107 protein-coding genes and 2 rRNA genes (2 of these 109 running past the window's edge) are annotated in these 115343 nt (G+C 63.9%); 76 read left to right on the forward strand and 33 right to left on the reverse strand.

All coding sequences use genetic code 11. The annotated features are described in order from the left end of the window. From KPL74_20385 to glpK, 6 genes are all read left to right on the forward strand, one after another. Positions 1–1063 (forward strand): 23S ribosomal RNA (locus KPL74_20385) (it extends 1822 nt beyond the left edge of the window). A gap of 120 nt (positions 1064–1183) precedes the next feature. Further along, positions 1184–1298: ribosomal RNA gene (gene rrf, locus KPL74_20390) — 5S ribosomal RNA — on the forward strand. 174 nt (positions 1299–1472) lie between these two features. Beyond that, entirely contained in the window at positions 1473–2246 is a 774-nt protein-coding gene (locus tag KPL74_20395; protein ID QWT20091.1) for a DeoR family transcriptional regulator, read from the forward strand. Positions 2247–2570: 324 nt separating this feature from the next. Further along, positions 2571–4088 (forward strand): glycerol-3-phosphate dehydrogenase, encoded by a 1518-nt coding sequence (gene glpD, locus KPL74_20400; GenBank protein ID QWT20092.1) that lies wholly within the window; start codon positions 2571–2573, stop codon positions 4086–4088. A gap of 45 nt (positions 4089–4133) precedes the next feature. Continuing rightward, positions 4134–4970: an aquaporin family protein gene (locus KPL74_20405; protein QWT20093.1), complete on the forward strand. Its 837-nt coding sequence runs from the start codon at positions 4134–4136 to the stop codon at positions 4968–4970. Positions 4971–4981: 11 nt separating this feature from the next. After that, entirely contained in the window at positions 4982–6487 is a 1506-nt protein-coding gene (gene glpK, locus KPL74_20410) for a glycerol kinase GlpK (GenBank protein QWT20094.1), read from the forward strand. 61 nt (positions 6488–6548) lie between these two features. Here the strand turns inward: glpK and KPL74_20415 are convergent, their stop codons facing one another. Beyond that, entirely contained in the window at positions 6549–7496 is a 948-nt protein-coding gene (locus tag KPL74_20415) for a carbohydrate kinase family protein (GenBank protein ID QWT20095.1), read from the reverse strand. Between the two features lie 241 nt (positions 7497–7737). Here KPL74_20415 and KPL74_20420 point away from each other — a divergent pair, with 241 nt between their 5' ends. From KPL74_20420 to lpdA, 15 genes are all read left to right on the forward strand, one after another. Further along, positions 7738–8784 carry a rod shape-determining protein gene (locus KPL74_20420; protein ID QWT20096.1) on the forward strand — a complete coding sequence of 349 codons (1047 nt, stop codon included), beginning with the start codon at positions 7738–7740 and terminating at the stop codon, positions 8782–8784. 38 nt (positions 8785–8822) lie between these two features. Beyond that, positions 8823–9854, forward strand: a complete 1032-nt coding sequence (gene mreC / locus KPL74_20425; protein ID QWT20097.1) for a rod shape-determining protein MreC — start codon at positions 8823–8825, stop codon at positions 9852–9854. Next, the gene (gene mreD / locus KPL74_20430; GenBank protein ID QWT20098.1) at positions 9851–10342 is read left to right on the forward strand and encodes a rod shape-determining protein MreD; all 492 of its coding nucleotides are present in this window, start codon (positions 9851–9853) and stop codon (positions 10340–10342) included. Before mreC ends, mreD begins: the two co-directional genes overlap by 4 nt. Then, positions 10339–12354, forward strand: coding sequence for a penicillin-binding protein 2 (mrdA, locus tag KPL74_20435; protein QWT20099.1), 2016 nt, complete (start codon positions 10339–10341; stop codon positions 12352–12354). Before mreD ends, mrdA begins: the two co-directional genes overlap by 4 nt. After that, complete coding sequence (gene rodA / locus KPL74_20440) at positions 12245–13471, forward strand: rod shape-determining protein RodA (GenBank protein QWT20100.1); 1227 nt, start codon at positions 12245–12247, stop codon at positions 13469–13471. Before mrdA ends, rodA begins: the two co-directional genes overlap by 110 nt. Positions 13472–13533: 62 nt before the next feature. Beyond that, positions 13534–14565, forward strand: a complete 1032-nt coding sequence (gene mltB / locus KPL74_20445) for a lytic murein transglycosylase B (protein ID QWT20101.1) — start codon at positions 13534–13536, stop codon at positions 14563–14565. Then, positions 14562–15866 (forward strand): septal ring lytic transglycosylase RlpA family protein, encoded by a 1305-nt coding sequence (locus KPL74_20450; protein ID QWT20102.1) that lies wholly within the window; start codon positions 14562–14564, stop codon positions 15864–15866. The genes mltB and KPL74_20450 overlap by 4 nt, the downstream gene beginning before the upstream one ends. Before the next feature lie 42 nt (positions 15867–15908). Then, complete coding sequence (locus KPL74_20455) at positions 15909–17132, forward strand: D-alanyl-D-alanine carboxypeptidase (protein QWT20103.1); 1224 nt, start codon at positions 15909–15911, stop codon at positions 17130–17132. 10 nt (positions 17133–17142) lie between these two features. Next, positions 17143–17433: a DUF493 family protein gene (locus KPL74_20460; GenBank protein QWT20104.1), complete on the forward strand. Its 291-nt coding sequence runs from the start codon at positions 17143–17145 to the stop codon at positions 17431–17433. 257 nt (positions 17434–17690) lie between these two features. Then, complete coding sequence (gene lipB, locus KPL74_20465; protein ID QWT20105.1) at positions 17691–18359, forward strand: lipoyl(octanoyl) transferase LipB; 669 nt, start codon at positions 17691–17693, stop codon at positions 18357–18359. An 81-nt stretch (positions 18360–18440) separates the two neighbouring features. Continuing rightward, positions 18441–19370 (forward strand): lipoyl synthase, encoded by a 930-nt coding sequence (gene lipA / locus KPL74_20470; GenBank protein QWT22643.1) that lies wholly within the window; start codon positions 18441–18443, stop codon positions 19368–19370. Between the two features lie 27 nt (positions 19371–19397). Then, complete coding sequence (locus KPL74_20475) at positions 19398–21719, forward strand: carboxy terminal-processing peptidase (protein QWT20106.1); 2322 nt, start codon at positions 19398–19400, stop codon at positions 21717–21719. Positions 21720–21835: 116 nt separating this feature from the next. Beyond that, positions 21836–22666, forward strand: a complete 831-nt coding sequence (locus tag KPL74_20480; GenBank protein QWT20107.1) for a mechanosensitive ion channel — start codon at positions 21836–21838, stop codon at positions 22664–22666. 230 nt (positions 22667–22896) lie between these two features. Beyond that, positions 22897–24594: a dihydrolipoyllysine-residue acetyltransferase gene (aceF, locus tag KPL74_20485; GenBank protein QWT20108.1), complete on the forward strand. Its 1698-nt coding sequence runs from the start codon at positions 22897–22899 to the stop codon at positions 24592–24594. 15 nt (positions 24595–24609) lie between these two features. Beyond that, entirely contained in the window at positions 24610–26481 is a 1872-nt protein-coding gene (gene lpdA / locus KPL74_20490) for a dihydrolipoyl dehydrogenase (GenBank protein QWT20109.1), read from the forward strand. A 191-nt stretch (positions 26482–26672) separates the two neighbouring features. Here the strand turns inward: lpdA and KPL74_20495 are convergent, their stop codons facing one another. Further along, positions 26673–27128: a transposase gene (locus KPL74_20495; protein ID QWT20110.1), complete on the reverse strand. Its 456-nt coding sequence runs from the start codon at positions 27126–27128 to the stop codon at positions 26673–26675. A gap of 136 nt (positions 27129–27264) precedes the next feature. Here KPL74_20495 and KPL74_20500 point away from each other — a divergent pair, with 136 nt between their 5' ends. After that, on the forward strand, positions 27265–28593 hold the full coding sequence (locus KPL74_20500; protein ID QWT20111.1) for an amino acid permease: 1329 nt from the start codon (positions 27265–27267) through the stop codon (positions 28591–28593). A 215-nt stretch (positions 28594–28808) separates the two neighbouring features. Further along, positions 28809–30929 (forward strand): hypothetical protein, encoded by a 2121-nt coding sequence (locus KPL74_20505; protein ID QWT20112.1) that lies wholly within the window; start codon positions 28809–28811, stop codon positions 30927–30929. Here the strand turns inward: KPL74_20505 and KPL74_20510 are convergent. From KPL74_20510 to KPL74_20525, 4 genes are all read right to left on the reverse strand, one after another. Continuing rightward, positions 30906–31088, reverse strand: coding sequence for a DUF2061 domain-containing protein (locus KPL74_20510; GenBank protein ID QWT20113.1), 183 nt, complete (start codon positions 31086–31088; stop codon positions 30906–30908). The genes KPL74_20505 and KPL74_20510 overlap by 24 nt on opposite strands. Before the next feature lie 96 nt (positions 31089–31184). Further along, complete coding sequence (locus KPL74_20515) at positions 31185–31595, reverse strand: hypothetical protein (protein ID QWT20114.1); 411 nt, start codon at positions 31593–31595, stop codon at positions 31185–31187. Continuing rightward, positions 31595–32062 (reverse strand): DUF962 domain-containing protein, encoded by a 468-nt coding sequence (locus tag KPL74_20520; GenBank protein ID QWT20115.1) that lies wholly within the window; start codon positions 32060–32062, stop codon positions 31595–31597. The genes KPL74_20515 and KPL74_20520 overlap by 1 nt, the downstream gene beginning before the upstream one ends. 16 nt (positions 32063–32078) lie before the next feature. Then, positions 32079–32975 (reverse strand): phosphoribosylaminoimidazolesuccinocarboxamide synthase, encoded by an 897-nt coding sequence (locus KPL74_20525; GenBank protein ID QWT20116.1) that lies wholly within the window; start codon positions 32973–32975, stop codon positions 32079–32081. Between the two features lie 127 nt (positions 32976–33102). On the opposite strand from KPL74_20525, the gene KPL74_20530 reads away from it, so the two are divergent. The 8 genes from KPL74_20530 (at position 33103) to KPL74_20565 (ending at position 40719) form a co-directional block, all read left to right on the forward strand. Further along, positions 33103–33414: a cytochrome c gene (locus tag KPL74_20530; GenBank protein ID QWT20117.1), complete on the forward strand. Its 312-nt coding sequence runs from the start codon at positions 33103–33105 to the stop codon at positions 33412–33414. Continuing rightward, positions 33411–34226, forward strand: coding sequence for a co-chaperone DjlA (djlA, locus tag KPL74_20535; GenBank protein QWT20118.1), 816 nt, complete (start codon positions 33411–33413; stop codon positions 34224–34226). The genes KPL74_20530 and djlA overlap by 4 nt, the downstream gene beginning before the upstream one ends. 197 nt (positions 34227–34423) lie before the next feature. Beyond that, on the forward strand, positions 34424–35098 hold the full coding sequence (gene rpe, locus KPL74_20540) for a ribulose-phosphate 3-epimerase (protein QWT20119.1): 675 nt from the start codon (positions 34424–34426) through the stop codon (positions 35096–35098). Between the two features lie 135 nt (positions 35099–35233). Beyond that, positions 35234–35998 carry an SEL1-like repeat protein gene (locus KPL74_20545; GenBank protein QWT20120.1) on the forward strand — a complete coding sequence of 255 codons (765 nt, stop codon included), beginning with the start codon at positions 35234–35236 and terminating at the stop codon, positions 35996–35998. A 100-nt stretch (positions 35999–36098) separates the two neighbouring features. Then, positions 36099–36863 carry a hypothetical protein gene (locus tag KPL74_20550; protein QWT20121.1) on the forward strand — a complete coding sequence of 255 codons (765 nt, stop codon included), beginning with the start codon at positions 36099–36101 and terminating at the stop codon, positions 36861–36863. 444 nt (positions 36864–37307) lie between these two features. Continuing rightward, a complete protein-coding gene (gene pdsR, locus KPL74_20555) occupies positions 37308–37997 on the forward strand; it encodes a proteobacterial dedicated sortase system response regulator (GenBank protein QWT20122.1) in 690 nt (229 codons plus the stop codon). Positions 37998–38121: 124 nt separating this feature from the next. Then, positions 38122–40119 (forward strand): hypothetical protein, encoded by a 1998-nt coding sequence (locus KPL74_20560; GenBank protein ID QWT20123.1) that lies wholly within the window; start codon positions 38122–38124, stop codon positions 40117–40119. Between the two features lie 159 nt (positions 40120–40278). After that, a complete protein-coding gene (locus KPL74_20565; GenBank protein ID QWT20124.1) occupies positions 40279–40719 on the forward strand; it encodes a DUF1311 domain-containing protein in 441 nt (146 codons plus the stop codon). A gap of 73 nt (positions 40720–40792) precedes the next feature. Here KPL74_20565 and KPL74_20570 read toward each other — a convergent pair whose 3' ends face one another. Further along, positions 40793–41065 carry a hypothetical protein gene (locus tag KPL74_20570; protein ID QWT20125.1) on the reverse strand — a complete coding sequence of 91 codons (273 nt, stop codon included), beginning with the start codon at positions 41063–41065 and terminating at the stop codon, positions 40793–40795. 436 nt (positions 41066–41501) lie between these two features. On the opposite strand from KPL74_20570, the gene KPL74_20575 reads away from it, so the two are divergent. From KPL74_20575 to KPL74_20595, 5 genes are all read left to right on the forward strand, one after another. Continuing rightward, positions 41502–42977, forward strand: coding sequence for an anthranilate synthase component I (locus KPL74_20575; GenBank protein ID QWT20126.1), 1476 nt, complete (start codon positions 41502–41504; stop codon positions 42975–42977). A gap of 43 nt (positions 42978–43020) precedes the next feature. Then, positions 43021–43731 (forward strand): SIMPL domain-containing protein, encoded by a 711-nt coding sequence (locus tag KPL74_20580; protein ID QWT20127.1) that lies wholly within the window; start codon positions 43021–43023, stop codon positions 43729–43731. A gap of 29 nt (positions 43732–43760) precedes the next feature. Next, complete coding sequence (locus tag KPL74_20585) at positions 43761–44468, forward strand: SIMPL domain-containing protein (protein ID QWT20128.1); 708 nt, start codon at positions 43761–43763, stop codon at positions 44466–44468. Continuing rightward, positions 44465–45136, forward strand: coding sequence for a hypothetical protein (locus KPL74_20590; protein QWT20129.1), 672 nt, complete (start codon positions 44465–44467; stop codon positions 45134–45136). Before KPL74_20585 ends, KPL74_20590 begins: the two co-directional genes overlap by 4 nt. A gap of 86 nt (positions 45137–45222) precedes the next feature. Then, positions 45223–45708: a DUF4019 domain-containing protein gene (locus tag KPL74_20595; GenBank protein QWT20130.1), complete on the forward strand. Its 486-nt coding sequence runs from the start codon at positions 45223–45225 to the stop codon at positions 45706–45708. Between the two features lie 97 nt (positions 45709–45805). Here the strand turns inward: KPL74_20595 and KPL74_20600 are convergent, their stop codons facing one another. From KPL74_20600 to KPL74_20625, 6 genes are all read right to left on the reverse strand, one after another. After that, entirely contained in the window at positions 45806–46390 is a 585-nt protein-coding gene (locus KPL74_20600) for a DUF998 domain-containing protein (GenBank protein QWT20131.1), read from the reverse strand. A 112-nt stretch (positions 46391–46502) separates the two neighbouring features. After that, positions 46503–46874, reverse strand: a complete 372-nt coding sequence (locus KPL74_20605; protein QWT20132.1) for a hypothetical protein — start codon at positions 46872–46874, stop codon at positions 46503–46505. Positions 46875–46951: 77 nt separating this feature from the next. Then, positions 46952–48328, reverse strand: coding sequence for a leucyl aminopeptidase family protein (locus tag KPL74_20610; GenBank protein ID QWT20133.1), 1377 nt, complete (start codon positions 48326–48328; stop codon positions 46952–46954). A gap of 64 nt (positions 48329–48392) precedes the next feature. Next, complete coding sequence (locus KPL74_20615; GenBank protein QWT20134.1) at positions 48393–49076, reverse strand: HAD family hydrolase; 684 nt, start codon at positions 49074–49076, stop codon at positions 48393–48395. A gap of 53 nt (positions 49077–49129) precedes the next feature. Continuing rightward, positions 49130–50659 (reverse strand): substrate-binding domain-containing protein, encoded by a 1530-nt coding sequence (locus KPL74_20620; protein ID QWT20135.1) that lies wholly within the window; start codon positions 50657–50659, stop codon positions 49130–49132. A 345-nt stretch (positions 50660–51004) separates the two neighbouring features. Then, on the reverse strand, positions 51005–52372 hold the full coding sequence (locus KPL74_20625) for a Do family serine endopeptidase (GenBank protein QWT20136.1): 1368 nt from the start codon (positions 52370–52372) through the stop codon (positions 51005–51007). Positions 52373–52741: 369 nt separating this feature from the next. Here KPL74_20625 and KPL74_20630 point away from each other — a divergent pair, with 369 nt between their 5' ends. The 9 genes from KPL74_20630 to KPL74_20670 all read left to right on the forward strand — a co-directional run bounded on the left by KPL74_20630 (position 52742) and on the right by KPL74_20670 (position 66276). Further along, positions 52742–54886 carry an adenosylcobalamin-dependent ribonucleoside-diphosphate reductase gene (locus KPL74_20630; GenBank protein QWT20137.1) on the forward strand — a complete coding sequence of 715 codons (2145 nt, stop codon included), beginning with the start codon at positions 52742–52744 and terminating at the stop codon, positions 54884–54886. 23 nt (positions 54887–54909) lie between these two features. Then, on the forward strand, positions 54910–56055 hold the full coding sequence (locus KPL74_20635; protein QWT20138.1) for a histone H1-like repetitive region-containing protein: 1146 nt from the start codon (positions 54910–54912) through the stop codon (positions 56053–56055). 83 nt (positions 56056–56138) lie between these two features. Next, positions 56139–56894, forward strand: a complete 756-nt coding sequence (locus KPL74_20640) for a hypothetical protein (protein QWT20139.1) — start codon at positions 56139–56141, stop codon at positions 56892–56894. Positions 56895–57161: 267 nt separating this feature from the next. After that, the gene (gene dcm / locus KPL74_20645; GenBank protein QWT20140.1) at positions 57162–58535 is read left to right on the forward strand and encodes a DNA (cytosine-5-)-methyltransferase; all 1374 of its coding nucleotides are present in this window, start codon (positions 57162–57164) and stop codon (positions 58533–58535) included. Then, on the forward strand, positions 58528–58992 hold the full coding sequence (vsr, locus tag KPL74_20650) for a DNA mismatch endonuclease Vsr (GenBank protein ID QWT20141.1): 465 nt from the start codon (positions 58528–58530) through the stop codon (positions 58990–58992). The genes dcm and vsr overlap by 8 nt, the downstream gene beginning before the upstream one ends. Before the next feature lie 53 nt (positions 58993–59045). After that, positions 59046–60503, forward strand: a complete 1458-nt coding sequence (locus KPL74_20655; protein ID QWT20142.1) for an ATP-binding protein — start codon at positions 59046–59048, stop codon at positions 60501–60503. Next, positions 60496–63210: a Z1 domain-containing protein gene (locus KPL74_20660; protein QWT20143.1), complete on the forward strand. Its 2715-nt coding sequence runs from the start codon at positions 60496–60498 to the stop codon at positions 63208–63210. The genes KPL74_20655 and KPL74_20660 overlap by 8 nt, the downstream gene beginning before the upstream one ends. Then, positions 63197–64162, forward strand: coding sequence for a PD-(D/E)XK motif protein (locus KPL74_20665; protein QWT20144.1), 966 nt, complete (start codon positions 63197–63199; stop codon positions 64160–64162). The genes KPL74_20660 and KPL74_20665 overlap by 14 nt, the downstream gene beginning before the upstream one ends. A gap of 2 nt (positions 64163–64164) precedes the next feature. Then, positions 64165–66276: an AIPR family protein gene (locus tag KPL74_20670; protein QWT20145.1), complete on the forward strand. Its 2112-nt coding sequence runs from the start codon at positions 64165–64167 to the stop codon at positions 66274–66276. Between the two features lie 209 nt (positions 66277–66485). Here KPL74_20670 and KPL74_20675 read toward each other — a convergent pair whose 3' ends face one another. The 4 genes from KPL74_20675 to KPL74_20690 form a co-directional block, all read right to left on the reverse strand. Beyond that, the gene (locus tag KPL74_20675) at positions 66486–67847 is read right to left on the reverse strand and encodes a hypothetical protein (protein QWT20146.1); all 1362 of its coding nucleotides are present in this window, start codon (positions 67845–67847) and stop codon (positions 66486–66488) included. Between the two features lie 1629 nt (positions 67848–69476). After that, positions 69477–70100: a hypothetical protein gene (locus tag KPL74_20680; protein QWT20147.1), complete on the reverse strand. Its 624-nt coding sequence runs from the start codon at positions 70098–70100 to the stop codon at positions 69477–69479. 44 nt (positions 70101–70144) lie between these two features. Beyond that, positions 70145–71326, reverse strand: coding sequence for a three-Cys-motif partner protein TcmP (gene tcmP / locus KPL74_20685; GenBank protein QWT20148.1), 1182 nt, complete (start codon positions 71324–71326; stop codon positions 70145–70147). A gap of 46 nt (positions 71327–71372) precedes the next feature. Continuing rightward, entirely contained in the window at positions 71373–72125 is a 753-nt protein-coding gene (locus KPL74_20690) for a phage Gp37/Gp68 family protein (GenBank protein ID QWT20149.1), read from the reverse strand. A gap of 1074 nt (positions 72126–73199) precedes the next feature. Between KPL74_20690 and KPL74_20695 the strand changes: the two genes are divergently transcribed. From KPL74_20695 to KPL74_20725, 7 genes are all read left to right on the forward strand, one after another. Further along, a complete protein-coding gene (locus KPL74_20695; protein QWT20150.1) occupies positions 73200–73964 on the forward strand; it encodes a hypothetical protein in 765 nt (254 codons plus the stop codon). A gap of 80 nt (positions 73965–74044) precedes the next feature. Beyond that, positions 74045–74419 carry a hypothetical protein gene (locus KPL74_20700; protein QWT20151.1) on the forward strand — a complete coding sequence of 125 codons (375 nt, stop codon included), beginning with the start codon at positions 74045–74047 and terminating at the stop codon, positions 74417–74419. A gap of 167 nt (positions 74420–74586) precedes the next feature. After that, entirely contained in the window at positions 74587–74886 is a 300-nt protein-coding gene (locus KPL74_20705; GenBank protein QWT20152.1) for a PadR family transcriptional regulator, read from the forward strand. Next, positions 74883–75488 (forward strand): hypothetical protein, encoded by a 606-nt coding sequence (locus KPL74_20710; GenBank protein ID QWT20153.1) that lies wholly within the window; start codon positions 74883–74885, stop codon positions 75486–75488. Before KPL74_20705 ends, KPL74_20710 begins: the two co-directional genes overlap by 4 nt. A 35-nt stretch (positions 75489–75523) precedes the next feature. After that, positions 75524–76228, forward strand: coding sequence for a DUF3108 domain-containing protein (locus KPL74_20715; GenBank protein QWT20154.1), 705 nt, complete (start codon positions 75524–75526; stop codon positions 76226–76228). Positions 76229–76392: 164 nt separating this feature from the next. Further along, the gene (locus KPL74_20720) at positions 76393–77268 is read left to right on the forward strand and encodes a WYL domain-containing protein (protein QWT20155.1); all 876 of its coding nucleotides are present in this window, start codon (positions 76393–76395) and stop codon (positions 77266–77268) included. 140 nt (positions 77269–77408) lie between these two features. Then, the gene (locus KPL74_20725; GenBank protein QWT20156.1) at positions 77409–78842 is read left to right on the forward strand and encodes a hypothetical protein; all 1434 of its coding nucleotides are present in this window, start codon (positions 77409–77411) and stop codon (positions 78840–78842) included. A 17-nt stretch (positions 78843–78859) separates the two neighbouring features. Here KPL74_20725 and KPL74_20730 read toward each other — a convergent pair whose 3' ends face one another. Continuing rightward, positions 78860–79330: a hypothetical protein gene (locus tag KPL74_20730; protein QWT20157.1), complete on the reverse strand. Its 471-nt coding sequence runs from the start codon at positions 79328–79330 to the stop codon at positions 78860–78862. 12 nt (positions 79331–79342) lie between these two features. On the opposite strand from KPL74_20730, the gene KPL74_20735 reads away from it, so the two are divergent. Beyond that, on the forward strand, positions 79343–80881 hold the full coding sequence (locus tag KPL74_20735) for a hypothetical protein (GenBank protein ID QWT20158.1): 1539 nt from the start codon (positions 79343–79345) through the stop codon (positions 80879–80881). 155 nt (positions 80882–81036) lie between these two features. On the opposite strand, the gene KPL74_20740 is transcribed toward KPL74_20735, so the two are convergent. Further along, the gene (locus KPL74_20740; GenBank protein ID QWT20159.1) at positions 81037–82017 is read right to left on the reverse strand and encodes an NADP-dependent oxidoreductase; all 981 of its coding nucleotides are present in this window, start codon (positions 82015–82017) and stop codon (positions 81037–81039) included. Between the two features lie 79 nt (positions 82018–82096). On the opposite strand from KPL74_20740, the gene KPL74_20745 reads away from it, so the two are divergent. The 5 genes from KPL74_20745 to KPL74_20765 all read left to right on the forward strand — a co-directional run bounded on the left by KPL74_20745 (position 82097) and on the right by KPL74_20765 (position 86111). Beyond that, positions 82097–82660, forward strand: a complete 564-nt coding sequence (locus tag KPL74_20745) for a TetR family transcriptional regulator (protein QWT20160.1) — start codon at positions 82097–82099, stop codon at positions 82658–82660. A gap of 112 nt (positions 82661–82772) precedes the next feature. After that, positions 82773–83189 carry a DUF1311 domain-containing protein gene (locus KPL74_20750; GenBank protein QWT20161.1) on the forward strand — a complete coding sequence of 139 codons (417 nt, stop codon included), beginning with the start codon at positions 82773–82775 and terminating at the stop codon, positions 83187–83189. Between the two features lie 29 nt (positions 83190–83218). Continuing rightward, positions 83219–84088 (forward strand): DUF4189 domain-containing protein, encoded by an 870-nt coding sequence (locus KPL74_20755; protein QWT20162.1) that lies wholly within the window; start codon positions 83219–83221, stop codon positions 84086–84088. Between the two features lie 120 nt (positions 84089–84208). Continuing rightward, a complete protein-coding gene (locus KPL74_20760; GenBank protein ID QWT20163.1) occupies positions 84209–85030 on the forward strand; it encodes an AraC family transcriptional regulator in 822 nt (273 codons plus the stop codon). A 13-nt stretch (positions 85031–85043) separates the two neighbouring features. Continuing rightward, entirely contained in the window at positions 85044–86111 is a 1068-nt protein-coding gene (locus KPL74_20765; GenBank protein QWT20164.1) for an alpha/beta hydrolase, read from the forward strand. A 6-nt stretch (positions 86112–86117) separates the two neighbouring features. Here KPL74_20765 and KPL74_20770 read toward each other — a convergent pair whose 3' ends face one another. Next, a complete protein-coding gene (locus tag KPL74_20770) occupies positions 86118–86537 on the reverse strand; it encodes a VOC family protein (protein QWT20165.1) in 420 nt (139 codons plus the stop codon). A 75-nt stretch (positions 86538–86612) separates the two neighbouring features. Here KPL74_20770 and KPL74_20775 point away from each other — a divergent pair, with 75 nt between their 5' ends. Beyond that, entirely contained in the window at positions 86613–87332 is a 720-nt protein-coding gene (locus tag KPL74_20775; protein ID QWT20166.1) for a WYL domain-containing protein, read from the forward strand. 36 nt (positions 87333–87368) lie between these two features. On the opposite strand, the gene KPL74_20780 is transcribed toward KPL74_20775, so the two are convergent. From KPL74_20780 to KPL74_20790, 3 genes are all read right to left on the reverse strand, one after another. Continuing rightward, positions 87369–88019 (reverse strand): energy transducer TonB, encoded by a 651-nt coding sequence (locus KPL74_20780; GenBank protein QWT20167.1) that lies wholly within the window; start codon positions 88017–88019, stop codon positions 87369–87371. An 80-nt stretch (positions 88020–88099) separates the two neighbouring features. Beyond that, entirely contained in the window at positions 88100–88867 is a 768-nt protein-coding gene (locus KPL74_20785) for a hypothetical protein (protein ID QWT20168.1), read from the reverse strand. Next, entirely contained in the window at positions 88864–89136 is a 273-nt protein-coding gene (locus tag KPL74_20790) for a CPBP family intramembrane metalloprotease (GenBank protein QWT20169.1), read from the reverse strand. The genes KPL74_20785 and KPL74_20790 overlap by 4 nt, the downstream gene beginning before the upstream one ends. 295 nt (positions 89137–89431) lie before the next feature. Here KPL74_20790 and KPL74_20795 point away from each other — a divergent pair, with 295 nt between their 5' ends. The 8 genes from KPL74_20795 (at position 89432) to KPL74_20830 (ending at position 98058) form a co-directional block, all read left to right on the forward strand. Beyond that, positions 89432–90007 (forward strand): hypothetical protein, encoded by a 576-nt coding sequence (locus tag KPL74_20795; protein ID QWT20170.1) that lies wholly within the window; start codon positions 89432–89434, stop codon positions 90005–90007. A 16-nt stretch (positions 90008–90023) separates the two neighbouring features. Next, positions 90024–92681 (forward strand): DUF2235 domain-containing protein, encoded by a 2658-nt coding sequence (locus KPL74_20800; GenBank protein ID QWT20171.1) that lies wholly within the window; start codon positions 90024–90026, stop codon positions 92679–92681. Between the two features lie 165 nt (positions 92682–92846). After that, the gene (locus KPL74_20805; protein ID QWT20172.1) at positions 92847–93422 is read left to right on the forward strand and encodes a hypothetical protein; all 576 of its coding nucleotides are present in this window, start codon (positions 92847–92849) and stop codon (positions 93420–93422) included. A 21-nt stretch (positions 93423–93443) separates the two neighbouring features. Continuing rightward, on the forward strand, positions 93444–94013 hold the full coding sequence (locus KPL74_20810; GenBank protein QWT20173.1) for a hypothetical protein: 570 nt from the start codon (positions 93444–93446) through the stop codon (positions 94011–94013). 5 nt (positions 94014–94018) lie between these two features. Beyond that, positions 94019–94939 (forward strand): DUF4189 domain-containing protein, encoded by a 921-nt coding sequence (locus KPL74_20815; protein ID QWT20174.1) that lies wholly within the window; start codon positions 94019–94021, stop codon positions 94937–94939. A gap of 345 nt (positions 94940–95284) precedes the next feature. After that, complete coding sequence (locus tag KPL74_20820; protein QWT20175.1) at positions 95285–96421, forward strand: hypothetical protein; 1137 nt, start codon at positions 95285–95287, stop codon at positions 96419–96421. A gap of 92 nt (positions 96422–96513) precedes the next feature. Further along, positions 96514–97131, forward strand: a complete 618-nt coding sequence (locus KPL74_20825) for a hypothetical protein (protein QWT20176.1) — start codon at positions 96514–96516, stop codon at positions 97129–97131. A 153-nt stretch (positions 97132–97284) separates the two neighbouring features. Further along, positions 97285–98058 carry an SDR family oxidoreductase gene (locus KPL74_20830; protein ID QWT20177.1) on the forward strand — a complete coding sequence of 258 codons (774 nt, stop codon included), beginning with the start codon at positions 97285–97287 and terminating at the stop codon, positions 98056–98058. Between the two features lie 15 nt (positions 98059–98073). Here the strand turns inward: KPL74_20830 and gcvA are convergent, their stop codons facing one another. From gcvA to KPL74_20850, 4 genes are all read right to left on the reverse strand, one after another. After that, positions 98074–98985, reverse strand: a complete 912-nt coding sequence (gene gcvA, locus KPL74_20835) for a transcriptional regulator GcvA (GenBank protein ID QWT20178.1) — start codon at positions 98983–98985, stop codon at positions 98074–98076. Further along, the gene (locus KPL74_20840; protein ID QWT20179.1) at positions 98982–99980 is read right to left on the reverse strand and encodes a hypothetical protein; all 999 of its coding nucleotides are present in this window, start codon (positions 99978–99980) and stop codon (positions 98982–98984) included. The genes gcvA and KPL74_20840 overlap by 4 nt, the downstream gene beginning before the upstream one ends. Before the next feature lie 97 nt (positions 99981–100077). After that, positions 100078–101061 (reverse strand): saccharopine dehydrogenase NADP-binding domain-containing protein, encoded by a 984-nt coding sequence (locus KPL74_20845; protein ID QWT20180.1) that lies wholly within the window; start codon positions 101059–101061, stop codon positions 100078–100080. A gap of 55 nt (positions 101062–101116) precedes the next feature. Next, positions 101117–101860 (reverse strand): SDR family oxidoreductase, encoded by a 744-nt coding sequence (locus KPL74_20850; protein ID QWT20181.1) that lies wholly within the window; start codon positions 101858–101860, stop codon positions 101117–101119. 134 nt (positions 101861–101994) lie between these two features. Here KPL74_20850 and KPL74_20855 point away from each other — a divergent pair, with 134 nt between their 5' ends. Beyond that, positions 101995–102891 carry an AraC family transcriptional regulator gene (locus KPL74_20855; GenBank protein QWT20182.1) on the forward strand — a complete coding sequence of 299 codons (897 nt, stop codon included), beginning with the start codon at positions 101995–101997 and terminating at the stop codon, positions 102889–102891. Here the strand turns inward: KPL74_20855 and KPL74_20860 are convergent. Continuing rightward, complete coding sequence (locus KPL74_20860) at positions 102888–103283, reverse strand: helix-turn-helix transcriptional regulator (protein ID QWT20183.1); 396 nt, start codon at positions 103281–103283, stop codon at positions 102888–102890. The genes KPL74_20855 and KPL74_20860 overlap by 4 nt on opposite strands. 99 nt (positions 103284–103382) lie before the next feature. Here KPL74_20860 and KPL74_20865 point away from each other — a divergent pair, with 99 nt between their 5' ends. From KPL74_20865 to KPL74_20875, 3 genes are all read left to right on the forward strand, one after another. After that, entirely contained in the window at positions 103383–103871 is a 489-nt protein-coding gene (locus KPL74_20865) for a nuclear transport factor 2 family protein (GenBank protein ID QWT20184.1), read from the forward strand. Positions 103872–103994: 123 nt separating this feature from the next. Further along, positions 103995–104789: a hypothetical protein gene (locus KPL74_20870; GenBank protein QWT20185.1), complete on the forward strand. Its 795-nt coding sequence runs from the start codon at positions 103995–103997 to the stop codon at positions 104787–104789. Between the two features lie 88 nt (positions 104790–104877). Continuing rightward, positions 104878–105624 (forward strand): TlpA family protein disulfide reductase, encoded by a 747-nt coding sequence (locus tag KPL74_20875; protein ID QWT20186.1) that lies wholly within the window; start codon positions 104878–104880, stop codon positions 105622–105624. A 51-nt stretch (positions 105625–105675) separates the two neighbouring features. On the opposite strand, the gene KPL74_20880 is transcribed toward KPL74_20875, so the two are convergent. Both KPL74_20880 and KPL74_20885 read right to left on the reverse strand, forming a co-directional pair. Continuing rightward, the gene (locus tag KPL74_20880) at positions 105676–106887 is read right to left on the reverse strand and encodes a beta-lactamase family protein (GenBank protein QWT20187.1); all 1212 of its coding nucleotides are present in this window, start codon (positions 106885–106887) and stop codon (positions 105676–105678) included. A 341-nt stretch (positions 106888–107228) separates the two neighbouring features. Continuing rightward, entirely contained in the window at positions 107229–108059 is an 831-nt protein-coding gene (locus KPL74_20885; protein QWT20188.1) for a 1-acyl-sn-glycerol-3-phosphate acyltransferase, read from the reverse strand. 125 nt (positions 108060–108184) lie between these two features. Here KPL74_20885 and KPL74_20890 point away from each other — a divergent pair, with 125 nt between their 5' ends. After that, positions 108185–108547, forward strand: a complete 363-nt coding sequence (locus KPL74_20890) for a metalloregulator ArsR/SmtB family transcription factor (protein QWT20189.1) — start codon at positions 108185–108187, stop codon at positions 108545–108547. Next, positions 108525–109022, forward strand: a complete 498-nt coding sequence (locus KPL74_20895; GenBank protein ID QWT20190.1) for an SRPBCC family protein — start codon at positions 108525–108527, stop codon at positions 109020–109022. Before KPL74_20890 ends, KPL74_20895 begins: the two co-directional genes overlap by 23 nt. A gap of 63 nt (positions 109023–109085) precedes the next feature. On the opposite strand, the gene KPL74_20900 is transcribed toward KPL74_20895, so the two are convergent. After that, entirely contained in the window at positions 109086–109814 is a 729-nt protein-coding gene (locus KPL74_20900; GenBank protein ID QWT20191.1) for a carboxymuconolactone decarboxylase family protein, read from the reverse strand. 237 nt (positions 109815–110051) lie between these two features. Between KPL74_20900 and KPL74_20905 the strand changes: the two genes are divergently transcribed. Together KPL74_20905 and KPL74_20910 are read left to right on the forward strand one after the other, a co-directional pair. Beyond that, on the forward strand, positions 110052–111491 hold the full coding sequence (locus KPL74_20905) for a GAF domain-containing protein (protein ID QWT20192.1): 1440 nt from the start codon (positions 110052–110054) through the stop codon (positions 111489–111491). A gap of 5 nt (positions 111492–111496) precedes the next feature. Then, the gene (locus KPL74_20910; protein QWT22644.1) at positions 111497–111892 is read left to right on the forward strand and encodes a response regulator; all 396 of its coding nucleotides are present in this window, start codon (positions 111497–111499) and stop codon (positions 111890–111892) included. 63 nt (positions 111893–111955) lie between these two features. Here the strand turns inward: KPL74_20910 and KPL74_20915 are convergent, their stop codons facing one another. Together KPL74_20915 and KPL74_20920 are read right to left on the reverse strand one after the other, a co-directional pair. Then, on the reverse strand, positions 111956–113587 hold the full coding sequence (locus KPL74_20915; GenBank protein ID QWT20193.1) for an OFA family MFS transporter: 1632 nt from the start codon (positions 113585–113587) through the stop codon (positions 111956–111958). A 224-nt stretch (positions 113588–113811) separates the two neighbouring features. Then, positions 113812–114708 carry a LysR family transcriptional regulator gene (locus KPL74_20920; protein QWT20194.1) on the reverse strand — a complete coding sequence of 299 codons (897 nt, stop codon included), beginning with the start codon at positions 114706–114708 and terminating at the stop codon, positions 113812–113814. A gap of 173 nt (positions 114709–114881) precedes the next feature. Here KPL74_20920 and KPL74_20925 point away from each other — a divergent pair, with 173 nt between their 5' ends. After that, positions 114882–115343, forward strand: partial view of an aldo/keto reductase gene (locus KPL74_20925; protein QWT20195.1) — the start only. The gene runs 534 nt beyond the window's last position; 462 of the gene's 996 nt are visible here — the first part of the coding sequence; the start codon lies at positions 114882–114884; its stop codon lies off the right edge, out of view.

Genomic DNA, 115343 nt, shown 5'->3' on the forward strand with positions numbered 1-115343 from the left:
CTGGAAGGTTAATTGATGGGGTCAGCCGCAAGGCGAAGCTCTTGATCGAAGCCCCAGTAAACGGCGGCCGTAACTATAACGGTCCTAAGGTAGCGAAATTCCTTGTCGGGTAAGTTCCGACCTGCACGAATGGCGTAACGACAGCGGCGCTGTCTCCACCCGAGACTCAGTGAAATTGAAATCGCTGTGAAGATGCAGCGTTCCCGCGGCAAGACGGAAAGACCCCGTGAACCTTTACTATAGCTTTACACTGAACGTTGAGTTCTTCTGTGTAGGATAGGTGGGAGGCTACGAAACCAGGACGCTAGTTCTGGTGGAGCCATCCTTGAAATACCACCCTGAAGTGCTTGACGTTCTAACCTAGGTCCGTAATCCGGATCAGGGACCGTGTATGGTGGGTAGTTTGACTGGGGCGGTCTCCTCCCAAAGAGTAACGGAGGAGCACGAAGGTACGCTCAGCGCGGTCGGACATCGCGCACTGTGTGCAAAGGCATAAGCGTGCTTGACTGCGAGATCGACGGATCAAGCAGGTACGAAAGTAGGTCTTAGTGATCCGGTGGTTCTGTATGGAAGGGCCATCGCTCAACGGATAAAAGGTACTCCGGGGATAACAGGCTGATACCGCCCAAGAGTTCATATCGACGGCGGTGTTTGGCACCTCGATGTCGGCTCATCACATCCTGGGGCTGTAGCCGGTCCCAAGGGTATGGCTGTTCGCCATTTAAAGTGGTACGCGAGCTGGGTTCAGAACGTCGTGAGACAGTTCGGTCCCTATCTGTCGTGGGCGTTGGAGATTTGAGAGGGGCTGCTCCTAGTACGAGAGGACCGGAGTGGACGTTCCGCTGGTGTTCGGGTTGTCATGCCCATGGCATTGCCCGGTAGCTACGAACGGAAGCGATAACCGCTGAAAGCATCTAAGCGGGAAGCGCGCCTCAAGATGAGATCTCCCGAGAGCTAGACTCTCCTTAAGGCACCATCAAGACTAGGTGGTTGATAGGCACGGTGTGGAAGTGCAGCAATGCATTGAGCTTACGTGTACTAATGAGCCGTGAGGCTTGACCATATAACCCCAAGACGCTTCACCGTCTTAACTCAAGCTTCGATCCGGACGTTCCCGGACGCTTGTCACTCGTTTACACCCTCTGTGGAGCCGGCGCTCGAAAAGCGCTGCTCCCACCCCTTCCCTGGCGGCTATAGCGGCGTGGTCCCACCTGATCCCATCCCGAACTCAGAAGTGAAACGCGCATGCGCCGATGGTAGTGTGGCTCAAGCCATGCAAGAGTAGGTCACCGCCAGGGGCTTTATCCTGGAAACCCGGTCTCATCTGAGACCGGGTTTTCTTTTGCCTGCGATTTGGATCGCTGTAGGAGCGCGCCTGCGCGCGATTTGCCCCTCGGCTTCACCGCGTCGTTGGCTTTCGCGCGCAGGCGCGCTCCTACATGTCATTGGGTTTCATCGGGTACGCTTACGCCATGACTACGGATCTACGCCTTAACCGTCGCCAGGAAGAGCTTGTCGCGATCGTCCAGCGCGAGGGCTTCGTCGCCGTCGACGAGCTGGCCACGCATTTCGACGTGGCGCCGCAGACCATTCGCCGCGACCTCAACCTGCTTGCCGATGGCGGCCTGATTCGCCGTTACCACGGCGGCGTCAGCGCGCCCTCCAGCATCGAGAACGTGGCCTACGCGGCCCGGCAGACGCTGCAGGCGGCGGAGAAGAACCGCATCGCCAGCGCCATTGCCGCGCATATCCCCGATGGATCCTCGATCTTCATCAACCTCGGTACCACCAACGAGGGGGTAGGGCGTGCGCTTCTCGAGCACCGCAACCTCCGCGTCATCACCAACAACCTCAATATCGCCATCCTGCTCAGCGACAACCCCACCTTCGAGGTGATCGTCGCCGGCGGGGTCGTGCGTGGGCGCGACCACGGCGTCACCGGCGAAACCACGATCGACCTGATCCGCCAGTTCAAGGTGGACTACGGGATCATCGGTATCTCCGGGATCGAGCTGGACGGTACGCTGCTCGACTTCGACTTTCACGAGGTCCGCGTCGCCCAGGCGATCGTCGAACATTCCCGCCAGGTCATCCTGGGCGCCGACCATACGAAGATCGGGCGCAACGCCATGGTCAAGCTGGGCGACTTCTCGCGGATCGACGCCTGGTACACCGACAAGGCGCCGCCGGAGGAGTTGGTGCCCGTGCTGGCTGCCGCCGGCACCCAGCTGCATATTGCCGAGTAGGAGCGCGCCTGCGCGCGATGGGTCCTGACGTATTGCAGCTAGCTCATCTTCATCGCCCTCGGCTCATCCTCATCGCGCTAGTCATCCTGATCGCCCGTGCCTCATCGCTTCGTTGGCTTCTCGCGCGCAGGCGCGCTCCTACAGGGGCGGGCCTGTGGGGTGGTTTACGCTGCGTTGCAGCGTGCGATGTTCGTTTGTGTTCGAATATGCTCCTTTGACGCCAGCGAAGCGTGTCCTGTCGTGTGAAATGTTCGTTATCGAACGTACCCGAGCGTAGGGTTTTACGCGTGCAGGCACCTTCGCCCCTATTGAGCGGAGCGTGTAATGGTTGAGCAGGTCGATGTCCTGGTGGTTGGCGGTGGCGTAAACGGCGTGGGTATTGCCCGCGACGCGGTAGGGCGCGGGCTGTCGGTTTGGCTGTGCGAGCGCGACGACCTGGCTTCGCACACTTCAAGTGCGGCGACGAAGCTTATCCACGGTGGCCTGCGCTACCTCGAGCAATTCGAATTCGCCCTGGTCGGCAAGGCGCTGGCCGAGCGCGAAGTGCTGCTGCGTGCCGCACCGCACATCATCTGGCCGCTTCGCTTCGTCCTCCCGCACCAGCCGCACCTGCGCCCGGCGTGGATGATCCGGATCGGCCTGTTCCTCTACGACCATCTCGGCCGCGGTCGCCGCACGCTGCCCGGTTCGCGCCGCGTCCGCTTTGCCAAGCACGTCACCGGCGAACCGATGCGTGCCGAGTTCACCCAGGGCTTCGTCTATTCGGATGCGTGGGTCCAGGACGCACGCCTGGTGGTGCTCAACGCCATGGACGCCGTGCACCGCGGTGCGAAGATCGAGACCCATACGCGTTGCGTCAGCGCACGCCGCGATGGCGATGCGTGGATCGCCGAGCTCGAAGCACGCGATGGTACCCGCCACTTCGTCCGTGCCCGCTCGCTGGTGAACGCGGCCGGCCCGTGGGCGGCCAGCTTCCTCGACGACGTCGCCCACGTGAAGCACACGCACAGCCTGCGCCTGATCAAGGGCAGCCACATCGTTGTGCCGAAGATCTTCGACCACCGCTACGCGTACATCTTCCAGCAGCCTGACCGCCGCATCGTGTTCGCCATCCCCTATGAGCGCGACTTCACCCTGATCGGCACCACCGACATCGAGTACAAGGCCGACCCGTCGCATCCCACCATCGACGCGGAGGAAACCCAGTACCTGTGCGAGGCGGTCAACCGCTACTTCAAGAAGCAGCTGACCCCGAAGGATGTCGTCTGGAGCTATAGCGGCGTACGTCCCCTCCTGCAGGACGAAGCGGGCAGCGCCTCGGAAGTCACGCGCGATTACCTGCTGGATATCGACCAGACCGGTGGTGCACCGTTGCTCAATGTCTTCGGCGGCAAGCTCACCACGTTCCGCAAGCTCTCCGAGGAGGCGGTCGACAAGCTCGCCCCGCTGCTGGGCAACGACAAGCCGGCCTGGACGGCCGACGCGAGGCCGCTGCCCGGCGGTGGCGAGCGTGACATCGACGCCCTCACCGACGACATCCGCGCGTCGCGTCCGTGGCTGCCGGAAGCCTTCGCCTGGCGCCTCACCCATATGTACGGCACCCGTGCGCGCGACCTGCTGGGCGAAGCCAACGGGCTCGACGCGCTGGGCAAGCATTTCGGCTCCGACCTGTACCAGGCCGAGGTGGATTACCTCGTGCGCCACGAATGGGCCACCGAAGCCGAAGATATCCTCTGGCGGCGTAGCAAGATCGGCCTGCGCGTCGGTCCGGACGATGTCCGCCGCCTCACCGAATACCTGGATCAGCGGGTGCCCAAGGCCCCGACGACCCCCACCCCGTAACGCCCCGGCGCTACCCCAACCATGAAACCGATGGAGAGACGGATCATGCGGCAACAGTTCGGCGAGTTGATCTCAGAAGCCCTCGCGATGTTCATCATCATCGCATTCGGCGATTCCGTAGCGTGCATGTACGTGCTCTACGACCCCAGTCCCTACCTCAATGCGTATTGGGGCGTGTGTATCGCGTGGGGCCTTGCCGTCACCATCGCGATCTACGCGACGGCCTCGGTGTCGGGCACGCACGCAAACCCGGCGGTGACCCTCGCGCTGGCGGTCTTCCGCGACTTCTCGTGGAAGAAAGTGGTGCCGTACTGGATCGCGCAGGTGATCGGTGCGTTCCTCGGTGCCGCCATCGTCTACGCCCTGTACGGCCCGGTCATCGACCACTTCAACGAAACGCATAACCTGACCCGCGAAGCGGGCGGTGCCGCGGGTGTGTTCTTCACCCACCCGGGCCTGGCGATCACGCCGATGCACGCGCTGTCCGACCAGATCATCCTCACCGCCTTCCTGCTGTTCGGTATCTTCGCGATCACCGAGCAGTACAACGAGACCGCGCCGGGCGCCAACAGTGGCGCGCTGATCATCGGCCTGCTGGTCGCCACCATCGGTGCGTCGATGGGTTACCTCGAAGCATGGGCGATCAACCCCGCGCGTGACTTCGGCCCGCGCCTGTTCGCGTATTTCGCCGGATGGGGCTCCTCGGCGCTGCCTTCGCCGGACAACTACTGGTGGGTTCCGATCGTCGGCCCGCTGATCGGCGGTGTCGTTGGCGGCGGTGCCTACCAGCTGCTCGTGCATCCCTTCCTGCCGGCCCGCCAGCGTGCGCTTGAAGAAGCGCGCCAGGCCGCCGGTCGCAATTCCTCCAACACCACCCGTTAAAGAGGCCAGAGATGAGCAAGCAGAAATACATCCTCGCCATCGACCAGGGCACCACCAGCTCGCGCACCATCCTGTTCGATCACGACGGCAACATCGCCGGCACGGCGCAGCGTGAGTTCCCGCAGATCTTCCCGCAGCCGGGCTGGGTCGAGCACAACCCGCGCGAGATCATGACCAGCGTGCTGTCGACGATGACCGAAGTCATCAGCAGCTCGGGCATCGACGCGTCGTGCATCGAAGGGATCGGCATCACCAACCAGCGCGAAACCGCGGTGGTTTGGGACAAGGCCACCGGCCAGCCGATCTACAACGCGATCGTGTGGCAGTCGCGCCAGACCGCCGACATTTGCGAACGGCTGAAGAAGGAAGGCCATGACCAGATGGTCCGCGACAAGACCGGCCTGCTGATCGACGCGTACTTCGCCGGCACCAAGGTGCGCTGGATCCTCGACCACGTCGAAGGTGCACAGGAGCGCGCGGAGAAGGGCGAACTGCTGTTCGGCACGATCGACACCTGGGTGATCTGGAACCTGACCGGCGGAAAGGTCCACGTCACCGATTACACCAACGCCTCGCGCACGCTGATGTACGACATCTACAAGCGGCAGTGGGACGATGAGCTGCTGAAGATGCTCAACGTGCCGAAGTCGATGCTGCCGGAAGTGAAGTCGTCCAGCGAAGTCTATGGCAGCACACAGCCGAAGCATTTCTTCGGCCGCGAAGTGCCGATCGCCGGCATCGCGGGTGACCAGCAGGCGGCGCTGTTCGGCCAGGCCTGCTTCGAGCCGGGCCTGGCGAAGAACACCTACGGCACCGGCTGCTTCATGCTGATGAACACGGGCGAGAAGGCGGTGCCGTCGAAGAACGGCCTGCTCACCACCATCGCGTGGGGCCTCGACGGCAAGGTCGAATACGCGCTGGAAGGCAGCATCTTCGTCGCCGGCTCGGTGATCCAGTGGCTGCGCGATGGCCTGCGCATGCTCGGCAAGGCATCCGACTCGCAGTCGTACGCCGAGCGCGCGAAGGACAACGACGGCGTGTACTTCGTCCCGGCCTTCGTCGGCCTCGGCGCACCGTACTGGAAGAGCGACGTGCGTGGCGCGGTGTTCGGCCTCAGCCGCGGCACCACCAAGGAACAGTTCATCCGCGCCGCGCTGGAATCGATGGCCTACCAGACCCGCGACGTGCTCGAAGCGATGCAAAGCGATTCCGGCATCCAGCTGAAGGAACTGCGTGCCGACGGCGGCGCCATCGCCAACGACTTCATGGCGCAGTTCCAGGCCGACATCCTCGACGTGACGCTGCTACGCCCGAAGGTGCAGGAAACCACGGCACAGGGCGCGGCCTACCTCGCCGGCCTGGCCGTCGGCTTCTGGGCCAGCAAGGAAGACATCGCCAAGCGCTGGGCGGTGGATCGCGAGTTCAAGCCGGCGATGACCAAGGAAACCCGCGACGACCTGTACGACGGGTGGAAGCAGGCGGTCAACGCCACGATGGGATTCAAGCCGCGTAATTGATCGTGTGGGCATAAAAAAACGGGGCGGCGCAGTGATGCGCCGCCCCGTTTTTCATGCAGCTTTACGCCGATGCCTGGCCGAACTCGTAACCGAACTGGTCCTTGAACTCCGCCACGAACTGCTCGTAGGTGAAGTACTGGTTCTGCGTGCCCGGGTGTTCGACTTTCAGTGCGCCCATGAGCGAGGCCATGCGGCCGACGGTGGCCCAGTCGTAGTCCTTCATGATGCCGAAGATCAGGCCGGCGCGGTACGCGTCGCCGCAACCGGTCGGGTCGACCACCTGGCGCTCGCGGGCCGGCGGGATGGTGATGGTTTCGCCACCGGCGTGGATCATCGAACCACGCGGGCCGACGGTCACGATGTAGGCCTTCACCTTGGAGGCGATGGTCGCGGCATCCCAACCGGTGCGCTGCTGCAGCAGCTGCGACTCGTAGTCGTTGACGATGACGTAGGTCGACTTCTCGATCATCGAGCGGAACTCGTCGCCGTTGAACAGCGGCATCGCCTGGCCCGGATCGAAGATGAAGGGCACGCCGCGCGCGGCGAACTCGTCCACGTGCTGCAGCATGGCTTCGCGGCCATCCGGTGCGACGATGCCGAACTCGTAGTCGGGGATGTCCCGCACGTGGTTGTCGTGCGCGTTGGACATGGCGCCCGGGTGGAACGCGGTGATCTGGTTGTTATCCAGGTCGGTGGTGATGAAGCACTGCGGCGTGAACATGTCGTCGTACTGGCGCACGCCGTCGAGGCGGATGCCGTGCTTTTCCATGTGCGCGCGGTACGGGGCGAAATCCTGGCCGACGGTGGCCACGGGCATCGGCTCGCCGCCGAGCAGCTTCAGGTTGTAGGCGATGTTGCCGGCGCAGCCGCCGAACTCGCGACGCATCGCCGGGACCAGGAACGACACGTTCAGGATGTGCACCTGATCCGGAATGATGTGGTTCTTGAACTGGTCCTGGAACACCATGATGGTGTCATAGGCGAGCGATCCGCAGATTACGGCAGTCATCGTGTAAGCAACCCTGAATAAGATGATCCGGAACGGCTTCCGGCAAACCGGCGGATCGTACTAAAAATCGCCGGTCGAGGCGACCTCCGCATTTGCGTACAGATTTACGGGATCGGTACAGGATTCGCACGCATCATTCAGACTTACAAGGCTTTCTTAACTTCTTCGCCCTTGCGTGATGGGGGGGCGCAACTTAGACTTCCCTGCTTACTTTTTCCGGCTACCGGGCGCCCGCCGCATCATGTTTAAGAAGTTCCGCGGACTCTTTTCGAACGACATCTCCATCGATCTCGGCACGGCCAATACGCTCATTTATGTGCGCGGCCAGGGCATTGTCCTGAACGAGCCGTCGGTGGTCGCCATCCGCCAGGACCGTGGTCCGGGTGGCCCTCGTGCCGTTGCCGCCGTCGGTGGCGACGCCAAGCGCATGCTCGGCCGCACCCCTGGCAACATCGCCACGGTGCGCCCGATGAAGGACGGCGTCATTGCCGACTTCACCATGACCGAGGCGATGCTCCAGCACTTCATCAAGCAGGTCCACCGCTCGCGCATGCTGCGTCCCAGCCCGCGCGTGCTGGTCTGCGTGCCCTGCGGTTCCACCCAGGTGGAACGCCGCGCGATCAAGGAATCGGCCGAAGGCGCCGGTGCCCGTGACGTCTTCCTGATCGAAGAGCCGATGGCGGCCGCGATCGGTGCAGGCATCCCGGTGCACGAGGCCCGTGGCTCGATGGTCCTCGACATCGGCGGCGGCACCTCCGAAGTGGCGGTGATCTCGCTCAACGGCATCGTCTACTCGCAGTCCGTGCGCGTGGGCGGCGACCGCTTCGACGAGGCCATCATCAACTACGTGCGCCGCAACCACGGCACGCTGATCGGTGAATCCACCGCCGAGCGGATCAAGCTCGAGGTCGGCTGCGCCTTCCCGCAGAGCGAAGTCCGCGAGATGGAAATCTCCGGGCGTAACCTCGCCGAAGGCGTGCCGCGCATGTTCACCATCAACTCCAACGAAGTGCTGGAAGCCCTGCACGAGCCGCTTTCCGGCATCGTGGCGGCGGTCAAGGCCGCGCTGGAGCAGACCCCGCCGGAGCTCTGCTCCGACGTGGCCGAGCGCGGCATCGTGCTCACCGGTGGTGGCGCGCTGCTGCGCGACCTGGATCGCCTCATTTCCGAGGAAACCGGCCTGCACGTGGCCGTGGCCGACGACCCGCTCACCTGCGTGGCGCGTGGCGGCGGCAAGGCCCTGGAAATGATCGACCAGCACGGCAGCGACTTCTTCGCTTTCGAATGATGGACGCGCGCGCCGCGTCGGCCTGGGCGCGCTAATCCATGGCCCTCAATCGCGACGACAAGTCGCCGTTGTTCTCGCCCGGCGTGGCGGGAACGCTGCGCCTGATCGTTTACCTCGCGCTCGCCTGCGTGCTGATGGTCCTCGACCATCGCGGCGGCTGGCTGGCGAACGTCCGTTACGGGCTGTCGATCATCGTCGAGCCCGTCTACCGGATCGCCGGCCTGCCTTCGCAGGGCTTCCAGGCGGCGACGGTGGCGTTCGCCGATCGGCAGCGCCTCACCGAGGCCAACCAGCGCCTGCGTGAAGACCTGCTGCTGGCCAACGCCAAGCTCAACCGCATGGCCTCGGTCGCCGAGCAGAACACCCGCCTGAAGGAACTGCTGGACACCCAGCACAGCCTGTCGATCAGCGTGCAGCTCGCCCGCCTGATCGGCGTGGACCTCGGAACCTTCCGCCATCGCATCGTGCTGAACCTCGGCTCGCGCGACCAGGTGAAGCCGGGCCAGGTGGTGATCGATGCGCGCGGCGTCATGGGCCAGATCGTCGAAGTGATGCCGACCACCTCGGTGGCGATGCTGATCACCGATCCGAACCACGCCATCCCGGTCACGATCGAACGCACCGGCCTGCGCACCGTGGCCTACGGCTCGCGTGCGGGCGACATGCTCTCGCTGCCGAACATCCCGGTCTCGGCCGACGTGCAGGCCGGCGACAAGCTGGTCACCTCGGGCCTGGGCGGGCGTTTCCCGCCGGGCTTCCCCGTGGGCGTGGTCCGCGACGTGGGCCAGACCCCGTCGGGCACCTTCCTGTCGGCCAATGCCGTGCCCTCGGCCGACCTCGACCGCAGCGAAGACGTCTTGCTGCTGCACGACCTGGCCGAGCCCGCGGGACCGCCCGATGTCGCCCAGCCGGTCGGTCCGCCGCCGGGCCTGGCCCCGGATCCGAACGCACCGGCGCCGTCCAGCTCCAGCGCCGCGCCACGCCCGACCCTGCCGTCGGTGACCTCGCCGACCGTCAGTGGCGCGCCGGCACGCACTTCTTCCACCGGTCGCAGCGGGGCCACGCCATGAACAAGACGCGCGTCCGCCAGCTCTGGTTCGCCGCCACGCTGCTCGCCTCGCTGTTCCTGATGCTGATCCCGCTGCCGGGTCCGCTCACCCCGTTCAAGCCGTACTGGCCTGCGCTGGTGCTGCTGTACTGGTGCCTGCAGTCGGGCGATCGGGTCGGCCTCGGCCTCGCCTTCTGCCTGGGTGTCGGCGCGGACCTGTTCAACGGCGTGGTGCTCGGCGAACAGGCCATGCGCCTCACCGCGATGGTCTTCATCGCGCTGCGTTTCCGCTCGCGCCTGCGCTTCTTCCCGATGTGGCAGCAGACCCTGGCGGTGCTCGCCTTCCTGCTCAACGACCGCATCCTGCTGCTGCTCATCCGCGTGTTCGGCGGCGATCCGTTGCCGCCGCCGGAGTACTGGATCTCGCCGTTCGTCGGCGCGGCCCTGTGGCCGTTCCTGTTCCTGATCCTCGACGACCTGCGCGCGCGATTGCGCATCCACGAAGCATGAGCAGGCGGCGCGCCTCCATCAAGGAAGTGCGCGGTGAGGTGGCGTTGTTCCGCCGCCGCGCGCTGGCCGGGTTTGCCCTGATCCTGATGGGCCTGGCCGCCGTGTGCGCGCGCTACGTGTACCTGCAGGTCTACCACCACGACGAATTCGCCGCGCGTTCGGAACAGAACCGGATCAAGCCGCGCGCGATCCCGCCGGCGCGTGGCCTGATCTACGACCGCAACGGCGTGCTGCTGGCCGACAACGTGCCCGCGTTCCGCCTGGAAGTGACGCCGGAACAGGTCGGCGACATGGACAAGATGCTCGCCGAGCTGGGTGCCGTCGTGCCGATCAGCGACGACGACATCACCCTGTTCAAGAAGCAGGTGAAGCAGGGCCGCCGGTTCGAAGGCGTGCCGCTGAAGCTCAAGCTCACCGAAGACGAAATCGGCCGTTTCGCCGTGAATCGCTGGCGATTCCCCGGCGTGGACGTGGTCCCGTACCTCACCCGGCGCTACCCGATGGGGCCCGAGTTCGCCCACGTGATCGGCTATGTGAGCCGCATCGATTCGGACGACCTCGATCGCATGGACGACGAGGAAGAGGCCAGCTACAAGGGCACCACCCACATCGGCCGGATCGGGATCGAGCGCTCCTACGAGAAGCTGCTGCACGGTGCGCCGGGCTATGAGCTGGTCGAGGTCAACGCCGACGGCCGCACCCAGGCCGTGCTCGACACCACGCCGCCGACGCCGGGCAAGAACATCTACCTGTCGATCGACACGCGCCTGCAGAAGGCCGCGCTGGAAGGCCTCGCGGGACGCCCCGGCGCCGCCATCGCGATCGATCCGCGCAACGGCCAGGTGCTCGCGTTCGCCAGCTTCCCCACCTTCGATCCCAACCTGTTCGTCAACGGCATCAGCTCGGCCGACTACAAGTCGCTGACCACCGATCCGGACAAGCCGCTGTACAACCGCGCCCTGCGCGGCGTGTACCCGCCGGGCTCGACGGTGAAGCCGCTGCTGGCCCTGGGTGGCCTCACCCTCGGCCTGCGCCGCCCCAGCGACACCGTGTTCTCGAACGGCCAGTTCTGCATCCCGGGACAGAGCCGCTGCTACCGCGACGACGATCGCGGCGGCAACGGCACGGTCAACATGATGCAGGCGATCGAGCATTCGACGAACACGTATTTCTACAAGCTCGCGCTGGACATGGGCATCGATCGCCTTTCGGGCTGGATGTCGAAGTTCAGCTTCGGCAGCAAGACCGGCATCGATCTGGTCGGCGAAGCCGAGGGCGTGTTGCCGTCGCGCGAGTGGAAGGCGAAGCGTTCGAAGGCGGGCTGGTTCCCGGGTGAGACGATCATCGCCGGCATCGGCCAGGGTTACTGGGCGGTGACGCCGATCCAACTGGCCCATGCGATCGCCACCTTCGCCGGCCATGGCGTGCCGTATGCGCCGCACCTGCTGCTGGACACCCAGGACGGCGTCGACAGCCCGCGCGTCGCCCAGTCGTTCCCGCCGGAAGGGCCCTCGGTGGTCCGCCGCGACAGCGACTGGCAGGCGGTGAACCAGGGCATGATCGACGTGATCAACTCGGGCAAGGGCACCGGCAAGAAGGTCGGCATCGGCTTCCCCTACGTGATGGCGGGCAAGAGCGGTACGGCCGAGCGTTTCTCGCGCAAGACCGACGCCTACGACAACAACAAGAACAGCGCCTACCTGGCCTCGCGCCATCGTGCGTGGTTCATCGCGTACACCCCGGCGGAAGACCCGAAGATCGCCGTCGCCGTGCTGCTCGAAGCCGGTGCATGGGGCGCGCAGGATTCCGGCCCGATCGTGCGCAAGATCCTTGACCAGTGGGTGGTCAACTCGGGCGGCCCGCGTCCGGAAGCGTTGCCGCCGGGCCCGATCGCCACCTCGGATGCGCCGATCGAAAGCGCGCCGGCCAGCGACGACAGCGTGCAGGGCGCACAGCCGGCGTCGTCCTCCAGCAGCGAGCCGCCGCCGGACGATAACGGTGAGGACCAGTAACGTGCTTGAGCAACTCACCGTCCGCCTGAAACGCTTCGGCCTGCGCCTGTTGACCCGGCCGCGGCTGGACCTGCCGCTGTTGCTGGCGTTGTTCCTGCTGGCCTGCGCCGGCCTCGCCACGCTGTACAGCGCGGGCGGCGGCAACTATTCGCTGGTCGGCGGCCAGGCCGCGCGCTTCGTGCTCGGCGCGGTGCTGCTGGTGGTCATCTCGCGCATCCCGCCGCCGGTGCTGCGCTCGTGGACGCCGTGGCTGTATGCCGGCAGCACGGCGCTGTTGGTGGTGGTCGCCGCGCTGGGCGAGGGCAGGGGCGCGTACCGCTGGCTCGACCTCGGCGTGATGCGTTTCCAGCCGTCCGAGTTGCTGAAGCTGACCATGCCGATGATGGTGGCGTGGTACCTGCATCCGCGGCAGCTGCCGCCGAGCTGGAAAGACATCATCGTGGTCGGCCTGCTGATCGCTGTGCCAGCCGGCCTGATCGCCGAGCAGCCCGACCTAGGCACGGCGCTACTGGTGGCCGGGGCAGGCGCGTTCGCGCTGTTCCTCTCGGGCATGGCCTGGTGGCGGATCGGCTTGCTGGTCGGTAGCGTGGGTGCGGCGATCCCGGTGGCCTGGCAGTTCCTCCACGAATACCAGCGCAACCGCGTGCGCACGCTGCTCGACCCGGAATCCGACCCGCTGGGCAACGGCTGGCACATCATCCAGTCGAAGATCGCGGTGGGCTCCGGTGGTGTGTTCGGCAAGGGCTGGCAGCACGGCACGCAGTCGCGCCTGGACTTCCTGCCCGAACACACCACCGACTTCATCTTCGCGGTGTTTTCCGAGGAATTCGGCCTGGTCGGCGTGCTCGCGATCATGCTGCTGTACGCCTTCATCATCGGCCGCTGCCTGTGGATCGCGATGAACGCGCGCGACACCTATTCGCGCCTGCTGGCCGGTGCAATCGGCATGAGCTTTTTCGTGTACGTCGCCGTCAACGGCGGCATGGTCGCGGGCATCCTGCCGGTGGTCGGCGTGCCGATGCCGCTGGTCAGCTACGGCGGCACGTCGGCGGTGTCGCTGCTGACCGGCTTCGGCGTCCTGATGTCGATCCATGCCAATCGAAAACTGCACGATTAATGCCTGAACAGGCGCTCAATCCCGCCCCAGGCGTGCCTCGGCAGCGTGCTACGCTTCGGTGCATGGATGATGTTCTGAACGCGCACCGCGCACGACCCTTGCGTTTCCTCCCGCGCCTCGCCGGCGCGACGATGTTCCTTCCGCTGCTGTTCGCCTCCGTGGCCCACGCCGAGACCCATCCGGGCCAGGCGGCGCTGGTGCGTGAAGTCGCGAAAGACACCGGGAAAAGCCCCGCGGCGCTGAACAAGGTGCTCGACGGCGCGAAGATGCAGCAGTCGATCATCGATGCGATGAACCGCCCGGCCGAAGGCAAGCCGTGGAGCGCTTACCGGCCGATCTTCCTCACCGAGGACCGGATCGCCGCGGGTGCGGCGTTCTACAACACGCATCGTCCGCTGCTGGAGCGGATCGGCCGCAAGTACGGCGTGCCGCCGGAATACATCGTCGCCATCGTCGGCGTGGAAACCTTCTACGGCCGCAACACCGGCAAGTACAAGGTGCTCGATGCGCTGGCGACGCTGGCGTTTTACTACCCCAAGCGCGCGCCGTTCTTCCGCGAACAGCTGAAGACCCTGCTCGAGCTGCCGTCGAACCACCTTGGTGGCCCGCTGGATACGCTGACCGGCTCGTATGCCGGTGCGCAGGGCTGGGGCCAGTTCATGCCCTCGTCGATCCGCGACTGGGGCGTCGACGACGACGGCGACGGCCGGATCGACATGAAGGGCTCGATGGGCGACATCTTCGCCAGCGTGGCCAACTACTTCAAGGAACACGGCTGGCAGACCGGCGGCCCCGTCGCCGCCCGCGCCCAGCCCGATCGCGGCGCGCAGGCGCCGGCCGTGCCGAAGGACTGGCGCCCGGTGGCGCCGGTGGAATCCTTCGTCGCCAGCGGCTTCGCGCCCGTGCAGCACCTCGACCCGGGTCGCGATGCGCAGCTGGTCCGCCTCGATGGCCCCGGCGGCGACGAGTACTGGTTCACCTTCCAGAATTTCTACGTGATCACCACGTACAACCGCAGCCCGATGTACGCGCTCGCCGTCGACCAGCTCGCGCAGGAGATCCGCGCCCGCGTCAAAGGCCCCGCCACCCGATGACCCCCATCCCCGCATCGCGCCGTTGTTGTAGGAGCGCGCCCGCGCGCGACCCCAGCACGCGATGGGGCGGGTTATGTATCGAGCCGACCATTGGATCGTCCAATGAATCGGGCCGTGGATCGCGCGCAGGCGCGCTCCTACTCCTTCTCGTGGCGTTGCTACTAACCGCCTGCGGCAGCCCGCACAACACCCGCCCCACGTCGGGAAAGCGCACCGGCAGCTCCAGCCGCTTCAACGACGACATCAGCAAGTCGCAGGGCTCGCGCTACCGCAGCAACGCCGACAGCGTCTCGACCGATGTCCCGGACGTCAGCAAGATCCCCGAGCCGGTGCCGAAGAACGAACCGCGATCGCTCTACGGCAACAAGTCGCCGTACTCGGTGCTCGGGCAGACTTACAACGTGCTGTCCAGCCCGAAGGGTTACGTCGAGCGTGGCATCGCGTCGTTCTATGGCAACAAGTTCCATGGCTACAAGACCTCGAACCTCGAGGAATACGACATGTACCAGTTCAGCGCGGCGCACAAGACGCTGCCGCTGCCGAGCTACGCGCGTGTGACCAACCTGCAGAACGGCAAGAGCGTGGTCGTGCGGATCAACGATCGCGGGCCGTTCCACGAAAACCGGATCATCGACCTGTCCTTCGCCGCCGCGGTGAAGATCGGCGTGTGGCCGAGCGGCACCGGCCTGGTCGAGGTCCGCGCGATCGACCCGTCCGACCCGGCCGCCGCCGCGGCAGCCCCGCCGCCGTATGTGTCGACCCAGCCCAAGCCGGCCCCGGTGACGGCCCCGCCGCCGCCCTCGCGCCCGGCCGGCACGCCAGCGCCGCCGTCGGGCCGCGTCGTGGCCACCCCGGCCGCCGTGGCGACTGGCGCGATGCTGGCCTCCGCGCCGCGCCCGGCACCGAATGCGACGACGTCGACCCCGGTCGCCGTCGGCAACCCCGAGGATGCCGGCCCCGTGCCCGGCATGACCGATGTGGCCGTCTCCGATGCGTTGCCGCCTCCGGCCCCCGGCGGTAGGAGCGCGCCTGCGCGCGATCAGACCCCACCGGAGGTGGCCGGCAAACCCAGCATTTACCTTCAGGTCGGGGCGTTTTCCGACCTGGCTAACGCGAATCGCGTGGCGGATCAGTTGAACCGGGCCGGCCTTGGGCCGGTCAGTGTCATCGAGACCAGTATTTCCGGGCGCAGCGTGCGCCGGGTGCGGGTCGGTCCGCTGGCCGACGTCGATACCGCCGACAAAGTGACCGACCAGATCGCCGGCATGGGCCTGCCCAGGCCCTCGGTCGCGGTAGACTGAACCCCTTTTTTCCCGCTTGTTTTTGACTGGACCGCTGAAACGATGAAGCTCTTGCCCCGTTCCCTGTTCGCTTTCGCCGCCGCCGCGCTCGTCGCCGGCGTGACCGTGGCGCAGCAGACGCCGCCGCGTCCCGTGGTTCCGCGCCCCGTGGTGCCCGAGGCCCCCGTGCCGCCGCCGCCGGACGTCGAAGGCAAGAGCTGGGTCCTGATGGACTACAACACCGGGCAGATCATCGCCTCGAAGGACCCGGACGTGCAGCTGGAGCCGGCCTCGATCACCAAGATCATGACCGACTACGTGGTCTCGGCCGAGCTGGGCAACGGCAAGATCCACAACGAAGACCCGGTCACCATCAGCGAAAACGCATGGCGTGGCGGCGGTGCCAGCACCGACGGCTCGACCAGCTTCCTCAAGCTCAACAGCCAGGTGAAGCTGAAAGACCTGCTGTACGGCATGATCATCCAGTCCGGCAACGACGCCGCCATCGCCCTGGCCGAGCACACCGCGGGCTCGGAGCCGGCGTTCGCCAACCTGATGAACGCCTACGCCAAGCAGCTGGGCATGACCCATTCGCAGTTCCAGAATGCGTCGGGCTATCCGGTCGCCAACCACTACACGACGGCCCGCGACATCGCGATCCTGTCGCGCGCGCTGATCCACGACTTCCCCGAGGACTACGCGATCTCGGCGGTCAAGGAATTCGAGTGGAACGGCATCAAGCAGCACAACCGCAACCTGCTGCTGTGGCGCGATAACACCGTCGACGGCATCAAGACCGGCCACACCGCCGCCGCCGGCTACTGCCTGGCCGCGTCGGCCAAGCAGGGCGACGCCCGCATGATCGCCATCATCATGGGCGCCAGCAGCGAAAAGGGCCGCGCCGACGCCGCGCTGGCGCTGCTCAACTACGGCTTCCGTTTCTACGAAAGCCACAAGCTGTACGACGCCAACAAGCCGCTGGTCACGCCGAAGCTGTGGAAGGGTGCCGAAAACACCTTGCCGCTGGGCGTGAGCGAAGCCGTGATGGTTTCGGTCAAGCGCGGCGACTACGAGAAGCTGAAGGCCGACCTCGACGTGCCGTCGACCCTGATCGCCCCGTTCAAGAAGGGCCAGCAGGTCGGTACGCTGCGCGTGACGCTCGACGGCCAGCCGGTGATGACCGCTCCGCTGGTCGCCCTGAACGATGCCCCGGAAGGCGGCTTTTTCTCGCGCCTGTGGGACACCATCATGCTGTGGTTCCATAGCGACGACAGCGCCAAGAAGTAAGGAGTCCGCCATGCGTGAAATCGACTTCAGCCACGCCCAGAAAGAGGGCAAGGGCTTCCAGTTCCCGGGTCAGTTCGAGATCACGGCGATCGGCAACGCGAACACGGGCCTGAAGGCCCGCGTTCCCGAGATCCTGCACGGCATCGGCCTGGAAGTGCTCCACGAGACGGTGACCTCGAAGCTCACCCCCGCGGGTAATTACGAGTCGGTCGCGGTGAGCTTCGTCGCGCCGACCCGCGAGAAGTACCTCGAGGCCCACGACGTGCTCCGCGCCGACGAAAACATCCGCTTCACCCTCTGACCGCCCCCCCACCGTGTAGGAGCGCGCCTGCGCGCGATTAGGGGTTGGAGAAGAGCGTAACGAGTACCGTGTTGAGAGTATCGAGGAAGAGCTGGCCATGGTTTTTACCCGGTACTCTCTACTCTCTACTCGATACGCTCCTGAGCCCCCCATCGCGCGCAGGCGCGCTCCTACACGGAGCGGGGGTTTGCCCTTGAACCGGCGGTTGTCACCCGCCATTTCCTCCTGATCCCCCAAAAGCCAAGCCGTTTCCCCCCATGACCCTCCCCCTCAACGTCCGCCGGCTGGGGCGCGTGCCCTACGAAACCTCCTGGAGGGCCATGAGTGCCTTCACCGACAACCGCACCGACGACACCGTCGACGAGCTGTGGCTGCTGGAGCACGACCCGGTGTTTACGCTGGGCCAGGCGGGGCTGGACGAGCACGTGCTGTTTGCCGGGGATATCCCGGTGGTGCGGGTCGATCGCGGTGGCCAGGTGACCTACCACGGCCCGGGCCAGATCGTGGCCTACCCGATGATCAACCTGCGCCGGGTCGGCGTGGGCGTGCGCGAGCTGGTCTGCAAGATCGAGCAGTCGATCATCGACACCCTGGGCGAGTGGAACATCGGCGCGGCGCGGCGTGAAGGCGCCCCCGGCGTGTATACCGCCGACGCCAAGGTGGCCGCCCTCGGCCTGCGCGTGCGCCGTGGCTGCAGCTTCCATGGCCTGGCCTTCAACGTCGACATGGACCTGGAGCCCTTCCACCGCATCAACCCCTGCGGCTACAAGGGTTTGGAAGTCACCCAGGTGGTAGACTTGGGGGGTCCGTCGCAGTTGGCAGACGTGGAAGATGTCCTGGTACAGGAATTCTGCAAGCAGTTCGGTTTCCACGCCGTGCACGCCGCTCCCGTCATCCCCGAACTCCCCGCCCGCATTGCGGTCTGAGGTCGTAGTCGTATGAGCCAAACCGCCCCCATCCCCGCCCGCAGCATCCCCATCGCCGTCGTCGACAAGCCCGGCGAGAAGATGCTCGGAAATGACAAGATCGCGCTCAACCGCGCGGCCTTCGACACCGATGCGCCCGTGCTGCGCAAGCCGAGCTGGATCCGCGTGCGCCTGCCCCAGGGCAACGCCGTGCAGCAGCTGAAGGCGCGCCTGCGCGAAAACTCGCTGGTCACCGTGTGCGAGGAAGCCTCGTGCCCGAACATCCACGAGTGTTTCTCCAAGGGCACCGCCACCTTCATGATCCTCGGCGAGGTCTGCACCCGCCGTTGCTCGTTCTGCGACGTGGCCCACGGCCGCCCGCTGGCGCCGGATCCGCTGGAACCGGCCCGCCTGGCCGAGACCATCCGTGACATGCGCCTGAAATACGTGGTGATCACCTCGGTGGATCGCGACGACCTGCGTGACGGCGGTGCCGAGCATTTCGCCTCGTGCATCCGTGCCGTGCGCCATGCGAGCCCGAACATCCGCATCGAGATCCTCACCCCGGATTTCCGCGGCAAGGGCCGCATGGAGCGCGCGCTGGAAGTTCTCAAGGACTACCCGCCGGACGTGTTCAACCACAACCTGGAAACGGTGCCGCACCTCTACCGCGAAGTGCGCCCGGGTGCCGATTACCAGTGGTCGCTCGACCTGCTCAAGCGCTTCAAGGCGCAGCATCCGGATGTCCCGACCAAGTCCGGCATCATGCTGGGCCTGGGCGAGACGATGGAGCAGGTGCTGGAGACGATGCGCGATCTACGCGCCCATGACGTCGACATGATCACCATTGGCCAGTACCTGCAGCCCACGGCGCACCACCACCCGGTGGTCCGCTACTGGACGCCGGACGAATACGAGGCCCTGCGCGTCGCTGGCGAAGAGATGGGCTTCGGCCATGTCGCTTCCGGCCCGTTGGTGCGATCCTCCTACCATGCCGACCTGATGGCTCACGCCGCCGGCGTCGTCGAATAATCGCAAGAAGCACCACGAGGCAACTACATGACCCTTCGCCCCGCGTCGCTCGCCCTCCTGCTGGCTCTTACCGCAGCCGGGGCGCATGCCGCCCAGAATGCCGCACCCCAGCAGCCTGGCGCGACGCCGCCGGCGAAGAGCGCCACGCCGCAACCGAAGGATGCTTCGGAAGCGGCGACGTCGCCCGAGCCCCAGAAGAAAGAATCGTCCCTGCCGCTGAAGCCGACCTCGGCGGAAACCCAGGCCGCGCAGCTGTCCGCGCGTTTCCTGACCCGTTTCCACTACCAGGCGCAGCCGCTCGACGACGCCATGTCGGCGAAGATCTTCAAGGCGTACTTCGATTCGCTCGATAGCGAAAAGGTCTTCTTCACCCAGGAAGACATGGCGAAGTTCGAGCCGATGAAGACCCAGTTCGACGACGCGATCTGGAACCAGGACCTCACCGGTCCCTTCACGGTGTTCAACCTGTACATCACGCGCGCCGTCGATCGCATGAACTATGCGCGCGGCCTGCTGAAGAAGGGCTTCGACCTCAGCGGCAACGAAAGCTTCAACTTCGACCGCAAGAAGGCGGCGCTGCCGAAGAACCAGGCCGAGCTCGACGACGTGTGGCGCAAGCGCACGATGAACGACTGGCTGCGCCTGAAGCTGGCCGGCAAGAGCGACGACGACATCCGCAAGACGCTGGACAAGCGCTACGCGACCTACATCACCCGCGTGCGCCAGCTGGATGACGAAGACGCGACCCAGGCCTTCATGACGGCCTACGCCAACTCCACCGACCCGCATACCGATTACCTCGGCCCCCGCGCCGCGGACGCCTTCGACATCGCCATGCGCCTGTCGCTGGAAGGCATCGGCGCGGTGCTGCAGGCACGCGACGACTACACCACCATCCGCGAGCTGGTCCCCGGCGGCCCGGCGATGAAGTCCGGCAAGATGAAGCCGGGCGACCGCATCCTCGCCATCGGCCAGGGCGAAACCGGCCCGATGGTCGACGTCGTTGGCTGGCGCCAGGACGACGTGGTCAAGCTGATCCGCGGCAAGAAAGACACCACCGTGCGCATCGAAGTGCTGGCGGGCGACGCCGGCATGGACGGCAAGCACGACATCGTGACCCTCGTGCGCAAGAAGGTGACGATGGAAGAGCAGGCCGCCAAGTCGAAGGTCATCGACGTGAAGGACGGCGACGTCACCCGCAAGATCGGCGTGATCGAGCTGCCCACGTTCTACCAGGACTTCGGCGCGCGCCGTAACGGCGACACCAACTTCAAGAGCGCCACCCGCGACGTGTCCAAGCTCCTTACCGAGCTGAAGGCGCAGAAGGTGGAAGGCGTGATCATGGACCTGCGCAACAACGGCGGCGGTTCGCTCAACGAGGCCACCGAGCTCACCGGCCTGTTCATCGATACCGGCCCGGTCGTGCAGGTGCGCGATGCGCGCGGCCAGGTCGAAGCCCAGGGCGACGACCAGCCGGGCATGTCGTGGGATGGCCCGATGGCGGTCATGGTCAACCGTGGCTCGGCATCGGCGTCGGAAATCTTCGCCGCGGCGATTCAGGATTACGGCCGTGGCCTGATCATCGGCGAGCCGACCTTCGGCAAGGGCACCGTGCAGAACCTGGTGGACCTGGACCGTTTCGGCAAGGCGACCACGGGTGAAGACGCCAAGTACGGCGAGCTGAAGATGACCATCGCCGAGTTCATCCGGATCAACGGCGACAGCACCCAGCTGCACGGCGTGACCCCGGACGTGCGCTTCCCGGAAAACGGCGACGCGAAGGAATTCGGTGAGTCGACCTACGACAACGCGCTGCCGTGGCGTCACATCGATCCGGCTGATTACAAGCCGGTCGCCGACCTGAAGCCGATCGTGGGCCCGCTGAACCAGAAGCACGAAGCTCGCGTGGCGAACTCGCCGGCGTGGAAGCTGATGCTCGACGAGCTGGCCCAGTACAAGAAGCTGCGCGACAAGACCGATGTGTCGCTCAACTTCGCCGCCCGCCAGGCCGAGCGCAAGCAGTTCGACGCCACCCAGGCCGACTTCCGCAACCGTCGCAAGGCGATCTTCGGCGGTGACGGCAGCCCGGCGGCCGACGACCAGGATTCGGGTGACGACGGCCTCAACGCCAACGAGCGCAGCATCAAGAGCGACCTGAAGCAGGAAGCCGACGCCAAGAAGGCCAAGGACACCCCGCTGGAAGAAGCCGCGCACATCGTCAGCGACGAAGTCACCCTGATCAAGGGCGATGCGAAGGTCGCCAGCACGGTGCTGCCGTATGGTGGGAAGAAGATCGATACGCCGCCGCAGACAGCGGCGGCGGTGAAGCCGGCGCCTAACACGCCTTGAAGAAATGGCCCCTCACGGGGCCATTTTTTTGCCCAGCACGGGGCGGTGCAACCGGGTCTTCACGTTTCCATTGCTAGCCTGCGCCGCGATCTTTCGCTTCGATAAGGCAGGCTCGCATGCTCGACTTCCTCGATCGCCTTGGCGTGGACCACGCCACCCGGCTCATCATCATTTCCTGGTCGATCCGCATCGGCCTTTCGCTGGTGGCGCTGTTCATCGGCTTCTGGATCGCCGCCCGCATCGCCAACGTCGGCCGCCGTGCGTTGGAGCGCGCGCATGTCGACGTCACCCTCGCCACCTTCCTGCGGAATGCCATCTACGGGTTGCTGATCGCCTTCATCATCGTCCAGGTGATGGGCATGGCGGGTATCCCGACGGCGTCGTTGATCGCCGCGCTCGGTGCCGCCGGCCTCGCCATCGGCCTGGCCCTGAACAGCTCGCTGTCCAACCTCGCGTGGGGTGTTCTGCTGATCCTCTTCCGGCCCTATCGCATCGGCGACTACGTGCTGATCGGCGGCGTGGAGGGCACGGTGCAGAGCATCAACCTGATGCACACCTACGTGGTGACCCCGGACAACCGCGAGGCCGTGGTGCCGAACGCGAAGGTCGGCGGCGACGCGATCATCAACTACAACGTGCGCGGCACCCGCCGGTTCGAGATCAAGGTGGGCATCGCCTACAACGACGACATCGGCAAGGCCATGGACATCATCAACGGCCTGATCGAGTCCGATCCGCGGATCATGAAAGACCCCGCGCCGGGCGTGTGGACCGACAGCCTCACCGCGTCCAACGTCATCCTGGTCGTCCGCGGCTGGTGCACGGTGTCGGACATGTACGGGGCGCAGACCCAGCTGTTGCGCGGGATCAAGGACAAGTTCGCCGAAGCCGAGATCACGATCCCCTCGTCGTCCACCGACATCCGCCTCCTCCCCGCCACCGTGTAGGAGCGCGCCTGCGCGCGAATGGGGTTAGCGTGGCCCCCATCGCGCGCAGGCGCGTCCCACGGGGGTGGTTGGGTGCATAGCTGCCTTGCAGTTCATGGCAAACGGGCGTTTGAATCGTGCCAAAAGCCTCCAACGGGCCTACAATCGACCGGTTGCGCCGCAGCACGGCGCCCAGTGATTCCCCCGTCGAAGGGTTCGTCCGCCCTCCGACGCGCTCTTTAGGAGGTTCCATGGCCGACGTCAAAGAAGCCCGCGTCCCCGATATCGGTGGCAAGCCGGTGCCCATCATCGAAATCATGGTCAAGGTCGGCGATACCGTCGAAAAGGACCAGAGCCTGGTCACGCTGGAGTCCGACAAGGCCACCATGGAAGTGCCCGCGCCGTTTGCCGGCGTGATCAAGGAGCTGAAGGTCAAGGTCGGTGACGAGGTCAACGACAACGACGTGATCGCCCTGGTCGAGGCCGCTGGCGATGCGCCGGCCGCCGCCGCACCCAAGGCCGACGCGCCGAAGCAGGAAGAAAAGGCCGCCCCGGCGCCGGCCCCGGCTCCGGCCACCGCCAAGGCCGCGGCGCCGTCCGCGTCGAAGGCTTCCGGCCCGGTCAACGTCAATGTCCCGGACATCGGCGGCAAGCCCGTGCCGATCATCGAGATCATGGTCAAGGTCGGCGACACCGTCGAAAAAGACCAGAGCCTGATGACCCTGGAATCCGACAAGGCCACGATGGACATCCCGGCCCCGGCCGCAGGCGTCATCAAGGAACTGAAGGTCAAGGTCGGCGACGAAGTGAACGACGGCGACCTCATCGCCGTGCTGGAAGGCGAGGGTGGCGGCGAAGCCGTCGCGGCCGACGCGCCGAAGGCCGACAAGCCTGCCGCCGAAGCCCCCGCGAAGCCGGCAGCCGCTGCCGCGCCGACCCCGGCGGCGAGCAAGGCCGACGCCCCGGTCGGTGGCACCCCGCGTACCCCGCCGGTGTCGTTCGACGCCTCGGTGATCATGCCGGGCGATGCCCCCTACGCCAGCCCCGCCGTGCGTGCGTTCGCACGCGAGCTCGGCGTGGACGTGGCCCAGGTCAAGGGTAGCGGCCGTGGCGGTCGCATCCAGCGCGAAGACATCTCCGCCTACGTCAAGAACGTGATGACCTCCGGCGCGGCACCGTCCGCGGGCGGCGCACCGGCATCGGGTGGCGGCAACGGCCTGACCCTGCTGCCGTGGCCGAAGGTCGACTTCTCGAAGTTCGGCGACGTGGAAGAAAAGCCGCTGGGCCGCATCCCGAAGATCTCGGCCGCGAACCTCGCCCGCAACTGGGCGATGATCCCGCACGTCACGCAGTTCGAAGACGCCGACATCACCGAGATGGAAGCCTTCCGCAAGAAGCTCGGCGAAGAGAACAAGGAACTGAAGGTCACCCCGCTGGTCTTCCAGATCAAGGCGGTGGTCGCGGCGCTGAAGAAGTTCCCGACCTTCAACTCGTCGCTCGACGCGGCCGGCGAAACGCTGACGCTGAAGAAGTACTACAACATCGGCATCGCCGTGGACACGCCGGACGGCCTGGTCGTCCCGGTCATCCGCGACGCCGACAAGAAGGGCCTGCTCGAGCTCGCCGCCGAACTCGGTGAAATCTCAAAGAAGGCGCGCGACAAGAAGCTCACCGCCGCCGACATGTCGGGTGGCTGCTTCTCGATCTCCTCGCTCGGCGGCATCGGTGGCACGGCGTTCACGCCGATCATCAACGCGCCGGAAGTGGCGATCCTCGGCGTTTCCAAGGCGGCGATGAAGCCGGTCTGGAACGGCAAGGAATTCGCGCCGCGCCTGCTGCTGCCGCTGTCGCTGTCGTACGACCATCGCGTCATCGACGGTGCCCTGGCCGCACGCTTCGCCGTGTACCTCGCCCAGCAGCTCGGCGACATCCGTCGCCTGCTGCTCTGACCGGAGGCGACACGCATGGCAAACACCATTGAACTGAAAGTGCCGGACCTCGGCGGTTCGCACGACGTGCCGGTGATCGAGATCCTCGTAAAAGTGGGCGACGTGGTCGAGAAGGACCAGAGCCTGATCACGCTGGAATCGGACAAGGCGACGATGGACGTGCCGGCCTCGCAGGGCGGCAAGATCGTCGAGATCAAGGTCAAGGTCGGCGACGAAGTCAACGACGGCACGCTGATCGCGACGATCGAGGCGGCTGGCGCGGGCGATGCGTCGGCGGCCGACAAGGCGGGCGCCGACAAGGCATCGGCCGACAAGGCGGCTCCGGCGAAGGCCTCGGCTGACACGGCGGCGGCCTCGAAGCCGGCTGACAAGCCGGCCAGCCAGGGCACGGTCTCCGAAGCCCCGGCCCACCAGGCACCGGCACCCGGCAAGCAGGGCACGGCCCCGCAGGCTGCGGCACCGTCGGGTCGCAAGGCCGACATCGAATGCCAGCTGGTCGTGCTGGGCTCCGGCCCGGGCGGCTACACGGCGGCCTTCCGCGGCGCGGACGTCGGCCTCGACACCGTGCTGGTCGAGCGTTACGAATCGCTCGGCGGCGTCTGCCTCAACGTCGGCTGCATCCCGTCGAAGGCCCTGCTGCACGCGGCTGCCGTCATCGACGAAGCGGCGGCGATCGAAGCGCACGGCATCAGCTTCGGCAAGCCGAAGATCGACCTGGACAAGCTGCGCTCGTTCAAGGAAAAGGTCGTCGGCAAGCTCACCGGTGGCCTGGCCCAGATGGCCAAGGCGCGCAAGGTGCGCACCGTCACCGGCGTGGGCATGTTCATCTCGGCCAACGAGATGGAAGTGAAGACCGCCGACGGCACCAAGCTGATCCGTTTCGAAAACGCGATCATCGCGGCCGGTTCGCAGTCGGTGAAGCTGCCCTCGTTCCCGTGGGACGACGAGCGCGTCATCGACTCCACCGGCGCGTTGGAACTGCGTGACGTGCCCAAGACGATGCTCGTCGTCGGCGGCGGCATCATCGGCCTGGAAATGGCCACGGTGTACGCCGGCCTCGGCACGGACGTCACCGTCGTCGAACTCGCCGACCAGCTGATGCCGGGCGCCGACCTCGACCTGGTGAAGCCGCTGCAGCAGCGCATCGCCAAGCGTTACAAGGGCATCCACCTCAAGACCAAGGTCGTCGAGGCGAAGGCCACGAAGAAGGGCATCGAAGTGACCTTCGATGGCGAGAGCATTCCCGAGACGAAGCTGTTCGATCGCGTGCTCGTGTCGGTCGGCCGTTCGCCGAACGGCGGCAAGGTCGGCGCGGACAAGGCGGGCGTCGAAGTGACCGATCGCGGCTTCATCGCGGTCGATCGCCAGATGCGCACCAACGTGCCGCACATCTTCGCCATCGGCGACCTCGTCGGCCAGCCGATGCTGGCGCACAAGGCCACGCACGAAGCCAAGGTCGCCGCGGAAGCCGCGGCCGGCCAGAAGAGCTTCTTCGACGCACGCGTGATTCCGTCGGTGGCCTACACCGATCCGGAAATCGCATGGGTCGGCGTGACCGAACGCGAAGCGAAGGAAAAGGGCCTGAAGGTCGGCGTCGGCAAGTTCCCGTGGGCCGCCTCCGGCCGCGCGATCGGCATCGACCGCACCGAAGGCTTCACCAAGCTGATCTTCGACGAAGAGACCCACCGCATCGTCGGCGCCGGCATCGTCGGCGTCCACGCGGGCGACCTCATCAGCGAACTCGCACTCGCCATCGAAATGAGCTGCGAAGCCGGCGACATCGGCCGCACCGTCCACCCGCACCCCACGCTCGGCGAATCCGTCGGCATGGCCGCCGAGGTGTACGAAGGCACGATCACCGACCTCTACATCCCAAAGAAAAAATAACGCAGCACCTGTAGGAGCGCGCCTGCGCGCGATCCCCGATTCCCGGGGCATCGCACGCAGGCGCGCTTTTTTTATGGGTCAATCAACAGCCATCCGACCATGACCATGACCATGACCATGACCATGACCATGACCATGACCATGACCGCGCATCCCGCCATCGTGGGATCAGGTCGCGCGCAGGCGCGCTCCTACAGCCATACGGCGTTCCAGTACGGGTAGTCGCAGACGTTCTCGACGAGCCCTGCGCGAACCGGATTGGCGACGATGTAACGCGCCGCCAGCTTGACGTCCTCGTCGGCGCGCAACGCGCGGTCCTGGAAAGCGCGCTGCCAGACGGGTGACTCACGGCCCTGCGCGGTGAACGATCGCTTCACCTGCGACTTCATCCGGCCGACGACTCTCGACAGGTCGGACTCCCCCAGCTCGATCAAGCCATGCCAGTGATCGGGCATCAGCACCCAGGCGAGACAGCGGGCGTGGGGCCAGGTCGAGGGCGAGTGGATGATCCGCGAGACGGCGCGCGCCACGCGGTAGTCGCGGAAGATCGGCGCCCGGTTCCAGGCGACGCAGGTCACCAGGTAGATGCGCCCGGGTTCGGAAACGCGCCCGCGGCGAAGCGCGGCATGGCCAGGTCTTGTCGTCATGGTGGGAAGGATGGCGACCCCGTCCGCGCGCCGGCAGCAGCGATCACCCCGGCGTTTTGTAGGAGCGCGCCTGCGCGCGACCCCACGAGCGCCATGCCTATCGCATTGCCGCGGCCGTTTATGGCATCGTCGGCTGATGCCAGCACCGCAGCCCGCTCACTACCTACGTCGTCTCGGTACCTGGGACGCGGCGATGATCGTCATTGGCGGTGTCATCGGCGCGGGCATCTTCCGTACGCCGGCGGCCGTGGCCAAGAGCACCAGCTCGGGGATGGAGGTGATCATCCTCTGGACCCTGGGTGGCTTGCTGACCCTGGCGGGCGTGCTCTGTTACGCCGAACTCGGTGCCCGGCGTCCGCAGGCGGGCGGCACCTACGTCTACCTGCGCGAGGCCTTCGGCCAGCTGCCGGCCTTCCTGTTCGGCTGGACAATGGCGCTGATCAACTACCCGGGCAGCGTCGCCGCGGTGGCGACGACGTTCGCGGACTACGCGACGCGTGCCGTCGGCCTGCCGCATGAATGGGTCAAGCCCGTCGCCGTGTCGGCGATCGCCTTCATCGTCGCGGTCAACCTGTTCGGTATCCGGGCGGGCGCATGGGTGCAGAACATCTTCACCGTGCTGAAACTCGGCGCGGTCGCCATGCTGATCGCGGTTGGCCTTTACCTGGCACGCGGCCATCTCGGCCTGGCCTTCGCCGCCGACACCACGCGTGACGTGCCGCCGTCGATGGTCATCGGCGCACTGCTTCCGGCGATGTTCGCCTACGGCGGTTTCCACTATCTGAACGACCTCGCCGGCGAAGTCCGCAATCCGCAACGCACGTTGCCGCGCGCGCTTGGGCTGGGCATGGCCAGCGTCGTCGTCTGCTACGTGTTGGTGAACATCGCCTACATGGCGGGCCTCGGTCATGCCGGCCTCGCGGCGAGCACCGCGCCGGCGGCCGACCTGATGCGCCGCGTGTTCGGCGAGTCGGGCGCGACGGTGATCGCGGTCGGCATCGCCTGCTCGACCTTCGGTTACTGCAGCATCGCCATTGCCGGCGGCGCCCGCGTGCTGCAGGTGATGAGCGCCGACGGCATGTTCTTCAAACCGATCGCGCGGATCGACGTGAAGTCCGGCGCGCCGCGCGTCGCGCTGATCGTGCTCGGCGCATGGGCGATCACCCTGATCCTCTCGGGCAGCTTCGAAGCGCTCGTGGACTACACCACGGTGGGCGAATGGCTGTCGCACGCCTTCGGCATCGCGACCATCTTCTGGTACCGGCGCAAGCTGAAATCGGAACCGTCGCCGTACCTGGTCCCCGGTTATCCGTGGGTGCCGCTGATCTTCACCACGACGGTGCTGTGCGTCATCGTCGCCACCGCGATCACCCAGCCGCAGAACGCCGGCATGAGCCTGCTGATCATCGCGCTGGGCGTGCCGGTGTATTACCTCTGGCGCAAAAAGCGCACGGACGCCCTGTAGGAGCGCGCCTGCGCGCGATGGTGCCTGGGGAAGAGCGTACCGAGTACCGGGTTGAGAGTACCGAGGAAGTGCCGGCCTTCGTTTTTGCTTGGTGCCCGGTACTCTTTTACTCGATACGCTCCTGGCCGCCCAATCGCGCGCAGGCGCGCTCCTACGGGAGCGGGGGTGCGGGGGCTGACAACCGGCGTTCACGCCAGGGGTGGCAAGGTCGAGAAATGCGCCTGACATTCTGCCTGTTGCTTGCCGGGATCGGCTCCGGTGCCCATGCCGCGTCGGTGGATATCGTCCATCCGTCGCCGGCTGTCCGTGTCACCCCGGCCGGCACGACGCTGGACCCTACGGTGCGCAAGGCGGCCGACGGTAGCGAGCTGGTGGCGGTGACCTACACGCCGTCGGCTTCGCCGTCCCTTGCCATGGCGCCAGCCAGCGGAAGCTGGGCATGGCCGGCTAACGGTACGCTGCGTTTGCGGGTGCAGAACGGCATGCCATGGCCGGTGACGCTGATCGTCGATGTCGCCTCGGGGCAGCAACATCTCAAGGCCACAGTTGGCTTGCCGCCCGGCCCACCGCAGATCCTCTCCGTGCCGCTGACCGCGACCTCGCCGCGTGCCTTCGGCATGCAGGTCGGGCCGCCGATGCCGTTCGACGACGGCAAGGTGAAACGTCTGGTCGCCACGGCCACCGACGGTGCGATCGACGCCACGAAGGTCACCTCGGTGTCGTTCGCCATGCCGCAGCCGGGTGCCGCGCAGACCGTGTTGTTCGGTGCGATGGACGTGGTCGAAGGGCAGGGCGACCTGAAGGCTGCGTACACGGGCATCGTCGACAAGTATGGCCAGTTCACCCGGGCGACCTGGCCGGAGAAGGTCACGGACGATGCCGCCCTGAAGAAGGGCCAGGAAACCGTCGGCGCGGCCCCGGCCGCGACGCAGGGCCTCGACCGTTTCGGCGGACGCACCGACATCCCGGGCCTACAGGCGACGGGCTTCTTCCATACGCAGAAACACGGCGACCGCTGGTGGCTGGTGACGCCGGAAGGCCATGCCTTCTTCTCGCTGGGCGTCAACGCGGTCAACCACGACGATGGGCGCACCTACGTGCAGGGTCGCGAGTTCATGTTCCTCGACACCAACGCACCGGCGAACGCGTTCGGCGAAAGCGACAGTCGCAGCAGCAACGGATCGCAGCGCGACAATGGCATGAACCACGGCCGTTGGTGGGATATCTACTCAACGAACATCGCGCGCACGCTCGGCAACGGCTTCGAAAGCGCATGGCGCAAGCGCGTCCAGGATCGCCTGCTCGCGTGGCGCTTCAATACGCTGGGTAACTGGAGCGACCGCACGTTCGCTGCCGACAAACGCATGTCCTTCACCGTCCCGATCCTGATCCACGGCGACTTCAACACCGTCGGCACCGGCTACGACTACTGGGGCCGCATGCCCGATCCGTTCGATCCGCGTTTCGCAAAGGCGACTCAGGAGGCGGTGGCGAACGCGACGCGCGGCATGTCGGATAACCCCTGGCTACTCGGCTACTTCGCCGACAACGAACTGGCCTGGGCAGGCCAGGGCCCACAAGGACGCTGGGCGTTGGCCGCCGGCGCGCTGGCGCAGGGCCCACAAAGCCCGGCGAAGCAGGCCTTCATCGCCTACCTGAAGAAGACCCATGGCGACATCGCCACCTTCGCGAAAGCGTGGGGTGTCGAGGCGAGCAGTTGGGACGCGGTGAACAAGGAAGGCTTCAAGGCGCCGGATCCGAACGAAGCGCATCCGGCGATCGCCGCCGACAATATCGCTTTCCTCAAGCTCTACGCCGGCCAGTATTTCCGCACCGTCGCCGAGACGCTGAAGAAAGCCGATCCGCATCATCTGTTCCTCGGCGGACGGCTCGCCGTGCGCACGCCGGAAGTCGAAGAGATGAGCGCGAAATACGCCGACGTCACCAGCATCAACACCTACACCGACCTGCCGGAACACGGCTTCGACGTGGCGGAATTCAAGCGCTGGGACAAGCCGGTGATGATCACCGAGTTCCACTTCGGCTCGAGCGACCGTGGGCCGTTCGGCAATGGCGTGGCGGCGGTGGCCAGCGAGGACGAGCGGGGCAAGGCCTACGCGCGCTTCGTCGATGCCGCGGCGGCGTCGGGCATCATCGTCGGCACCCACTGGTTCCAGTACGTCGACCAGCCAGTAACCGGGCGTGTCCTCGATGGCGAAAACGCCCACATCGGGTTAGTCGGCATCACCGACATCCCGTTCGAGGGATTCACGCGGGCCGTCACGGCGGCCAACGCGACCGTCGGCGGTGGATCAGGCAGCGGGAGCCAGCGCTAGGCCCTGGCGCGTTTCCGCCAGCACGGAACGGCCGAAGGCAAACGCGATCGGCTCGGCCACGCCGACGATGGCGCTGATCGCCACGTTCTGGTTGAAGGCATAGCTGAGGGAGAACGCGATGCTGAAGTGCGTCGCGGCGAACTTGATCTGGCGGGCCATGGCCACGTCCTCTTAATGGGAATGAATCTCATTATGGGGATGCGGAGCCGCGTGTCCAAGTGATCGTTCCGATGGGATCGATAGCCGCCGGCTATTTTAACGGCGGATCGTTGTGCCGACGACCAGGGCGACGACCATGACCATGGCGACGGCCATGCAGGCGCTGGTGGGTTTGACCCGGCGGGCGTCGACGCGGGGGACCAGGCGCCAGACCAGGAAGGCGCCGACGAGCATGTCGACGACGAGGGCGGCGCGCATCCAGGGCAGGGTGAAGATCGACTGGCCGATGGCGGCGCCGTGCTGGGCGGCGATGACCAGGCCGCCGGTGAGGACGGCGATCAGGGCCCAGAGCAGGCTGGCGAGGTAGGCACGATTGAACACCACCGCGGTCTTTTCCAGCCAGCGCAGGCAGAAGAACACGATGACGGCCGGTACGACGGCGGCGGCGCTGGAATAGATCACCCACCAGATCGCGGCGGAGAACAGGGTCAGCAGGGTCTGGGTCATCAGTAGTCCACGCCCGCGCGGCGAAGGGCCTTGCTCATCAGCCAGGCCGGTCCGATCAGGAGGTACTGCAGGTCGGTGAAGAACGACGGCCGGCGACCTTCGATCTTGTGGCCGATGAACTGGCCGACCCAGGCGACCACGAAGACGATCACGGCGAGGTAGCCGAGGCCGGTGGCGCCGAGGGCGTAGTACAGCGTGTCGGTGAGGAAACCCAGCGCGACGAAGGCGCCGGCCATGGCCAGGCCGATCTTCCGCGACAACCGCCAGTAGTAGAAAAGGAAGGCGAGGAACATCGCCAGCACCGCCCACAGACCCGGTTTGCCCAGGCCCGGCGGTACCGGGACCAGCCAGACCAGGGCGATCACGGTCCAGGTGATCGCCGGCACGCAGACCCAGTGGATCAGCCGGTTGGTCGGGTTCTGGTGGTCACGGCTGTAGTTGCCGAACCAGGTGGCCGCGTCGCGCATGGGAACCCCGTTGTGGTCAGGCGAGGCGGATGTCCGCCAACCGCTCCAGGGCCTCAGCATACTTCGCGGCGGTGCCTTCGATCACGCTGGCGGGGACGCTGGGTGCGGGGGGCTCCTTGTTCCAGCCGATGTCGAGCAGGTAGTCGCGGACGAACTGCTTGTCGTAGCTGGGCGGGCTGATGCCGACCTTGTAGGAATCCGCCGGCCAGAAACGCGAGGAATCCGGGGTCAGCATCTCGTCCATGATGTACAGCTTGCCGTCTTCATCCGTGCCGAACTCGAACTTGGTGTCGGCGATGATGATGCCGCGGGTGGCGGCGTATTCGGCGGCGAACTGGTAGATCTTCAGCGTGGCGTCGCGCACGGCGTTGGCCATGTCTTCGCCCACGGCGGCGACCACGGTATCGAAGCTCACGTTCTCGTCGTGGTCGCCGACGGCGGCCTTGGTCGACGGGGTGAAGATCGGCTTCGGCAACTGCTGGGCCTGCTGCAGGCCCGGCGGCAGGGTGATGCCGCAGATGGCGCCGGTGGCCTGGTAGTCCTTCCAGCCCGAACCGATGATGTAACCGCGGGCGATCGCCTCGACGGGCACCGGCTTCAGCCGCTTGGTGATCACCGCGCGCTTCGCGTAGAGCGCCGGGTCCACGCCGGCCGGCAGCACGGAGGCCACGTCTTCGCCGGTGAGGTGGTTCGGGATCAAGTGGGCTGTTTTCTCAAACCAGAAGTTCGAGATCTGGCAGAGCATCTCGCCCTTGCCCGGGATCGGGTCGGGCAACACCGAGTCAAACGCCGACAGGCGATCGGTCGCCACCATGAGCAGACGGTTGCCGGGCAGGGCGTAGACGTCGCGGACCTTGCCGCGGTGGATCAGGTCCAGGCCGGGGAGGTCGGATTGGCTCAGGGTGGTGGGCACGGGGTGGGCTCCGGGGTGTGAAATAGGCAGATATTGTAGCGGTTCGGTTGGGGCGACCGGGCCCCGGCGCATGGGTGGCGTTTGGGCACCTGCTAGAATTCTGGGTTACAGCCCCCAGAATTCGTCCATGCGTAATCTGTTGACCGCGGCGCTTGTCATGGCCGTCTCCGCCCCTGTCCTTGCTGCGGCGCCTGCGAAGCCGGCGCGGCTGGGGATGTGTGCGGCCTGCCATGGCGAGAACGGGTTGGCGATCAATGCCGATGCCCCGAACCTGGCCGGGCAGAAGGCGGTTTACCTGCGCTCGGCGTTGCACCAGTACCGCGATGGCCATCGGGATAACACCGTGATGCGTGCCATCGCCGGCCCTCTTTCCGATGCGGACATCGACCAGCTCTCGCAGTGGTACGCCGCCCAGACCCCCTCTAAGGGCGCTCCATGAATTTCTCCGGCACACTTATCGGCGCCGTCATCGGGATGTGGCTCACCCACAACCTGCTCGGCGCCCTCATCGGCGGCGCGCTCGGCTTCATGTTCGACGCCAGCCGCCAGCAACAGCGCCGTCGCGCGCCAACCCAGGGTGGCTATGTCGCCCCGCTGTTCGCGCTGATCGGCGCCGTCGCCAAGGCGGACGGACGGATTTCCGAAGCTGAGATCGCCATCGCCGAGCGGCTGATGGCGCGCATGGGCCTGGACCAGGATGACCGCGCGCGGGCGATCGACGCCTTCAACGAAGGCAAGCAGCCCGAGTTCAACGCCACCGAAGTGATCGACGAGCTTCGCCAGTGGGTCGGCCACCGCCGCGACCACGCCTTCCCGGTGATCGACGTCGTCATCGAAACCGTGCTCGCCGAAGGCAGCAGCCCGTCGCCGGAGAAGATGGCGATCCTGCGCCAGCTCGCCTTCGCCCTGCGCGTCAGCGACATGGAACTGATGGCGCTGATGGCGATGAAGGGCTACGCCTGGAACGGCGGCGGCAACTATCGCGGCCAAAGCCAGGGTGGCCAGGGCGGCCGCGGCGGCTACGTGCCCCCGCAGCGCAATACGCAGGGGCCCGACCCGTATACGGTGCTCGGCATCCAGCGCGATGCGGATGACCGCGCGATCAAGCGGGCGTATCGCAAGCTGATTTCCGAGCACCATCCGGATCGGCTGGGTGATTTGCCCGAGGATATGCGCCGGCGTGCGGAGTCGCGTGCCAGCGAGATCAATGCGGCTTATGAGCGGATCAAGTCGGAGCGGGGCTTTAAGTAGCCGCATCCCGTAGGAGCGCGCCTGCGCGCGAAAAGCCAACGGAGCGGGATGGCCGTATCCACAGGTAACCCCAATGCACAGGTAACCCCAACGTCACCGCGTGCCCATCGCGCGCAGGCGCGCTCCTACAATGGGCGGGGTAGCATTGGCAGGCTGCCCCTATTTGCCTTCCTCCAGATCGCGCCACGGAGCCCCTTATGTCCAAGCAATCCCCCGTCATCGCCCCGTCCATCCTCTCCGCCGACTTTGCCCGCCTGGGTGAGGACACGCGGAAGGTCCTCGATGCCGGTGCGCAGTGGGTGCATTTCGACGTGATGGACAACCATTACGTGCCGAACCTCACGATCGGCCCGATGGTGTTGAAGGCATTGCGCGATTTCGGCATCACCGAGCACATCGACGTGCACCTGATGGTCAAGCCGGTGGACCGGATCGTCCCGGACTTCGCCAAGGCCGGCGCGCGCAGCATCAGCTTCCACCCGGAGGCGTCCGAGCACGTCGACCGCACCATCCAGCTGATCCAGGGCGAAGGCTGCGAAGCCGGCCTGGTGTTCAACCCGGCCACGCCGCTGAACTGGCTGGACTACGTGATGGACAAGATCGACATGGTGCTGATCATGTCGGTGAACCCCGGTTTTGGCGGGCAGAAGTTCATTCCGGGCACGCTGGACAAGATCCGCCACGTGCGCGAGCGGATCGACGCGAGCGGCCGCAAGATCCGCCTGGAAGTGGACGGCGGGGTCAATGCCGACAATATCGGCGAGATTGCTGCCGCCGGTGCGGATACCTTCGTCGCGGGCTCGGCTATCTTCAACGCGCCGGACTACGCCGACGTCATCCGTCGGATGCATGCCGCGATCGACAAGGGCTGACGCCCGACGGCGAGGTCAACCGGTCGCAAGAAGCTCCGGTTGACCTTGTTAGATAAACAAGATTTCACGACGGCTAGGCAAACCCGGTAGTACAGTAATGCTGCTCGGGGGAGCTGGCTTGTAGAGGACACGCACATGATGTCGAAGTCCCTGCTGTTGATTGCCGCCTGCGCCGCCGCAGGCATGTCCGGTTTCGTTGGCGCCGCCGAGCGGCCCACCCCGTTGCCCGACCAGAAAGGTGTCGTCGCCGACGCGCTGCGACCATGCCCCTCGTCGCTCGAGCGTTTTTTGCCGGCGGACTATTACTTCTGCGATGCCGCGCGTGACTACTGGAGTGGCCGTGACGGCGCCACCCGCGAGTCCCTGAAAGACGCTGCCGCCTGGGCGAGCAAGCCCGCGCAGTACGCCCTCGGGATCATGTATTACAACGGCGACCACGCGGAGAAGAACCGCGCACTGGGCCTGGCCTGGCTCGGCCTCGCCGTCGAGCGGCACAATCCCGAATACGAAGCGGCGTTCAAGGACGCCTACGCCCACGTGTCGCGCGATGAGCTGGCCCAGGCCAACGTCTACTGGAACGACCTGAAGAAGAAGTACAGCGACGACGTGGCGGCACCGCGTGCCGAACGGCGATTCAACCGCGCCTACGACGAGCTGTCCTACGCGATCAACTTCGGTGGTTCCGTGTTCATCGACGGCGTGGGCGGCCTGCCCATGACCGATGGTGCGGTCATCGCCGACGAGGCCATGGGCACGTCCGGCTTCAACATCGGGCGAACCCTGCAGAGCCGCAAGGCAAGCGTGCTCGCCGGCTGGAAAGAGAATGTCTACGTCGGCGACGCGCAACTCGTACCGGTGGGACAGGTTGTCCAGCGTAGTCCGTCGCCGACCGCGCAGTAAGGCGGTTCGCATGTAGTCGTCAGCTCGCCGGCGGCGCCGCACGCATCAGCGTCAGCGCGCAAGCGAGAGTTACCCATCCCAGGCACAGGAGTCACCACGCATGGCACGGAAGTTGAAATCGTTGTGGGTTGCCGTCGCGGCAAGCGTCACGCTCGCCGCCTGTTCACACGCTAACCGGCCGCAGCCGTTGCCGGGGCAGGAGGTCACCGTCCGGGCCGTGCTCGCCGGGTGCGCGGGTGGCCTGGAGCATTTCCTGCCAGGTCCGTACTACTTCTGCGAAGGCGCATCGCACTTCTGGGGTGGGTCCTTCGGCATGGCGCGCGAAAGCCTGGACTCGGCCGCGAAGTGGGCCGACAAGCCCGCGCAGCAGGCGCTGGGCCTGATGTACTTCAATGGCGACCACGCGCCGATGAACCGGCCGCTGGGCGTGGCATGGCTGGCGCTGTCGGCCGAACGCCACCAGCCCAATTTCGAAGCCACGTTCGTCTCGGCGTATCGTCTGTTGTCGCCGTCCGAGATCGAGCAGGCCAACCGATACTGGCGGCAGATGCGCCCGACGTACGGCGATGCGTTCGCCGCGGCACGCGCGGAGCGCCGCTTCGACCGGGCTTACCGGGAAATGCAGGATGCAGTGAATTTCGGTGGTTCGGTTTACATCGACGGACTGACCGCCCTGGACACCAACGGGTTGTCGGTCGGCAAATGGCTCAAGGCCCAGCGCGACGAGTACTTCGTCGGCTATGAGAGCCACGTGTGGGTGGGCGACGCCGAGCTCGTGCCGATCGGATCGCTGCCGTCGGCCCAGGTCAACCGGCCGTCCCAGCCGACGATGGAAACCTCGCACTTCGCACCGCGCGACCTCTGAAAAAGCTCCCCTGGATCACCCAGGGGAGAGAAGGAGCACCACTAACGCATGCGGGCGCGCCCTTTCAAGGTCGCGCCCGTTTTTTTTCAGTGCAACCCGCAAAGCAGACCCAGCAGCAGGGCTCCCAGCGCCAGCGTCACGCGCAGCGGCTCGAAGTCACGTTCCAGTTCGGTGTTGTCAGCGTCGGGTTTGGTCTTCATCGGTCTCGTTTCCTTCGGCGCCGGCAGGGCCACCGTGGTGCCAGTTCAACGCGGGCGAGGGCAGGTGGCGCGTCCCGGGTGGGGCAATCCCCGGATCGTTTGTGGCAAAACGCGGGCAAACGATTCGTGTAGGCCGAGGCCGGGTGCGTCCACGGGCAAAACACGGGCAATTGGCCGGGGGCGCTTGCGCATGCCGGGTCGGCCATGCACGCTGCGCACGCCAACCCACAAACACGGAACCTTCATGGGCCGCAGCATTGCCATTGTCGAAGACGAACCCCTCATCCGCGCCAACTACGTGGAAGCCCTGACCCGCTTCGGCTACGACGCCCGCGGCTACGGCTCACGCGCGGAAGCGTCGCTCGCCTTCGCGATGCGCCTGCCGGAACTGGTCATCATCGACATCGGCCTGGGCGACGAGCCGGAAGGCGGCTTCGACCTCTGCCGCGAGCTGCGCGCCAAGTCGGCCACGCTGCCGCTGATCTTCCTCACCGCGCGCGATTCCGACTTCGACGTCATCTCCGGCCTGCGCCTAGGCGCGGACGACTACCTGTCCAAGGACACCAGCCTGCACCAGCTGGCGGCGCGCATCGCCGCGCTGTTCCGCCGGATCGAGTCGCTGAAGACCCCCGCCGCCAGCGAGAACGTCATCTCGCATGGCCCGCTGCGGCTGGAAAGCGAGCGCATGCGGATCACCTGGAACGGCGTCGAAATCCCGCTCACCGTCACCGAATTCTGGATGGTGCACACGCTGGTGCGTTTCCCCGGCCACGTGAAGAATCGCGACCAGCTGATGCGCGAAGCCGAGCTCGTCGTGGACGACGCGACCATCACCTCGCACATCAAGCGCATCCGCAAGAAGTTCGTCGCGCTGGCGCCGGACTTCGATGCCATCGAAACCGTACACGGCGTCGGCTATCGCTGGACGCCCTGAGCCGTGGGTATGCACTTGGTAGGAGCGCGCCCGCGCGCGACATCTCCTCGCGAAAGGGTAGGAAAGTACCTCCTATCCCGCCCCGTTGGCCCTTCGCGCGCAGGCGCGCTCCTACACAACTGACATGACCCTCCGTCAGAAACTGCTGTTGGTAGCGTTATGCACGCTGGCCCTCCCCGTGGCCGGCTGGCTGTACGTGCGCCAGATGGAGACGCTCCTTCGCGAAGGGCAGGCCCAGGCGCTGGTGGCGTCCGCGCGCGCGATGGCGCGCAGCCTCGTCGTGGTCGACGCGCCGCTGCCACCGGCGGGAAGTGCCTGGTACGTCCAGACCGCGAACGTGCCGATCACCATCGACGGCTATGCCGACGACTGGGCATCGCTGAGCCCGTGGGCACAGCCGCTGGGTCGCAACGCGAAGGTGATGTTCGCGGAGGACGACCGCTGGTTGTACTTCACCGTGGACGTGCGCACGGCGCAGCGTCGGCGCGCGGACGCGGACGACCGCCTCGCGCTCAGCGCCGACCACCTGATCATCTCGATCGCATCGAACGAAGACGCGCAACGTTACCTGCTGGCCAGCGCCGCCCCCGGCGCGACCACGGCGATCGCGCTGGATCCCGAGGCCGGGGTGTTACCGGACCGGCTCAACGCGCAGTGGCAGGAAGACGGCGGCGGGTTCCGCGTCGAACTGAAGTTGCCGCGCGGCCTGCGCCTGGACCGCTTCGGCGTCGGCGTGCACCTCACGGCGGATGGCGATACCGAGCCCCTGTCGGCCGATACGCGACCATTGCTGGAGTTTTCCTCGTCGCTGTCGCAGGAGCTGGCGCGGTTGGCGCCCGATGGCGTCCGCGTGCGGGTACTGTCGCCGGATGCCTGGCTGATGGCGCAGACCGGCCGGCTGACCTTGCCCGACACGCCCGCCAACGAGCAGCCGGGCTGGTTCGCGTCGCTGGTCTACCGCTCGTTGCTTGCGACGCGACTGGATGACAACAGCGCGTGGGCGGAAGACGCGCCGAAGATCGACCTGCCCGAAGTCATCGAAGCCCTCAAGGGCAAGCCCGCCACCGCATGGCGTGCGGGAGAGGCGCGTGGCAGCGTCGTCCTCGCGGCGGCCATGCCGATCACCCAGCGTGGCCGCCTGCATGGCGTGGTCCTGCTCGAACAACCCAGCCGTGCCGTGCCGCTGCTCGCCAACCGTGCGTTGTTCGGCCTGTTGCTGACCAGCTTCGGCGTGCTGCTCGTCGCCGGTGGCGTGCTGCTGATGTTCGCCACGCGCCTGACCTTCCGCCTGCGTCGACTGCGCAACGCCGCCGAGCGTGCACAGGACAACGACGGCAAGCTCGACGGCCCGTTCCCGTTGATCGATGCGACCGATGAGCTGGGCGATCTGGCGCGGAGCTTCGCCCGGCTGTTCGACGTGGTCGGCGGCTACACCGATTACCTGCGCACGCTGGCCTCGAAGCTCTCGCACGAACTGCAGACACCCCTCGCCATCGTCAAATCCTCGCTGGACAACCTCGACCACGCCGGCCTGCCGCCGGAGGCCGAGCCCTACCTCGCCCGTGCACGCGACGGCGTCGCCCGCCTCGGCGCACTGGTCCGCGCGATGAGCGAAGCCAGCCGGATGGAACGCGCGATCGCCGCGGCGGAAGCCGAAGACGTCGACATGGCCGACATCGTGCGCGGCTGCGCCGACGGCTACCGCTCGCTGGCCGGCGACCGCACCGTCGAGGTCGAGCTGCCACCCGACCCGGTGTCGATGCACGTCTCGCCCGAGCTGATCGCCCAGGCGCTCGACAAACTCTTCGACAACGCCCTGTCGTTCACGCCCCCTGGCGGCTGGATCCGGATGAGCCTACGCCCCACGGCGGAAGGCGCCGACGTCGAACTCGCCAACCAGGGGCCGCCCTTGCCCGCGGCGATGCAGGGACGGCTGTTCGATTCGCTGGTGAGCTTGCGCGACAAGGCCACGCCGGGCGAGGCGCCACATCTGGGCCTGGGGCTTTATGTCGTGCGGCTGGTGGCCGAGCGGCACCAGGGTAGCGCCAGTGCGCGGAACATCGAGGATGGGGTGGCGTTTACGCTGCACCTCAAGGGGCTGCCGCGGCAGCGGTTGGCCTGACGTCGGTCGAGCGCACGCGCGCAACACCCCGGCACCCTGACACCCTGTAGGAGCGCGCCTGCGCGCGACCCCAACACAACCGAACCCAACACAACCGAGCCCAATGATGTGCTGCTATCGCCTGGCCACCAACCAGCCCCAATCCAGGAAGGAATACAGATGATCTTTGCATCCAAGACCGCACGGGCCAGCGTGATTACCGCGAGCCTGCTCCTGACGTCGGTACCCGCCCTGGCGGACGAACATATGCGCCAGGGCGCACCCAAAGGCATCCGCGCATCCTTCTTCGCATGCATGGACAAAGCCCGTGGCGACATCGTCGGCATGGGTGCGTGCATCACGCCGGAAAGGAAGTTCCAGGACACTCGCCTGAACGATGCATACCGCAAGCTGATGGCTCGCCTGGACGGGAAAGCCCAGGCCGACCTGAAGGCGTCGGAGCGCGGCTGGCTCGAGTTCAATGGGAAGACCATGAACGTCGAGTTGGCGGTCGGTCGCGACGATAAAACGGTGAACATCGAGGCTGGTGTCAACGAGCTCTATCGATACGCTGCCCGGGCCGATGCGCTTGAGGGGCTGGCAGGGATCGCGTCTGATTGAGCGGGGCGGTGGGCACGGGAGAGCAGCGGTGGGGTGGGGTCGCGCGCAGGCGCGCTCCTACACAAGGCCTCGTTTAAGGGGCTGCGTTGTAGCCATTCGCCGCGTCTCCAAGCATCTTCAGGGCCGTCTCTAGCGCGTCGCTGTTGCGGGTACCGATGCCGTAGCCCGGAAGGAACAGTCGCGCGCGCTTGCCATCGTAGACGAGGGTGCACGAGCCGTCGGCGACATCCCGGACTTCGGTGACGTCACCGGTCATGACGTTCTCCCACGCAGCATGGAATCGTTTCGCAGCCGCCGCGTTGAGTCGGTTGTCTTCGGGCGGTTCGTCGCCGCCGCGGAGGCTCACCTGCAGCCCGCCTGTGCGGGTCTGTCGGACAGTCCACGTGCCGGAGATCCTCCCATCTTCAGGCACCACCCAGAACACCGCGTAATCACCCCGCGCTTTCGCAAGTAGCGGGTCGACCGACCGCGACGCGTTAGGGAGATCCTGGCGAAATGATCGGATGCACCGCGATGCCTGGGCGGTTGGGTGGGCGCCGGCCTCATCGATGACCTCCTGTAGTGCCGGAGAGAGCGTCGGCGCTGCGGGCGGGGCGGCATGGGCTTGTGCCGTCAACGAGAGTAGGGCGATCAGCAAGGGGGTTTTCATGGTCAGACGATAACCGGGAGGAGCCGTCGCGCGCGCGACCCGCCCGCCGGGGCAACCGGCAGCCCCGGGGTAGGGCACACACCGGGATTGGCCCTACAATCCAAGGTCGACCCCACGGGCAGCCCCACACCCCATGATCTCCCGCGAACAATTCGACGCCTACGCCGCTGAGGGCTACACCCGGATCCCGCTGGTCCGCGAGGTGTTTTCCGACCTCGATACCCCGTTGTCGGTCTACCTGAAGCTGGCCGATGGCCCGTATACCTTCCTGTTCGAGTCGGTGGAGGGCGGGGCGACCTGGGGGCGGCATTCGATGATCGGCCTGCCGGCGCGCCGGGTGTACCGGCTGCGCGGGCATGAGCTGGAAGTGGAAGAGAACGGCGAGGTGGTCGAGACGCGCCACCTGGACGACCCGCTCGGTGAGATCGAGGTCCTGCGCAAGCAGTACGAGGTGCCGAAGCTGCCGGGCCTGCCCGACTTCACCGGCGGCCTGGTCGGTTACTTCGGCTTCGAGACGATCGGCTACATCGAAGAGCGGCTGGCCCAGTGGGACAAGAAGGACGAGCTGGGCACGCCCGACGTCCTGCTGATGCTCGCCGACGAGCTGGCCGTGTTCGACAACCTCAAGGGTCGCCTGTACCTGATCGTCCACGCCGATCCGTCGCGTCCGCAGGCCTACGCCGAAGCGATGCGCCGACTCGATACGCTGACCTTCCGCCTGCGCCAGGGCGGCGTGTCCTACCCGCAGATCCAGCAGTCGGTCGCGCTGGATGAGTCCGACTTCAAGTCCTCCTTCACCCGCGACGAATACGAAGCGATGGTGCGCACCGCGCAGGAATACATCCGCGCCGGCGACATTTTCCAGGTCGTGCCGTCGCAGCGGCTGAGCATCGGCTTCAACGCCCGCCCGGTCGACGTCTACCGCGCACTGCGCGCGATGAACCCGTCGCCGTACATGTTCTTCATCGACATCGGCACGACCCAGATCGTCGGCTCGTCGCCGGAAATCCTCGTCCGCCTGAAGAACGGCCGCGTGGTGCTGCGCCCGATCGCCGGCACGCGCCGCCGCGGCGCCGACGAAGCCGAAGATGTCGCCCTCGAAGAAGAACTGCTCGCCGATCCGAAGGAACGCGCCGAACACCTCATGCTGATCGACCTCGGCCGCAACGACGTGGGTCGCGTAAGCCAGACCGGCAGCGTCGAGCTCGCCGAATCCTTCGTGGTCGAACGCTACTCGCACGTGATGCACATCGTGTCGCAGGTGGAAGGCGACATTAAGGACGGCATGTCCTACATGGACGTGATCAAGGCCACGTTCCCTGCCGGCACGGTCAGCGGCGCGCCGAAGATCCGCGCGCTGGAGATCATCCAGGAACTGGAACCATTCAAGCGCAACATCTACGCGGGCGCCATCGGCTGGCTCGGCTGGTGGGGCGACGCCGACACGGCGATCGCCATCCGCACGGCGGTGATCCAGGACGGCCGCCTGCACGTCCAGGCGGGCGGCGGCGTGGTCTACGACTCCGACCCGGCCGCCGAGTGGGAAGAGACCATGAACAAGGGCCGCGCGCTGTTCCGCGCCGTCGCCCAGGCCGCGAAGGGCCTTTAGGCCAGCGAAACACCACCACGACAGGGAGATACAGGGAATGCCGTTGAAGTCGTTGATCGCAGGCCTGGGCCTGCTTACTGTGTGCGGCACTGCATTCGCGCAGGCCAGCCTGCCCGCCGCGCCGCATATGTCGGTCAGTGGCACCGCCACCCGCAAGGTCGAGCCGAACCGGTTCACCATCAACCTGCGCGTCGATGTCGCCGATGCCAGGCCGATCCAGGCGCGTGCGAAGGTGGAACAGCGCATGGCCCAGGTGCTCGCCGGCTTCAAGGCACACCACGCCGTGGCGGACTCGGTGGACGCGAGCGCGATCAACATCGGGCCGAAGACCGAGTACCGCAACAACGAGACCGTCGTCACCGGCACGCGGGTCTGGCGCACGGCGAAGGCCACCTTCGCGAAGCTCGACGACCTGCGCGGCTTCATCGACGGACTGGATGCCGACGAGGAGTTGCAGGTCGCGGGCATGTCGGTGACCCGCAGCGACATCGACGCGATCCACCAGGACCTGCGCCGTGCGGCGATCGAGGATTCCAAGCGCACGGCCAAAAGCATGGCCGATGCCTACGGTGTACGCCTCGGCACCCTGTACACCGTGTCCGACACGCCGCAGGGCGTTTCCTACATGGCGGCTTACAGCACCGCCGCACCGCCCGCGCCGCCGGCACCGATGGCCCCGATCGACCTGCAGGTCGGCAGCATCGAGGTCAAGGAAAGCGTCTACGCTACCTACCTGATGGAACCGCAGTCCTGATGCACGCCACCACGAAAGGAAACGCCGGAATGCTTCGACGCCTGCTCCCCTTGCTCGCCCTGGCCATCGCATCGGGGCCGTGCCTCGCCGCCACCGACCAGCGACACATCGACGTGACCGGCCATGCCGAGCGCGTGGTCCAGCCCGACCGTTTCACCATCAATATCACCGTGAAGGTGTCGAACGCGAAGCCGGCGCTGGCGCGTATCGGCGTGGAAAAGCACATGGCCACGGTGATCACCGGCTTCAAGGCGCACCATGCGCTGCCCGAGTCGATCAATGCCACCGCGCTGTCGATCACGCCGCACTCGCATTACAAGGGCAACGAAGAAGTCGTCGAAGGCACCGAGGTCACGCGCACGGCGACGGCCACCTTTGCACGCATGGACGACCTGCGCGATTTCATCGACAGCCTGGACACGGCGGGCAATGAGTTGCAGATCGCGGGCACATCGATCGATCGCAGCGATGCCCCGGAGATCGAGGCGCAGTTGCGCGAAGAAGCCATGCGCGATTCCACCCGCCAGGCCGAGCTCGTCGCGAAGACCTACGGCGTGCGCCTCGGCGAGCTCTTCACCGTCTCCGACCAGGCCACCCCTGTCTACGAGGGCTACTCGGGGATGAGTGCGGCTAAGCAACGCCCGGCGCCGCCACCGCCCATCGACCTCCAGGTCGGTGGCATGAAGATCGAGCGTACGATGTACGCGACCTACCTGCTGGCGCCGTCGAACAAATGAAGAAACACGCGATCGTCGTCGCCGGATCACTGGCCATGCTGGCGGGCACGCAGCCGTCGGTGCAGGCGCGTGAGCCGTTCCGCGACGACGTCGCCTCGCGCACCCAGGCGCTGGCGCTGCTCGAGACCTTGAATGCTGACCTGCTCAGCCACCCCAGCGCCACGCTGACGCTGGAGCGCTGGTGTGGCGACCACGGGCTGGCGCCCGACGCGAAGATCGTCGCGCGCCGGGTGAAGGGCGAGGATAAGCCGCTGCCGGAGGATGGCCGCCAGGCGCTGGGCATCGGCCCGGCCGAACCGGTGCGCTATCGCCGGGTGCAGCTGGCCTGCGGCGAGCTGGTGCTGTCCGAGGCCGACAACTGGTACGTGCCGGCGCGGCTCACGCCCGAGATGAACCAGATCCTCGACAGCACCGACCAGCCGTTCGGCAAGGTCGTCCAGCCGCTGCATTTCCGCCGCCAGACGGTCAGCGCGGACCTCCTCTGGTCACCGCTGCCGAAGGGCTGGGAGATGGGCGCGCCGCTGCCAGCGGCCGGGAAGGGCGCCCTGGCGATCCCCCACGAGCTGCTCCGCCACCGCGCCGTGCTGTTCAACGAAGCCAACCAGCCCTTCAGCCTGGTGGTCGAGACCTACACCGAGGCCGTGCTCGCCTTCGGCCGGGCCCGCTAATCCAAAGCGCGTACCCCCTCTGGCCGAATTGCCGGCCGCCCCCGGCGCGGCGACCCTAGGGTCGTACCCTCGGGGGAGAGAGCGCCATGTCGATCGCCACGGCACCTGTACGCAAGGCTCCGGCCGCCCGGCCCGGGAGGTCGACGCCACTGAGCGCGCTGCTCACCGTGGCCAACACGCCGCGGCTGGGGCCGCATCCGAAGTCGCTGGACAAGGCCCTCGCCCGCGCCCAGCAGTGGGTGGAACTCTCCGACAGCCGCCGCCCCGACGCCATGTGGCTGGAAGCCGGCGCGATGATGCAGCGGATGGTGCCGCGCGCGGAATGGGTGCGCTACCTGCGCAAGATCCGCACCGACCGTGGATTGCTCGTCGGCCGCGAGTGGTTCGAGATGGCACGCGTCAGGGATCCCGTCGGCCTGCCGGCCGGGGACTACATGAACGTGATCTTCCTCGCGCATTACGCCAGGGCGGTGATCTTCGAGACGATCTCGCTGGCCCCCGGCGCCGACGGATGGCTACCGGTGGGGTACGTGATCCGGCCAGTGCAGCGCGAGATCACCTACAACCCCTAAGTGCCTCCCCTCTGTAGGAGCGCGCCTGCGCGCGATCCCAGGGTGCCAAAACATGTCACCGTCACGCGCTGTCGGTTTTTCGCGCGCAGGCGCGCTCCTACACGGAGGCGGGTGCGGTTGCGTGGCGGATGCCGGGCGCGTCGCGGAGAACGAGCCACGCGGCGTAGCCGAACCACGCGAACATCGGCACGGTGATCAGTCGTTGGGTGAGGCCTCGCGTCGCGGCAGGATCGAGCCCGGTCATCAGCGCCCACATGTAGACCAGCACCAGGAAGGCGACGACGAGCGACACGGTGTCGGTGCCGGCACGGCGTTCGGCGGCGAAGAACGCGGGGCACAGGATGACCGTGAGGCCGATCGCATAGAGCCCGTGCAGCGGGCTGCCCATGGTGAACACGCCGTTGGACACCATGCTGATGCCGAAGATGGCCGAGGCCAGCGCCGTGAACCGATAGCGCGCGCCGTGCTGCACGAGCAGGGCGATGGCGAAGCCGACGATCGACAGGCCAGCGACGATCGCACCGACGCGGCAGGCCATCGAGATGGACGGCGAGAGGAGCTCGAGCTCACTCATGTGCTGGCTGATCGAGGAATACCCGGGGACGAAGAAGCCGATGAGCATGGGGATGAGCATCCCCACCAGGGGTAGGGCGATGGCCGCCCTTAGAAGCAGTCCTGCCATGGAAATCTAGATCCGTTGTTGGAGGATGGTGGGGCGTTTAAGAGATGGTGGGACGGTTGGGCGGCCTGGATCGCGCGCGGGCGCGCTCCTACAGGGGGCGGTGGGCGGGGGATCAGGCGTCGGGGGCGGACGGGGTGTTCGCGTCGGGTTCGGCGGACGCGTCGGCGATCTTTTGTGATTCGGCCTGGGCGGCGTGGCCTGCCTGGGCGACTTTCTTGTGTGCGATGACGGCGCGCAGGTTGCGTTCCAGCTCGGCGATGTTGAGCGGGAAGTAATTGTCTTCGCGATCGCTGACCGACCAGCTGGCGATGCGCTGGTCGGTGGCGCCGACGCCGATGGCGTTGAGCGCGGCACGGACTTCGTCCGGCTTCAGGTCGGTGGCCTGCAGGATCAGCTGCCACAGCCAGTTCATCCGCTGCGGATCCACCCCGCGAAGGATCGGCGGCCGCGTGTAGTCGCGCACTGGCGTGTCGTTGTCAGCCATCGTGGTTCCTCCTGGATGCGGGTCGATTATCCATAAAAACCGCCACGTTGTTGCGCCAATCGCGCGCAGGCGCGCTCCTACGAATAGCGGGTGGAGAGGAACTTGAAGAAGGCGCGGAGGCCCTGGGCTTCGCCGCCGCGGGGGTGGCCGGGGCGTTCGCCGTCGTTCCACGAATACGTGTCCAGGTGCATCCAGTTCTGGCTGTCGGGCACGAAGCGTTCGAGGTAGAGCGCGGCGGTGATCGCGCCGGCGTGGCGGGACGGGCCGGCGTTGGCGAAGTCGGCGATGTACGACTCGAGCATGCGGCGGTACGGACGCCACAGCGGCAGGCGCCACATCGGGTCATGCACGGTTTCGGCAGCACCGATCACTTCGTCGGCCAGCTGGTCGCGGTTGGTGAACAGCGCGGGCAGCTCGGGGCCGAGCGCGACGCGGGCGGCGCCGGTGAGCGTCGCGAAATCCACGATCAGGTCGGGCGATTGCTCCACCGCGTAGGCCAGCGCATCGCACAGCACCAGGCGGCCTTCGGCGTCGGTGTTGTCCACTTCCACCGTGTGGCCCGCGCGGGTGCGGATCACTTCGCCCGGACGCATCGCGTTACCGCTGATCGCGTTTTCCACGGCGGGCACCAGCAGGGTGAGGCGCACCGGCAGGCGCGCCTTCATTACCATGCCGGCCAGGGCGATCGCGTGGGCCGCGCCACCCATGTCCTTCTTCATCCAGCGCATGCCTTCGGACGGCTTGATGTCCAGGCCGCCGGTATCGAAGCACACGCCCTTGCCGACGATCACCAGCTTCGGGTTGGAGTTCTTGCCCCAGGTCAGCTCGATCATCCGCGGCGGACGATGGCTGGCGCGACCCACGGCGTGGATCGTCGGGAAATTCTCGGCGAGCAGTTCGTCGCCCACCCACTCGCGCATCTTCGCCTTGTGCTCGGTCGCATGCGCCTGCACGGCGGCGGCGAGATCGGCCGGGCCCATGTCCTCGGTCGGGGTGTTGACCAGGTCGCGGACCTGGAACACGCCATCGACCAGCGGCTGCACGTTGCGCAGCACGGCCGGCTCGACCAGCAACTGCGCGGCGGCACGGCCACTCTTGCGGTAACGCTCGAAACGGTAGGCGCCCAGCGCCCAGCCCAGGGCGAGCAGCTCGCGGTCTTCGACCACGGTGTCGTCGGCCAGCTGGTAGATCCCCTCTGGCAGGCGGAAGGGCAGGCCACCCAGGGCCGACAACGGATCGCTGCGGTCCACGCCCAACAGCACGCGTGACAACCCACCTGCGTTATTCGGCAGGACGGCGACCGAGCCGGAGGTCGGACGGAAACCCAGTGAGGACAGCCACTGCCGGTGCGTGGCACCCAAACGCTGTTCGACGGCTGCGAAGGACGTCGCGTCCACGAGCTCGATGGGGGTGACAGAGCGCTTGCCAGATTTCCGGTCGATCAGTGGCGACATCAGGCCTCCCGTGCCTCGCGGCATGCCGTGGCCGCGTCAATGACTGTATTCAACCAGCCATATTCTAGCCGTCGTTGGGGGGCGACGCGTCAATCCAGTCGGCAAGAGCCGTCATATCCGTGAATTCGAGGTCTGGCGCGGGCCCGTGGGACCACGTTTCACCCGTGCGGTTGAGCCAGACGGTTCTCAAACCGGCATCGCGAGCGCCGACCACATCAAGCAAAGGGTCGTCACCGACGTGAAGGATCGCCGCCGGCTCGAGGCCCAGCGCGTCGGCCGCCGCCTGGAAAATCATCCGGTCCGGCTTGGCCACGCCCACGCCGTACGCGTTGAGCCGCGTATGGAAGAAATGGTGCAGGCCAATCACTTCCAGGTCGGCGTTGCCGTTGGAAATACTGACGATCGGCACGCGGGCCGCGATGCGTTCCAGTGCGGCCAGGCTATCGGGATAGAGTTCGACGTTGTTGCGCGCCGCGAAGTAGATGCCCCACAGGGCATCCACCGGCGCATCGTCGATACCGCAGGCCGCGAAGGCCTGGCGGATGGTGATCCGGCGTTGCTCGCTGAAATCGTGGGCGAGGTGCGTATGCTCCCTCGCCACCTTGTCGCGCAGCTCGCGCATGGCCTCGATCGGCCACGCGCTGGCGACATCCGGGTGATGCTGCTTCAGCCAGCGATCGACACACTGCTCGGCTTCGACGAGGGCCGGCAAGACCGGCCACAACGTGTCGTCCAGATCCAGCGACACCGCCCGGATCGAGGCCCTGTGTAGGAGCGCGCACGCGCGCGATCCCCCACCGTTCAACGCGCCGCCACCTTCAACACCTGGCCGGCATGCACGTTGTTGTCCTTCAGGCCGTTCATCGAACGCAGCTCGTTCACGTCGACGTTGTTGCGCTTGGCGATCGAATACAGCGTGTCACCCGCGGAGACCTTGTAGGTCTTCGCCGCAGCGGCCGCCGGCTTCTTCTCCGCCTTCGCGACAGCCTTCGGCGCTTCCGCCTTCGCGGCTTCGGCCTTCGCGGCCGGCCTGGCTTCAGCCACCTTCGGGGCCTCCGCCTTCGCCGCCGGCTCAGCCGCAGCGACCGGTGCGGGCTTGGCGGTGACCTTGCCTGCGACGGTCACGGCATCGCCGGTGACCTTGGCGAACTTGCCGCCCGCCTTCGCATTGTCGGACTGGGTGAAGGCTTCCGAACGGATGCCCGAGAAGCCCTGGTGCGCCGAGGTGGTGACGCTGGCGACGACGTGGGCGAACGGCGAGTTCTCGGCGGCAGCCAGCTTCGCAGCGGCAGCTTCCTGCTTCGCGGCAGCCGCGGCGGCAGCCTTGCCGGCCTTGGTGGTCGGGCCGGCCTTGGCGACCAGCGCTTCCTTCGCGGCTTCCGCGGCAGCGGCCGGGGCGGCAGCGGCGGCGACGGTCGGGGTGGTCATCGGCTGGCCCACGTTGGCCTTGGTGCCGACGGCCGAAGCGATCTTCGCGCGACGGCCCGCATCGCCCGAGGCGAGGGCGGTGCCATCGGCGTACGGCACCAGGCTGTGTGCGCGCAGCACCGAGCTACCGGCGGCCGAGGTCACGAACGCGAGGAATTCCTTCACGTCGGCAGCCTTCGGGCTGGTTTCGTTGCTGACCAGGTAGAGCTCGGTGTACAGCGGGTAGGCACCGCTGGCGACGCTGGACTGCGACGGCTTCACGCCATCGATCGAGAGCAGCTTCACCTTGGTGTTGCCACCGACGCCGGCGAGGGTGCTCGCACCGAGGCCACGCTTGTCGAGGGTCACGCCCTCTTCGAGCTTGGCCTGGTTGACGTACAGGCGCGGCGCGGCGACCGGCTGGTTGCCGCGGCCGAACAGCAGCTTGCGCAGGCTGTATTCCACGCCGTCGCCCGGGCTGGCCACCGCATAGAGGTTGATCGGCGCGTCTTCGCCGCCGAGCTCCTTCCAGTTGGTGATGTGGCCCATGTAGATCTCATGCAGCTGCATGAGCGAGATGTTGTTCACCGGGTTGGACGGGTAGGTGACCATCACCAGGGCGTCCCACGCCACTGGCGTGAAGGTCAGCGACTGCTCCGCGCCACCGATGCCCGGGCGAGCCGAGCCGGCCAGGTCGGCGGTGCCCTTGGTCACGGCATCGATACCCGACGCGGTGTTGAACGGCTGCAGTTCGAAGTGGCCCTTGCCCGCCTTCTCCCAGGCCTTGGCCACGTCGGTGACCACGCCGCGCGCGGTGGTGACATCGCCACGCCAGATCAACTGGGGGCCGGCGGCAAGAACGGTAGCGGAGGCGGTAAGGCCGATCAGCGTGGCGGTAAACAGTCGCGCGAGACGAAGAGACATGGACGGCTAGAGCTCCGGGGAAAACGGGGTGGCTGATTTGGGCCGCAATTGTGGGCTATACGCGGCCCGCGCGCACCCTCGACGTCGTTCAGCATCCTGCCGGGGGGAAACGGAACGTAGGCTGTAGGGGCGAACGGTCTCATGAGAAGGTGGGACGAAATGCGGGCGCGCGCGGGGTGGGGGATGGGAAATGGGGGCGCGGGGGCCGGCGGGTGTATGAGGGGGCGGGATGCGCTGCGCTGGCCTCGACGTATCTGTGCATGCCCCGTGCCCTCGGGCGATCGACGGGATCGCGCTCCCATTTCCCGTCCGCAACCCCCATCCCCACCCCCTGTCCCCAACCAATCACAGGACGGCGTAATACACCGCGTCATCCCGCACCACCGTCAACAACAACTGCCCCCGCCCCAACGTCCCGGCGGTAGGCAACGCCTTAACCCCCACCACCCGCCGCTGCCCGATCGCCGCGACCACGTCGCCATCCCTCAGCCCGGCGCTATACGCGGCACTGCCTTTCTTCACCCCGGACAGCACCACGCCGAAGGCGCCCTGGGCTTTCTGCTCGGGGCTGACGTCGGTGAGGGTGACACCGGCGAGGCGGGGGTCGACCTTGGCGCCATCGACGCTGGCGAGCTTGCTGGCTTCGATCGTGGCTTCGACGTCGCGTGGGCTGCCCTCGCGTTTCACGGTGAGCTTCACGCGGGCGCCGAGCGGGAGCAGGCCTTCGGTGTTGCGGACGTCCTGCGAGGAGCGCACGGGCTTGCCGTCGATGGCGGTGAGCACGTCGCCGGTCTGCAGGCCGGCGCCATCGGCGGGAGAGCCGCCGGTGACGCCGGTGACGACGGCGCCGTTGGTGTCGCTGAGGCCCAGCGCCTTGGCGATGCGCGGGGTGATGTCCTGCACCTCCACGCCGAGGTTGCCGCGGCGGACCTTGCCGTAGGCGAGCAGCTGCTTCATCACCGCGCTGGCCAGGTCGGTGGGGATGGCGAAGCCGATGCCGACGTTGCCGCCGCTGGGGGTGAAGATCATCGAATTGATGCCGACCAGCTCGCCGCGCAGGTTGACCAGCGCGCCACCGGAGTTGCCGGGGTTGATCGAGGCATCGGTCTGGATGAAGTTCTGGATGCCCTTGCCCAGGCCGGTGCGATTCAGGGCGGAGACCATGCCCGAGGTGGCGGTCTGGCCGAGGCCGAAGGGATCGCCGACGGCGACGACGAAATCGCCGACACGCAGTGCCGCCGAATCCGCCACGGGCAGCGCCTGCAGGCGCTCGGCGGGAATCTGCAACACGGCGACGTCGGTGTCCGGATCCGTGCCGATCAGCTTCGCCTTGAAGTCGCGCCCATCCTGCAGGGTCACCGTGATATCGTCCGCGCCCCCCACGACATGGTTGTTGGTCAGGACATAGCCCTTGGCCGCATCCACCACCACGCCCGAACCCAGGCTTTGCTCCACGCGTTCGCGTGGCACGCCCTGGCCGAACAGCTGGGCGATCACCGGGTCGTCGAAGTAGGCGTCGCGGGAACGGACGCGGGTCTTGGTGGAGATGTTGACCACCGCCGGCGTCACCTTGGCCAGCATCGGTGCCAGCGACGGCACGGGCTGGCCGTCGACGGCCGGTGGTATGGCGGCAAACGCGGGCGACGCCGCGGCTAAAAAGAGGGCGGCGCCGACACCCAGCAAAGTGGTATGCCGACAGATGGGAATGGGCATGGAAAAGCTCCTTGGCTGCTGTGCCCCGGGCACGTCTCACGCCGGTTTCGACCACCGGTTCGCGCCAGGGTTTCAACCCGTGAGACAGGTGTTTCCGACACTTTACATCGGACCCCTCCGAGCGTAAGGTTCACCCCGGCCGCAACCACAACATCTTGTGTTCCTTCGTTCGATAGTTACCAAGTGCTGGTGCTGCGGAGACTCAGGTTCAAGCTTCAAACCAGCGTCCTTTAAGGCTTTTCTGAAAGCCGGGCGCCAGGTGGAAAGGGATGGTCGATTTCGTCCGGGGGGAGGAGATCGACGGCGGTTGCGCCGACGCTACCAATAAGAACGGCCACCACAGGCCGAGTACTTGAGGACGACACATACATGAGCACCGCACGCGCCCAGGCCCTGGGCCTCGAATCTGCCATCCCGCTGCAGCCGGCTTCGTACGACATCTGGGACAAGAAGTATCGGCTGAAGGCCAAGACGGGCGTGCCTGTCGACGGTTCGGTGGACGAGACCTACCAGCGCGTCGCCCGTGCCCTGTCCGACGTGGAAGCCACCGAAGAGCTGCGCGGCCACTGGTTTGAGCGTTTCCTGTGGGCGCTGCGCCGCGGTGCGATCCCCGCCGGCCGCATCACCTCCAATGCCGGCGCGCTGGAACACAAGCCGGCCACCTCGACGATCAACTGCACCGTGTCGGGCACCATCCACGACTCCATGGACGACATCCTGGAGAAGGTGCACGAAGCCGGCCTGACCCTGAAGGCAGGCTGCGGCATCGGTTATGAATTCAGCACGCTGCGCCCGCGCGGCGCGTACGTGAGCGGTGCCGGCGCCCATACCTCGGGCCCGCTGTCGTTCATGGATATCTACGACAAGATGTGCTTCACCGTCTCGTCCGCCGGCGGCCGCCGCGGCGCGCAGATGGGCACGTTCGACATCTCGCACCCGGACGCCAAGGAATTCATCCGCGCCAAGCGCGAGGATGGCCGCCTGCGCCAGTTCAACCTGTCGCTGCTGATCACCGACGGCTTCATGGACGCGGTCGAGAACGACCAGGACTGGCCGACCGTGTTCCCGGTGCACGTGAAGGAACAGGGCGAGATCGACCTGACCGACGCCTCCAAGGTGGTCTGGCGCGAATGGCCGACCAAGCAGAACTACGTCACCCGCGACGACGGCCTGGTGGCCTGCAAGATCTACGGCCACATCCGTGCCCGCCACCTGTGGGACATGATCATGGTCTCGACGTATGACTACGCCGAGCCGGGCTTCATCCTGATCGACCGCGTCAACGAGATGAACAACAACTGGTGGTGCGAGCACATCCGCGCGACCAACCCCTGTGGCGAGCAGCCGCTGCCGCCGTACGGCTCGTGCCTGCTGGGCTCGGTCAACCTCACCACCTTCGTGCGCGATCCGTTCGGCCCGAAGGCCCGGTTCGACTGGGAGGAGTATCGCGAGGTGGTCCGCGTGTTCACCCGCATGCTCGACAACGTGGTGGAGATCAACGGCCTGCCGCTGCCGCAGCAGCAGCACGAGATCCTGTCCAAGCGCCGCCACGGCATGGGCTTCCTCGGCCTCGGCTCGACCCTGACCATGCTGAAGATGCGCTACGGCGCGGCCGATGCGGTCAGCTTCACCGAAGACGTCAGCCGCGAGATGGCGGTGGCCGGCTGGGAAGTGGCCCTGGAGCTGTCGAAGGAAAAGGGCCCGGCCCCGGTGCTGGCGCAGACCTTCGACGTCACCGGCGACATGCTGCGCAAGCGCCCGGAGATGGTGAAGGACGGCTGGAAGGTCGGCGACCAGATCAAGGGCTCGGTGCTGCACGCCAAATATTCGCGCTACATGCAGCGCGTGGCCGCGGTCGCCCCGGAGCTGGTGGCCGAGCTGGCCGAGGCCGGTGCGCGCTTCACCCACCACTCGTCGATCGCCCCCACGGGCACGATCAGCCTGAGCCTGGCCAACAATGCCTCCAACGGCATCGAGCCCAGCTTCGCCCACCATTACTCGCGTAACGTCATCCGCGAAGGCAAGAAGTCGAAGGAAAAGGTCGAGGTCTACAGCTACGAGCTGCTGGCTTACCGCGCCCTGATCAATAGCGACGCCCTGCCGTTCTCCGAGGATGCGAAGACCCGCCTGCCGGATTACTTCGTGTCGGCCGACGACATCAGCCCGAAAGAGCACGTGGATATCCAGGCGGCCTCGCAGAAGTGGATCGACAGCTCCATTTCCAAGACCGCGAACGTCCCGACGGATTACCCGTACGAGGACTTCAAGGACATCTACACCTATGCCTACAAGCAGGGTCTGAAGGGCTGCACCACCTTCCGTTTCAACCCCGCCGCGTTCCAGGGCGTGCTGGTCAAGGAAGCCGATCTTGAAAGCACCCTCTACCGCTTCGAATTGGAAGACGGTAGCGTTGTCGAACTGAAGGGTAATGACGAAGTGGAATACGACGGTGAAATGCACACCGCCGCGAACCTCTTCGACGCCCTGAAAGAAGGTTACTACGGCAAGTTCTGACCCCGCGGAGAGGGAAAAACGTTATGACGATCGAGAACACCATCGACGAGGCCGAGTTGCCCGCGACCGATACCAGCGACACCGGCGAAACCCCGGCGTCCGAGAACGAGACCGAATCCGCGATCCCCGGCCACCCGCCGCTGGTCGCGAAGAAGGTCGTCAAGAAGAAGCCGGTGGCGATCAAGACCATCGAGCCGGCACCGACGGCGGAAGCCAGCGAAGCCGTGTCCAGCAGCGAGCCGGACTACGTCGACGAACTGGACCTGCCGGTCGCCAAGCCCAAGGCCCCGCGTAAGCCCAAGGCCCCGAAGGCCGCTGCACCCAAGCTCGAAAGCCAGGCCGACATCGCCGGCGACGAAATCGCCGCCCACCAGGCCGACGAAGCCGCCGCCGCCACGGCCGCCGCCCCCGTCGCTGCCCCTGTAGGAGCGCGCCCCGCGCGCGAAAGCCAGCCCGCGAAAAAGTCGGCCACGAAGAAAGCCCCGGCCAAGAAAGCACCAGCAAAGAAAGCCGCCACCAAAAAGTCCGGCGTAAAGAAAACCGCGGTCAAAAAGGCAGCGGTGAAGAAGGCAGCCACCAAAAAGGCAGCCGCCAAGAAGACCGCCGTGAAAAAGTCCGTAGTTAAGAAGTCCGCGGCCAAGAAGGCAGCAGTCAAGAAGTCCGCGGTCAAGAAAGCAGCAGTCAAAAAGTCCGCCGTAAAGAAGGCAGCCGTCAAAAAGGTAGCCGTCAAGAAGGCTCCGGCCAAGAAGGTCGCTTCCAAGAAGGTCGCCAAGAAAGTCGTAGCCAAGAAGGTCACGGCTAAGAAGGCTCCGACCCGCAAGGTCACCACAAAGAAGACCCCGGCAAAGAAGCTCGCCAAGGTCTCCAAGGTGGCCAAGGTCGCTAAGAAAGTAGCGAAAAAGGTCACGGTCAAGAAGGCAGCCGCCACCAAGGCGCTGAAGAAGACCGCAGCCCGCGTCGCGAAGAAGGCTTCCACCGCCCGCAAGGCGGTCAAGAAGGCAGTCGGCAAGGTCACCCGCAAGGTCGCCGGCCGTACCGCCCCCAAGAAGACGGTCCGAAAGGCCGCTGCTCCGAAAAAGGTCGTCGCCAAGGCGACCAAGAGGTCCACTGCCAGCAAGACCGGCCGTACGCCGGCGCGTAAGACCGCCGTCCGTGGCCGTCGTAAGTAAGTAGTAACCATCCGGCCCGGCGTGCGCGCCGGGCCGGATATCCCTCCGGGCGCGCCGCCACCGATCAGCAATAAGAGAAAGTCATGGCGATCAAGATCGAAAAGAAGATCAAGGGCTACCAGGTTGTAAAGCCCGAAGACAAGGCCGCCCCGGCCACCGCTCCCGCGCCCGTCAAGGAAGTCGCGGCCGTGGCCGAAGTGATCCAGATGCACGAGAGCCTCGAGCGTCCGGAAACGCTGGTGGGCAATACGTACAAGATCAAGTCGCCGCTGTTCGAGCACGCGCTGTACGTGACGATCAACGACATCGTCCTCAACGCCGGCACCCAGCACGAGCAGCGCCGTCCCTTCGAGCTGTTCATCAACTCGAAGAACATGGACCACTTCCAGTGGATCGTGGCGCTTACCCGAATCCTGTCCGCCGTCTTCCGCAAGGGTGGCGACGTGACGTTCATCGTCGAAGAGCTCAAGGCCGTCTTCGACCCGCGCGGTGGCTACTTCAAGGCCGGCGGCATCTACATGCCCAGCATCGTCGCCGAGATCGGTGGCGTGATCGAGCAGCACATGAAGTCCATCGGCCTGATCCACGACCCGGAGATGGACGACGCGACCAAGCGCCTGATCGCCGAGAAGCGTGCGGCCTACGAGAAGGCTGCTGCGCCGAAGGCTGCCGTTGCGGCGGCGCCGGTGGCTGTCGCCGAGGCGGTGGGTGATTCGCACAACAACGCGTCGGGCTTCCCGGCGGGTGCGACGCTCTGCGCCAAGTGCAATACCCAGGCGCTGGTGCTGATGGATGGGTGCCAGACTTGTTTGAATTGTGGGTATTCGAAGTGCGGGTGATTGGCGCGCACTAATGTGCCTTCGCGCTGCACGTAGTGTCTCAACCGAACGGCCCAGTGGCTCTGCCCCTGGGCCGTTTTGGTTACCGGAGTCGGCGCCTGCTCTACGCAGGTTGGAGGAGAGACGCATTGCTCATCGCAAAAGATGTCCTGCGCGTCGCCGAAAATGAGACGGCCGCTGGATAAAGTTGTTGCTCACGAAGACCTGTTCTCTGGGTCAAATGTGTGATGTATAGTCACACCTTAAGCACCCTTTAAACGAGTGAGCATGAATCCGTCCGAAGAAGAACTTGACCTCGTCCGCCGTGTCGTGGGGGTCTACGATCAGAAGTTCGTGGCTGAATTCTTGAGCTCTGTATCGCGTGGTGATTGGTGCCGCGAAACCATCAATCGATGGCTGAATGGCAAGGCCTCTCCGAAGCTGTCACATGCTGAATTCGTGGCCCTGAAGAATCTTCTTCCTACGCCGCCTGAGCGTACCGAACACACGTTCGATTTTATTGACTTGTTCGCGGGTATCGGTGGTCTGCGCCGGGGGTTCGAGGCGCTAGGCGGGCGGTGCGTCCTAACGAGTGAATGGAACGCGCCGGCAGTCAAGACTTACAAAGCAAACTATTACTGCGATCCGGATTCGCACGTGTTTAATAGCGACATTCGGGAGCTAACCCTCAGCTCTGACTCCGACGTGAGCGAAGACGAGGCCTATGCGTTCATTGACAAGAACGTCCCCCGGCACGACGTTCTGCTTGCAGGTTTCCCATGCCAGCCATTCTCTATCGCTGGCGTCTCAAAGAAAAATTCGTTGGGTCGCGCACATGGTTTCGAGTGCAAGACGCAGGGGACTCTTTTCTTTGACGTCGCGCGAATCATCGCGGCTAAACGGCCTGCGGCATTCTTGCTTGAGAATGTCAAAAACCTGAAAAGCCATGATAAGGGGCGGACTTTCAAGGTCATCATGGAAACACTTGATGAGCTTGGGTACTGGGTTGCGGACGCCGGTGGCGAAAGATCGGATGATCCGAAGGTCGTGGACGGCCGATCTTTTGTTCCTCAGCACAGGGAGCGAATCGTTCTCGTCGGTTTTAGAAAGGACCTCGGCGTTCACGACGGCTTTACGCTGAAGGACATCAAGAACTATTTCCCAAGCAAGGCACCGGTTTTGGGTGACATTCTCGAGCCTACCGTCGATGACAAATATATTCTGACGCCCAAGCTTTGGGAGTACCTCTTCAACTATTCCATCAAGCACAAGGCCAAGGGAAATGGCTTTGGCTATGGACTGGTCGGTCCGAGGGACGTGACCAGGACACTTTCTGCGCGTTACTACAAGGATGGTTCCGAGATACTGATTGATCGTGGGTTCGACCCCAGCAAATCATTTGCTGGGAAGCACAACCAGGCGCACCGGCCTCGCCGGTTAACGCCGAGAGAGTGCGCACGGCTAATGGGGTACGACAAGGCAGGAGCGGCGGCGTTCCGCATTCCAGTGTCTGATACGCAGGCTTACAAGCAATTCGGTAACTCCGTCGTAGTTCCGGTGTTCGAGGCGGTGGCTAAGCTGATGTATCCCCGGATCATGGCCGCACGAGCTGCAGAAGCAAAGTATTTGCGACAGCCGAGGAAGGACCGAAAGGTTGCCTGATATTCACGACGTTGAAACCCGCTCCCGTAACATGCGGGCAATTCGGGGCAGCGATACGAAGCCGGAGCTAGTCGTTCGGAAAGGTTTGCACGCGCAGGGCTTTCGTTATGTTCTGGGTGGCCGCGGCCTTCCTGGGCGGCCTGATCTGGTGTTGCCTCGGTACCGATCTGTGGTGTTCGTCCACGGTTGCTTCTGGCACGGGCATGGCTGCTCACTCTTCCACTGGCCAGCCTCTCGGTCTGACTTTTGGCAAGCGAAGATTTCAGCCAATGTTGCGCGAGACGAACGCGTTGTGCGTGCCCTGATTGAATTGAAATGGAATGTCGCTACCGTTTGGGAGTGCGCGATTCGAGGCAGGAGGAGAATCGGTGCCCGTACCGTCATAGAAGGTCTAGGTGAGTGGCTTTCGGACGGGGCGCCTACGCAGGTGGATTTCGGCGAGCGAGTCTCGTCCTAGTTCCGATTGAGCTTCGGCTTGTACAACTGAGTTGTCGCCACAGGGGGTGGTGAATGGAAATACTCGAAACATTGGAAGTGATTCCGGACCCGGTATCGCTAATTGAGTCTATGCGTGCGGTTGGATATACGCTGGAAGCCGCCGTCGCAGACATTGTAGACAACAGCCTGTCCGCGGATGCAGCGCGCATCCACGTTAAATACGATGCCGTCGAAAAGCCCTTCGTGGCTATTTTAGACGATGGGTTCGGTATGAGCCCGGATGAGCTGACAAATGCAATGCGCCATGGAAGCTCGAATCCGGCGGACCGGCGAGCAATCGGCGACCTTGGTCGCTTCGGGCTCGGACTCAAAACAGCGTCGCTCTCGCAGTGTCGACGACTGACCGTGATTAGTAAAAAAGGCGGAATTGTGAGTTCTCGCCGATGGGACCTCGACGTCGTGGCGCAGCTCGGTGCCTGGGCCGTCGTTGTGCCTCAGCCAAGTGAGCTGCGCGCTCTACCAATGTACGCGAGGCTCGAAAATCAGACGTCCGGGACGCTCGTGATCTGGGAAGATCTCGATCGCATGATCGCGGGGGCAAAAGATCCTGCCGCGGAGATGACGGCGAAGATGGGGCCACTCTTCGAGCATCTGGCGCTGGTCTTCCATCGATTCACCTCCGGCGATTCATCGAACGCCGCAATCGAAATAACCGTCAACTCATTGCGGTTGCCCGCTCGCGATCCGTTTCTTGGAACAAATCACTTTCGACAAGCACTTGAAGGGCAGGTTATTCGCCACGAGCGAGGGTCAGTAAGCGTTGTTCCCTACATTCTTCCGCCAGTTCACAACTTGACGCCCGAGCAAATCTCGGTAGCTGGTGGTAGGGAGGGTCTGAGGGGCACGCAAGGATTTTACGTCTACAGAGGCCGTCGTCTTGTCATCTGGGGAACTTGGTTCCGCCTTGTTCCAAAAGACGAGTTTTATAAGCTCACCAGGGTTCAGGTCGATATTCCCAATTCCTTCGACGATCTCTGGGCCCTTGACATCAAGAAGTCTGCCGCCTATCCGCCTGATGTTATTCGCGATAGGTTGCGGCAGCTTATCCCCCACTTCGCCGGCGTGAGCAAGAAGACCATTACGTTCAAGGGGAGGCGAGCCAAGTCGGCTGTCGCCGATCCGCTGTGGACACGTAGTGAACTTCCCGGGCGCCGAGTCGCATATACGCCGAATGTCGACCATCCGCTGCTTATGCAGATTGCGGAGGCGATTCCGCGCGATAAGCAGTCTTCATTCCAGATCCTTCTCGATCTTCTCGGAAGGTCGCTCCCCATCGAATCAATCTACGCTGACATGAGTTCTGACGATGTGCAATCGACCGACCCAGCTCTTGCCTCAGAGCTTTCGCTAATTGCATCGCAGTTGATGAGCATAAGCGGAATGACACTTGACCAGATCCTCGAGATGGATCCGTTCGTTCACCACATGTCACTTCACGAACATATGAGAAGGGAGATCGAAAATGTTTGATGCATTCGTGATGGCGGTTGGCGCCATAAACGGTCGCCCCCTTACCGACGAGCTGCTGCATGAGGTGATGCAATTCCTGAAGAGCATCCCCGCGCTAGGCGAAGCCGATCTTCCGTCTGTCCAAAGGAGGCTCGAGGCAACCATCGGGGTGAACATGATGGTTGGAGATGGAGTCACCGATGGAGCTGTGGCCCCGTGGGTTGAAGATCGAAAGGCCTCCACGGATTGGATCTACTGGGACTCGTACTCAAAACAGCTACGGGCATCCGGTCTTCCTTCGTCTGTCGTGCGCACCCTTGATGAGGATACGGACAATATCCTGACGCAGTGTGGGAACCCTGCGTCGAATTCTGCGTGGCGGATTCAAGGCTTGGTGATGGGGGATGTGCAGTCGGGTAAGACCGCAAGTTATTCGGGCCTCGTCGCAAAGGCGGCTGATTCTGGGTACAAGGTTATCGTACTTTTGACCGGTACGATCGAGGATTTGCGATCGCAAACACAGGAGCGCCTCGACGAAGGGTTCGTTGGTCGCGATAGCAGGCAGCTACTGCGCGGAGAGGTTAGCGGGGCGAAAATCGGCGCTGGCCGATTCCGGAGCCAGACGCCGAATGTACTGACGTCGATCGACTCGGACTTCTTAACCTCGAATATGGCAGCGCTGCGAGGAATACCGCTAAAGAACATCAACGAGCCTGTTCTTCTGGTTATGAAGAAGAACTCAACGGCCCTTCGTAACCTGTGCACATTCCTAGACGGACAAGCGGGCGCAGCGGGAGACAAGCTCGCTATCCCACTTCTTGTTATCGATGACGAGGCTGATAACGCCTCTGTGAACGGGAAGAAGGATGAAGATAGTCCGTCGACGATCAATAGCCTGATCAGGGCCGTCCTGGGCAGGTTTCATCAGGCTACATACGTCGCTTATACAGCTACGCCATTCGCTAACGTGTTCATCAATCCAGACCCCGATGGTACCGATCTCTTCCCGAAGAACTTCATTTACAGTCTGAGCGCCCCTACCAGTTATATCGGGGCTTCGGCAATATTTGGTGAAGATGGTGACTGGACCGATCAGGTTGTAGATATCGACGACGCAGATTCTGTATTTCCTGCGAAACACAAAAAGACCCTTGAAGTTTCGGAATTGCCTCCGTCGCTTCTGGACGCGGCAAATGCGTTCTTTCTTTCGTGTGCGATTCGGGACTTAAGAAATGAGCCCCTCAAGCATCGTTCAATGCTTGTGAATGTGACGACGTTCACGGATGTTCAGATCCAGGTGTCTGAGCTATTGAACGCTTACCGCTATAGCATGATTGAGATGGTAAAGCAGTACCTTGCCGACGACGATCTGTGGCATGGCCATGATTTGTTGCGATCACTACACGACACATTTGTCAGTCGCTACTCTTCAGTTCAAGTAGAGTGGAATGAAGTGCGAGCGAAGCTTTATGACTCGATCGCTTCCGTTAAAGTTGTGACCGTAAACCAGCGGACTGAGCGAGCCGAGCGCTTAAATTACGGCATGTACGAGGCTTCAGAGAAGGGGCGTCGCGTCATCGCGGTCGGTGGCATGACGCTCTCGCGTGGGCTCACTCTCCAGGGTCTATGTGTCAGCTATTTCTTCCGCAGCTCAAAAGCGTATGACACACTTCTTCAGATGGGTCGATGGTTCGGCTACAGACCTGGCTACGACGATCTGTGCCGGATCTGGATGACCGATGAAGTTCAGAGGTGGTTTCGTCATATCGCAGAAGTAGTTGCCGAACTCCGCTCAGATATCCGTCGCATGCACGCAAATAACCAGCCTCCAAGCCAGTTCGGAATCCGCGTTCGCTCGCACCCGGATACGCTGCTTGTCACTGCCGCTTATAAGATGCGAAATTCGGAAGAGGTTGATGTCGACCTTTCATTTAGCGGGAAATTGGTGTCGACACCGGTACTTCCTCGTGCGGTCGATGTAAATAAAAGAAACGTTGAGGCAACAGCCCGCTTCATTGCCTCGCTCGGCTCGTCAGCCACTGACGGAAGTCGATATATATGGTCGGGAGTGCGTGCCGAAGATGTAGCTACGTATTTGCAGAGCATCGTTATCTCACCGCTCAACTCTTCGTTCATCGCGGACGCTAAAACTGGAGAGTCGCCGCTCATTGACTTCATCAGGAGCAGTGGCATTGATGACCTCGCGAGATGGGACGTTTGCCTTCCACAGGGGGAGGGTGCTGTCGCGTCGACCATCGCAATTAAGAGTGTCGATGGAGCAGCAGCTTCGCCCCGCCGGCGTCAGCGCCAGTTCGAGGGATCGCCAAGCCGAGTTACAAGCTATCTCAAGGTGAACAAGCAGCGAGTCGGCGAGCCGTCGGATGAGCGCGTCGGCCTGACAAGAGATGAGGTGGAACGTGCGGAAAACTCATGGCGGGAGCTCAATCCGGGATCGGCGGCTAAAACAGTCCCCGGCCATGCGTATTCCAATCATCGCACCCGCCCGTTGCTGACCATCCACGTAATCGAGCCGAAGGATTCCCAGGCATCAGAAGAAAAACGTCGGACATTGCCGACATCGTCTATTGAGCCTAAGACGCTCATCGCTATCAGTCTATCGTTCCCAGTCTTCGACGGCGACGTCAGCACGTCAGTTCCGTATCGACTCAATAAGGTTTACCTACGCGAGATCGGCCTCATCGAGGAAGATAATGATGGCGACGATTGACCAAAGGTGGTCAGAACTCCGCGAAGAACTGACGACGGGCATCGGTTGGTCCGATGGCGATTCTTACCGCATGAGGCTTTTTGATCAGGACGGCCAGCACGCTATCTTTGCTGCGATCGATGGCATGGGGCGATCAATGCTTGCAATTGGGAGCTCGGCAAAGCCACAGGCTGTGTACTTTGACACGGCTTCGGTGGACTGCTTCCGAAGTCAACGTGCGGATGGCACTTGGCTCCTTTTGATCAGGCTAACGGATTCATCGCTCTCCGAAGTGTTCGCTAACCTCTGTGGCGATCTCGTTGATGCGATCTCGCAATCGTTTGATGAAGCGCAGCTTTTGGATGCTACTCGCAGTAGGTTAGAGCTGTGGAAACGACTTTTTGACAAGTCGGCTGGCGGCATGTTGGCCGATTTTCAAATCCAGGGTCTCATCGCAGAGCTTCTCGAACTTAGGTCACTCATGTTGAGCGAGGTACGGCCTAGGGGCGAGATCCTTATGGCGTGGGTAGGGCCAATTGGAGCGGATCAAGACTTTCTCTTTTCCGACTTCAGTCGCGAGGTTAAGTCGATAAGGCCTGGTGCAAAGGTCGTTTCGATAAGCTCCATTGGGCAGCTGGACGTCGTCACGGGCCTGACGCTGGTTGTATACACGTCGCGTCGAGCAGACCCGCACGAATCTGGCGCCATCACATTGAATAGACTCGTGGCTGAGATTGAGGATTTGGTGGGTGCAAGATCGGTAGACCTCGCCGTTTTTAAGGATCGCCTCTTCGAGGTCGGGTATGTTGAACAGGCGTCCTACGACGAAGTTGCTTATACGATTGTCGCAAGGGAAGAGTTCATCGTTGGCGATGACTTCCCTCGCATCACCCGTGCATCAGCGCCGCGCGGGGTGGCGACAGTCCATTACGAGCTGTTGCTTGAAGAGATAAGGCAAATTACTCGGGGTTAGAGATGGAAGAGACGGAATTCTTTGATGAGCTGCGGCAGATGGTAATGCTTCGTGCCGAGTCTGACGGTTTGGTAGATTCGCTCGCGTTTGTTGCCGAGATCGGTGAGCGCTTAAGCGAGGATCCGGTTTTTGGTGAGCTTAAGGCTGCTGACTACTCCGGACGGGATAGTAAGGGGCGTGAATTTAAGATTCATGGTTTCACGGAGTTTGACGATTCCGATGGCACGCTTTCGATTGCTATTGCGAGATGGCACGCAGACGACAGCCCGGCTACGTTGATGACTCCGGAGGTGGTGGAGCTTCAGGCACTAATCCACGGATTCGTTGCGGCGTCCCTGAATGAACGGCTCAGCGAAAAGGTCGTGGAGTCCTCGCCCGCTTACGAACTATCGTCCACAATAGACCAGAGAAGAGATGAGATATCGTGCATCCGTTATCACCTGTTCTCGAACCGAAGCCTCGCGAAGCGATATAAACGGGAGTCGCGATCCGAGATTCGGGGGATTCCGGTTGAGTTGCATATTTGGGATCTTGAACGAATAAGGGCTTTGTATGCCTCGGCTAGGGAGCGCGAAGTTGTAGAGATATCGCTCGCAGACTTTGGGTCGGAAGGTATTCCGTGCATTCTTGCGTCTTCTGCAGAAGGTCTGACATCGTACCTTTGCGTAATCGGAGGCGATCTCTTGGCTGACCTTTTTGAGCGCTACGGCAGCCGCCTCCTTGAGGGGAATGTCCGATCGTTCCTCGGAATGAAGGGTGGCGTGAATCGCGGCATTCGATCAACCATCCAACATAATGCACCGCTTTTCTTTGCGTTCAATAACGGAATCGCCGCCACTGCAGCATCTGCAGTCATCTCCACGAACAACGGATTGCCAGTGGTTGTAGGACTTTCGGATCTGCAGATCGTTAACGGCGGGCAGACGACGGCGAACGTTCTCCGAGCGAGGAAACAGGATCGTTTACCGCTGGCCGGGGTTTCTGTTCCCATGAAGCTCACGGTTGTCGAGTCTTCCCAAGCGAACGATCTTATTCCTCAGATTGCAGAGTTCGCAAACACTCAGAATAAGATCGCCGTAGCCGACTTTTTTGCGAACCATCCATTTCATCGAAAAATGGAGGAGATATCGCGACGATTGCTTGTTCCCGCGCAAGGCGCTGCTAGGGTTCAAAGTAAATGGTTCTACGAGCGCGCCCGCGGCCAGTATCAGAACGAGAGAATGTACCTTTCGAAGGCCCGCAAAGCCTCGCACGATCTTGAGTTTCCGCCGAAACAGGTCATCAATAAAACGGATCTTGCCAAGCTGGATAGTGTCCTCTCGAAGCGACCGCATTGGGTCTCCCTGGGTGCTCAGAAGAACTTCGTGAAATTCGCTGGCCAGTTCTCCAGTAAAGGTGTTAACAAGGATGCCGATTCATGGGCTGATCTTAGCCCTGCGTACGGCGATGACTACTACAAACGAATTGTCGCGATGAGCGTTCTCTGGAATCGAGGAGAGGGGATCGTGGCTGCCGGGAAAGCCACGTGGTATCGCGGCGACTACCGCCCTCAAATCGTTGCATATGCCTGGGCACTGGTGTTCCTGTCGATTGAGCGCGCTGGTCGAGAGGTGTCGCTCCTAGACGCCTGGGATCGCCAGGCGATCGATTCGGACCTCGAAAACGCCTTTCTCAGGGCAGCAGTGCTTGTCCAGGATGCAATCCTTGACCTGCCTGTGGGGTCGTCGAACGTTGGCGAATGGACCAAGCGGGAGGCTTGTTGGTTGAAGGTTTCTGAGAAAAACCTCTCAGTGCCAAAGATCCTCGAGAGGTGGTCGCGCAGTAGGGAGGAGAGGCGCCAGCAGAAGGTGGAAGAGCGGAAGCGGGGAATCCAAGACGACGGAATTTCGGCACAGGCTCAGGTAGTAGCCTATGCAAAGTCAGGGTATTGGGCGGCACTCGCAGAATGGCCACGCCTGGCTGAGGGGGTGTTCGGGCCTGAACTCGAGCTGCTCTCACGAGCGGTGACGCCTCAGAGTGTATTGCGCATTCAGTCTCAGAGGGATTGGGTGCGCCTCCTTGAGATCAGTAGGCGATGCGAAGCGGACGGCTTTCGCTTCCTGGAGGCCGTTTAGATCACCCGTGTCCGCGACGACTCCATGAGCGATCCTCCTAGGTACCGTGGAATGCGGTCCCCCGGTAGACGAGGTGTTCCATTGTTTCCATCAACAGCCGCTTCGCTGAAAGGTGCGATTTTGAGCCAGATAGGGAGACTGGTCGCTAACAGGGGGTGGGAGACTGGCATGAATTTCTGGGTGAAGTCCGCACCTGCTAGCGTTGTCGGTCACCCGAACAGGTCAGTGGGCTCCGCTGAAATTAGCCATGGACGGCTATGCTTAACTTCGTCACGGAAGAACTGAGCGAAAGAGATCACATTTTCATCCTTTGCGTAGTCTGTTTCCCGAGATTCCTTGAGTGTCTCGGGGACAACAAGGCAAATTCCCTGCGATTTCATGTCGGCGATAGCGTCTGCCGACACTCTGTCGTCGACTGTCGCCAGGAAGATCCCTCCCGAGAACTTTTCGTGCGAAACCTGTTTCCATCGTTCCCGGAGCGTTGTTTTCGCTGAGAGGACAATGCCCCTTCTGTCGCCGACCACTCGTAGCGAAAACGCGTTTGGTAAGACGAAGTCCGGGCGACGCCCCCCCGTAACGGCTTGGGCCTCGAAGTCAACCTTGCCGTCACGCAGAAGTCGTTCGATGTGGTGCTCGAACGACCGGCCCGCACGAGACTTCCTGTGCTGACTCGCGCTTAAAAATGTGGCCGTGAGTTGCGGATAGCCGCGTACGATCAGCTCTGGAAGCGTGCGAGAGTCGTCCGTCAGAATGCGGAGTACGTCAGCTGCGCGGTGGCGTATCTCAGCTCGCTTATACAGGCTGTACTCGATATCCCGGCTTATTCGCATGATCGCGTCTCCGGGTCGATCGATAGCGAATGGGTTCAGCGATCCGAGTCCGCTTTCCTTTAGATACTCAGTCTGTGCCATGGCGGCGAGGCGATCTGACGCCGGAAGACGCGCTTCTGATGCAATCAGGTGGTGAAGCGTGCCTGACGCAAGCGCGGCGGTCAGCTCTCGGATCAGGACTTCATCATGGTCATCGGGCTTTGCTAGCTGGTTCGCCGGATAAAAGAAGGAAAAGTGGAACCATGAGTCGATATCGAAAAGTGTCTCGACGAGTGCGGCCTCTACTCCTGTTGAGTCCAATACCGCACCCCAGTACTTTCGGAAACCGTTCTCAGCTCCGTCTTCGCCGAGTAAAAAGATTGAGGCGGGCGCCAGGTCCTGGAAGGGCTCCTTCGGGAGGCGTGTCAGGTGGCCTTCGGCCCCCTTGCCTGAGTAATGAACGAGACGAGACCGAGATTCGTATCCTTGCCCGAGCCACTCGATGAGCACGTCAGCGTCGAAAATCTCAGGGGTCGCGACGTTCCGATTTTCGGTTTGTGGAAAGAAGTCGGAAATGCGAACTTCCGAAGGGATGTAGACGCCATTTTGTTTGGTAAACCCGTGGCCAAGCGCGGCTTCCGCCGCCTTAGTCTCGGGGGTATTGGCCCAGGTCCGGTCATTCCGCGCAAGCTTTTTTATCCACAGCCGCTTCGTTCGAAGGAGCCTATCATGCAGCGTTTCCCAGCCAAGGTCGGTCGTCACGTCAGTTCCTTCTGGAAAGCAGTTAGAGGCAGAATACTGCTGTAAATAATCGGAGGAATACCGTAATGATGCAAGGCGAAGCGTCAGCAGTCCGGTCTGGCCGTCGGTCCATAGTTCGTTGAAAGTCGTCAGTGCGGATTGCGGCTACCTTTCCTGGTTTTTTGAGTAAGCGGCCGATCGGAGGGGTAGGGCGCCGCCAGAACGTTCCTTCCATAGCCGAAACGAGATTTCCCGTTCCCTGATGCCCGGACTGGGCGAAGCGGCGACAGATAGTTCGGCCCGGTACCTCGTCAACACCCCTCTTTTTGGCTGGTCGGGTACGCGAGCTGATTGGTGCTGAGGGGTGCCACCGGTGGCCGAGCGGGAACAGCCGACCGGGTGCACGTTCGGAGTTGACCTACAGCTACGGAAATGCGAGTCGACGTGGCGCTCATATCGCACCGGCTCCAATCCAGGTATGCGACGATTCACGAACCGATCGCGCCGTGCGATTGTGCTGGCTGGTAAAGGGGGGCGGTATGGGGCCTTACAACGGATACTCAGGGCGCGAGCGAGACCGGAAATATCAAGAATGGAAACGCTTGTACGCGCTGGGCGAGATTCCGAGGAGGGTGGGACCATGCGCTCTGTGCGGTGACCCAGAACGCGACGTAGAGCCTCACAGTGAGGACTACGCTCTCCCTTATCGATGGGATCCGCCGTTCGAATTCATGGTATGCCGCCCTTGCCATGGTCGAATCCATAAGCGGTTCAACGATCCTGACACATGGCGCGATTTTCGAGACCACGTACGAAGGGGTGGTTACGCCGCTGAGTTCTCTATGGCTGGAACCATCACTGAGAGGCGACTTGCGGCGGAGGCCAGGGCGCGAGGGGAAATCTATTCCTGGAAGCCTTTGGAGGGTAGGGAAAGGCGGCCCGGCACGGATTGGTGGGAGACGCTGACTCTTTCGGCAATGTCTCTTGATGACGCGAAGTCTCGGCCGCGTTGATTGGCCCTGTGAACCACCACTAGCTCGACCGTTTAAGCGCACTTCACAGCACAGTTGTGAAATATCCCATGCACGATTCTTGGGCGCATTGGGTCACCCGTCCCTGCCGGGATGCCGTTGCCTGCCTGAGTGCGACCGATACGATTGGTTGCCAAGGACCTCTTCAGGGCGATGCCGGGCCTGCACTTCCGGCTCAACCCACACCCCCGCCGTCGTTGGACCTGCCGCCGGACTTCGTGGCGCGCCCGGTGAAGGACGCCACTATGCCTCACGGTGTAGGCCAGGGCACTATTGCCGGTGGCACGGATGTGCAGAGCGGTTCGCCCGCCGAATCACAGGCCGTCGTCACCCGAGCGCCTGGCACCCTGTCTACCCGATGGGCCCCATGCGACTCAGATGTATCTCTTCGACCTGCACCGGCCCGAGCCGTCAGGTTCTAAGCACGTGGTCGCAGTCGGTATCGTCGGGCCGTATGAAGCGAGCCTGACGCATGACATCAGCGCCACGGGTGCCTTAGGTGAACCCGGGATCACTCCCCGTCAACGTGCTGTTCTTTTTGCCGGAAGAGCTGGTTCTTCAGACGACGGTTTCGCAACGTTTGCGTCCGGAAGTGGGCCAGCGCACCGAGGCGTAGATCTCAGATGGGCGCCGGCGGGGGCACGTGCCCATTGACGATTTGCGTAGCGCCCCGGGCCCACGTATCACCCTTCCGCGCAGCGGTCAGCAGTGATGACGTGCCCGATAGTTGCCACGTGAATGCAGGTAGATCCCGGGCAGCCACTGATCGATGCGTCGTCAGACATTGAGCGATGAACGCGGTGGCGCGCCCGGCCAAGCCGGGGTCACCGTCCAAGTCCACCTCACCGCGACCGCGCGCCCTGTATCGCAGGTATCGAGGCTCCCCCTCATGAAACGGCAGTCGAACCGGAGGGATGGGCGCGATGGGATGACTGCTTTCGGCGGGCAGGTAATGCGGCCCGAGGTCGAGGAGGTAGCTGGACGTCTCCAGCCAAAAGTGAGCAGCGTTCGCCGACTCGGTATTCCTGAAGCCCTGCCAGCTCGTGGTGTGCCAATCGGGGGATACTGTAAAGCAGGCCATGTCGCCAAAGACCATTTCCGCGCTAACACCCTGGACCCGGAGGAGTTCGCGCATGCCCAGCGCGGCGTACATGCATCGCTTCCAGTAACTATCGGAAAACATCTGCCGAAGGGTGTGGTCGACGATGGAAAAACTGCGGGTGATCGAATCAATCGAGGGCATGGACGCAATCAGTGATGGAGGCGTAAGGTGGGGGCGGCACGGGGCTACTTTAACCGTCGCAGCAGTTCACCCTTCTTCTTGAAGTTGACCGGGAACTTGGTCCGGTGTCCCTTTGCTTGCGTGTTCTCAAGGACGCCCGTTTCGATCAAGTCGCCCACGCCCGTCATATATTCGGAGAGAAAGAAGTCGCTGTGCTCGATCAGATCGGCCATCACGGCGGCGTCTACCTGCAACTCGCTTCCGACATTCGGAAAATGCGCCATCCAATCCCGCCTGACCTGGTCCAGCGATACCTGGCGCTCGGGCTCATGGGCGTCGGCCGAAAAGATGTCGGGCTGACCTTTCTTTTTCGCAAGGGCATCCAGACGGTACTGCAACTTGAGCCTGGCTTGGGTCCGCGTCACTTCCTCCGCTTCCTGATGAAATGTCGTTAGTCCTGTCGGATTGGCGGTGGTATAGACCAAGTAGAAGATCACCTTGTCCTTGTCGACGTACTCGACCGGCAGCATTGCTGTGCGAAGTCGCTGCTGGTGCGCACCGGCGCAGGCCTGGACGAGCTGGTCGCGGTAGCGGCGCATGAGCGCGCGCTTTCGGTTGCCGGTTTCCGCCAGCGCCGCGTCCCAATCACTGCCAAACACGGCCTCGAGGTTCGCCCTCTGCTCCGGATGGCCAGTGGCTAGGTTAAGGAAGTTCCACATGACGTTGATGAGGAGCTCCGTCTTCGGGCGACGAAGGAGCGGAGCTAGGCTGCTAGCCTCAATGATTCCTTTCCATCCGAAAGGGTCGACGAAAACGAAAGCAAATTCGTCAGGCTCCAGCCACTTCAGCACGTCGGCGATGCTGCTCTCGAACGACTTACGCCACACTTCGGGTCGGGCGATGCTCGCAGGCGCCGTCTGTACGTATCCCTCAAGGAATTCGGCACGCTCACTGTCGGTCTCCATGAAGACCGACCGAAACCGCACGGGCTTGTTCAGCCGTTTCTGCAGGTTATCCTGGCAGCTGACCATCGTGCGGATGGCGATCCCGGGCGAAGTATCAGAAAGATCAGCCGCCGTTGACTTCCACGGTCCAGCAAAGCCGTCGATGTACGCGATCTTCGGTGCCCATTGGCCCACGATCATCAGGAGCCGCTCTAGGTAGGCCTCGAGGATGGTGTGTTTGACCAGTGAGTGTTCACGCTCGGGATATTGCTGGAGGGCCTCTTGGGCCGGACGTGGCTTCATGCTGCATCCTTGTCGAAAGGGGGCGGTCCTTGTTCCTGCTTTTGCGTTACGACGCGGCGGCCGCCACCGCGTCGGGCATTCCATTCCATTGTCGACCGTCGAGTTCCCGCCCGTTGGCCTTTTTCGAGCGGCGCTTACCATCGGCCCCCCAACCGCCCCACTGCTTGAAGAAGAAGGTCGCGCCCTGCGACTCGCACTGCCGGCGAATCGTGCGCGCCCATTCCGGACTCATCGGCCGGGCTTTCGGACCAGATTCTCCGCCGACGATGACCCAGTGAATACCGCTGAGATCCAGGGTACCGAGATCCTCCAGCAGCGGCTCGCAGGAAAGAAAGCGGATCTTCGCCGGGATGTTTCGCAATGCGTCGATGCGCGGCACGCCGTGGCGGCGGTTCTCCACCGAGACTCCCAGCCAGACGTTCGATGGCACAGGTCGGCGAGCGAAGTACTTGGCCAAGCGCTCGTGCCGCTTGGTCAGGATCTGGTAGCGGTGCTGCGGAGTGCTCGCGATGACAGCCATGACCTGATCCAAGAAGCTATCCGGGATCCGTTCGTGGAATAGGTCGCTCATCGAGTTGACGAAATAGATCGTGGCCTTCTTACGACGGGTCGGTTCATCAAGCCGATCGGGCAGCAGATTCAGGCGAAAGCCATTGCGGTACGCATCCAGGCCCATGGCCTGCAGGCGGCGGGCGAGCGTCTCGGCATAGCAGTGCTTACAGCCGGGCGATACCTTGGTGCATCCGATGGTCGGGTTCCAAGTCTGCTCGGTCCATTCGATCCGTGAGCTCGTGGTCATATCAGCCCCTCCCTCCCACCTATCATAACTATCCAAGCGGATGGCCGCCTAGACCGTCTTCCGGGTAACCGTGTTGCAGCATCGGTTGATCAACGTTGCCGGTGAGGCCCAGACAATGACCGCGGCCTCATGATTGCCTTCACGTTAATGAGTCGCAAGGCTGCTCGACTGAGAATCGCGAACCCGGCACCACAGGCTTCAAAGGGGTAGCAAGGTCCATCAAACGCCCTCATCCCCCGCATGATCCCCTCACACCAAGGGGAAGCCAGATGTGCCACCAGTCCACCGCGCAGTTTGGTTCACCGAAAGCCACTCATCGGAAGAACTCTCTTCGGGTGATGTCGCTGCCGCTGAAGGCATCTCCTCGTTCCTTCTGGCTCACTTTTTTCGTGCTGCCACCGGCTGTTCGGTCGCCCTCCATATCAGTGTTCGCAGTCTAAGCCATGCGGCCGCCGAGCTTGCCGCCGGCGCAGCTGACATCCTTCCGCTAGCCATTGCTTCGGCTACAGCTCGAGCTAGGCATTTCCCGTGCGTTCCGCGATGCCTTTGGCCTCCGGCCGGAGGAGGTGCGCAAGTATGGTCATCGCGATGGCCTGACCCTGATTGCCCTTATGCGCGTCATGGAATAGCCGGTAGCCCACTCGCCTGTGTTGCGTACGGAAGTCATCGGCCCGCTGCTTCTGACCGGCTTCGAGCGATCGTACATGTCCAGCGAAACGGCAGGCATCCCGTCTCAGCGCCTGCGCACCGAGCAATCCCTGGACCGCCCCGTTGCACCTACGGCTTGTGCCGCGCGACGGATGGGGAAGGGCGGCTGGATTATCTCGCCGGCTACGAAGTGGATAGCTTCGGCCTGGCCCCCGACGGCTACCGGCGGCTGCGCTTGCCTCGCCAGCGTTATGTCATGGCTCGCCATAAAGGGCGCATCGTCTCGGCGGTGGTGACTGTGTCGTACGATGCAAGCGGCTACGGCCAGTCGGGCAACGCCGACGCGTGCAGGGACTGACGTCGTACAGTTTGCCCGCAGCAGCCATCGAGATCCGCGTCTTAGTCTCCACACAAGGACCCCGTGTGATGTCAGCCAAAGCCTCTCCACTCAAAGCCCTGGCCCACGCTACGGTGGCCGCCGTGCTCCTCACGGCTTCCATGGGCCACGCCCGGGAAACCCCGCCACCGTGGCTTCGCAAAGACATCGTGCCCTCGCTCATGATGGAAGCCGTGGACCAGGTCTCTGGCGACAGCATGCTCAATGCCACGCCGGCCACCTACGATGTCGCGACCCAGAGCTGGTCGGTCACGTTCATGCCCGTAAACGGCACACCCTTCATCGGGACGCTCGACGAAACGACAGGCAAGGTCTGTGCGCACCGCCCCAACCAGACCGAGTGCCTGGGTACGGGAAGCGCGAAGATCAGCCTCGACCTGGCAAAGGCATCCTACGCCCGGCAGGAAGAGGGCAGACGCAACCCCGCGCCCGACATGTCAAACCTGTGGCTGACCGTCATCCGCTACGCGCAGCCACCCGAGCACTTGCCATCGGGCCCGCGAACCATCTACCTGGTACTCAAGGACACGAACGACGATCGCGTTGTTCCGGCCGCCTCGTTAATCGACAGCATCCACATCGACGGCGTGGCCTTCGAAGCCGCCAGCAACGCTCCCGACACCCCCCATCTCTCGTGGCTGGTCATCGGTCAGCCGTTACCCAGGCCCGATGGCGACTACGACGTCACCTACGGCCAGATGAGCGGCATCGGCGGCCAAAGCTCGACACTGCGTATGACCCACACGACCGCCGCCTGGCGTGTCGTCTCACGGCAACAGGGCGACATGATGTGATTGCGTGGTCCTGTGCCGTTGGGATGACGCCGTCACTTAATAAGCGATCGGTCTTACGACTCGCTATTTGGCTAAGCGTTGTGTCGGCCAGCCACGCTACAGCAGCTTGCTACAGCGGTCATCCCGATATCCGCTCTGAGCGGCGCGACAGCGAGTTTGTGATCTTGGGGAACGTGACATCAAGCAAAGATGTCATGTCCAAAGATGAGCCCGAGTTTGTCGATCAGACGGTCTACACCGTTGCCGTACTCCATAGTTTCAAAGGCAAGCCAGCACGCAACATAAAGATCAAGTCGGTCAACACATCGACGCGTTTTCCCATGGATATTGGGCAGACCTATCTCTTGTTCGTGATGTCGGATACCGACGGCGGCTACTTTGTCGACTCATGTGGAAATTCGGGAGCGACTGCCAAGAAGAGCGACGCTGAGAAGGAGCTCGAGTCGGGCCAGTGAGCGATACGCCCCTCGGTCTGAAGGGCGCGTCCCGCGTCGCGTCGATGCCAGTCGTCCAGGCTGCGATTGCCGGATGGCGGTAACAAGGGAGGACCTACTCCTTCCATCGGCCCCGAGCGGCGGAGGGGCCCTTGCAGTATTAAATCTACATATGTTGAAATGACCCCATGAAGCGCACCCGCCAACCCTCAGCCCAAATGGACAAGCTCCTCGCCGTCCTGGTCGAGCAGCCCGGCCAGTGGTTCTACGGCTACCCCCTGATGAAGGCCGCAGGCCTCCAATCCGGAACGCTGTATCCGTTGCTGGTCCGCATGGAAGGGCAGGGTCTGGTCGAGTCCGAATGGCGCGAACCTGAGCAGCCTGGTCGTCCGCCCCGGCATGCCTATCGCCTTACCGCGGCAGGTGTGACCCTGGCCCGGGCCTCGGGCCAGCGCGATGCCGATCCGGATGGGGTCCTGTCCACATGACTCGCTGGCTTGCCGTGTTCCTGATGAAGCGTGCGGCGCGCTGGTCGCGCCATCCCTGGCTAGGCGAAGCCATGCTGGCCGAGTATCAGGAAGCCGACGCAGACGGCCATGGGCTGCGCTTCGCCGTGGGTTGCCTATGGGCGTCAGTGACGACAGCCATCGAAGGCCGCCAAGCCTTCCCGACCTGGCTCCGCATCGCAGTAGCGATCCTCTTTTTCGCGCCCTTCGCCCTCTTCGAACTGGGCTGCAGCTGGAGCGCCATCCGCTTCATTGCGACAGGCCATGAGCACTACTACGCCACGCTCATGCAGGGCAGTCAGGCCCAGCAAGCCATCGCCGAGGCCTATCGCCGTGCGACCCCTCTGCTGACCTTCCTGCTCATCGCCATTGCCGCCTGCCAGGCTGCGCTGGTCTGGCTCCTGGCAAGCGGTCGCATCGCAGCTGCACGCCAGCTCGTGCGATGCACCCTGCTATGCGGCCTGCTCGTCTCGGTGGTCGCCATGACCCTTGGCATGCACTCAACCGCCTACCTGATCTACCTGGGCATCCCCCTGGCGCAATGGGCCATGGTCCGCTGGATGGACAACCGCGCCGCCCGTTGAACGCGCTTCTTCCCAACGAACGATAAGGACGATCGATGTACGCAGGTATGGTGATACTGGCCCTGGCCGCAGCCACGGCAGCTACCGTTCCCTTCGATGGAAGCAGGCTCAGGGCAGGGGACACCTGCTACGACATCACGGTCAGGGGCAAGACCGTAGGCAGCACCCGGCAAAGCATCAAGGCCACCGAAACAAAGGGGCGCCCTACCTGGGACATCACCGTCCATCAGCTTCAGCCCAGCAGCGGCTTCGACATGACCGACCACTTCATCGTCGATCGCACCACCATGCGACCGCTGTCCCTGGAAAGCGATCGAGGCAAGGAGCGAAGCGAGAAAGGCTGGCACCGTATCCGCCTGGCCTACACGGACCAGGGCGTCACTGGCACCCGCGAAACCTCGACAGGCACCACCCCCATCAATGTCGCCTTCGACCATCCCGTATGGGACGGCAACCTATGGGGCCTGACCTTCGCCGCACTTCCCCTGAAAGAGGGCGCCACCTTCACCGTCCCCGTCTGGCAATACGACAAGGGAGCCGGTCAGTTCACGATCAAGGTCGAGGGCAAGGAAACCGTCCACACCCCGCAAGGCGACGTCAGCGCATGGAAGATCCTCGCCGGCGACTCACCCGACCAGCCGGTGCATTACAAGATTGCGGTGTCACCGCCGGCGGAGTTGGGGTATGAGGCGGGGCCGTTTGCGCAGGTGATGGGCGCTTGTGGGAAAGGCGCAGGCTAGCCACTCCGAAGGCTCGCCGCCTAAAGTTGCCGGCGGCGTGGCCGTTAAGCCACTTCAGGGAATCGCCAGCGGTAGGGAAGCGGTGCTGTTTTCAGACTGACACCACCTGTCGCATCGGCGATCCAGTATGCGGTCAACGCACTGGCGAACGAGGTGGCACAGGGATGAATGACCGAGAGCACGAGACGCTAGCCCTTCGGCTGGCTGAAATCCTGCTTCGGCTCAACCAGGGAGATTCCCTTGGTCGTCAAGAGCTTGCTGATCAGTTCGGCGTCAGTGAGCGCACGATATATCGCGACCTCAACCGTTTGGCGAACATCGTCGAGCGACGCCAGGACGGTCGTTACCAGATCGTTCCCACCTACCGCGGAAAGTTCAGCTCTTCTGACCTGGACTTCTTCGCCCGACTTGCCGGCGTAAGTGACCTCTTCCCGCCGGGAGAGCGGCGAAACCTCGCGTCCCTGCTCGATACCAGCAATCCCGCAATCTTCCTCGTAAAGGGCCAGCAATACGAAGCGGTCCCTCACGACGGCACCCTGTTCTATGGCCTCGCTGCCGCCATCCGCGGGCAGGTTCGCTGCCGCATCGCCTATGCCGGGCGGGAGCGTGTCGTCGATCCGTACCGCCTCGTCAACAACAAGGGCATCTGGTACCTCGCCGCTACCCAGGACAATGAGCTCCGGGCGTTCGCTCTAAGCCGCATCGATTCATTCCACGCTACCGACGAGGACTTCCCGTCGAGCGCAGCTATCCAGCGCTCGATCGACGAGGAGGACGATGTCTGGTTCAGCGGCACGCATTTCGAAGTGGTCCTCAAAGTCGCCAGCAGGGCCGCGTACTACTTCCAACGCCGCAAGCTGGTTCCCCGTCAGGAGATTACCGATGAGTCCGACGGTGAGCTGACGATTCGCGCCACGGTGAGCCATTCGAGCCAGGTTCTTCCGATCGTCCGTTACTGGATTCCACATGTGCGACTCGTTGAACCCGCGTGGCTTCGCGACGAACTGATCGCCGAGCTCACCGGATACGCGAGCTGCTGACCCGCTTTTTCACAAGTCAAATCGAAAGAAGGATTGGAAACCATGTTCAAGATCATCGGCGCCACGGTTGTTTACGGGTTTGCAAGGGCCTCGTGCGCCTTCTCCAGGTGACCTCCATCAATACGGCTGCGGAGTAACCCATGTTTCGCGAACCGCATAAGTCGAGCGCAGAAGCTACCGCTGCCAAGGCAGCCCAGTATTGCCAGTTCTGGCCCCGAGCGGCCGCCGAGCAGATGTTGAAGCTCGTTGAAGAGTGCAAGCTGTCGGACGCACTCCTTGCCGATGTAACGGCCACGAATCAGGGGCTCGGCGTCAAGGCGGGCTTCGCTGCGGAAGTGCTGCACAAGGAGACGTTCAACCTTGACGCCATCCTGAAGGATGATTCTGTTCGCGCGTTCACGGACAAGTGCAACGAAACGCCGCTCAGGTCGAATCACCCGACACACGATATCGTGCTCGTGGACGGGGGTGAGACTGTCGGAAGCGCACAACTGAAGTACTACAAGGATGCCGACACGACTGCCAAGCAGTTCCGCGAGCTTGGCACGGATGGATCGCCGTATTACAAGGACACGGAGTCCATGGTCGGTCCGTCGGACCAGCTGCAAGGCATCAAGGACGCGGCACGGAAAACGGAGCTGAAGGAGCAGGCGAACCGTTCGCCGGTAGCGGATGCAGCAAAGGACGTTCAGGCCAAGGCAACTGATCGCCTCAGCCACGACGGCGTCGAGTCGAAGCCGCTTACGAAGAATGAAGCCGAGCAGCTTGCAAAGGGCGACGACGCGGCACGGCAGAAGCACGAGGACATCCAGGGCGTCTACAAGACAACGTCGACTGTCCAGCAAAGTCTACGGGCGGCAAAGTCGGCGGCGATCGTAACGACGGTGGTCGCGGGTACGATCAACGTCATCAAGGCGCTCGACGACGTGCGTAGCGGTCGACTCGAGCCAAAGGAAGCAGTCGCACAGGTCTTGAAAGAGACGGGAATCGCTGCGGCGGATGCCGCGCTTAAGGCAGGTGCGGGAACGGCAGTGGTCAGCCTGACTGCCAAGGCGCTTCCGAACGTATTCAGCGGCTCCGCGCTCCAGACTGGCCTGGCGACGGGCGGAATTGCCGGCGCGACGATTTGTGCCGTCGACCTTGCCGAATGCCTCGTGCTTGTCGCCATGGGGAAGATGACGCCTGCACAGCTTGAAACGCGTACGGGGAAGAACATCTTGCAGACGACCGCAGGCGTTTTCGGTTCTGCCGTAGGCGGCGCGGTGGGCGCGCCAGCGGGCCCGATCGGCGTCTTGGTCGGCAGCTTCGTGGGCGGCATGATCGCCTCTGTAGCTGCAACGGTTGCCATTGAAAATGGCATCGAAAAGCCATTCAACGAATCTCTTGCCAATGCGACGAACATGATCGACGCGCAGACTCTCATGTCTCGCAGTGTGGATTACCTGGTTGTAGGGCAGCGTGTCTACGGCCAGTTGGCTGTGGAACTTGCCGTGTCAGAAAAAGTATTCAGCGAGCGCATGGTCGCTATCCACGACGCTTCCGCGACCACTCGCAAGCGTATTGAAAATCTCTGAGGGACGTACGGACAATGTTAGCCAAGAATGAACTGAGCTCTGGCGAGGTTGAGCAGGTCGACGCCCTTATCGCGCGAGCGAAGGCGAACCATAATCTCGCCCAGCAGCTGGCCGTGGATGCGTTTAGCTTGCTCCGTCAATCCGAGCTGGGCCACGGAACGATCGCCGACGCGGGGTTTACTCGTCGCTTTTATTTTGCAGTGACTGGCAAGCAGCATGAACTTATGCGTGCGGGGCAGGGCAACCTTATCCAGATGCAGAGGATCGCCTTTGGTTACCTTGCTGCGTTGCAGGACCAAAATCTCCTGCAAGCCCATGCGGTTGCCGTGGTCCGTCGGGATCTTGACGACCTTGCGGTTGGTCTCGAAGAAGTTGTGGGGAATGTCTCTGCCCTGATTGAGGCATTCGATCGTCGTACGACCGACTTGCGCGAACAGCTTGCATGTCTGAATTGGCTTGCTCGCCTGGAATTGTTGGACCTGGCACATCAGGGTCCGTCCATGCGCGCCATCCACCTCGTCTTCGACTACGTCGTAGCCATGAAGAAGGCGGGTATCGGCTTTGATGCGATCGAGAGAAGGGACGATCTCGAAGTCGCATTCAAGCGGTCGGGCGTAGACCCGCATCGATCCGTCGGACTGGATGAGCTTTTCCTTGAGATTGAATCAGATACGTCGGTGAGCGCGCGTTCCGTGTCTTCGCTTGCCGGTACGTTGGGAGCGATCAACGGATCACTCGTATTTGAGCGTGTGCCTTCGTTGGCGGCGCATGCGTTCTATTCCTTCGAGTCTGTATATCCTCAGATTGAGGCAGTTCGCGATGTTGTGGACGGTGAGCTTGGCGATCGTGCGGTAGCTAGCGTAATCCGGCGGGCCATCCGTGGAGCGAGCGATAGGTACACGATCCTCGAGTTCGCCAGGGAGCTTTGCGCAGCGCTGTTTTTTGCGCTCGACGTGGCGGCGCCAATCCAGCTGAGCCTCCCGTCCGAACACTTGGCGCTGGAGCGGTCCGACCTCTCAGCTTCTCCTGAGCCAGTCCGCGCTCTTCCAGAGTCGTCCGTGGACGAAATCCTTGGCAATCTCGTCCCGATCACTCGCCACTCCTACCTCGCCTCGGTGCAGGACGTGGAGGGGCGTAGGAGGTACATCGAATCTCTCGCCATCGTGCTGGCCCCGCAAGAGGCTATCGATAAGGAACAGCGAAGCTATCTCGCATCTCTTGGGCGTGCGTTTGGTTGCCGGGACGTCTTGCGGGATACCGAGATCCGAATCGGAGCTTTGGATCAGGAGTATGTGGAAGAAGTTATCGAGCTGGTGCGTGAGCCGACTGCGTGCATGGCCTGGCTCACGGACGCGGCATTCCTCCTTACCCTGGCAGATGAGCGCCTTGCGTCGTCGCGGGCGAAGATCGTCGCGATCGGGAAGGCGTTGAATTTGCCGGCGTCATTCGTGGGAGAGCTAATTGATCAGGTTGGACGCCTTGCTGATGAGTCGTCCGTCGGCGAGTTGAACGACCTGATCAAGACCATGTCGGTGCACTCCATGGCGTGGAAGGTGATCGTTGATTTTCGGAAGGTTTCCTTCCGAGGTGCCTTTGAAAAAGAACTCGCCGGACTCGTCGAGTCCGATGGCGTCGAGCTCGGTAAGCTTCGTGACGAGCTTCGTGCGCTGAAGGGTGAAGTGGATGAATGTGGCGAATTGTCAGGAGAGGTTTCGGATATTTTCCGAAAGAACTTCAGCCGAAAATTCGTCGTCAGTAGCTTCGACTCCCTCAAGGCGAAGGTGCGCGCACACGCGCTCACGCTTGAATCAGGTATGGCGCCCGCCCAGGCTTCTCTGGTCGCCTTCGGTCTTGTTGATGCAGAGTTTCCGTCAAGTTCGGACCGGATCCCTGAGGGGTCCAAGGACGTCGAGGCACCTGCGTGGAAGGGCGCGATGACGAGCGCGGTGAAGCAACTCGAATGGTGTCTGGATGAGCTCGTATCTCAGCGGGCGTTGCTGTCCAGGCTTCTTGGCGAGGTGGAACGCGGTAACTGGTGATTAGACCCGATAAGCCAATCGGATCCATAGGTCATTAAGGCGGGGAAGAGGTCAGATCTTCCCCGCGATGCCGGGTTGCTCCGCCCGCGCCTTTGGTTCGTGGGCGGCTGCAGTCGGCGCCTCCGATCGGTACGCCCGATCGAAGCTGCTCTCGCTCAGTCTTGGCGTATCGATAGCACCAGCTTCCCTCGTGCCTTTCCTGCCACGCTGACTCCCAACGCCTCCCGCCACTCCCCAAGCCCAAACGTCCGCGCCACAGGCACGCAGAACTTCCCCTCCGCAGCCAGCTTTCCGTATGCGCCGAGCACATCCCAACGAAGCCGGAACCCACCTTCCGCCTCCACGTTCTCCGCACCTGTCCGTGCACCGGTCTTCGCCGCGCCTTCGAAGTCAGCAATCGTAATCACGCGCTTCGCATCCCCATCTGCAAGCTCGATCAGATCAGGCAACGCACTGCTAGAAGCAGACGCCAGGTTCGCCGGCGCCGAATCAATGACGGCATCCAGCGGCTGATCCATGAGCTCACGCACCCGACCGACCATGCCATCGCCGTGCCCGGTCACGACCGCACCGAACTCACGCAGCTTCTCCGCGAATGTATCGCCCGCCGTAGCGATCACACGAACCCCTTGCAGCAAAGCCATCTGCACCAGGGCAAACCCCACCATCGTGCCGGCGCCATGCACCAGCAACGACTGGCCTGCCTTCGCACCTGACCAGGTCAGGTACCGCGCCGCCGTCTCCACCACCATCGGCAAGGCCGCCGCATCCACATGCGACAGCCCGGAAGGAAGGCGCTCCCAGTGGTTAAGCACGGCCACGTCCGCCGCACCCGCGCTGGGATAGTGGCGAAACTCCGCCGGTCCATAGACCGCATCGCCCAGGGCCACCCCGGTCACGCCGTCGCCAACGGCAATCACCGTCCCCGACACATCCAGCCCCACGCCACGCGGTAGCCCACCCGCCTGCAACCCGCGGCAAAGCGCCCAGTCGGCCGGGTTCAAGCCACAGACATGGACCTCCACCGCCACATGGCCCGGACCCGGCACGGGCACCGCGGCCTCTTCCAGGATCAGGACATCGGCAGGCTCCCCATAGGCATGGAAGCGAAGCGCACGCATCGTCTGGGCGGTCATGGCATCTCCGGATTAGGCTAAAGTCAGTGACTGACACGATAGCCACAATGTCAGTCACTGACAATAGGACTCGACTCCCGTGCCGACACCCCGGACCAACGCCCGCCGCCAGATGCAGGAAGCCGCCCTGGCGCTCTTCCTCGAGAAAGGCTTCGAAGGCACCACCGCCGCCGAGATCGCCGCCCGTGCCAGCGTCACCGAACGCACCTTCTTCCGTTACTTCGCCGACAAACGCGACGTCCTGTTCGACGAAGAAGAACTGCACACCCGACTCGGCAGCGCCGTCACCGAAGCACCCAACAAGCTCGCACCCCTCAAGGTGGTCCTCTGGGCCTTCCAGGCCACCGTCCCACTGTTCGAAGCCAACCGCCCCCTGTCCGAGCCCAGCCAGGCACTGATCGCCCGCACACCCGCACTCCGGGAACGCCAGCTATCGAAAGCCGCAGCGGTAACGACGACCATCGCCGAAGCACTCCACACCCGCGGCGTCGAACACACGCTCGCAAGCCTCACTGCCGCCACCGGCATGGCTATCGCCAGTCATGCACTCGGGCAGTGGTTCAGTGATCCGACGGTGTCGTTGGTGGAGCGGTTCCGGGATGCATTCGGTGCGGTGGAGGCGATGTCGAAGGCGCCACGGTAAACGAGCCCGTGGTGCGCCCACTCGCTTGGGAAGTCAGGCTAGACTTTGCGCAACGGAGTGACCATGCCCGTCGGCACGGCGTTTTCATCATCGGAAGGAAGGATTCCATCGAATGCGACTGCGCATAGTGTTCTTCACGGGTTTGCTGGCATGCCTGTCGCTGACTTGCTGGGCCCAGGACCCCAACGAACCCACCGACGTGGACGAGCAAAGCCGGTACCTCGGCCTTCGCCACTCGCTCGACACGTGCATCGACCAGAGCCAAAGCGTCATGCCGACGCTGATCGCCTGCGTAGACACCGAGTTCGCCTACCAGGACAAGCGCCTGAATCGCATCTACGCGAGGCTGATGAAGTCACTGTCGCCTGACGCACGAACGGCGCTACGCGACGAAGAACGCGCTTGGATCAAGTTCAAACAGACGACGTGCGCAGTCCCGGATGTACCCGGGCAGGGGCAGATCCTCGACGCAGCCTCATGCTCGATGATGGAAACCGCCCGAAGGGCGAGGGCGCTCGAACACCGTTAGTCCTTTCACTATCTTCTTCGGAGTCAGCCATGACACGGATTTCCCGCCTGGTGATCGGCGCTCTCGCCATCGCGAGCATGCATGCCTTCACTACATCAGCAACCACGCCGCTACCCGTGCAGCCAGAAGTCATGGCCGCGGCACCGGCAGGAACGACGATCCTCTCGTTCTTCCCCAGCTCCGGCGGTCAGCCAGCCGACACCGCAGTGGCCATCTTCGAGACCGATCCCGACAAGGACGACGTACGTTATCGAACGCTGGTGGTCTTCGGCGCAAAAGACGGCAAATACGTCCCGGAATTCTCGAACGACAGGATCATCGGTTGCTCGAAGTGCACGCAGTTCCACGACGATCCCTACTGGTCCGACAACGTGAAGGTCACGCCAGGCCACATCGTGATCGAACAAGGCGATAGCGGGGAAAAGTCGAGCACGACGTCGATCAGTCTCATTCGCCGTGGTGGGGTCTGGAAGATCGAGCGCGCCGTTCGTGACACCGTAGAGGGCGGCGATGGTGAGTCCCATCCCGAGAAGCTGTCGCTGCCGGCGTCGGGCCTGGCAAAAGACCTTGACGCAAAGTGGAACATCCCGGTCTTCTACAACGCGATCATCGTCAACAACGTGACAGGAAAATTCACCTTCCAACACAAGGCGCGCACACCCGACGCGGTGTGGGACGGCGTGAAGGGCCGGTGCAACAAGCAGGACTGCTCGGTACTCGTCCAACAGCAAGACGGTTGCATCTCTCTTGTCCAGGATGCGGCCGCCCGATCGTTCGGAGCCGGCACGCCGGACCATCGAAACAAGGCCGCCGCATCCGACAAAGCCATGGCTGCCTGCAAGGCCGCCGGCGGCCAGAAGTGCGAAGTGATCCGCACGGATTGCACGAAAGGCATCTGATCGCTGGCGCCGTCGTAATCCATCCCGCCGTTTGCGCCCTCGTCCACCCACAGCAAGAACCATCAAATCCCCCCACCCCCAACCCCCGTATGATCTCCTCCCATCAAGGGGAGGGCATCCATGGCCGTCGTCCAACGCGCCGTCTGGTACATCGAAAGCCACTCAGGCGAAGAGCTCTCGCTGGGCGATGTCGCCGACGCCGCGGGTGTCTCCGCGTTCCACCTCGCACGCCTGTTCCGTGCCGCCACCGGCTGGTCCGTCGCCCGTTACATCCGCACGCGCCGGCTCAGCCAGGCCGCCGCGGAACTCGCCGCCGGTGCACCGGACATCCTCCCCGTAGCCCTCTCATCCGGCTACGGCTCCCACGAAGCCTTCACCCGCGCATTCCGCGATGCCTTCGGCCTGCCACCGGAAGACGTCCGCAAGCGCGGCCACCTCGACGGCCTCGCGATCCTTGCCCCCGTGCGCGTCATCGACGAGCCGATCAGCCTGGCACCCGAGCTGCGCATCGAACACATCGGCCCACTGCTCCTCACCGGCATCGAAGCCTCCTACCTCGGCAGCGACACCGCCGGCATCCCCTCGCAATGGCAACGCCTCCACGCCGAACAGTCGCTAGGCAAACAGCGCTACACCTACGGCGTCTGCAGCGCGACCGACGGGGAAGGGCGCTTCGACTACCTCGCCGGCTACGAAGTCGACCACTTCGGCCAGGCCCCCAGCGGCTACCGACGCCTGCGCCTGCCACGCCAGCGCTACCTCGTCGCCCGCCACGAAGGCCACATCGGATCCATCCCAAGGACGTGGCACGCCCTGCTCGGCGAATGGCTACCTGCCGCCGGGTACACCCCCATCGATGCCCCCGACTTCGAACGCTACGACGCCGCGTTCGATCCCAACACCGGCTATGGCGGCGTCGACATCTGCGTCCCCGTCGCATGAGCGAAGGCAACCCATGAAAACCCGCATCCCCAGCCTAGTCGGCCTCATCCTCCTCGCGCTCGCGGGCCCAGCCATCGCCGCCGTCGGTGAAACCCACCGCACCACGACGACGCCCACGGCAACGCTACGCAACGCCGACGGATCCCCCGACGTCGCCATCACCGTCTGGTACCCCGCGCAGGACGGCGCGAAGGAGACACCCCTGGTCATCGGCCCGGACAACGCCCCGCTGTTCGCGACGGGCAGTGCGGCCGCGGACGCAGCACCTTTAGCGGGACACCACCCCGTCGTGCTGCTCTCCCACGGCTTCGGTGGCACCGCACGCATGATGGCGTGGTTCGGCACGGCACTGGCCCGCGCGGGCTTCGTCGTCATCGCCGTCGACCATCCGGGAAGCAACGGCCGCGGACCGATCACGGCCAACGGCGCCGCCTGGTGGTGGGAGCGCGCCGAAGATCTCAAGGCGGCATGGAAGACCATCCTAGCCGACCCCACGCTGTCCGCACACATCGATGGGAAACGACTCGGCGTGGCCGGGTTTTCCGCAGGCGGATTCGCGGCACTGGTTGCCGGTGGCGCACGCGTCGACGTCCAGCACTTCGCCGACTTCTGCAAGGCACATCCCGATGACGGCGTCTGCGCACCCCAACTCGAAGCCCCCGAGCTCACCGCACGCGACATCGGTGGATGGCTGAAGGACCCCGCCATGCAGGCACGCTTCAAGGACGCCGCAGGCGACCACGCCGTCCCCGGTGTCCGTGCGGTGTTCGTCATGGCACCCGCCATCGTTCAGGCACTCGCCACGGACTCCCTGCGCCACATGCAGGTGCCCGTATCGATCCTTGCAGGCAGTGCGGATACCGTCGCACCGCCGGCCACCAACGCGGACGTCGTCGCACAGCTGGTGCCGGGTGCGAAGGAGCAACGCCTCGACGGCGTGACCCACTATGACTTCCTCGGCGAATGCCTGTCGGCGGCGAAGAAGGTGGTGCCGCAGTGTGCGAAGGCGGCGCATCAGGCGCAGGCTCATGACGCCGCCATCGCAGGGGCGATCAAGCTCTTCGAGGCAAGCCTGCGCTAAGCCAGCTCACCCCCGCACCACCGCCACATCAACCAACCAAACCACCCCAAACCGATCCTGCAGCTTCCCATACTGCGGCGACCACGGTGCCGGGCCCATCGGCTCGAGCACCGTGCCGCCTTCGCCCAGTGCGTCCCACAGCACGAACGCCTCCGCTTCGCTATCGCAACGCAGCGAGACGAAGAACGCGTTCTCGCCGGCATTCCACGGCAAGGCGGCCTGCACGTCGTACGCCATCACCCGGAAACCGCCTTCGGTCACCACCTGGCCCCACATCACATGCGACGGGTCGATGGCCTTGTCTCCCTGGCCGACGTCGCCGTAGCTCACCGCGGTCAGTTGCCCGTCCAGCGCCTGCTGGTAGAAGGCGAGGGCTTCACGGGCCTGGCCACGGAAGTTGATGTGGGTGACGGTCTGGATCGACATGGGCGAGCTCTCTTGGGCGGTGGAAGGAATGTGTGCTTAAGATACGGACCCCTCCTGCCAGTTCCTGTCAGCTGAATGTCCCGTCCCGACCGCCTGCTTCGCCTGCTCCACCTGCTGCGTAGCCTGCCGCCACCGGTGACGGCACAGCAGCTAGCCTCGTCGGCGGATATCTCGCTGCGCTCGGTCTACCGCGACATCGACGCGCTGCGTGCCAGCGGCGCAGAGATCGACTCGGAACGCGGCTACGGCTACACGCTGATCAACGACGGCACGCTGCGCCCGCAGACCTTCACCCGCATCGAGATCGAAGCCATCGCGCTGGGCATGGCCGAAGTCCGCCACATGGGCGACCCGGCACTCGCAGCCGCCGCCGAAGCGGTGCTGGCGAGGGTCGCGGCAACGCTACCGTCGAAGACCCAGGAACACATGGTCCACGCGATCTCGCACGTGCGCCGGTTCGACAAACGCTATAAGCCGATCCCGGCGATCGACGTCATCCGCGAAGCCTGTTGGGACGAGCGCGCCCTGTCGATCGACTACACCGACCGCAATGGCGACGTGACTCAACGCACCGTCTGGCCATTGGCCGTCGTCTACCTCGAACAGACGCTGGTGCTGCTGGCGCGCTGTTGCCTGCGCGAAGGCTTCCGGATGTTCCTGTTGAACCGGATCGACAGGGTGGAAGCGACGAACACGAGCTTCCGGCCGAGGCGGGCAGGCTTGTTGAGGAAGTATCTGCGGGAGTTGAAGGAGCAGCACCGGCCCGATAAGCCGGAGGCCGCGTCGCCCGGCTGAGCGGCGCGGGCGATGGTGTGACCGGGCAAGGCGGGGTCAGGGTGCCGGGGCGGTACTGCTCGTCGCGTACAACGGGCCTTGTGCAACGAACCGCGCCCGCGACTCGCAGGTGGCATGGTCATCGCAGAATGTCGCCACGCTCACCGTGGGCTGGCCATCGACCATCGAGAAGACCTGGCGGATCGCCATCGCCTGCGGCGTGCCCAGGTCGGTGAAGGTCCAGCGTTCGAGTAACTCGCCTTGCGGGGAGCGAACCGAGTAGGTCGTCACGAGCGAATCGCCAGGCGCCTTGCCCTTGCTTCGCTGCATGACATCCGCCAGCAGGGCGTCGACCGTGGTGAACTTCGCATCCAGCGGGACGACGTTGTAGTGCGGATGGTCGTAGCCCGCCGGCCAGTTCCTCGGCACGTTGAGCGGACTGGGCCGGAAGGAGACGGGCACGATGGCGGTACCACTGGCCGGCTTGCCATCGAAATGACCGGGCCGGAACTTCCATTGCCTGACCACCCGCATCGCGGCCTCATCGAGCACCGCCGAGCCCGACGACTGGTCGACCTCCACGTTCTCCGCATTGCCGTTGGCATCGATCCTGGCCCGCAGGCGCGCCGTGCCACCCACGCCATACAGCGCTTCGAAACCCGGGTAGGACGGCGCCGTCCGCGGTACGCCCATGTCGACCTGCGGCATGTCACAGGTGTGGCCTGGACCATGCCCGTTGAGGCAAGGCGGCTGCGGAGGCGGTGGGGGAAGCTGCGGCGGGAAGAAGATCACGGCGGGTCCTCGGTGGGCTGGCGCATGGTCTGGTTGGCTGGCTTTCGCGGGGCTTTCTGGCGACGCTTTGCTTCCTTAAGGGCATCCTGCAGGTACATGTTCACACCATCGAGCCGCAGCTTCATCGAGGTGGCAGTCCACATCAGGTAGTAGGCGAGGCCGATGGCGAAGATGAAGATCCCATCGATCAAGCTGATATTCCTGCCGGACATGATTTCCCGCCCCTGGTAGTACACCGCGGCGACGACGGGGATAAGGCCGAGCGATGGAATGTTGCCCGCGACCATGGGGTATTTTTGCGCCATGCGTGCGGCACGAAATTTGGCCATCACCGCATGCCGCTCGAGGAGCTCCATGGGTTGGCTGACCAGCCACTCGCGGATCTTGAAATGGTGGGGAAACTCGAAGTCTAGCTGCGACATAAACTCGGAGACCGTGCGCCGGATGCTCGTGACCTCACCGCGTGAATACCAGGCCTGAGTGCCAACGCCAGCCAGTTCGATCACGAGAAGCGCGCCTATAATCCAGACCCGTGGCATCGGTTGAAGCGGAAGATGCTGGACGACAAGGGTCAGGACGAAAGCACTGAAACCAACGATGGCGCCGATCTTCGCCCGAGGCTGCGCCGGCCTTCCATGGTCGTAGTCGGGAATGGCCACGATCCAACGATTGAGTTCAGCGAACGTCAGGGGTGTGACCGGGTCGCTTCCGTCGTCTTCGAGCGCTGTATCGATCGAGCTTTCCACGCGTGTCACAGCGCTCATTCTTCCTCCGTCGCCTTGGCCAGGAACGCGGCCCTGAGATTCACGATGAAATGGATGACGATCGGTAGCAGCAAGCTACCCGTCAGGACATAGAGCAGGCAAAGAACACCGCCGAGCAAGCCGGTCGCCAGCACGCCCATGGCTCCCTGGTAGACGTGGACCAACCCGAAGACCACCGCGGATACGACCGCCACGCCAAGCAGCGCCAGGACGCCCCCGGCAAGCGGTGATAGCGACACGCCGCGTGCGACGTGGAGAATGGCTTCCATGCGTTGGATCCCCTGGGTGGACAGGCGTGCCGGGCTACCCAGCGTCGCCGGTGGTAGCGTACGGGAGCGGGAGTTGCTTCGTAAACGGGGTTGGGGGTTTCGTCCTCGTGGCCGAGTGCTGGCTGAGACGATTCGATTGCGCACTTCCGGCAGTTCGCACTGAGAAATGCGCCGCTGCTGGTAGCGAACGTGAGAGTCATCTCACTTTTCTATGCTAATCATGAGGATGCTTGATGCCCTGCGCGAACGTTGCGTACACTCGCACGTCAAGGATTGTCGATCTGGAGGATCAAGAATGGACCTTTCTGCCCACGACCGCATTTTGGCAGGGCCGCTTTACGGAACTGAGCCCTGGCCGCTGCGCTTCAATACGCATCAATTCAGCGCCGTCTGCTTCAATACGTTGGCGTGCAGCATCGTCTACAACCGATTCGAATTTGGCACTCGCAAAGTCGATCAGTTCGGCGTATCCAGCGACGCCGCTTCAGGACCTTTGCCTTCCGGCGGCTTGAATTACGCTTGGAACGGCGCTCACACCATTCCGCCGAAAAACGGAAAAACCTTCCCGGGCCCAGTCGACATCTCATGGACATCGATGGATGGAGAAGATCTCCATGCTGTCGTCGACCTTGACGAGATGTTCCGTGAGCGACTCGTTCTTCATCATGTGACGCGCGATGAGGTCAAGGAGCCGTGGCTTCGCGCAAAATCTTTTAACCCTGTCAGTCCGCACATACTTATCGAGGTCAATGACAGGACCGTCAACGTCTACATGCAAGCAACAGTCGCTACTGAGGCGGAGCAGATCCAAGGCAATCCGAACTCACATATCCGCAGCGACGTGATGCTGGCCTGGAGTCATCGTTACTGAGCAGGGAGTGCTCCGCATGGATAAGATTAAGATCGCTGCCGATGGTGCGCCGGTAGACCGCGGCGGCCACAACTACGTCGGTGCTGAAACGTTAGCCCAGTTCAAGGACGCCAGCGAGCAGCTATCTCGCTTCAAGGCGCCTATTTTCCTGCACGCCAACGACATGACGGAGCGGCTCTATGTCGTTGCGTTTGATGGAACCGGAAATAATCAATTTGAGGATCCCGAGCACGCAACGAACGTCGCGAAGATTAGCAATGAGCTGACTCAGGCAGTCAAGCTTGATCCGCACCGACTCCATGTCAATTACATCGAAGGGCCCGGGACGCGCGGAGAATGGCTCGACCGGAAGCTCGACACTATCAAGGGGTCCTCATTCGAATCCAACATTACGCAGGCTTATAACGATCTAGTTATAAGGGCTAATCGATGGATGGTTGAAGATCCGGACGCCAAGATTCGTGTTCAGTCCATCGGCTTCAGCCGCGGAGCGAGCCAAGTCGCTGGGTTCGCTAACCTGCTTCACGGCAATGGTATCCCCGACCTATCGAGCGAAATAATCGCGGCGGATGGTACCAGGGGTTTCGAACGATACTTCGTTGCGCCCGGAAAGACCCCGCAAGCGGTCCTTCTGTTTGACCCGGTGGCCACCGGGGCTCCAATGGAGTTCGATCGAAGGCTGCCCTCTTCGGTAGTATCAGGTTTGCAAATCACGGCGAAGAACGAACTCCGTGCGACATTTCCGTCGGATCAGTTGATCCGTCCGGGTCTTTCGGAGGACGGTCGCTTCCTCAACATAACCGTGCCTGGCGCGCACTCTGACGTCGGCGGCGGGTATCTCCGTAACGGCCTGTCAATTCGCTGCGGAAATCTGGGTCGTGATTACTGTAATGCATTTCATGAAGTGCCGAAGCTCACGAAAGAGTTTGAGCCGACAGACCAGCGATTGAATGTCGTGCATCGGTCGTGGGAAGGAGAGCATGTCTTCCGTCTTGACCCAAGGCAAGGAGTGCGCGGGTTTCCCAGTGGGACGAATCAGATACTTGCTCCGAGCCATGTCGACGGTGTCGGGCCAGCGCCCCATGGGCCCGCGGCCATGAACCCTTCGCTTTCTATGCCGATGCGCAACATCCCGATCGGAAAGCCAAATCTGGAACCAGTCGGAGTATCGGACGTTCGCCCGACAGCAGGCCAACTTGCCGAGGCAGGGCGAGCGCCGAGTTACGCCCCTGCGATCGGCAAGGCTGTAGGCCTCGGCCTTACCGCAGTGGACATCGTCGATACCGGCCGAGCCGTTACACATGCGGCAGATACGGGGAACGAGACTGGCGCGACATCCCAGATCGTCCATTTTGCTGGTCGCAATGCCGGCGGTTGGGCCGGCGCGGCAATGTTCGCATCGGCCGCGGGCGCGGCCGGCATCGAGACGGGTCCGGGAGCCTTGATCGCTACTGGCATCGGCGGGATCGTTGGTGCAGTCGGCGGCGCACATCTCGCTGACGAATACGATATCTACCGGTCGACTCATCAGGAGGATGCTCACGGTCGAACCTGGGAACTCGATCCTGAGCATGGCTGGGCGCGGAAGCTGCCACCGCTTCCAGAGACACCTCATGGTGAGATCATCGTGGCCGATGCCGCGCTGTCCCGGCGACTCTCTTATCAGGCAACCAATACGGCGACCGAGATAGCGCTGTCCAAGGAGTATCAGGCCAAGGATCCATACAAGCAGCCACCGGCACCGACCGACGCACCCGTGGCCCATGCGACCTACTGGTCACGTGACGCGGAGAAGCACACCTGGTCGCGTGAAGTCACCGACCTGATTCTCGAGCACGACATAAGGGTCAAACACATCGAGCACGCCACCCCCGAGAAGGCTGCGCAGCTCGATGCCAGCGCGTTGGATACGATTCGACAGAACGTAGCTCAGTCTCCTGTCGGCGTCGCGGAACGCTACATCGCTGCCTACGAACAGAACGGCTGGAAGGAGCTCGGTGCAATTCCGCCTGCGGTCCAGGATGTGCTGCGCGCGCCTCGTGACCAGGTACTTGCATCGGATGGCCATGCCTATACGCATGAACCCGGTGACACATGGTCTCGCGAGCGCTTGATCGGAAAAGCCGAAGCGCCCGAACGCTTGCATGGTGAGTTGGCCATCGCTGAAACCATGACGCAGGAGACGCGTCTTCGAGTCAATGAAGAAGTGGCCTCCATCGATCGTTCGCCTGCTGGCAAACCAGGCACGCCGCCGAGCCTGGATGCCGCCACCCATCCGGACCATGCGATGTTCAACCAGGCCCGATCGCATCTCGCCGAGGTCGACAAGGGCTTGGGCCGAGCGCCCGACGAGTACACGGACAACATGGCTGCCGCACTCACCGTCCAGGCAAGAAAAGACGGGCTGTCACGCATCGACCAAGTCGCACTGTCTGACGACGGCAAGACCATGTGGGCAGTCCAGACTCCACCGGGGCGAACAGATCACTTGTTCGATCTTCAAACCAAGGTGCCGACTTCTGAAGCGATGACGTCGATGGAGCAAAGCTCTGCCAAGTGGCCGCAGGCCATGCAGCAGTTCCAGGCCAACGAGCAACAGGCGGCTATCGACCAGCAGCAGGCGCAACAGCAGCGGCAGCAGCAGGATGCGATGGGGCATGGGCGATCGATGTAATAGAGAGTTATGGTTTCTCCCGAAACCGAACAGATCGAAGGCAATCCCAATTCGCATATTCGATATGACGTGATGCTGACCTGGACTCATGGGTATTGACCAGTGGATGCGTCCGACGACGGCTCCAGTGCGGCTATCACGGCTAGCTGATATGGAGGATCACCCATGCTGACTTACAAACCCGATCCCGCGCTTGCCGGACCCTTGTTTGGCAAAGACCCGTGGCCACTGAGGTTCCATACCCACACGTTCAGCGCCTGGTGCTTCAACACTCTCGCTTGCAGCATCGTTTACAACCATGCTGAATTCGGAACGCGACATCGCGATTACGAAGGGAATATTCGGGACAAGCCTTCAGGTCCCATCCCAGCGGACGATTGGCGCCAACGTTGGGAAGGCGGTCACGGTATCGTGCCGTACGACGGTAATACCTTCCCCACAGACGTCGAGTTGAAGTGGACCTCGCTCGATGGGTCCGACCACGCTACGCGTCTGGACCTCGATGAGATGTTCAAAGAACGCCTTATCGTGCACAGGGTCGCGAGGGAAGACGTGCTGGAGACCTGGCTGGATGTGAAGTCCATCAAGCCCGTCAGCCCTAGCATTTATGTCGAGGTCGACGACAGAACGATCAACGTTTACATGCGGGCGATGATTTTCTTGAAGAACACCGATTCCACTGGTCAACCACGATCCAGGATGCAGGACGAGTTGATCCTCGCGTGGACCCACACTTACTGAGCTAGAGAGTCGGGAATGGACTTGTCTGGGACCTATCGAATTCTTGCAGGGCCACTTTACGGCACGGAGCCCTGGCCGCTACGTTTCAATACCCATCAGTTCGAAGCGGTGTGCTTCAACACGCTGGCATGCAGCATCGTCTACAACCACTTTGAGTTCGGCACGCAAAAGCAGGACCGTTATGGCGTCATCACCGATTCCGCTTCCGGGCCACCGCCTTCCGACGATTGGAAGGCGATGTTGGGAAGTAGCCACGGCATCCCGCTGAAGAAAGGGAAGACATTCCCGGGGCCGATAGAAGCTCGCTGGACCTCGCTGGACGGTACCGAACATCACGCAACCATCGATCTGGACGAGATCTTTCGCGAGCGCATTGTGCTTCATCGGGTGAAGCGTGATGAGGTGAAGGAGGCCTGGCTTGTTGCGAAATCAACTCACCCAGTAAGTCCTTTGATTCTCCTCGAGATAAACGACCGGCTCGTCAGGGTGTATATGGAAGCCGTAGTGGCGACAGAGGCCGAGCAGAAACCCGGCAATCCTAACTCGCATATCCGGCACGACGTGATGCTGGCCTGGACTCAGGTCTTCTGAGCTCCGTGCGCTGCCAGCTCGGCTATCCTCCAGCCTTCACCAGCACGGATTTTGCAATGATAAGGACTTCGTTACTGACAGGCCTTGCGCTCTCCGCGCTAGCCACCTCTGCCCTCGCTGCGGAATCTGCCAAGGTACCGTCGGCGCCTCCCGAGGTGATGGCGGAAGCCCCCGCGAGAGCCGGCCTCATCGCCTTCAAGGTGAGTGGCGTGCAGCCCAATGCCGACGCCGTTGCCGTCTTCGAGTCTTCGCCTGATGCCAACGGGAGTCGTGCACGCACGATCGTCGTTTTCGGGAGAAAGGACGGAGCGTTCATTCCGGACTTCCGTAACGACAAGCTCATTGCCTGCTCAAACTGTGGTCAGTTCCACGACGATGTCTTCGACGTTTCGTTAGTAAAAGTGGTCGTCGGGCACATTCACATCGAGCAGGCTGATTCCGGTGAGAAGCAGTCATCCACGACCATTGACCTGGCCAGGAAATCCGGTGCGTGGCGTGTGGCCAGTGCGACCAGGCAGACATTTGATGCCGGCCGCGGGGCACCCAGGGACGAAAAACTGAAGGTCCCGCCTTCAGGTCTCGCAAGTGAGATGGACGCGAGGTGGCAGTACGTCCCGTCCTACAACGCCATTGTCGTCAACAACAAGGATGGCAAGTTCAAGTTCGTGCACTACTACCACTCGCCCGACCTGGTCTGGAAAGCGGCTGGACCCGATTGCAACCCGATGGACTGCAAGGTGCTCGTCCAGCAACAGGATGGCTGCATCTCGTTGGTACGCGACGCGTCGCTTCGTAACTTTGCGGCCGGAACCCCTGATCCACTTGACCGAAAGGCTGCACTGTCCAAGGCTATGGATGGGTGCAGCGCCGCCGGTAGCCAAGCGTGCAAGGAAGTGAATACGGATTGTAACCACGGGGTTCTTTAGAAGGTTCGGCCGAGCCTTGCACCACAGCTTGGTCGCAACGCGTTAGGGGGATACCGCTATCTTCACGACACTCGCAATGTTTCTCCTGGGGGACCGGCCCCGTACCTATTCGCCCGAGAGCTATGCCCTCAACCAGAAGATGAATCTGATCTTCGGCGTGGTGGTGGTAAGCGTGCTGCTCATAGGTGCCATCGGCTGGCTCGTTGATCGCTTCCGGACCCGCCATCAGCGGGGGAGGCATGCCGCGCTCCATCGAGTCCGGAGCCGCCAGGCACTCGACGCCGCTCCCAAGGCGACCCTATCCTCTCGCCAAGCCCCCAGGACCGGCGGGCATAGGGAAAGCCCATGAGCACACCGATCGCTCGTACCCACGGCCGGACCATCCGTCCGATGCGGCCGCTGACGGCCATGTGCCGCCTTACCGGCTTTTGCCTGGCCGTCGCCCTGTGCAGCGCCACCCTTTCCTTGCCCGCCCACGCCGCCAAGCCTAGCCCCGGCGCCTACACCGGCAAGCTGAAAAACGCCCCCTACCGCATCGACATCCCCGCCAACTGGAATGGCGACCTCGTCATGCTCATGCATGGCTACCAGCCGGTAGGTGCTCCCGTTACGGATCCGATGACGGCTGCCGATTCGACACCTGTCTTCCTCAACAAAGGCTTCGCCGTCGCCCAGAGCCAGTTCTCGTCGCAAGGCTGGGCGGTAAGCGACGCCATCGCCGACAACGAAAAGCTCCGCCAGCACTTCACCAAGACCTACGGCGCGCCGAAGCACACCTACGTCTACGGCTTCTCCCTGGGCGGCCTTGCCGTCGCAGCCACGGTCGAACGCTTTCCGCATGCCTACAGCGGCGCGATGATCACCTGCGGCTTGACGGTCTCCAGTCCGGACTTCTTCGACCAGGGCATCGTCACCCCCCTCGTCGCCTTCGATGCGTTGATCCCGGGCGTCATCCCCGACCTGGCCGCAACCGACTCCCCGCCGGGGATCTCACCCGACGACATCGCCAAGGCCGTGCAAGCGCATCCGAAGGAAGCCGCCGTCCTCGCCAAACGCCTGGAAGAAAAGCCGGAAACCCTGCCGACGCTGGCGCTGTACTACATGGGCCTGCGCGAGATCGAAAAGCGTGCCGGCGGCATGCCCGTCGACAATCGCAAGGAAACCTACGAAGGTTTCGGTGACGACGCCACGCTCAACCGGAAAGCCCATCGCTACACGGCACCGGCCCAAGCGATCGCCTATGCAAAGCAGAACGTCACCCTGACCGGCCACATCGACGTCCCGGTCGTCATGCAATGGAACACCTTCGACCCGACCATCCCGGCGCGTTTCCACGGCGTATACCCGGCACAGGTAAAAGCCGCCGGCGCCGGGAAATGGCTGACCGTGCTCGATCCGGTAGGCGAGGGCCACTGCAACTTCACCGACGAGCAGACGGCCACGGCGTTCGATACGCTGGTGCGCAAGGCCGCGTCCAAATAGATACCCATCGAAAGCGTAAGGAAGCCAGCATGGGATGGTTCGATAGATTCAGGTCGTCGCAGGGCAAGGCATCGTCAAAGGCTGCCGAGCGAATGGAAGCACCGCGCACCGTCGACGTCTCGACGATCCGCTATTCCATGCCCACCGTCGCCGCCGATCCGATCACCTTCCTTCCCGTGCCGGCGGGCACGAAGGGGCCTGGCTTCCATGAAGATCTCTGGTGCCAGACCGAATTCGTCGCCGCCTCCGGCCTCGAGCGCCTGAAGGCCGACCTCGCCGAGTTCCAGGTGTTCGAGGCAAGGCATCGCGTCGAGCACGGGTGGACCGCGATCTATGCCCGTAGCCGCCCGAGGAGCGTCATCGTTCCCGGTGCCGATGTGCTGGCGACGATCGAGGGGCTGTTTGGCGTTTCGAGGCTCGCCCCGCCCGTGCTCACGACATCGTCCGCTGTCCTTGGCCAGGTCGAAGGCGGTTTCGCCCTGATGCCATCGGAAGGCGTGCTACTGCACGGCCTCGTCGACGACAGAGGGATCACCGCACTCGGTGCCATCCTGAACACCGACGACGACATGGCGCTCACCCGGGTATTCACCCGCCTCAATGCGAGGTTCGGCCTGGCACTCGTCGACTGGCGCTTGCAGTTCGTCCTGGTCGATGTCGGGGCGGACGGGATGATCGGCATCTGGCGGCCGCAGGCGAGAACCCCATAACTGGTAGGGATGGATTACCCCGCCCGAAGTCCTGCCTGTAGCGCGGGTACATCGATAGATTTTCTATCCCAGCCCCCAACAAATCCTCGTTTGTCGCGGCCCCATGCCGGTGGAACCATTGCAGTCGTCCTTCACTGCATCGGGTCCACCCACATGGCACAGCTCTTCCAGGGCAAGAAACTCCTCGTCGTCGGCGGTACCAGCGGCATGGGGCTTGAAGCCGCACGCATGGCGGTGTCCCAGGGCGCGACGGTGGTCGTCGTCGGTAATCGCGCGGACAAAGCCGAGGCGGCGGTGCGCGAACTCGCCGCGCTCGGCCCGGCCACCGCGCTGACGGCCGACCTCGCCAGCGACGAGGGACTAGCCTCCCTGCTCGCCACCATCGACGCGCAGCACGCCGACATCGACCTCCTCGTCAACGCCGCCGGCGTCTTCGCGCCCAAGCCCTTCCTCGAGCACACGCCGGCCGACTACGAGCGCTACATGAAGCTCAACGAAGCCACGTTCTTCATCACGCAGAAGGTCGCCGCCCACCTCGTGGCACGCGGTCGCCCCGGTGCCATCGTCAACATCGGTTCGATGTGGGCGAAGCAGGCGATCGCCGCCACGCCATCATCCGCGTACTCGATGGCCAAGGCTGGCCTGCACGCCCTGACCCAGCATGCGGCGATGGAACTCGCGCCCAAGGGCATCCGCGTCAACGCCGTCTCGCCCGCCGTGGTGCAGACGCCGATCTACGAAGGTTTCATCCCGAAGGACCAGGTCCACGACGCACTGCAAGGCTTCAACGGATTCCATCCGATCGGCCGCGTCGGCACGGTCACGGATGTCGCCAACGTCGTGATGTTCCTGCTATCGGACCGGGCAGGGTGGGTCACAGGCGCGATCTGGGACGTCGACGGCGGTGTCATGGCCGGCCGCAACTGACCCGAGGCGTTATGCCTAGCGCGTAGCCTCGCGGTGCAGCCATGCCCTGAAGGCGACAAGCTTCGGCAACGTGGCGCTCTCGGCGCGGTAGACCACGAAGTAGGCGAGCGGGGAGACGAACTCCACGGACGGGCAGAGCTGCACCAGCCTGCCACTCGCCACGTCGTCGCCGGCCATGACGCTACGGGCGAGCGCGATGCCTTGACCGTCGATGACGGCCTGCAGGACGGCGGCGGAATTGTTGATCTGCAAGCCACGCGTGACGTCGGCGCCTTTCACGCCGGCCTGCTCGAACCATGCGCTCCACGAAGGAAACCCGGCGTGCGTATCCAGGGACAGATCGTGGATCAGCGTCGCGGCGGCGAGGTCGGCGGGCGTCGTTGCGGCGGGATGCGTTTCCAGCCAGCGTGGCGAGCACACCGGGAAGACCCGCTCATCCATCAGCTTTTCGGCGACGAGCCCGGGCCAGTTGCCGCGGCCGTAGCGGACGCCGATGTCGATGCCTTGTTCGGCGTAGTCCAACAGGCGCTGGTTGGTATCCAGCCGAACATCCGTTTCGGTGGATTCATCGCGAAAGCGCTCCAGCCGCGGTATCAGCCACTTGGCCGCGAAGGCCGGACTGACCGCGACCGTAAGCACGCCGCCGCTCGCCCCTTCGCGCAAACGACTCACCCCGACCGTGAGTCGGTCGAAGCCAGCGCGGATGTCGGGCAGGGCGCGTTCCGCCGCCTCCGTCGGGACGAGGCGAAGCTTGCCTTTCGAGGTCCGGTGGAACAGCGGAACGCCGAGCCATTCTTCCAGGCCGCGGACAAGCTGTCCGATAGCCGCGGGCGTGACGTTGAGCTCCGCAGCCGCGGCCGAGAAACTCTGCAATCTTGCCGCCGCTTCGAAGGCGCGCAGGGCGTTGAGGTAGACGGGGGCCTTCATGGCGATGGGTCAGGCGATGCCTCGGTAGGGATCATCCCGCGCTTCCGGAACGTCGCCAGGTCCTCCGGCAGCACATGCGGCAGGAACGGCGCAGGGTCGAGTCCGTAACGCCTGAACAAGCCGATCAGGTCGTACGCCGTCGACGGCGTGACGAACGGTTCGCGCAATGAAACGTGCAACCCGCCGGGCCCGCCCTTGACGCTCAGCACGCCATCGAGGCTCTCGAGCCAGGTGAAAAAGTGCTTTTCATCCAGGTAGGAGAAGTAAGGTTTCTCCCGGAAGACGAACGAAGCCCTTGCTTCGACGTTCGTTGCCGGTGGTCGAAACACCTCGGCAACCGTCTCCTCCCAATCGCGGGCAAACGTCGAATCGCCTCGCTCCGGGTCGGTCACCCAGCCATCGATCACGTCGCCAATCGATTCATAGCCACGCTGGAACTGCCGACGGAGAAAGCCGTAGACGATCTCGTATGCCGCTTCCGGGCTGAACACCCTTGGCGCGGAGTCCGCCGAGTCGACCAGCGCCGCATCCACCTCTTCCGCCCAATCGGTCTCCACGCCCGGATCCATGGGACGTCCTTCGATAGGGATCATGCCGCCAAGCAATCCGGGCAGGCTGGGCCAGCCGTACGCCTTCATCTTCGCCAGGAAGCGATGACCCGCTTCCAGCGCCATGGGTTCGCTCAGCATCCGTTTGCCTTGATCCGTTCGTTCGAACGAAACACGCGCCGCAAGGATGTCGATGATGTCACCAGACTGCATCTCGATGAGGAAGCGCGTCGCTTCGCCTTCCTGCACCTGCGTCAGCGAGTTGATGGCGGAACTCGGTCCCCAATCGTCAATGCGCGCCAGCGCGATGCTGACGAAGTCATTGAAAACCAGCTCGAATGCCTGCACCGGCCAGTCATCAAAAAGCCGGATGCGGGCTACTTTTTCGGTCCAGTGGACGATGACCGAGGTGACCCTGGCATCGTGGAGGTTGGGCAGTTCGATCACGCGTGGTGTCCTACGTGGCGTGCAATGACACCCGCGAGCTTAACCGTGGGTCCGGGCCGGCGCCACGATGCAGCGTGACGCCGCCCCGAAAGGAGGACTATCCGACCACCAAGGTCGTATCCGCAATCGTTTCCGCGAAGCCTCCGCCGAAGACATCGACCGGTGTCTGGAAGCCCGGGCGAACCTCCCCGGCCAGCACGCGGCGCCCGGCCTCGGCGGCGGCCATCGCGGTGAACGTATAACCATTGACGGTATCCAGCCGCGCGACGCGACGCTGGCCATCCGCGTCCACCGCCTCCGCCACGGCCTGATAGCGATGCGCGAGTCGTTCTTCCCGTGACGGCCCGGGCGGCATCGCGGCGAGGTCACCCGACGGAAAGCCCTGGCCTGTGATGTGGACGAACGTCTCGATGTTCGGCGTGCCGGTGGCCTGCCACACGGTGAGGAGGTCAGGTAGCGAGACGGGAAAACACGGCACGGGCCCGTCGCCGAAGTCGAGATCGACCAGGTCGGTCGCATCGCGCTCGACCAGTACCGCGTTCTCGCGCTTCATCGGCGCCTGGCCGATACCCTCCAGGGCGCTGATCGCCGATCCGCGCGACATCGGTCCCGACACGCGCAGGGCCAGCCGTATCGACTGCGGCGCGACCATGCCCTGCACGGCACGCGCCGCCAGCGAGCCAAGCATCGCCACGCTGCCACCACCGCCAGGCATCAGCATCACGCCGGCGGCACACGCACGCTCCGAGAGGTCTGCCGCGTGCGTGTAGCTCACAAGTTCCGCCGACGTGTCGATGTAATGCACGCCATGACGCAAGGCGGCCTCCATCAGCGGCGACGCGGTCCGGAAGAACGGCCCCGCGCCATTGAGCAGCACCCCCACGTCGGAGAGCGCGTCATCCAGCGCAGCGACGTCGTCCACTGCCGCGATGACATGAGGCACACCGAGGGCGCGCGACATCTCTCGAAGCGCCACCGCGTCACGCCCCGCCAGAAGCAGCGGCACACCCAGCGCAAGCGCATGCTCCGCCACCAGGCGACCGGTGTAGCCGGTCGCACCATAGATCATCAAGGTCTTCATCAATCGTTACCCACGGAAAGAAATTCATGGTCAAGCATGTCGATATCCTCGCGTGTCAGATGACGTAACCGCCGCTGACGTCGATCGTCTGGGCGTTGACCCACGCCGCATCGTCACCGAGCAGCATGGCGATCACCCGTGCGGTTTCGTCGGGCTCGCCGACGCGGCCGAGGGCCGTCTGTCCCGCGAGCAGGGTCTCGAAGTCCGGGGTCAGGCCGCCGCCCAGTTCGGTGCGGATCGGGCCCGGCGACACCGCGTTGGCACGGATGCCACGGGCACCGAATTCCTTCGCCATGTAACGGGTGAGCACATCGAGGCCGCCCTTGAACGAGGCATACGGCGCAACTCCCACGAAGGCACTGCGCGTGGTGGCGCTGGTCACATTGACGATCGCCGCGCCTTCGCCCATCAGCGGCAGCAGACGCTGGGTCAGGAAGAACGGGCCCTTCAGGTGCACGTTGAACAGGCCGTCGAACTCCGCTTCCTCGACATCGCTGATCGGCTTGAACAGGCCGTAGCCCGCGTTGTTCACCAGGCCCGCCAGATGGCCGCCGTTCCATGTGCTGGCCAGGTGGCCTTCCACGGCCTTGCGGAAGGCATGGAAGCTGCCGACGTTGCCGACATCCAGTGCGAGGGCGACGGCGCGGCCGCCTTCCGAAGCAATCTGCTCGACCACGGCAGCGGCGGCCGCCGGGTTGCTGTTGTAGGTGAGGATGACGCCGTAGCCGCGACGGGCGCATTCGATGGCGGTGCTGGCGCCGATGCCGCGGCTGCCGCCGGTGATGACGATGACTTTCATGGGAAACACCTCGGGTTGGGATGACTCCACGTTAGGTGCCAGGTGCTTCCGAAGCCTGCCTGTTCGCGGCCAAGACCTGCCTGATCCTGCTTTCCGGCTTGCGCCGGCGGGTGGCATGGCGTCTGATGGAAGCCATGAATGAGCCCCTGACCGAACTGCGTCGCCTTGCGCGACATGCGGGAAATGCCCGCACGGAGACCGGCATCCCGCGCGTGGCCATGGTCCAGGGCAAGATCCCCGAGCACGCGCTGGCCGCCGTCTACGATCCGATGATCAACCTGATCCTGCAGGGCGGGAAGACGATGACGGTCGGCGACCGCACGCTGCACTACGACCCCGCGACCTATTTCGTGATGACGGTGGACCTGCCTGCGGTGGGTGCGGTGCACCCGGCACAGGACGGCAGTCCGTACCTCGCGGTGAGCCTGACCCTGGATGCCAACATCATCGCGGGCCTGTTGCAGGACCTTGGCCCGTCGATGCCCCCGGCCACCGCATCGGCTGGCATCGCCGCATCGTTCTCGGTCGCGGGCGTGACACCTGCGCTGATGGACGCCTGGGTGCGCATGCTCGGCCTGATGGAGCATCCCGGCGACATCGCCGCGCTGGCTCCGGCCTACGAGCGCGAAATCCTCTATCGCGTGTTGCAGGGTCCGCACGGCAACCTGCTGCGTGACCTGGCGACACCGGATTCGACGCTGGGCAGGCTGCGCACGGCGATCCAATGGATCCGCGAGAACTACACCCGGCCGCTACGCATCGCCGCGCTGGCCGAGCGCGTGGCGATGAGCGAGTCCGCGTTCCATCGCCATTTCAAGGCGGCTACCGCGCTCAGCCCGTTGCAGTACCAGAAGCAACTGCGCCTGATGCAGGCACGCCAGCTGTTGATCGTGCAGCGCATGAGTGTCACCACCGCGGCACTGGATGTCGGCTACGAAAGCGCGACGCAGTTCAGCCGCGAATACGCGCGTACCTTCGGCATGGCGCCGTCGCAGGACGCGGCTCGGATCATCAAATCCCTGCGGCGCTAGGGTGCTGCGTCGCTGTTGGATTTCGCATCGTAGTCGCTGCGGGCGTGGAAGACATCGTCGGCATGTCGCACGGTCCAGTCGAACAAAACGCGGAAGGGCTCTTCCAGCGTGCGGCCCAGGGGTGTGACGCTGTACTCCACCGCGACCTGGGAGCTGGGGATGACCGTGCGCGCGAGGATGCCGTTGCGTTCAAGGCGGCGCAACGCCTGGGTCAGGGTCTTCTGGGTAACTCCGTCGATGCGGCGTTTGATTTCGTTGAAACGCAGTGGCGTAGCGCAAAGCGAGGCAAGGATCAGGATCGACCACTTGTCGGCGATCTGGTCGAGCAACAGGCGGCTGGGCTCGCTTCCAGGCGTCTCTTCGGAGGTCTCGGCAGGCACGTCGGGTGGCATGGTGGTTCCCTCAAGGTAACCTGATGTCATCAAAGTGCGTTATTTACACCAGGTATCGTTTGAATACCATGAAGCATCACTTCCCATGAGCTGCATGCCATGAATCATTCGAATGACACTTTCTTCAATCAGGACGACGCCATCGTCGCCGCCGACAAACTTGCCGCCGTCGATGCGCTGTATCGCTATGCGGCTGGCATCGACCAGCGTGACCCGGGCCTGATGGCTTCCGCACTGGCTGTCGATGCGGTATCGGATTTCCGTCCGGCCGCGGCGAAGGCGGGCTTCGACTATCCCGTGCTGCAGGGACGCGAGGTGATCGCCGGTGCACTGGCGACCTCGCTCAGCAGCGTGGATACGACGCACACGGTGAGCAATGCACGCGTCACGATCGACGCAGGCAACGCTCGCATCGATGCGCTTGTCGAAGCGCAGCACGTGCCGCGCAGCGATCCGTCGAAGCATTACCTGATGAAGAACCGCTATGACGTTGCGCTGGTTCGCGAGGGGAAAGCCTGGGTCATCCAGCACGTCGTGGTCGACAACGTGTGGCGTAGCGGCGATCCGGCGGTGCTGGCGGGCATCTGACGCTTCCCTGCCAGGCTTAGGCGGCCTGTGGCTAACGCGGCCGGTAGGGCCCCTCGACGCCAGCCCCGGCCAACCTTATGCTCGGCGGCACGCCCCCAGGAACGGCGGGCATAGGGGAAGTCCATGAGCACACCGATCGCTCGTACCCTCGGCCGGCATGCCCGTTGGCCCGCGCTGGTCCTGGCGGCCTTCATCGCCACGCCAGCCCTCGCCGACGACCCGCCCATCCTGTCGCAGATGGATGCCATCGACCTCAGCAGCCGCGTCGCCCGCCAGGTTCCCGGTGTCACCGACCTGGTGATCGCGCCGATGCCGTATGAGTCGGGCAACCATCGATGGGTGACCCTGTTCAAGCCGAACACGGGCGAAGGCTTCATCGTCACGCTCGACGAGAACACCGGCGATATCTGCGCCCTGTTCGAACACCATGACGACTGCGCCGCGAAGGGCAGTGCCAGCGAGGCGATCGCCAAGGTGAAGGCTGACACCGCCGCGCGCGAAGACGCGAAGCTGCATCCGCCACCTGACCTCGAAGACCTCTGGCTCACTGTCCTGCTCAAGGTCGCACCGAGCACCAAGCCTGCGCCGAACAGTCCGGAAAGTACGTGGTATGTCAGCGTGAGCACCGGTGGCGACAAGGCGGTCGACCTGCCTGCCTCGGTGATCGCGAAGGCGAAGATCGAAGGGATCAGGATCCTTCCGGCCAGCGCCGCACCGAAGGACACCGTAGGCAACGGCGGCATGCAGGGCGCGTACCACTACGGCATCGGCGTGCCACTGAAGCGACCGGATGGGAACTACGACGTCACCTACGGCCACTACTGCGGCCCGATGTGTGCCGGTTCGACCACGCTGGTGATGGAACATGGCACCTACGGCTGGCGCGTCGTGTCGAGCCGGAGTAACTGGGTTTCCTGAGGCGGCCCACGCCCCCGTTGCCGGAAACCCGCACGCCGCAGGCCCAGGCCTGCGGCACACTCGTCAGGTATCTCGTCGGAGTGATGCCATGCAAAGGATCGTCACGTTCCTGCTGTTCCTCGCACTGGCCGTCGGCACTGCCGTCGCGCAGGAGAAGCCGAAGGCGTGGCCGGATGAGGCGACGCTACGGCACCGACTCACCATTCCTGCCGGCTCGAAGCTTGTGTTGCGTGGGCGCGACGGTTCGCCCATCGACCTGAAGACCTTCCTCGACGGCGCGAACGCTGATGACGGTGGCTTCGGCTGGACGCCCGACCTGGGCAACGGCATCACCGTGCTCACCCTCGAAAGCACGCCCTCGAAGCCGAAGAACAAGTGGGGCGACCTCGTCATCGGCGATCCGATTCCCGCCTTCGATCTTGTGTCGAGCAAAGGCCGCAAGGTCAGCTCGAATCGCTTCGACCACGACCTCACCGTCGTCAACTTCTTCTTCTACGAATGCACCGGCTGCGTCGCCGAGATCCCCGCGTTGAATGCGTTCCACGTGGCGCACCCCGAGGTCGGCGCCCTGGCAATCACCTACGACGCGAGGGAAGGCCTGGCCCATTTCCAGAAGGCATATGGCCTGCAATGGGAGATCGTTCCCGACGCCGTGACCTTCATGCGCAAGGCCAACATCGCGATGTATCCGACGCTCGGCATCGTCGACGGGCACGGCCGCCTGCTCGACCTGCAAGGCAGTTGGACCCTGCATCCGCCGGGCAGGAAGCTGGCGGCGGATGACGTGGCGCGTTGGGTGGCGGACGTGAGGCAGAAGCAGGTGCAGACGCGCTAAGCCATAGCTGGGCGCGCCTGGCTATGGCCGGGCCGCATGGGCCCGATGCCGTCAGTGTTGCTGTGCCTTCGCGTGCACGCCTGCGACATCCAGCACGCGCTGTCCGAAGTCGCTGAAGCCTTCGCCCGGCTGCTCCTGTGAACCTTCGGCGTCGATCTGCCGGACGGCGACGATCCTCGCCGACGGCACGACGTAAATGTACTGGCCGCCATCGCCATTGCCCGACACCGCGACCATCGGTCCCATCGTCTTCTTGAACAGCCGGAAGGGACCGATGCCGCGGCTGATCAGCTCTTCCTGCAGGGCATCCTTGTGGTCCGGGCCGAGCGCCTTGGCGATGCCTTCGTACATCGCGTCGGTATCGTCGAAATGCGCGCCCTTCAATCCTTTCTCCAGCGTCGCGACCGTTGCCTCGGGGACTCCGCGTTCGCGTAGCACCGCGATCGACGCCGGGTCGAAGTCGAAGTGGCGAAAGGCGGGATCGAGCCACCAAAGCAGGCCGAACTGGTCGTCGAACTGCGGCTGCTCGAGCGCGTCGATCTCTGCCGCGGGCAACAGCTGCTTGCCGTGCCACTGTCCCTTGTCCAGCATCAGCTGCCCGATCTTGCCCAGGTCCGCCGCGGTGAGGGGCAGGCCGGCCATGCCGTAGGGATGGCCCGCCTTGTCCTTCTCCCAGGGGCCGGGCTGGATGCCCATGTCTTTGAACAGCCCCTCGCGGAAGAATACGTCCATCGGCTTGCCGGACGCCTTCTCGATGATGCCCGAGAGCAGGTTCACCGCCTTGTTGTTGTAGCTCGTGTACGCAGGCACGTCGATCTCGGCGGCGAGCGCAAGCTGGATCGCGTCGGGCGCCGGATAGATCTCCTCGGTGGCGTTGCGCACGTTCTGTATGCCCGACGTATGGTTCATCAGCATGCGAATCGTGATCTTCGCCTTGCGGCCCTGTTTCCACTCCGGATAGAAATCCGCCACCGGCTGGTCGAACGAGCTGATCTTCCCTTCGGCGACGAGCTGCGCAATGCCGATCGCGACCACCGACTTGGTCACCGACATCAGCTCGATCGGGCCGGGTGCCTTGCCACCCTTGTAGTAATGGCCGATCTCCTTGCCGTCCTGCCAGACCACCACGGCATCGCTGTGCGACGACTCGCTGCGTTTCAGCAGCTCTTTCAGCGCGGCTTTCTGGTAGGTCGGGGAGGGCGCGGCGATGGCCGGCGCGGTAACGAAGAGGCCGATCACGGCCACGGCGAGCAGGTTGCGCATCAGTCACTCCTTGGACAGACGGCTGACGCTAGGGAAGGGCCCGGAAACTGTCAATCGCCCGGTGGTCATGCCGGCGCGTGCAGCCGCGCCACGAAGCCAATCCCGTTCCCTGAGATCGCGGCGGCGTAATGTCCGCGCCATGACGACCCTGACCTGGCCACCGCGATCGACCGACCTGCTCAACGGCCAGAGTCCGTACCGCTACGGCATCGATGCCTCGGGGCGACGGGTCGCCTTCGTGCGTGAACTCGCTACGCAGGACGGTTACCGCGTCAGCCTGTTTCCCGATGGCAACCACGACCATGCCGTGGAGGGCAGGGTGCGCACGGAGGCCTTCGCGATCAAGATGGCGACGCGGTGGATGCAGCGGCGGCTTCGCCCCGAAGCCCCGACGCCACCACCGCATGCAACCGCGCCGCCAGCGCCTTGCGATCCGTGTCCGGCGTCACCGTGACCGGCGGATGGAACACGACGCGCACGAGCGCACCCGACAGGCGCAGGAAACGCTTCACGTGTGCACCCGCGTCCATGCCGCCGTGGAAAGCGTAGATATCGCGATCGGCACCGGCCGATAGCGCATGCCCGTCGACAGACACGACATCCAGCGTGAACGGCTGCAACGTCCACGCGGCTCCGGTGCCGTCCTTGTCGATGAACAGCGAGAACAGGCTCGACTTGAACGGCGCCACCTGCTCGCCGGACGACGTGGTGCCTTCGGGGAAAAGCACCAGGTCCTGCCCCGCCTGCATCTTCGCCGACAGCGACGCGGCCACGTTCGCGGCATCGCTGCGCTTGCGACTGATGAACAACGTCTGGCCCAGCTCGCCGATGAAGCGCATGCCGGGCCAACGCTCCATGTCGTCCTTGGCGATGAAGCGAGCGCGTAGCAGGCTGCCGAGCACCAGGATGTCGAAGTGCGATACGTGGTTGCCGACGAAGACCGTGCCGCCACCCTCGCGCGGCGTGCCGACGACGTCGACGCGAATACCCATCGCCGCGCGCAGGCAGCGGAACCACAGTCGTGGCAGCACCGATGTCGCCCGGCCGTTCGTGAAACGCTGCACCACCCATTGCAGGGGCATCAACAGCACGCTGGCGAACACCATCGCCGCGATCTTGCCGCCGGCACGGAACGTCGAAAACCCGGAAGGCCTCTTGGATGACACTGGCACGCTGCACCTCGATGGGCCTGGGACGTATCCGCTGCAACATAGCGGGTTTTGGCGACGGAGGTGGTATCGGGCGAGGCCTTCATGGGCACTTGCCGATCCCCGCAAGCCGGCATACAGTGAACCACATGGTTCAGTATCAAGACCGCCTCGACATGACCTTCGCCGCACTCTCCGACGTCACCCGGCGCGGCGTGTTGCAGCAGTTGGGCAGCGCCGATGCCTCGGTCAGCGACCTGGCCGAGAAGTTCCACATGACCCTGACGGGCATGAAGAAGCACGTCACCATCCTGGAGCAGGCGGGCCTCGTGACCACCGAGAAGGTCGGTCGCGTACGCACCTGCAAGCTGGGGCAGCGACGGCTGGAAGAAGAAGCCGCCTGGATCGAACAGCACCGCCTCCTCTGGAGCACACGCTTCGACGCACTGGACGAGGTCATCGAACGCCTGAAACGCGAGGAGAACACCCATGCCAAACGGAAACGCAAGTAGCCCCACCCGCAACCCCACCCAGGTGGAACGCAAGGCCGAGCGCGAACTCGTCGTCACCAGGACCTTCGATGCCCCCGTGCACCTCGTCTTCAAGGCCTGGAGCACGCCCGATCTGTTCAAGAGCTGGTGGGTGCCGAAATCCGCAGGGATGGACCTGGTCTCGTGCGAGATGGACATCCGCACCGGCGGCACCTATCGCCTGGTCTTCAAGCACCCGAACTTCCCCCAGCCGATGGCGTTCTTCGGCACGTACAAGGAAGTGACCACGAACACGCGCCTGCAGTGGACCAACGAAGAAAGCGAAGACGGCGCGCTGACCACCGTGACCTTCGAGGAACACGGCGGCAAGACGCTGGTGACGCTGCACGAACTCTATCCGTCGGAAGCCGCGCGCGACGAAGCCATCGTCGGCTCCGCGGAAGGCCTGCCCGAGCAGTTCGCACAGCTGGATGAGTTGCTCGCCAGCGGGGCGTGATTCCCGGTGTTTAGTTAGTCGACGCCCTGGCAGCGCACGCCGCGCGTTGCCAGGGCGTCGAGGTCAGCGCCCCTCGAACACACCCTTGGCCACGGGGATCGCCGAGAACACGTTTGGCCAGCCGACATGGAAGGCGAGGTGGGTCAGCACTTCGGACGCTTCCGCCTGGGTCAGCCCGTTATCCATCGCGCGATTGAGGTGGTAGGGGATCTGCGCGACCTGTCCGTTGGCGATCAGGGCGGCGACGGTGACGAGGCTGCGATCGCGTGGCTTCAGGTCGGGACGCAGCCACAGGTCCTTGAACAGCGCCTCGGCGGTGTAGTGCACGACACCTTCGGAGACCGGGCCAGCGCTCGCGTTGACGGCGGTGGCGCGTCTGGCTTCGGCTTCTTCGTCCAGTGGCAATAACTCCGGACGTGCCGGCGGCAGCTGCGTCGCGTCGATGCCTCGCGCGCTGAACACCTCGTGCGCGACCACCACGGCCGCCATCGCATTCGGCCAGCCCGCGTAGAAGGCCAGGTGGGTGACGATCTCGGAAAGCTCGGCCGGCGTCACGCCATGGTCGAGCGCACGCGCGAATTGCGACGGCATCTCGATCAACTGCTGGCGCGCGATCAGCGCCGCGACGGTGACGATGCTTCGATCGCGACGGCCCAACCCCGGTCGATGCCACACGTCGTCGTGCAGGGTCTCGCTGGTGTAACGCGCGAGCGCGGGAGAGACCGCGCGGATGACGTCCAGGGACGGCTGGGCCAGGCAGCCTGGGATCGGGGTGGTGTCGGGGATGGTCATGGTGGCTCCAGGCATGAGGCGGGGACGGCCCGCCGGGCTGGCAGGCGACCACCCACCTTAGGCGCCGGCGCGTGCCCGATAAATGCCCGCGCGTCGCTTGGACCTATGCGTGCCATTCATCAATGGAGGCAGGCCTGCTGGCAGATGCAGTGCGCCGACCCCGGCCCCTCGACGCCACCTTGACGAACGTGACGACGTTGACGCCCCGTTCCCATCGCCACGGCCACTATCCCGCCCATGCCCGGCGATTCCTTCCTCCGCAGTCCTTCGACCCGCATCCACGAACTTCGCCGCAGCGGCCTGCTTGACCGGCCCGGCGATGAGCAGTTCTCGCACCTGACCGAACTGGTTCGGCAGATGCTGGACGTGCCCGTGGCCATCGTCTCGATCGTCGATGAACATCGCCAGGTGTTCGCGGGGCATTCGGGCATGCCCGAGCCCTGGGCGTCGTTGGGCGAAACGCCGATCACGCATTCGTTCTGCCAGCATGTCGTCGACCGTGGCACGGTTTTCGTCGTGCCGGACGCCATGGCCGAGCCGCTGGTTCGCGACAACCTCGCCATTCCCGACCTTGGCGTCGCGGCCTACCTCGGTGTGCCGATCCACATGCCCGGCGGTGAACTGATCGGCGCGCTGGCGGCGATCGACACCGTGCCGCGCGAATGGACACCGCAGGACATTCGCCTGCTGGAATCGGTGGCGGTGATCGTCGACAAGGAAATCCGCGTCGGTGCCTCCGAGCGGAAGTTCCGGACCCTGTTCGAGCAGATGCGCGAGGGGTTCTATGTCGGCAGCGTGGTGCGTTCGCCGGACGGTACGGTGACGGATTTCCTCTTCGAAGAGGTCAATCCGTCGTTCGGCCGCCTGACGGGCGTGGACACGTCGCGTGCGAACGGCACCCTGCTCAGCGTGGTGTCGCCTTCGGCCCTATCCGAACTGCTTCCCGTGTTCGAGCGCCTGTTGCAGACCCGTACGCCGGTCGTGCATGTGAGCCCGTCGACCCTGCGGGTAGGGCGCTGGTTCGAAACCCGCATGACGCCGCTGTCCGGTGAGCGGCTCATCGGCTTCTTCAGCGACGTCACCGAACGGCGCAAGGCGGAAGAGCTACAGGACGTGCTCAACCAGGAAATGAGCCATCGGCTGAAGAACACGCTGATGATGGTCCAGGCCCTGGCGATGCAGACCCTGCGCACCGTTACCGAGCGCGAGCCGGTACAGGCGCTGGAAAAACGCATCCATGCGCTCAGTTCGGCGCACGACATCCTGTTCCGCCGGAACTGGCACGACGCACCGGTGCAGGACATCGCCGAAGCCGCGTTCGGCCGGCTGTGCATGGAAGGCCGCGTCGACTTCGAGGGACCCGACTTCGAGTTCGGCGCAAAAGCCACGCTGTCGCTGTCCCTGCTGTTGCACGAGCTGATCACCAACGCCGTGAAATACGGCGCGCTGTCGAACGATACCGGTCGCGTAACACTCAGCTGGTCGGTCGACGCCGGGCACTTCCACATGGTCTGGAAGGAATCCGGCGGCCCGGTCGTCGTCGAGCCCGCACGCAAGGGCTTCGGCTATCGCCTGATCCGCATGGGCCTGGGCTCAGGCAGCGTCACTACGGAGTACCGCCCCGAAGGGTTTTTCCTGGAGCTTTCCACTCCGCTTTTGCATTTGCAGCAGGCATGAATTCCATGGGTCACGTAGCATCCGCCAAACCCGTCGTCCTCGTCGTCGAAGACGAGCCACTGATCCGCCTCATGGCGATCGAACTGATCGAGGACGGCGGTTTCGAGGTGGTCTCCGTGGGCGATGCGGGCGAGGCCGTCGCCGTGCTGGAAAAACGCCTGGACATCCGCATCGTGTTTACCGACATCGACATGCCGGGTGGCATGGACGGCATCCGCCTTGCCGCGGTGATCCGCGAGCGCTGGCCGCCGATCGAGATCGTGGTGACGTCGAGCCATATCCATGTGGCGCAGGGGGATATGCCTGCGCGGGGGGTGTTTATGTCTAAGCCTTATGATGGGGAGCAGTTGGTTGCCCTGTTGCATACGATGGCGGATGGCCGGGCGGGTGTGGCGCATTGATGGGACATCGCGCGCAGGCGCGCTCCTACAGGGGCGAGGCGACCCTGCGCGCGATGCCTTGATTCAAAACAACGCCGCCGCCTTCCCAATCGCGATATAAACCCCGATCAAAAACGGCACCCCCACCAGCGCCCAGGCCAGCACGCCCACCACGCCGAACGCCCCGCGCGCCGCATCCTGCGCCCGCGCCGACACCTCCGCCGTCTCCCGCTGCAACGACTTCTCGTGCGCGAGCTCGGCGTCGGTCATCAGGTCTTTCTCCTTCACCGGCTTCACCAGCAGGTTGCAGACCATGCCTACCAGCAACAGCACGGCGAGGATGTATAGCGTGCGGTCGTAGACGAGGTTTTTCGCGACACCTGCGTTGAGCTGCGCTTCGCGCACGGCGGCGATCAGGAACGGACCGGCGACGCCGGCGACCGACCATGCGGTGAGCAGGCGGCCATGGATCGCGCCGACCATCTGCGTGCCGAACAGATCGGATAAATAGGCAGGCACCGTGGCGAAGCCGCCGCCGTACATTGACAGGATGATGCATACCGCGAAGACGAAGGCCGCGGCCATGCCGGCGTGGCCGAGCGAGGGCAGGGTGCAATACAGCACGATGCCCAGGGCGAAGAACACGAAGTAGGTGGTCTTGCGGCCCATGAAGTCCGACATCGATGCCCAGAAGATCCGGCCCAGGCTGTTGAACAGGCTGATCAGTCCGACGAGGCCGGCTGCGGACGCGGCGATCGCGGTTTTCTGTTCCGGCGTCAGCGTCACCGATGCATCGAGCCCGAGCAGCCTGCCGCCGAACACGTCCTGGAACATCGGGCTGGCCATCGCCAGCACGCCGATGCCGGCGGTGACGTTCATGCACAACACCACCCAGATCAGCCAGAACTGCGGGGTCTTCCATGCGCGGTTCAAATGCACGTGGCGATGGGTGATCAGCTTGTTGCTTGTTTCCGCCGGTGGGGTCCAGCCCAGCGGACGCCAGCCGGACGGCGGCACGCGGAAGCCAAAGGCACCGCACAACATCACCAGCAGGTAGAGCAGGCCCATCACCAGCATGGTCGCGGCCACGCCCGGCACGCCGCCTTCGCTGAAGTGCTTGATCAGCGCGACCGCGATCGGTGCGCCGATCAGTGCGCCGCCGCCATAACCCATGATCGCGAAGCCGGTGGCCAGGCCGCGCCGGTCGGGAAACCACTTGATCAGCGTCGATACCGGGGTGATGTAGCCGAGGCCCTGGCCGATGCCGCCGAGCACGCCCGCGCCGAGGTAGACCAGCCACAACTGGTGCAGCTTCACGCCCAGCGCCGCCACCAACAGGCCACCGCCCCAGCACAGCGCGGAGATCACGCCGGCCTTGCGCGGCCCCGCGTGTTCCAGCCAGCCGCCCCAGATCGCCGCGGAGATGCCGAGCATCGCGATGAAGGTTTCGAAGATGTGGGTGACCGCGGGAACGGTCCAGTTACAGTTGGTGGTGAACAGCTGGTCGAAGAAACCGAGCTGGGCACAGGTCGCGATATCCGCGCCGGGCAACAAGGTCGACATCGGCAGCCAGAACACCGAGAACCCGTAGGCCATGCCGATGCACAGGTGGATGGCGAGGGCGGCAGGTGGAACCAGCCAGCGATTGAAACGCGGTCCAGCGATCGTGTTCTCGCGGCTCAACACAGAGCCCGCGCCCTCTACTGCCTGATCCATGCATTTTCCCCCAGGTGGTCGCACGGCCCGACGGCCGGTAATCCAGCGCGGCCATCCTCCCATGCCCGGAGAGCGTGTCAATACGACGTTGGCCGATGGTGCAGCCTGGCCTCTGTAGGAGCGCGCCTGCGCGCGATGGGGTCTGCGACAGGGGTGATCATGGAGGACATGATGGAAACCACCATGATGGGTTTCGCGAGGAGATGTCGCGCGCAGGCGCGCTCCTACAGGGGTGACGTGTACCGCAGGGCTTCGACCAGCGCGGTGAGGGCGGGCGCGCCTTGCCGGCGGTTCGGGTAGTACAGGTGGTACCCGGGGAACGGTTCGCACCACTTCTCCAGCACGCTGACCAGCGTGCCGGCTTCGACATGCGGCCGTGCCATGTCCTCCGGGACCATCCCAAGCCCCAGCCCGCGTAGAGCAGCATCGAGCATCTGCGTCCCGGTGCTTGCCGTGACCTGGCCTTCGACCCGCACCTTCACCTCGCGCCCGTCCTTCTCGAACTCCCACACCATCAACCCGCCCAGCGTCGGCAGGCGCAGGTTGATGCAGTTGTGGTCGGTGAGCTCCTGCGGTGTCTTCGGCCGTTTGCGTTTGGCGAAGTACGCGGGCGTGGCGACCACAGCCATGCGTTCGCTGGGGCCGATCGGTACGGCGATCATGTCTTTGGCCACCTGTTCGCCGAGGCGGATGCCGATGTCGAAGCGCTCGGCGACGATGTCGACCAGCTGGTAGTTCACCGCCACTTCCACCGAGATGTCGGGGTACTGCGGCAGGAAGCGTTCCAACGTGGGCCAGATGATCTTGTTCGCGGCGTGTTCGGCCGTGGTGATGCGCAAATGGCCGGCGGGGCGTTCGCGCAGTTCGCCGAGCGCATCGACTTCGGCTTCGATCTCTTCCAGTCGCGGGCCAACCGTGCGCAGCAGGCGTTCGCCGGCTTCGGTCGGGGCGACGCTGCGAGTGGTGCGGGTCAGCAGGCGCACGCCGAGCCGCGCCTCGAGCCCACGGATGGTGTGGCTGAGGGCAGACTGCGAGGTGCCCAGCTTCGCGGCGGCGCGGGTGAAGCTGCGTTCGCGGGCCACCGCGATGAAGGCCATGATGTCCTGGATGTCCTTGCGCATGCCGTGCCCCGGGGTGCCTGTGCCAGCACGCAGGGTAGCAGCACTTATGCGATGAATTCATAAGTACATGCCGTTTCAGACGACTAGTGGGATGGTCGCGCGAGGCCTAGATTGGTGTCCTGCGGCGGTCCCATGGCTGCCACCCCGACACTCCCACCTCTCCGAGGCATCTCATGAAAACGCGCACCCTGGGCCATAGCGGCCTCGACGTCTCCGCCATCGGCTTCGGCTGCATGGGCCTGAACTTCGGCTACGGCACGGTCACCCCGGAAGCCGAGGCGATCGACCTGATCCGTGCCGCCTTCGACCGTGGCGTGACGTTCTTCGACACTGCCGAAGTCTATGGTCCGTTCACCAACGAAGTGGTGGTCGGCAAGGCGCTGGCGCCGATCCGCGACAAGGTCGTCATCGCGACCAAGTTCGGCTTCGAGATCGATCCGGACACGGGTAAGCAGAACGGCCTGAACAGCCGCCCCGAGCACATCCGCAAGGCCGCCGAAGGTTCGCTCAAGCGCCTCGGCATCGAGACCATCGACCTGCTGTACCAGCACCGCGTGGATCCGTCGGTGCCGATCGAAGACGTCGCCGGCGCGGTGAAGGAACTGATCGCCGAGGGCAAGGTCCGGCACTTCGGT

Source organism: Bacillus sp. NP157 (assembly GCA_018889975.1).
Lineage (GTDB): Bacteria > Pseudomonadota > Gammaproteobacteria > Xanthomonadales > Rhodanobacteraceae > Luteibacter.

Bases quoted from the DNA above. Each gene is read 5' to 3' on its own strand.
- KPL74_20715 (QWT20154.1), top strand. From the start codon at position 75,524: ATGTACGCAGGTATGGTGATACTGGCCCTGGCCGCAGCCACGGCAGCT.
- KPL74_20530 (QWT20117.1), top strand. From the start codon at position 33,103: ATGCGTAATCTGTTGACCGCGGCGCTTGTCATGGCCGTCTCCGCCCCT.
- KPL74_20750 (QWT20161.1), top strand. From the start codon at position 82,773: ATGCGACTGCGCATAGTGTTCTTCACGGGTTTGCTGGCATGCCTGTCG.
- gcvA (QWT20178.1), bottom strand. From the start codon at position 98,985: ATGAAGGCCCCCGTCTACCTCAACGCCCTGCGCGCCTTCGAAGCGGCG.
- KPL74_20450 (QWT20102.1), top strand. From the start codon at position 14,562: ATGACCCCCATCCCCGCATCGCGCCGTTGTTGTAGGAGCGCGCCCGCG.
- KPL74_20870 (QWT20185.1), top strand. From the start codon at position 103,995: ATGAGCACACCGATCGCTCGTACCCTCGGCCGGCATGCCCGTTGGCCC.
- KPL74_20830 (QWT20177.1), top strand. From the start codon at position 97,285: ATGGCACAGCTCTTCCAGGGCAAGAAACTCCTCGTCGTCGGCGGTACC.
- KPL74_20585 (QWT20128.1), top strand. From the start codon at position 43,761: ATGCTTCGACGCCTGCTCCCCTTGCTCGCCCTGGCCATCGCATCGGGG.
- KPL74_20720 (QWT20155.1), top strand. From the start codon at position 76,393: ATGAATGACCGAGAGCACGAGACGCTAGCCCTTCGGCTGGCTGAAATC.
- KPL74_20415 (QWT20095.1), bottom strand. From the start codon at position 7,496: ATGACTGCCGTAATCTGCGGATCGCTCGCCTATGACACCATCATGGTG.
- KPL74_20520 (QWT20115.1), bottom strand. From the start codon at position 32,062: ATGCGCGACGCGGCCACCTGGTTCGGCAACTACAGCCGTGACCACCAG.
- KPL74_20860 (QWT20183.1), bottom strand. From the start codon at position 103,283: ATGCCACCCGACGTGCCTGCCGAGACCTCCGAAGAGACGCCTGGAAGC.
- djlA (QWT20118.1), top strand. From the start codon at position 33,411: ATGAATTTCTCCGGCACACTTATCGGCGCCGTCATCGGGATGTGGCTC.
- KPL74_20765 (QWT20164.1), top strand. From the start codon at position 85,044: ATGAAAACCCGCATCCCCAGCCTAGTCGGCCTCATCCTCCTCGCGCTC.
- KPL74_20395 (QWT20091.1), top strand. From the start codon at position 1,473: ATGACTACGGATCTACGCCTTAACCGTCGCCAGGAAGAGCTTGTCGCG.
- KPL74_20635 (QWT20138.1), top strand. From the start codon at position 54,910: ATGACGATCGAGAACACCATCGACGAGGCCGAGTTGCCCGCGACCGAT.
- KPL74_20475 (QWT20106.1), top strand. From the start codon at position 19,398: ATGACCCTTCGCCCCGCGTCGCTCGCCCTCCTGCTGGCTCTTACCGCA.
- KPL74_20610 (QWT20133.1), bottom strand. From the start codon at position 48,328: ATGTCGCCACTGATCGACCGGAAATCTGGCAAGCGCTCTGTCACCCCC.
- KPL74_20500 (QWT20111.1), top strand. From the start codon at position 27,265: ATGCCAGCACCGCAGCCCGCTCACTACCTACGTCGTCTCGGTACCTGG.
- KPL74_20505 (QWT20112.1), top strand. From the start codon at position 28,809: ATGCGCCTGACATTCTGCCTGTTGCTTGCCGGGATCGGCTCCGGTGCC.
- KPL74_20735 (QWT20158.1), top strand. From the start codon at position 79,343: ATGCGCGCCATCCACCTCGTCTTCGACTACGTCGTAGCCATGAAGAAG.
- KPL74_20660 (QWT20143.1), top strand. From the start codon at position 60,496: ATGTTTGATGCATTCGTGATGGCGGTTGGCGCCATAAACGGTCGCCCC.
- KPL74_20895 (QWT20190.1), top strand. From the start codon at position 108,525: ATGCCAAACGGAAACGCAAGTAGCCCCACCCGCAACCCCACCCAGGTG.
- KPL74_20605 (QWT20132.1), bottom strand. From the start codon at position 46,874: ATGGCTGACAACGACACGCCAGTGCGCGACTACACGCGGCCGCCGATC.
- KPL74_20820 (QWT20175.1), top strand. From the start codon at position 95,285: ATGAGCACACCGATCGCTCGTACCCACGGCCGGACCATCCGTCCGATG.
- KPL74_20405 (QWT20093.1), top strand. From the start codon at position 4,134: ATGCGGCAACAGTTCGGCGAGTTGATCTCAGAAGCCCTCGCGATGTTC.
- KPL74_20665 (QWT20144.1), top strand. From the start codon at position 63,197: ATGGCGACGATTGACCAAAGGTGGTCAGAACTCCGCGAAGAACTGACG.
- mrdA (QWT20099.1), top strand. From the start codon at position 10,339: ATGAGCAGGCGGCGCGCCTCCATCAAGGAAGTGCGCGGTGAGGTGGCG.
- KPL74_20710 (QWT20153.1), top strand. From the start codon at position 74,883: ATGACTCGCTGGCTTGCCGTGTTCCTGATGAAGCGTGCGGCGCGCTGG.
- lpdA (QWT20109.1), top strand. From the start codon at position 24,610: ATGGCAAACACCATTGAACTGAAAGTGCCGGACCTCGGCGGTTCGCAC.
- KPL74_20545 (QWT20120.1), top strand. From the start codon at position 35,234: ATGATGTCGAAGTCCCTGCTGTTGATTGCCGCCTGCGCCGCCGCAGGC.
- KPL74_20725 (QWT20156.1), top strand. From the start codon at position 77,409: ATGTTTCGCGAACCGCATAAGTCGAGCGCAGAAGCTACCGCTGCCAAG.
- KPL74_20420 (QWT20096.1), top strand. From the start codon at position 7,738: ATGTTTAAGAAGTTCCGCGGACTCTTTTCGAACGACATCTCCATCGAT.
- KPL74_20460 (QWT20104.1), top strand. From the start codon at position 17,143: ATGCGTGAAATCGACTTCAGCCACGCCCAGAAAGAGGGCAAGGGCTTC.
- KPL74_20550 (QWT20121.1), top strand. From the start codon at position 36,099: ATGGCACGGAAGTTGAAATCGTTGTGGGTTGCCGTCGCGGCAAGCGTC.
- KPL74_20690 (QWT20149.1), bottom strand. From the start codon at position 72,125: ATGACCACGAGCTCACGGATCGAATGGACCGAGCAGACTTGGAACCCG.
- KPL74_20560 (QWT20123.1), top strand. From the start codon at position 38,122: ATGACCCTCCGTCAGAAACTGCTGTTGGTAGCGTTATGCACGCTGGCC.
- KPL74_20640 (QWT20139.1), top strand. From the start codon at position 56,139: ATGGCGATCAAGATCGAAAAGAAGATCAAGGGCTACCAGGTTGTAAAG.
- tcmP (QWT20148.1), bottom strand. From the start codon at position 71,326: ATGAAGCCACGTCCGGCCCAAGAGGCCCTCCAGCAATATCCCGAGCGT.
- KPL74_20760 (QWT20163.1), top strand. From the start codon at position 84,209: ATGGCCGTCGTCCAACGCGCCGTCTGGTACATCGAAAGCCACTCAGGC.
- KPL74_20515 (QWT20114.1), bottom strand. From the start codon at position 31,595: ATGACCCAGACCCTGCTGACCCTGTTCTCCGCCGCGATCTGGTGGGTG.
- KPL74_20900 (QWT20191.1), bottom strand. From the start codon at position 109,814: ATGACCATCCCCGACACCACCCCGATCCCAGGCTGCCTGGCCCAGCCG.
- KPL74_20620 (QWT20135.1), bottom strand. From the start codon at position 50,659: ATGTCTCTTCGTCTCGCGCGACTGTTTACCGCCACGCTGATCGGCCTT.
- KPL74_20910 (QWT22644.1), top strand. From the start codon at position 111,497: ATGGGTCACGTAGCATCCGCCAAACCCGTCGTCCTCGTCGTCGAAGAC.
- KPL74_20780 (QWT20167.1), bottom strand. From the start codon at position 88,019: ATGCCGCAGGTCGACATGGGCGTACCGCGGACGGCGCCGTCCTACCCG.
- KPL74_20775 (QWT20166.1), top strand. From the start codon at position 86,613: ATGTCCCGTCCCGACCGCCTGCTTCGCCTGCTCCACCTGCTGCGTAGC.
- glpD (QWT20092.1), top strand. From the start codon at position 2,571: ATGGTTGAGCAGGTCGATGTCCTGGTGGTTGGCGGTGGCGTAAACGGC.
- KPL74_20625 (QWT20136.1), bottom strand. From the start codon at position 52,372: ATGCCCATTCCCATCTGTCGGCATACCACTTTGCTGGGTGTCGGCGCC.
- aceF (QWT20108.1), top strand. From the start codon at position 22,897: ATGGCCGACGTCAAAGAAGCCCGCGTCCCCGATATCGGTGGCAAGCCG.
- KPL74_20845 (QWT20180.1), bottom strand. From the start codon at position 101,061: ATGAAGACCTTGATGATCTATGGTGCGACCGGCTACACCGGTCGCCTG.
- KPL74_20880 (QWT20187.1), bottom strand. From the start codon at position 106,887: ATGCGCAACCTGCTCGCCGTGGCCGTGATCGGCCTCTTCGTTACCGCG.
- KPL74_20785 (QWT20168.1), bottom strand. From the start codon at position 88,867: ATGAGCGCTGTGACACGCGTGGAAAGCTCGATCGATACAGCGCTCGAA.
- glpK (QWT20094.1), top strand. From the start codon at position 4,982: ATGAGCAAGCAGAAATACATCCTCGCCATCGACCAGGGCACCACCAGC.
- pdsR (QWT20122.1), top strand. From the start codon at position 37,308: ATGGGCCGCAGCATTGCCATTGTCGAAGACGAACCCCTCATCCGCGCC.
- KPL74_20920 (QWT20194.1), bottom strand. From the start codon at position 114,708: ATGCGCAAGGACATCCAGGACATCATGGCCTTCATCGCGGTGGCCCGC.
- KPL74_20510 (QWT20113.1), bottom strand. From the start codon at position 31,088: ATGGCCCGCCAGATCAAGTTCGCCGCGACGCACTTCAGCATCGCGTTC.
- KPL74_20480 (QWT20107.1), top strand. From the start codon at position 21,836: ATGCTCGACTTCCTCGATCGCCTTGGCGTGGACCACGCCACCCGGCTC.
- mreD (QWT20098.1), top strand. From the start codon at position 9,851: ATGAACAAGACGCGCGTCCGCCAGCTCTGGTTCGCCGCCACGCTGCTC.
- KPL74_20630 (QWT20137.1), top strand. From the start codon at position 52,742: ATGAGCACCGCACGCGCCCAGGCCCTGGGCCTCGAATCTGCCATCCCG.
- KPL74_20795 (QWT20170.1), top strand. From the start codon at position 89,432: ATGGACCTTTCTGCCCACGACCGCATTTTGGCAGGGCCGCTTTACGGA.
- KPL74_20865 (QWT20184.1), top strand. From the start codon at position 103,383: ATGAATCATTCGAATGACACTTTCTTCAATCAGGACGACGCCATCGTC.
- KPL74_20600 (QWT20131.1), bottom strand. From the start codon at position 46,390: ATGGCAGGACTGCTTCTAAGGGCGGCCATCGCCCTACCCCTGGTGGGG.
- rpe (QWT20119.1), top strand. From the start codon at position 34,424: ATGTCCAAGCAATCCCCCGTCATCGCCCCGTCCATCCTCTCCGCCGAC.
- KPL74_20670 (QWT20145.1), top strand. From the start codon at position 64,165: ATGGAAGAGACGGAATTCTTTGATGAGCTGCGGCAGATGGTAATGCTT.
- KPL74_20755 (QWT20162.1), top strand. From the start codon at position 83,219: ATGACACGGATTTCCCGCCTGGTGATCGGCGCTCTCGCCATCGCGAGC.
- KPL74_20455 (QWT20103.1), top strand. From the start codon at position 15,909: ATGAAGCTCTTGCCCCGTTCCCTGTTCGCTTTCGCCGCCGCCGCGCTC.
- KPL74_20575 (QWT20126.1), top strand. From the start codon at position 41,502: ATGATCTCCCGCGAACAATTCGACGCCTACGCCGCTGAGGGCTACACC.
- KPL74_20915 (QWT20193.1), bottom strand. From the start codon at position 113,587: ATGGATCAGGCAGTAGAGGGCGCGGGCTCTGTGTTGAGCCGCGAGAAC.
- lipB (QWT20105.1), top strand. From the start codon at position 17,691: ATGACCCTCCCCCTCAACGTCCGCCGGCTGGGGCGCGTGCCCTACGAA.
- KPL74_20905 (QWT20192.1), top strand. From the start codon at position 110,052: ATGCCCGGCGATTCCTTCCTCCGCAGTCCTTCGACCCGCATCCACGAA.
- KPL74_20790 (QWT20169.1), bottom strand. From the start codon at position 89,136: ATGGAAGCCATTCTCCACGTCGCACGCGGCGTGTCGCTATCACCGCTT.
- mreC (QWT20097.1), top strand. From the start codon at position 8,823: ATGGCCCTCAATCGCGACGACAAGTCGCCGTTGTTCTCGCCCGGCGTG.
- KPL74_20565 (QWT20124.1), top strand. From the start codon at position 40,279: ATGATCTTTGCATCCAAGACCGCACGGGCCAGCGTGATTACCGCGAGC.
- KPL74_20875 (QWT20186.1), top strand. From the start codon at position 104,878: ATGCAAAGGATCGTCACGTTCCTGCTGTTCCTCGCACTGGCCGTCGGC.
- KPL74_20705 (QWT20152.1), top strand. From the start codon at position 74,587: ATGAAGCGCACCCGCCAACCCTCAGCCCAAATGGACAAGCTCCTCGCC.
- KPL74_20805 (QWT20172.1), top strand. From the start codon at position 92,847: ATGCTGACTTACAAACCCGATCCCGCGCTTGCCGGACCCTTGTTTGGC.
- KPL74_20655 (QWT20142.1), top strand. From the start codon at position 59,046: ATGGAAATACTCGAAACATTGGAAGTGATTCCGGACCCGGTATCGCTA.
- KPL74_20800 (QWT20171.1), top strand. From the start codon at position 90,024: ATGGATAAGATTAAGATCGCTGCCGATGGTGCGCCGGTAGACCGCGGC.
- KPL74_20890 (QWT20189.1), top strand. From the start codon at position 108,185: ATGGTTCAGTATCAAGACCGCCTCGACATGACCTTCGCCGCACTCTCC.
- KPL74_20730 (QWT20157.1), bottom strand. From the start codon at position 79,330: ATGTGCCAGGTCCAACAATTCCAGGCGAGCAAGCCAATTCAGACATGC.
- KPL74_20740 (QWT20159.1), bottom strand. From the start codon at position 82,017: ATGACCGCCCAGACGATGCGTGCGCTTCGCTTCCATGCCTATGGGGAG.
- dcm (QWT20140.1), top strand. From the start codon at position 57,162: ATGAATCCGTCCGAAGAAGAACTTGACCTCGTCCGCCGTGTCGTGGGG.
- KPL74_20695 (QWT20150.1), top strand. From the start codon at position 73,200: ATGTCAGCCAAAGCCTCTCCACTCAAAGCCCTGGCCCACGCTACGGTG.
- mltB (QWT20101.1), top strand. From the start codon at position 13,534: ATGGATGATGTTCTGAACGCGCACCGCGCACGACCCTTGCGTTTCCTC.
- KPL74_20590 (QWT20129.1), top strand. From the start codon at position 44,465: ATGAAGAAACACGCGATCGTCGTCGCCGGATCACTGGCCATGCTGGCG.
- KPL74_20680 (QWT20147.1), bottom strand. From the start codon at position 70,100: ATGCCCTCGATTGATTCGATCACCCGCAGTTTTTCCATCGTCGACCAC.
- KPL74_20770 (QWT20165.1), bottom strand. From the start codon at position 86,537: ATGTCGATCCAGACCGTCACCCACATCAACTTCCGTGGCCAGGCCCGT.
- rodA (QWT20100.1), top strand. From the start codon at position 12,245: ATGCGCCGATCGAAAGCGCGCCGGCCAGCGACGACAGCGTGCAGGGCG.
- KPL74_20825 (QWT20176.1), top strand. From the start codon at position 96,514: ATGGAAGCACCGCGCACCGTCGACGTCTCGACGATCCGCTATTCCATG.
- lipA (QWT22643.1), top strand. From the start codon at position 18,441: ATGCTCGGAAATGACAAGATCGCGCTCAACCGCGCGGCCTTCGACACC.
- KPL74_20495 (QWT20110.1), bottom strand. From the start codon at position 27,128: ATGACGACAAGACCTGGCCATGCCGCGCTTCGCCGCGGGCGCGTTTCC.
- KPL74_20595 (QWT20130.1), top strand. From the start codon at position 45,223: ATGTCGATCGCCACGGCACCTGTACGCAAGGCTCCGGCCGCCCGGCCC.
- KPL74_20850 (QWT20181.1), bottom strand. From the start codon at position 101,860: ATGAAAGTCATCGTCATCACCGGCGGCAGCCGCGGCATCGGCGCCAGC.
- KPL74_20855 (QWT20182.1), top strand. From the start codon at position 101,995: ATGAATGAGCCCCTGACCGAACTGCGTCGCCTTGCGCGACATGCGGGA.